The following is an 82352-nucleotide window of genomic DNA, read 5'->3' as shown; positions in this document are numbered from 1 at the left end:
CTCATAATGGGGCGTATGTACAGATATGCGTCATCCATTACTGTTTGGGGTTGACGGGTCATTACTATGTTTATAAGATTTACCAGATTTAATCTGATTTTTCATCTGTTCCTAATACACTACTGCCTAGTTTGAGTAAATTATGGAGATGGTTTTCAGACATTGTTGATTTGAACATATTGTGCAGATGCATCAACTAACTCTGCCAGATGTCGTATCAGTGTTTGTCGGATTCTCAAAGTGCATTTATGGCAAAGATTATCCAGTCGAGGAAATCTTGTTTACCAAAGCCCATGATAGAAATCTGCCATAACATAAGCGAATCTTTGTAGGTGAGGATACGGTATACGCATTGGATATTCCCGGCTTGGTTCCGATAGAGAGTTTGGGTATCGGCACGGCAAACCATGTTCGAAAATAGGGGAGACAAAATCAACATCATATCCAATAGTCATGGTGTTGAATTGTACAATGTCCTGCCGAATAAATCCGTATGCTTTGGTGACGATTTTCCGCTTAGATAACGATGGGTATCTTTGATGTGTTTTTGCCCTAAAGTAACAGTTCCTCGAAATTATAACTTGGTTAAACTCCTGACCTGTTCTTCTGCTGAGCTATAAGCAAAATATAAGTTGTCATAGTCGGCAATACGAGAGATAGAATCTTTTGTGCATGTCCAAATTCGACAACGATTTTCCCATGCCCAGCTTGCTGTTTCAAGTGGAACGCATCCCGCCGCCGAAAGGCTAGTGGGGTATTAGGCTCCCCCTACGGAGTTCTACTGGCACACGGGCAAGCCCGGAATGGATTGATACCACATCTCAAACAGCACGGGGTCTGTCCGGATGCCAGCGTACATACAAAAGGAAAATGGCAGATTGCACCTGCATGGTGAAACCTGCCATCACTTTGCTTTATTCTCATATCTACACCCCGGCAATAAAGTAAAGCCGGGAAATGTCACAAAAAAAATGTCACACCAATGGCGTTTTGCGGTATCGGCTCAATAATGGAAATCTCGGTTGAACCTGTATTCCTTGCCCTCTTTTACAACCATACGCATGTTGCTCAAGAATGTAGCGAGCTTAACTGCCTTATTATGTCCCAATTTTATTCCTTGTCGTCCGTAGCCATCTTTCAGCCGTTCGAGCAAGTTGTCATAGCCGTTGATATTACCGTCCTCAAAAGCGGCGTTTAGAGCGGAACGGTGCATATCCTCCGGGATTTCCTTGTAAGGGTCGAATGGCTCTTTGGATGGTCGTCCTGCCTGTCGTTTCTGTGGCTGGTAGAACTCCACCGTTTCGGGCAGGCATTCATCGTTTATCCGGAAAGCAAAAGACTCAAATTCACGGTCACGGATATGCAGGGCTTCTACCACGCTTATAGACTTGTCGTCCTTGTCCGCTTCAATCTGCATGATGGTTTCCGCCTTGTTGTTCAGTTCTGTGCCGACATGTCCCCGTGCGTGTTCATCATTCTTGTTCTGATGCAGGATGGTATGGATGTGTATCTGCCTGTCGTCAGTCCATCGCATGAGTTTGGATATTACTTCGGTGGACTCTCCGGGTGAATTGATGTCATAGACGAAATCCCGGATACCATCGATGATGACCAGTCCCAAGTCGGGTATCATGCCGATTGCCTGTTCTGTTATTGCCATTCTTATTTCGGGCGAATATTTTCGGAGTGCCAGCATCTTCAAATTGTCAGCATCACTACCTTTCGGTAGTCCTGCCAGTCTTAGGATTCTATTCAGAACAATCTGGCAATGGTTCTTACCCTGTTCCGTGTCAATGTAGAGAATCTTCCTTTTGTCTTCCGGGAAGCAGGCTCGGTAATGCAGCACAGTGCCATTTATCAGAGCAGCCGCAGTGATGGCCGAGACATTGAAGGTCTTTTTGCTTTTGGCTTTCCCGATGGATGCGCTGAAGTTCCCCAGAGTCCCGATTACGGAATCATCCACCATCAGCACGGAAGCAGATTGCTCGTATGTCCCGGTTACGCTGATGACCGATTCGTCTATGTAAGCTTTCAGTTCCTCCGGGGTAGGAATATTGTTGTTCATCTTTTCCATATTCCTACAACTCTCTTGGTTTTGCCTTATGTCTTGTCGCAGCGAGTATCTGCTCGTGTTCTTCCTCAATGCTCAGTGGCACCTGGCCTTTCCTTCCGGTCTCCAACCATTTGTCCAGTTCGTCCCGATAGACAAACAGGTGCTTGCCCTGTTTAATGGTAGGAATCCCTCCGTGCTTGGCTTTGTAATAGAAGGATGACTTAGATATTCCGAGATAGCTGCATACTTCTTCCACGGTCATGGGAACATGAAGATTTTCTTTGACTGGCGGCTCTTTGGCGAGACTTTCCTTCAGAGTATTCTCTAAACTCTCAATCTTTTCACACAGTCTGCCTACCATTTCCGGCAGGTCATTGAATGTAAGGTTTTCTTTTAGCATGACTAAACGATTTAATTGTTTAACATGCTGCAAACCAATCCAATGATATTACGCAGACTATAATCAGCAGGAACTAATTTTCTCGTCAGCAAAATTCCTCATGCAGTCAAACCGGTAGTCTTCGTTTTCAGGCACATCAATCTTGATTTTGCTTGTAACAGAGTCGCGGAGGTTCTTGGAAAGATATTCGATTGTTGCGTTTCCCAGTTCGTGTGGGAATATTTCTTTTATGAATTTTGCCCTGTCGATTAGCGGAATATCAAGTCTCTCTCCGATATTCCATGCAAAATGCCTTAGTGCCGGAGACTTGATGGGATTATCGTCTTTAGAACGGATTGGTTTGTATAATTCCGGTTGTCCGTAAGCCAAAGCATCTATGTTCTCATGGAGCGTTTCAAGTTCTTCTTTGGTGAGAAACTCTGCCATTATATATGTAGTATAGTCATGAATGGTGCTGACTATTGCAGTCCGCTTTTCTCTTTTGGTACGCTCCAGTTCTTCCATCCGTGCGTCATATTTTTCAAGATAGGAAGGTCTCTGCACTACAACATTGACCGTACTGGCTGTATTGTCTGGTTGCGAGAATTCATCGAGGTTGTCTATATCTATCTTCAATGCAACGGCTTCTGTCTTGATAGAAGTATTCCAGCCAAAAGAAAGATAGTTTTTGGCGAGCAGTGAGCAGAACAGGCGTTGTAGTGCAGCGCATGTTAGGATTGTCACTACCGTTCCAATTACAAATGGGGCGGAGTAGCTAATTAAGTCAATCTGATGATTCTTATGCAATATTGTGGCAACTGTTGCGAAAATGATGCATATCACACTAAGGACAATGCTTACTTTTTTGATGGTGTGTCTGTTGTTATCTGCCATAGACTATCGTTATTTGAAATTTTACTACGACAAAATTAGATGCCCGTTTGCAGATAGTAATAAATAACGATAGAAAATCAATCGGGAATTAAGAAAAAATATGGTTAGAATATGATTTTGCGCTGAAAATCATATTCTAACCGATAAAAATGGGGCAATGACAAGCTGGTCAGCCCTTCCTCGTCAAAGTGATTTTAGTGGTCGCTTCACGCTTGTTGCTGTCCACGACTTTCATATAGCGTTGCGTGGTAGTAATACACTTGTGAGCCATCATGCTTTGAATGGTACGGATATCTGTCCCTGCAGCAGCTTGCAAGGTGGCGAATGTTCTACGATATGAGTGGAAAGTTATGTCCTTCGTGATTCCGGCAGAACGGATCCATTCTTTCATCGGATGTTGTGTCCAACTCCGTTTCAGCCCTTTGAAAACCAGTCCTGTCTTTTCCGAACTGTAACCTATCAGTCTCAACGCTTCATCGCTTATCGGGATGATGTCCTCTGTCTTTGTTTTTTGCGTGATGGTATGAACACATTTTCCTCCGGCGGCAAAGTCAACGATTTCTTCCCAGCAAAGGGAAAGCACATCACTGAGCCGCAGGCTGGTCAGACACGAAAAGAGGGAAGCGGTTTTCAGAACAGGTATCTTGCATGGTGTCTCGGCCAGTCTGTATAGTTCTTCGACCGACAGATAGTCTTTTGCGATATCTTCTGTTTCAATCTTGTCCAGAAAGTCATTGACATTGGTCTTGATCATCCTGTTACGATAGAGGATCTTCAGGAATCCTCTGAATGTAGACCAATAACCCGCAGCGGAGTTTCTTGAAACCGGCCTGTTCCGCTTTAGCTGCCTTGCGTTAAGCAGGTATTCACGGAATTTATTGCAAAGGTCGATATCAATCTCTTCGAAAGTACATTTGCCATGAACGAAGTTGTAGAAGTGCTGGTACACAAACGCCCATTTTGGGTCGTGTTTGCGTAGTTGCTTGCGGTAATATTCCAGAAAATCGGATTTGAACTTATGCTTGTCAAAGAAATCATACCGTTCATTTACGATAGCTTCGAACCTCCGGCACCGGATGGCTTCCGCCTTTTCCGACATGGCGGCGTTGAAGTCGCGTTCACGCTGGTTCTTCGGATTGGCATAGATATAAATGTTCAATCCCTCATGCCGGATGGTCTTCATCGTTTCCTGATCCCGGTAGCCCGGATAATAATCAAGGTAGAAAGACAGCATACCTTTCTTCAAAGGGCGTGTCCTCAATGTAACTGTTTTGCATTCTGACATAATGATGAATATTAAATGGTTATAACTGACTTTTGCTGCGAAAATCTTTAATGATGTTATGCAGACCGTAATCAGCAGGAAATAATTTCCAGATAATTACAGTCGGTTGCATTTAGCCACTAACGGGCTCCCATGATGTGGTCAAATTCCACTTTCAGAAAGCGCACGAAGCGGCCCTTCTTCTCCCGTTTGATTTCGTGGAATTGCAAGATGCCGTAAACCGAATCCCGTGTGAGGTTGTATTTCTTCATGGCTTCCTGCACAGTGTAATATTCTGATGAATCCTCTTCGGCGGTCTGTTTGGACAGGTCGAAATGAAGTTTGGAGTAGAATATCTGCCCGTGCTCTTTCTTTGAAGGTATGTTGTTGCGATAGACATGAGAGCGGATGGCGACCCGTGTCATGCCGTACTTCTTCTCAATCTCTTCGGGAGTGTACCATTCCGTCAGGGCATCGTCCGTCTTGTACTTGGCAAATACCGCATCAATGTGTTTCTTGCTATAATAGTTGAACTGGCGAATTTTAACCTTTGGAACATCATGCTCTCTGGTGTATGTCCATACCCATTTGGTGTTTACCTTATATGTCTCCGCTATTTGTTCGGCGGTATAGTATTCGGTAATGTCGACATCATCTTTGGGCTTGACGCTTTCGTAGGGTTTTGTTTTCAGCATCAATTCGATGTCGCTTCTGCGGATGAGAGACATTCTCGAACTCAGTCGGGAAGCACGGAGTTTGTCTTCTTTCACCAACTTGTAAACATACTGACGGGAGACACCCATCAGTTTGGCCGTTTGGGAAAAAGTGAAGTATTCCTGACTCTCCAGCTTTTTCTTTACTTCAACCATTTCCTGAATTTGCCGTAGTTCCATTCTCCGCTCTTTCATGCGGTGTTTGTAACCTCTTTTAGAGCATTGCGGACTGCAATAATTTGTGGTGGTCTTTTGCGCAATAAAAGGCTTACCGCACCATTGGCAGATTCTTTTTACTTCCATGTCGTTTGTCCTCCATATTTTCGTTAAACATGAGCTTTTTACAGCTTGGATAATTTCCCTTTTTGTCTACTCACGTAAACCATTGTCAACACACGTCAACTACTGCGTCAGTGTGACATCGGGGTCAAATCTCGATTTGTTTCGTGGTAGAAATACGGTAGAAAAATAGGGTGAACAACTGTCTCCGACTACTGTCAGCCGGATTTTGGACAAATAAAAAAGCCGCTGATTTACAGCGGCTTCGTTATAGTTGGTTCTAATTCGTTGCAGTCAGTTATGCGCAATCACTTTCCAATACAAAACCTGCTGAACACTGATTGCAGCACGTCGTCGGTTGTTATCTCGCCGGTTATGCTGCCTAAATGAAATAGGGCAGCCCTTATGTCGGTAGTCATAAGGTCGGTCGGTATGCCGTCATCCATGCCTTTTTCTATAGCTTCGAGGTCGGAATATGTACGTGTCAACGCTTCATGATGCCTTACATTGCTCACAATGACATCTTGTTCTGAATACATCTTTTCTGCCTGTGATGCAAGCATGTCCGTTATCTGCTGTATGTTGTCCTTTTTCTTTGCCGATATGTAAACGACATCGATATTGGGGATATTTATCTCGAGCGATGTATTTTTGTCAAGCAAGTCCGTCTTGTTGGCTACCAAAATAAAATGTTTGTCCTTGTTGTTTATATATTGTTCGAACTCTTTAAGTTCCATTATGTCGAACTCTGTGATGTTGCACATATACAATATTATGACAGCCTCGTTCATCTTGCGGTAAGTACGTTCTATGCCAATGTTTTCCACCACGTCGTCAACTTTACGCAGGCCGGCAGTGTCTATAAAACGGAAAGTATGGCCGTTGATGACGTATGTGTCTTCTATGCTGTCGCGTGTAGTGCCCGGTATATCGCTTACTATGGCACGGTCTTCGTGGAGCAGTGCATTCAACAAGGTGCTTTTTCCTACATTGGGTTTACCTACTATGGCGACAGGAATGCCGTTTTTAATGGCATTGCCGGTCTTAAAGCTGTCTGTCAACTGTTTGATTTCTTGTTTCAAAGATTCTATCAAGACTTTGAATCGTTCTCTGTCGGCAAACTCCACATCTTCTTCCGAGAAGTCCAACTCCAGTTCTATCAATGCGGTAAAATCTATCAGCTGTTGTCTGAGTTCGTTGATTTTCTTGGAGAAGCCTCCTCGCATCTGAGCCACTGCCATGTCATGAGCCTCTCTCGAACGGCTCGCAATGAGGTCTGCCACCGCCTCAGCCTGAACCAAATCCATCTTCTTGTTGGCAAAAGCTCTCATGGTATATTCTCCTCCACGGGCAAGACGTGCTCCTCTCTGTACGAGAAGCTCCATGATGCGTTGCTGTATGTATTGTGAACCATGACAACTTATCTCAACGCTGTCTTCTCCGGTATATGAATGCGGAGCCTTGAAAAATGTCATCAGCACATCATCTACAGCAGTGTCCTCATCAGGGTCTTTTATCTCGCCATAATAAACACCGTATGCTCTTATGTCGTTTATGTTCAACGTCTTGCCGTGTCTTGTAAATATAGACAAGGCAATCTCGTGGCTGCGTGGTCCCGACAGACGTATCACGGCAATGGCTGCCGTTCCTGACGCAGTAGAGATGGCACAAATGGTATCTTCTCCAAAAATATTCATGATCTTCACTTTATAAACAACTCAATCTGTTCTGCCTTGATTTTTTTTGCAATTATTCGCTTCTCGCTATCTAACACATATATTAAAGGTGTCGTCTTAATGTCGTACAAAGATATCAAATCTTTTTCTTGTGACAAACAGCCACCGACGCAAATCCATGATACATTGTCAAAACAATATTCATTGCCGGCATCGTCTTGCGACAAATTGACGGCATAAATGATGATGTCGTTCCTCCGCGTCACTGTCTCGTTTAATATTCTTTTCTCCTTTTTACATAAAGGACAATCCGGATTATAAAAATATACTATGGTATATGGCGATTTTATATCATAAAGTTCATGCGTTTCTCCGTCAATACCTGTACATGACATTTGCGGCGCTTTCACTCCAAGTAAGAGACCTTTCAATACTTCGGCTCTGTCTATCATCATTTTTTTAATATTTTCCGTTACGTTTTCAATGTCTGAAACGGCGAAATAATTCTCTACAAGATGTACATAAACTGCATCGAGATTCATGTATTTTGTAGTCTGATATTTGGAATACAGATACCATAATATGAAATCCCGTACTTTGGTGTTGTTTTCGGCTCTTTTTATCAACTTGTCTGTCTCTATGATGATAATATCAGGATTCACCGGCAACATGACATCGAAAAAATAATCCAATTTATTCTCTATCAAAGGATAATTCAATACATTTTCATCATAGAAAGGGAAAAAATCCCAATAATGGAGTCTGAGATAGAGTAGGGAATCTTCCGCAGAACGCAAACTGTCCGGCAGTTCAGGTTGCATAATGGAAAGTATAAAAGTGTTTAAAAACGAATCCTCGTTTTTCCGTAAAAGAGATTTTTGATACATATTGAGCGTTTTTCTCAATGAATCCATTCTCAACACATTGCCGGGATTATATTGCATCTCGCTTTCCAACGCTTTGAGATACAGATTGACATGTTGTGCTTCTTTCATGAGGTCGAAGTAGGAAGACGTCTCTTCAGAACCTTTGACAGTTATGGAATTGTACGATTCAATGTCTTTAATGTCAATGGTAAACTTCTTGTCATTACCGATGAGAAACTCTAAAAGATATTGTTTTTTCGAATCTGTAAGAACATAAATACCGGGATTGATGTCTTTGTTGCGGAATACGACTTTGTTTTTATGGCAAAATCCGGTGTCTGCTACGGTTATTTTCTTGCCTTTGTAGCCCATTAGATAGAATATGCTGTCATATTCTTTGTCGAGGATAATCCTTATTTCAGACTGTGCCGAAACTAATAAAGGTGACAACGACAATATTATGATGAGCCAAAGACGATTCATAAAAATTTTTAACATAACGCACAAAAATACTTCAGATTATTGACAACACAAAAATATTCTTTATTTTTGAATACCAAAATTTATGAAATATGAAATCATCGAAGTTACCAAAAGTAGTTTTGTATTTCTGTTTATTTGTCGCATTATGCCATAAATCTCATGCACAGTGCCATGACACTTTGAGAGTGGCTTTTTGGAATCTTGAAAACTTTTTCGATACTTTTGTTGACAGTACACGGAAATACAACGAATTTACAGTATCCGGAAGTAATAGATGGACGCCGTCACGATTTTATAAAAAACGCAATAATATTTACAAGACGCTTTTACATCTTTCCCAAGGAAAGGCTTTGGCTTTGTTAGGTGTTGCAGAGGTGGAAAACGAATATGTACTTAACAGGATATTTTACGATACTCCATTGAAAAGATTTAATTACAGATATGTACTGTATGAATCCGAAGACAGCAGGGGCATTGATGTTGCTTTGGCTTATTGTATGGATAAACTACAACTCGTTTATAGTGAAGCGATACCTTTGAATGACGGAGTTGAACGTACAGTGTCGCGCGACATTTTATATACAGTGTTCAGCGACAGAAAAGGGGATACGTTGCATTGTTTTGTAAATCATTGGCCTTCGCGTTATGGAGGTGAGATGGAGACGATAAACAAAAGAGCTTTGGCTGCAAGAGTGTTGCGCCATAGGATAGACTCTTTGATTTCATTGCCCCGGACTGTCCCTAAAATTATCATAATGGGAGACTTTAACGATACTCCTGACGATGACAGTATTTATAAAGTATTGAAAGCAAAGTCTTTAAACAGTCTTTCAAAAGATGATATTCTTGTTAATCTTTTTACAAAATCTGAAGATCTGGGATTCGAAGGTACATTGAAACATCAATACAGATGGCAGATATTCGATCAAATAATTATAAGTAGCAGTCTGCTTTATGATGAAAATGAACTGCATTATATAAAAGGCAGTGCAGCCATATTTCATACTGATTATCTGTTTGTTAAAGATGAGACTTATGGAGGCCTAAAACTTTACAGGACTTATTCCGGACCAAAATATCACGGCGGATTCAGCGACCATCTGCCTGTATATATGGACCTTGCAAAATAAGCAGGGAAACAGATACTTATATCAACGTTTGCATATAACTTTGAAATCGCAATAAGTACAATGTGAAATGTCTTCTGTCTTGCTGAAAGGCTTGGCACGGTCGAATAATTCTGTGAACAACTCGTTGAAGACGGTTTCGCATTCATTAACAAAACTTTTATCAGGATGAATGCCGGTATCTATTTTCAATTCGAAGAGTCCTTTGCTGAGTCTCTGCATGCCAAAGATGCCGGCTGTCACATTATTCGGCATCACATCAACATTATTCTTGATATACAGATATTTGTATATCAACAGTTGCATGGCTTTATCTGAAATATCCGCAAAGTCTTTCTTTCCTATATTCAAGTCTGATTCATCTACTTTGCCGGTCTTGTAATCTATTACTCTTATATTGTCACCTACTTTGTCCATACGGTCGTAACGTCCTGACAATTTGATATTTTCATTATTATATTTAAAGTTATACTCCAACTTGCCTTCAAGACCTAATATGGTGATACTTCCATGTTTTTCCAAAAATTTTTCTTCAGCATTCAAAAATGATTCTAATATTCTGTTTATTACTTTTCCTATCAGATAATTGAATCCGTTATTTGGAAGTCCCTGATTGAAATTGTTTTTTTCAAGAGATTTTTTAAAACTTTCATTTATAAGTTTTTCTCTGTTTTTCTTGAAAGAATCTATTGTTATCGTCCCGTTTTCACCTTTTAAGGCATCATAAAATATATCCAATGTGTCATGCACGATATTGCCAATGACATTGGATTGTATCACCTCATCAAGAGTATTCACTGTTTTTTCATCTATATAAACATATTTAAAATAAAACTGCAATGGACAATTTCTGTATATCGAGATAGAAGAGGGTGTAAGACCTTCTTTTGAGCATTTATTCATTATTTTTGAAAGTATCTCATCATTTTTAATTATCTCAATACTGTTTTCCTGATTTATTTGAGGAACTTCGGCAGTGGTGAAAAGAAATTCTTCGATTTTTACATTTTTATTTTTAGCGTATTCCGTTTTGATTTGTTTCAAAAATCTGCTTGCTTCGCCCTGTTTTACTCCTTGTGTCGAACTGTTGTAATACAGGTTTATATTTTTGGCATTGTGAAACAAATGGAAGAAATTGTAAGCGTTGACAGCTTGAATATTTTTGTATGTAGGCATATTGAATGCCATCTTTAAATCGAATGGAATCAGACTGCTGTAGCTTTTGCTTTGAGGAATGACACCTTCATTGACATCGAGGATATGAACATTGTCGAAATCTATATTTCTCGTTTCCAACATCCCCATAATCTGCAAACCATCTGAAGCTCCTTTTAAATTCAACTTGGTTTCCTGCGACACTTGCTTGAAAAATAATTGTAAGTCAACAAGTTGAATGATTACGTCATATTTCTTGATGACATTGTACATTTTGTTTGTTATTTTATCGGCAGTGACAATCTGGTTTCTCAAAAAATAATCTTCAGATTTTGTCAGCGACAATGAAAATCCAAGTATGTCCTTCAAATTTTCAAGAAAATCTATATTGTTGCTGTATTTTTTGGTTATCAAGTCAATAAATTTACATATTTTGTCGTCTCTCAAGTCATTTAAACTTGATTTTTCAACATTGAAGATATTTTTGCTCGTTAAATCTTCTATCCAGGACGATAATTTTTTTAACTGTGTGTTATTAAAAACGAGTTTTACAAATTCCAAATTCAGTATATGGGATAACGACCATAGATAAATATTATCATTGGTTTTGCTTAATCTCCTGTGAAAGTTGAACAGTTGTAATATGAAATTAAACACCGGGGTTTTGTTGAAAGGATAACCCATGGTAACATGTATGCTTTTGTATGTATCCGGAATGGAATTCAGTACGGGTATCAACATGTTTTCATCAGGTAAAACTACAACGGTATTGTTTTCATTTTTCGTTTTGTCGAGTTGAACCATTAGAGCATTGGCTTGAAGTGTAGCTCCGGAAGTTTCTATTATGTTGATAATTTTTTCCTCCGTTGTCATATTATCTGAGACGAAATTTACTGGAATGTTGGGGTGTCGTTTAGAAAATTCTCTAACAAGTTTGCCGGCTTCTTGCATCTCATCGTTATAATAATATGAATCCACATCCCAAAGTATGGCAGCTTTGCCTGTTTCCACAAGTCTCACAATAACTTCTTCTTCAGTACGTGTCAACGAGTTGAATCCGGCGAACAAAACCTTTTTGTTTTTGACAGCCTTATCAATCAATTCCTCAACACTTAACTCTGCCAAATGCCGTGATATCATTCCATAGTATCCTTTTTTTTCTGACAATAATTTATCCCTCAACTTTATATAATAGGTATATAAAGACTCGTAAAATTTGATGTAACCGCTTTCTATTTCATTTGTTTCATCAGGAGACCAAGCATCGATTTCTTTTATATTCAGCAAATTTCCGAACAAATTCTTTGCATCGACTTTATAGGAATCTATCTCGTTGAAATCTTTCAACATCTGTGATGCCAATCCGAAAAATCCATTGTCCAAAGTATTTTTATTATTGAGAATCATCTCAATCTCTAAAATATCAAAAATGATTTTGTCGTTATCGATGAGCGACAGTCCGCTCCATTCAGCGAAAGCCTCTTGAACCGACATTATATTGGGCAGCCAAACAGTATCATGTATTTCAGCGACAAGCTCTTTTCTGAGAAAAAGCGCAGCTCTTTTATTTGGAAATATTATATTCAAGACATCATTCCTGAGGTCATAGTTGTTTTTGACATACTCAACTATCTTTTTTGTAAAAGCCATGATTCAGCCTCCTTCAATTTTTCTTTGGTACCTATGTCAAACCAAAATAACGGATTGACAGGCATTGATTTAATACTGTGTCTTGCTGCCATTTCGGTATATAAATCGAATACATAACAGGGTTTTATCTCAAATTCTGCAAAATATTGCGGTTTTATCAAATGTATTCCGGAAAAAGCATACAAATGTCTTGTTGTGTCTCCCGTTTCTTTCAACGTAGGTTCTTCCATGACAACTCTTTCCAAGAAATTGTCATTTGCATCAAAAGCCAACATTCTGCGACTTTTACGTTTTTGCGTAAACAGCCATACTGCATCTTCAGATTTTACAAATGATTGATAATATGGCATGAAATCAATGTCGCTTATTATATCGACATTGTGAATCAAGACTGCTTCACTGCATTTGAAAAAGGGCAAGGCTTTCAATATTGCACCTCCGGTATCCATCAACTCATTACTCTCATCTGAAATGTCGATGACAATGTCATGATAATTCATCTTGCTGATGAACGTCATTATTTGATTGGCAAAATGATGTACATTAATGACGAAATGGTCGAATCCCTGACATATTAGATTATCTATGATAATATGCAACATGGGTTTGCCATTTAAGGGCACCAATGCTTTAGGCATGGATTGAGTGAGTTCCTTGAGTCTCGTTCCCATGCCGGCAGCCGGAATGAAAGCCGTTTTGTGTCCACCATTATTCATAATATTGTCATGTTATCACCGGTTCAAAAACATGATATTTCTGTTGTGCCAAATGTCTGAGAACGACTTTTACATCCGGATATTTGCCGACTAAATATTCTGCCGTTTTTTGTGCAAAATAAACCGACCGGTGTTGTCCTCCCGTACAACCGAAATTAATCATAAGATTATTAAATCCTCTGGTTCTGTAGGTGTCAATACCCAATGTCACCATTTCCTTGACATGGTAGAAGAAATCCATAGCTTCCGGTATCTTCTCTATGAATTCCTGTACGTCTTTATCCAATCCGGTATGGGACTTGAACATGTCAATACGTCCCGGATTCGGCAATATTCTGCAATCGAAGACAAAGCCGCCTCCATTGCCGCTGAAATCAACGGGACAGCCTCCATCTCTGAATGAGAAACTGCTGATTGTCACCGTCAGACCATTATATTCTTCTTTCTTGTATTTGTCATGCAGCTTGTAAAATTGAGAGAAAACACTGTCTAACTCCGGCGTCACAAAGGGCAACTTCAACGCTTCCGTCTGTTTTGTCAATTCATCTACCGCATACGAAATGCTCTCGATGAAGTGAGCCTTCTTTTGCAACAAGCCTCTGAATCCGTAAGCTCCAAGAACCTGCATAAGTCTCAGGACAACAAATGCCTGAAAATAATTGTCGAAATTCAAAGAAGACATATCAAAACGTTCGGACAAGACCATTTTGTAATGTCTTACAAGTTCATCTCTCAACTTTTGAGGCAGACATGCTTTAACCTGATACAAAAGAGATGCCACATCATATTGCAATGGTCCTTTCCTTCCACCTTGATAATCGATAAAAAACGGCTTTCCGCCTTTTATCATGATGTTACGTGACTGAAAATCTCTATACATGAAAAAATCTGACGGAGCCTCCGCTAAAAACATGGCAAGTTTTTTGAAATCTGCATTGAGTCTGACTTCATTGAAGACAATTTCAGAATGTATTTTCAGAAAACAGTATTTGAAATAGTTTAGGTCTTCAAGAATAGATTCCACATCGAAACAAGGCGTCGGCATAGCTACGGAATAATCTAATCCTTTATGACCATCTATCTGAAAAACAACAAGATGTGACAAAACATCTTTATATAGATTTATGGTCTCGTCGTCAAAAACACCATTGTCAAGGCATTTTTTTACATGATTGAACAAGTTGTCATCTCCTAAATCTTCTTGAAGATAAATATCTCTACCTTCATTAACTGCCAACAATTTTGGTACAGCTAATCCGATATTGTAAAAATGTTCAGTAAAAGTAAAAAAAGCCTCGTTTTCTTCGATATTGTCATTAAATACCCCAATAATTGTTTGATTATCAGTAAATATTCTGTAATAGTGACGAGAAGAACCTGATAATGGAAGGGTATTGATGCCGGTGATTTCTTCCCCGGTCGATATTTTTGTCAACTTTCGCAAAACATCATATATCTCAATGTTGTTTCTCATCAGACAGTTTTTTGTTTAAGCGTTACAAAAATAGTGATTTTTAGAAAATATTGGCAGAAATGATTTTATAATTTTATTGATATAAATTTTGAATTTGCTTTTATTGCAAACATTTTGTAAATTTGCAATTAAAAAAGGTGTGAATTGTATGTTTATTTCTATATTTTATTTTTTGAAAAAAATTATTATATAAACATTTAATTTTTTTAATATGAAAAAAACATTGTTTATAATTGTAATGATGGTGGTTTCTTCGTTTTGTGTTTGTGCTTATGCACAAGTCAACGATAAGGAAATCAAGAAATCGGACCCTCAGAATGAACCAAAAGTTGTTAACAAAGCTGATCCTGAGGTTAACACAAAAGTCGAAGTCCGACCGGAGGATTTGGACAAACCGGAACCTGGTCCAAAAGACAAGGTAAGACCGGAAGACTTGGACAAACTCAAACCGGCTCCTAAAGACAAGGTGAGACCGGAAGACTTGGATAAACCGGAACCTGGTCCAAAAGACAAGGTAAGACCGGAAGACTTGGACAAACCAAAACCTGAGAAAGATAAAAAGCCCGCTCCCAAACCACGGAAGAGAGTTTGATTTTTTTGATTATCGACAATAAAATTCGGTGGTGTGTCATTCATGATTTACACCACCTTGATTTTTTAATGTTTATTTTATTTGTTCCAATAATTCAATGTTGCTAAGATATCATTCCAAACTTTTTCTTTCTCAATTTCGTTAAGAATTTCATGCCTCATATTATCATACAATTTGGAATGGACATTGGAATAGCCTCTTTTTTCCATAAACCTTACAGCTTTGTTGAATTTGCATTGATTTACAATACAAGGATCATCCTTTCCGGCAATAAATAAAATTGGCAATTCGGGATTTTCCATTTTCCAGTTCTCTTTATCGTATGTGTCGCGCATAAGACGGAAAAGATTCTCAAAACCATTGGTAGTAAAGACAAAATTACACAAAGGATTGTCATCATACTGATTTACTATATCAATATCAGTACAAATCCATGAGTTGGAAGATGTGGCATCTTTAATGTTTTTGTTAAAAGAACCGAATGATAGTTTATGTAGTTTTTCCGAACGGTAATGGTCTCCATATTTGCGTGCCGCTTTGGCAGACAAACGTATTCCTACACCGGATGCAATATTGTAACTCGGACTTCCGCATACTATCAGACCATCAAGATTTTTATCATAACGCTTAGTATAAGACCGTACTACCATTGAACCCATACTATGTCCGAAAAGATATAAAGGTACTTCCGGATATTGTTGTTGCATCCATTCTCCGATTTGAATAGCATCGGCAATCATTGCCTCATAGCCTCCATCATAAAAATAGCCCAAGTCGTCGGAAGACAAGATAGAGGCACCATGCCCTCTATGGTCATGAATAACACACGCATATCCGTTATTTGCCATAAATTCCATAAAAGGTATATACCTTTCTTTATGTTCAGCCATACCATGAACGATCTGTAAAATGCCTTTTACTTTTGCATTGTCCGATGTTACAACCATTACACTTAACGGCAACCCGTCGGTGTCGCTTTCGACTACATATTTTTTCTGTTCCGCATTGACATCAATAAAAAATAAAACGGTTAATGTCAATAATATGAAAAGCCTATTCATGATTTTATGTTTGATTTGAGATACTTTGTTTTTTATTGCAAAAGTATAAAATAAAACAGAAAATGAAGTTATGATAAAGTTAAACGTATTATTGTCCGGAAAAATATTTCTCATATCATATAGTTTGATAGAATCTTTATTTGCGAATCATAAAAATAATGTAATTTTGCAGATGAAAAAGAATTAAAAAATATCATCATGGATAACGAAAAAGAATATGGCTTTAACTCAAAAGCCGTTCATGCAGGTGCAATAGACTGCTTTGGTAGTGCCGTGACACCTATTTTCCAGACTTCAACATTCCGTTTCAAGGATGCAGAACATGGAGCAAGATGTTTTTCCGGCGAAGAAAAAGGATATATTTATACCCGAATAGGCAACCCCTCGATAACAGAATTGGAGGATGCTGTAGCAGCATTAGAAGGTGGTTTCGGCAGCGTCGCTGTAAGTTCAGGCATGGCTGCAGTAAACACAGTATATCTTACTTTTCTCTCACAGGGTAAACACCTTGTGGCTCATAACTCATTGTATGGTCCTTCACGCGGTGTCATGGAGACTATATATCCCAGATTTGGTGTGGAATCTACTTTTGTCGATGCTACTGATGTCGATAATGTGAAAAATGCCATACGCCCTAATACAGCATTAATATATCTCGAGACTCCGGCTAATCCGACAATGGGAATTATGGATATAGAGAAAATATGCAAGATAGCTCATGAACACAATATCCCTGTCTGTGTAGATAATACGTTTTGCAGCCCTTATCTGCAACAACCGTTGGCATACGGCGCTGACGTGGTTTTGCATTCCATGACCAAATTTATCAACGGTCATGCCGATATTGTAGGAGGTATTGTTATTGCCAAAGAGAAAGAGACATATACTAAATTACGTAATATCATGGTCAATATGGGATTCAACATGGATCCACATCAGGCATGGCTCACACGTCGCGGTCTCAAGACTCTTGCCTTACGTATAGAAAAAGCTCAGGAAAATGCCCGTAAAGTGGCTGAATATCTTGAGAATCACCCGAAGGTTGACTGGGTCCTTTATCCCGGTCTTAAATCACACCCTCAATATGAACTTGCACAACGTCAGATGAGAGGTCCCGGTTCTATGATAACATTCAGTCTGAAAGGCGGAATAGAAGCCGGAAGAAGAATGATGAATAACGTACATTTAGCACTCCTCGCTGTCTCTTTGGGTGGTATAGAAACTCTTATTCAGCATCCGGCAAGCATGACGCACTCCAAGCTATCTAAAGAAGCTCGCGAAAGTGCCGGCATTACCGACGGCTTGATACGTCTGTCTGTTGGTATTGAAGAAGTGGAAGATATTATCGCCGACCTGGCACATGCCCTCGAAATGGCATGACACTGATGTTTTTTGAGTGTTTTTTACGCTGCAACGATAAAATTATTTGCGAATTATTTTTTTGCATGAAATATTTTTTATCTTTGCAGCGTAATTGTTTGTGAATATGTATTTGATACGATCTTATATTCCACTAAAAAACAATGGTATTATCTAAGATAAATAATTAAACCTTAAAAGGTTACATATAAATAACAAGATATGAACGCTACTGAACGTAAAGAAATTGTAGAGCTGATTCAGCCTAACACATTGCCTGACGCTGTTAAAATAAATGTAAATACAGCCGATTCGACAATTAAATCCGAAATTGAAATGATTCCTCAGGATGAAGAAGTTGTTGACTTGTCTCTTGGTGTGGAGGAAATAGAAGAAGAGGAGAACTCCGATTTCGATTTTTCCAACCTCAACAAACTACAACTTGTTGAACTTCTCGAAGCTACCGTTCAGGATGCCGACGTGGCAAAAATTAAAGATAAAGTCACGAATATCAAAGTTAATTTTACTAGACTTAATAAGGAAGACCGCGACAGAGAACTCGCTCAATTCCTTCTCGATGGTGGCGAAAAAGAAAATTACGAACATTCAGAAGACCCATTGGAGATTCGTTTTAAGGCTGCATTCGATATTTATAGAGATAATAAAATCAAATTCAACGAAAACCTCGAAAAACAAAAACAGGAAAATCTTCAGTTGAAACTCGGTATTATTGAGGAACTGAAAAATCTTGTCAATTCAAATGAGACGTTGAAAAAGACATACGATGAATTTAGAGCATTGCAGGATAAATGGAAAGAAATAGGCCAAGTGCCTATGACTGAGGTCTCCAACCTGTGGAATAGTTATCATTTCTTCGTTGAGAAGTTCTATGATAAGGTGAAAATCAACCGTGAACTTCGTGACCTCGACCTTAAAAAGAATCTTGAATCAAAATTGGAACTTTGTGCCAAAGCAGAAGAATTGCTGACTGAGAAGTCTCTTACCAAAGCCTTTAAACTCTTACAGAAATATCATGACGAATGGAAAGAGATAGGTCCTGTTCCTCAAGACAAAAAAGAAGAGATATGGGAACGTTTTAAAAATACAACCGACAAAATCAATCAGATTCGCCGTGACCATTATTCCAAGATACAGGAAGAGCAACAAGCTAACTATAACGCAAAAGTCGCTATCTGCGAAAAGATAGAAAGTCTGCTCGCAGAACCTATCAACTCTATTTCTGCCTACCAAAAGAAAACCGATGAGGTTAACAAACTCTTTAATGAGTGGAAAGAAATAGGTTCCGCTCAAAAGAAACAAAATGATGAGGTTTGGGAACGCTTCAAGTCATCAATGGATACTTTCTTCAAAAATAAGAAACAACATTTCAGCGATATGAAGTCTCAACAGATGGAAAACTACAACAAAAAGTTGCAACTCTGTGCTGAGGCTGAGAAACTTTTAGAGTCCAAGGAATGGAATAAAGATGCTGAAAGAATGAAGAAACTCCAAGAAGAATGGAAATCTATCGGTCCGGTGCCGAAACGTCATTCTGAGAAACTTTGGAATCGTTTTCATACAGTATGCGATACTTTCTTCAAAAATAGATCCGAATTTTTCTCCGGTATAAAAGGTGAGGAAGATGAAAACCTTAGACTGAAAAAAGAATTGATAGAACGTATTAAAGCATACGAAATCCAAAATGAACGTAACGATAATATGGAAGCTATACGTGCTTTCCAAAAAGAATGGAATGCCATAGGTTATGTTCCAATAAAAATGAAAGAATCTATCCAAACAGAATACCGTGCTGCCATAGATTCTATATTTGAGAAAATGAAACTGTCTGAAGATGAGACTTCAGCAGCCATATTCCGCAATATGGTCGAGAATCTGAAAGACGATCCCGACGCACGTAACAAGATAAAGAAAGAACGTCTTAATATTACTAACAGAATCAATAAAATACGTGAGGAGATAAGTATTCTCGAAAACAATATTGGATTTTTCTCCAACAGCAAACAGTCTGAAATCATGAAAGCTGAATATGAGAAGAAAATCAATAAGGCTAAAGCCGAAGTCAAATCTTTGGAAAAGAAATTGATAATACTTAGCGAGCAGTAAAATAATTTTAACATGGAAAAGCTGCCATTGTGCAGCTTTTTTTTATTAATATTTGAAACATGAATGTCAATACCATAGGTAAGTTGTTTTGTCTTACGACGTTTGGCGAGTCTCATGGGATGTCGATAGGTGGCGTCATAGATGGTTGTCCCTCTGGACTTATCATAGATAATGAAATGATAACACTGGAACTTGAAAAACGCAAGACCGGTAATGATACTGTTGTTTCTGCACGTAAAGAGCCTGATGAGGTCCAATTCGTGTCCGGACTGTTTGAAGGAAAGACAACGGGTGCTCCTATAGCTTTCTTCATAAAGAATGAAGATCATCACTCTTCGGATTATGAAAATATAAAAGACGTCTTTCGACCTTCCCATGCCGACTATACCTATTATAAGAAATATGATATTCGTGATTACAGGGGAGGAGGACGTGGTTCTGCCCGCACATTGCTGCCTTGCGTTGTGGCTGGTTGTATAGCTCGTCAGATATTGAATATGAATGATATTGTTATATCTTCTTCCGTAATCCGTATAGGAAATCATACTTCAGACAGTGGATTTTCTGCTGATGAGATAAAGGTCATATTAGCAGAATATAAAGATAAGAACGACACAGTAGGCGCTGTGGTTCACTGTGAGATACATAACATTCCTGTCGGACTCGGAGAACCTGCCTTTTACAAGTTTCATGCTGTCCTGGCACATGCCATGATGAGTATCAACGCAGCCAAAGGCTTTGAATATGGTGACGGTTTTAATGCAGCTTCCATGTCAGGCTCTGAATGCAACGACTCTTTCATCTGCCATGATGCTCAGATACATACTGATAGTAACCATTCCGGAGGAATACAGGGAGGTATCACCAATGGCGAAACAGTTTGTTTTAATGTGGCATTCAAACCTATACCTTCTGTTATGCTTCCGCAAAATACCGTAGATGTCAAGGGAAATCCTGTGGTTATCAATATCAAAGGACGTCATGACGTATGTGTGGTGCCCCGTGTGCTGCCAATAGTAGAGGCACTGACAGCAATGGTGACACTCGATTTTGTCTTGTTGAATAAAATTTCTCGTCTCGTTTAATTTTTTTAATATTTTGTGTTGCATCTTATAAATAATGTTTATCTTTGCAATGTCTTCAGGGCAAGGTGAAATTCCTTTCCGGCGGTGATAGTCCGCGACTTCCTTATGGAACTGATTCGGTGAAATTCCGAAACCGACGGTGATAGTCCGGATGAGAGAAGACTTTGGTTTTTCATTATATGTATTATGCCCTGTTGACACTAAGGGGCTTTTTTTATGTCATATAACGAAACAGATATAAAATTTATGCAAAGAGCTGTCTCTTTGGCTCGTAAAGGCGGGGGATTCGTTCACCCCAATCCTCTCGTGGGTTGTGTCATAGTAAAAGATAATATGGTAATAGGCGAGGGCTACCATGAATATTATGGTGGATTACATGCAGAACGTAATGCTATAATGCATTGTAATACCGATATTTATAATGCTTCACTTTATGTTACACTTGAACCGTGTTGCCATTATGGTAAAACTCCTCCTTGTACCGATATTATTATCGAAAAAGGGATTAAAAACGTTTTTGTCGGCATTTCGGACCCAAATCCTGTGGTGTCGGGTAAAGGCATGAAAATACTTCAGGAACATGGCGTCAATGTTACATGCGGTCTGTGTGAGGATGAGATAAGGGAAATGAATAGAATATTCCTTAAATATATCACAAAAAAAACACCGTACGTGTTGATGAAATGCGCGATGACCTTGGATGGCAAGACTGCTACATTCACAGGAGATTCAAAATGGATATCAAATGAGAACTCCAGAAAACTTGTTCATGAACTGAGAAACGAGTTTATGGCAGTGGCAGTCGGCATAAACACCGTAATAGCTGACGATCCTTTGCTTAACTGTAGATTGCAAGGACATGTCTGCCAGCCTGCACGTATCATCATAGACACTAAAGCCTCCATACCTATAGATTCTAAAATAGCGAAAACTGCAAAGGAATACAGAACTATTGTGGCTCATGGTACTTCTGCTGATAAGGATAAACTGAAAATGCTTAACACTCTCAATATCGAAACAATGGAATGCGAGGAGATTGAAAACCATGTCGATATAAGAGATATGATGATGAAATTAGGAGTTATGGGTATAGATTCTATTATCCTTGAAGGTGGTGGCACAGTCAATGAGGCTTTCCTTAAAGCAGGCTGTGTCGATGAGGTGATGTTCTTTATAGCACCTAAGATAATAGGCGGTGCCAATGCCAAAACTCCGGTGGAAGGTAACGGTATGGACTTAATGGCAAATGCCATTCAACTTACGGACATTAAAACAGAAATGATATGCGACGATATACTCGTCAATGGTAAAATAAAAAAATGAAAGATATGTTTACAGGGATAATAGAAGAAATAGGCAAGGTGAAATCAGTGGTACGACATTATAACAGTATCAAACTGACGATACAGGCATCTGAGATTCTTGAAGATATCAAAATTGGAGACAGTATAGCCACCAATGGTATATGTCTTACCGTAACGGCTTTCGATACTAACAGTTTTACTGCTGATGTCATGCCGGAGACGATGAAACGTACCAATTTCAAAGACTTGAAAGTCAATGATATGGTAAATCTCGAAAGAGCCATGCCTGCCAATGGTCGTTTCGGAGGCCATATAGTGTCCGGCCATATTGACGGAACAGGGATAATAACACGCATCGTCAAGGATGACACTGCCGTACGTCTCAGCATTGCCACCTCTCCTGAAATATTGCGTCTTATCGTTGAAAAAGGTTCTATCGCTATAGATGGAATATCGTTGACTGTTACTGAAGTGAACAACGAATTTTTCTCAGTATCAGTGATACAACATACTCAGTCTGTCACTACATTGACATCAAAACATATTGGCGATACCGTAAATCTTGAAAATGATATTATCGGCAAATATGTCATGCGGTTTGTGAGTCCTGAAGAAAAGAAAAAGGGCATTTCATATAATTTTTTATTGGAAAACGGATTTTGATTTAAGATAATGATTATGAATAACGGTTTTAACACTATTGAAGAAGCTTTGCAAGACCTTCGCGAAGGAAAGATGGTTATTGTCGTCGATGACCCGGAACGCGAGAATGAAGGCGATTTGATCTGTGCTGCAGAATTTGCCACTTTGGAAAACGTGAACTTCATGGCATCATACGGCAAAGGTCTTATATGTATGCCTATGAGCAAGTATTATACACATAAGTTGAAACTAAATCAGATGGTTACGGAGAATACCGATAACCATTGTACTGCATTTACAGTATCCATTGACCACATAGATACCACGACAGGCATCTCGGCATTAGAACGTTCCATTACTGCTATGAAAGTCGTTGAAGATGATAGCCGTCCTGAAGATTTCAGACGTCCGGGGCACATGTTCCCTCTTGAGGCAAGAGAAGGAGGGGTGCTGAAACGCGGAGGACATACAGAAGCTACTGTCGATCTCATGCGGATTGCCGGACTTAAAGAATGTGGATTGTGTTGCGAAATAATGCGTGATGACGGTACCATGATGCGTACAACGGAGTTGCTCGAATTTGCAAGACGCAATAATCTGAAAATAACATCTATAGCTGAACTTATAAAATACAGAAGAAAGACAGAAGTGTTGATAGAGAAAGTAGCAGAAGCAGAACTGCCTACTAAATACGGCACCTTTAAAGCTATAGGCTATATAGATAAAATAACAAAAGAACATCATGTGGCTTTGGTGAAAGGTGATTTAAGCGGAGATGAACCTGTATTATGCCGTGTACATTCGGAATGCCTCACCGGTGATGCTTTCGGCTCATTGCGTTGTGACTGCGGAGACCAGCTGCAAGAGGCAATGAGACGTATAGAAGCAAGGGGCAGAGGCGTTCTCCTCTATCTGCGTCAGGAAGGTAGGGGCATAGGTCTTATGAATAAACTGAAAGCCTATCATCTGCAAGATGGAGGCATGGATACAGTAGATGCCAACCTCGCTCTTGGTTTCGCTGCCGATATGCGTGACTATGGCACCGGTGCTGAAATACTCGCTGACCTCGGAATACGTAAAATAATTGTTATGACCAACAACCCTAATAAAATAACAGGTCTTGGCGCTTATAACATAGAAATAGTAGGGAGAGAACCAATAGAAATAGACTCAAACGATAATGACGCTTTCTATCTGTACACCAAATATAAAAGAATGGGACATATATTACATGTCAAAGACATAACTTTGTCAGATAAAAACTACGAAAATAAAAATACAACAAAATAACAACATTATGAATATTATAGAAGGAGAACTTTTGGCCGAGGGTCACAAAATAGCTATTGTGGCAAGCCGTTTCAACGAAATTATCACCAACAAACTGTTGAGTGGTGCCATCGACGCCTTTGTTCGCCATGGCGGTAAAGAAGACGATATTGACCTTGCATGGGTGCCGGGTGCATTTGAAATACCGGTAGTGGCAAAGAAAATGGCTGAATCTAAACGTTATGATGCTGTGGTTTGTCTCGGTGCTGTGATAAGAGGTGCAACACCTCATTTCGACATGGTCGCCAACGAGACAACAAAGGGCATAGCACAAGTATCTCTGCAGACAGGCGTTCCTGTGATTTTCGGAGTGCTTACCACTGACAATATTGAACAGGCTGTCGAACGCGCAGGTTCAAAAGCCGGCAACAAAGGCTTCGAAGCTGTGACTACAGCGATAGAAATGATAAATCTTATAGGAAAACTGAAGTAATACGCTATTTATCAATTAAAAAAAGAAGGCGGTTTGTCATTGGTTGAAACCGTCTTCTTTCATTATTCAAAATTCTCTATTTCTTTAACTAAGTTATTGATAAGATTTTCTTTCAAATCATATAAGTCATCAGATATGTCCGTCTTATAAAAATGAGGATTTACCAAACGTTTCTCCGTATCGTCAAGACGGCTGAGATTTTCGAGATAATAATTGCGTTTTTCCTGAATGCTGACATCGTCGAGTATAACGACACCGTCTTTCATTACTTGTTGCTGTAAAACAGAAAAACCATATTTACCGGCTTGGAAAGTGGTGCTTTTAAATCTGTCACGCTCATCTCTTAACATAATAGTCTTTCCGTATTCTATGTCTTTTGACAACTTGTCGCCTCTAAGGCAAGTAACATCAGCCTTGAACTTGTTGTTTTGGATGATACGGTAAGTAATCTGGAACCCCGGGTTTATCAATTTTGAAGATTCTTCAGAACGTTTCAATACAGGTTTGTCATCAATTTGAACAAGTTTGTAAACATTACCGAAACATGGATTGTGTTTACTTGTAGCTATGGCATCGCCTACACCGTATGAATCGACCTTACAACCTTGTCTTTCCAAATCAGTGATCAGATATTCGTCAAGTGCGTTGGTGGCAAATATTTTACAGTTTTTTAATCCTGCATCGTCGAGTATCTCACGGCATTTTATTGATAGATATGTCAAGTCGCCACTGTCGAGACGTATGCCATAACCGTATGGATAGGAGTCGTCTATGCCATTGTCTTTAAATGCTTTTATGGCATTTTTTATTCCGCATTTCAAGGTGTCGTATGTATCGACCAACAATATCAACACTTCTTTTTGGTGAGATTTGATATAACAGTCGAATGCCTGATATTCTCCATGAATAGAACAACCGAATGCTGTCACGAAACTATGAGCCATGGTACCTGTCGAAGGGAACCCGAATTCAATGCCGGTGACTATGTTGGATGTATTCTGACAACCGCCTATATAAGCTGCTTTGGCGCCGTAAATGGCAGCCCATGGACCATGGGCGCGTCTGCTGCCGAATTCACTGACAGGCTTGGTGGTGCTTCGTGTAACCCTCGAAGCTTTGGTGGCTATAGCCATCTGATGATTCATGATACATAACAACGGAGTCTCAAGGACCTGTGCTTCAATAACGGGACCTTCTACTGTAATAATCGGTTCTTTAGGAAATGCTATCTCACCTTCACGCATGGCATAAACATTACCTGTGAATCTCATAGTCGAGAAATAACGTCTTATTTCGGCATACTCCTCTCCGGGCAAGAAACTCTCGAAGAAATGTTCATCGGTATTGCCAAGACCTTCTATCATCTTCAAAGCTTCGCTGACTCCGCTGACAACAGCCCAGTTGTTAGTATCCGGTGCCTTGCGGTAAAACAAATTGAAAATGGCACGCCTGTCTTTCATGCCGTTGTCATAAAACGACTTTCCCATGGTATATTGGTACTTGTCTGAACAATATGAAACATTCAATTCCATGATTCCTATGTGAATAAAGATTTGTTTAAACGACTTTTCTCACTGCAAAGGTACGTATTTTATTTTATAAACAAAACCATAATATACAAAACACATTCTTGATATTACAAATATTCCGTTATCAGATAAACGATATGCTGTTTTAGATCAGCTTATTAAAGTACCATAAATCTGATATATGACAAAACCAATCATGCTGCCATAATTTATTTTTTTGACGTTTGATAAATTTTTTGTCATTTCCTTTATGAAAATTGACAAAAACATGAACAAAATTGTTATATTTGCCATGACAAGTAGGAATATAATCTAAAAGAAGTGTAATAATCCACATTGAAGACAATTGTTGTCTATGGCGACATTGATAATAAGCAAATTAAAAACAATTAACATAGTTTAACGACATGTAAAATCTAAAATTTACTGATATGAAGAAATATTTAGCTGAAATGATAGGGACCATGGTATTGGTTCTTATGGGATGCGGAAGCGCGGTATTTATCGGTGGGTGCGGGACACCTGCCCAAGTTTTGACAGTGGCTTGTGCTTTTGGTTTGTCCGTTGTTGCCATGGCGTATGCCATAGGCGGTATATCGGGTTGTCATATCAATCCTGCCATCACTCTCGGTGTTTGGATATCGGGAAGAATGAACGGCAAAGATGCATTGTGTTACATGTTGTTTCAAGTAATAGGTGCATTCATTGGTTCGGCAATACTATATGCTTTGACATCTACTATAGACATGACTTACGCCACTGAGACAGGCGCCAACGTTACAAACAGCGTCAGTGGCGGTCTTATTGCCGAAATAGTATTCACTTTCATATTCGTATTGGTTGTTCTCGGCTCTACAGATTCCGAAAAAGGAGCCGGCAACATGGCAGGACTTGCTATTGGACTTACTTTGGTTTTGGTACACATAGTTTGTATTCCCATCACGGGCACATCGGTAAACCCTGCAAGAAGTATAGCTCCTGCAGTGTTTGAATGTGGCAAGGCTCTCTGTCAACTTTGGATATTCATCGTTGGACCTTTCATCGGTGCTGCCATTGCTGCATTGGTATGGAAATTCTTCGGTTGTAACAAATGTTGCTGCAAAAATCAATAATCTATGACTTTTTCGTCGCAAAAACTATGTTAAAATAGATAAGACGGTCTTTTTACGACCGTCTTGTTTTTTATAACTTCATCATTATCATGATAATAAAAAAAACAAAAAAAAGTTTGACATAATAATAAAATTACTATTTTTGCATTGGGTAAGTCTTATACGACCAGCTCCTGTCAAATCCCCCAGGACCGGAAGGTAGCAAGGGTAGATGGTCGAGCGGTGCGATATGAGTAGCTTACCCTTTTTCGTCATTATGTTTACAAACCCTACATACACAAATAAACAATTTTGGCTCTCTATCATAGTGTCAGGGCTTTGTATCGGTGTCATCATGATACTGACACATTCTTATTTGTTGTATTTTTTCGGTATGGAAAACTCATATTGGCATAGTTTGCTGTATATATTGCCTCTCTTACTTCTTTCCATTGCTGTTGCCTTGTTTAAACATCTCTTCGTTTGGGAGTCGTTTTCTTTCAAGTCGGCTTTCTTGATGACTTTTATGATAGGTCTGCTGTATTCGATAATACTGAGTTTATTCATGCTGTTTTCATATAACATATTCAACTTCCTGGACATGAAATTTTCATTGGGTATCTTGTCTTATAATAATGAAGATATTACATTGCAAAATAATGAATTGACAATGCAATTACTGTCACCTGCTGCGACTTCTCTGTCCATGTTGGTGGTTAATATCATTTTAGACCTTGTTTATTCTCTGATAATTGCTACCTTTGCAAAACAAAACAAGTCGGTATGAACATTAGTGTTATTATCCCTCTTCTTAATGAAGAAGAATCTCTTCCGGAATTGGAAGCCTGGATTAGTCGTGTCATGAACGATAATGGTTTCACTTACGAGATAATATTTGTAGATGATGGCTCTACTGATTCTTCATGGCATATCATTAAAGAATTGTCTTTGAAAAACGATGCTGTAAAAGGTATTCGTTTTAGAAGAAATTACGGCAAATCCGCTGCCCTAAACGAGGGCTTTAAAATGTCTCATGGCGATGTTGTGATAACTATGGATGCGGACCTTCAAGACAGTCCGGACGAGATACCGGAATTGTACAACATGATAATGGATAAAGGCTACGACTTGGTATCCGGCTGGAAAAAAGTACGTTATGACTCCAAAATAGCTAAAAACATACCATCTAAATTCTTCAACTGGTCAACAAGAAAAATGTCAGGCATAAAATTGCATGATTTCAATTGCGGACTTAAAGCATATAGAAGCGAAGTTGTCAAGAGTATTGAAGTCTATGGTGAGATGCACCGTTATATCCCTGTCATTGCCAAAGCGGCAGGTTATTCACATATAGGAGAAAAGGTTGTTCATCATCAAAAAAGAAAATACGGCACTTCAAAATTCGGCATGAGCAGATTCATACGCGGATATCTCGACCTGCTGACAATATCTTTTATCTCTAAATTCGGTAAACGTCCCATGCATCTATTCGGTGGCATAGGTACCATAATGTTTATCATAGGTTTTGTCATGGGAGCTTATCTCGCATATCAAAAAATAGTAAATTCGGTATTTGGAATGACATCCAGACCTTTGTTTTATCTCGCATTGATAAACATGATAATAGGTGTGCAGTTCTTTCTTGCCGGATTTCTTGCCGAAATGATTCAGTCTATGGCTCCAAACAAAAAACAATACGGGATAGCAGAGAGAATAGATTGAAAATCAAAATATTGGGACTTAAAGAAAATTTCTTTTTTTAGAATCGGATATTAAAAAAATTATATAATACAAATAAAAAAACGACTCAGTCTTTGAGTCGCTCTATTAAATAAAAAAACGTAAAAGACAATAAACACGATGTTTTTTTATTTTCAATATCACATAAACATCATATTACGGTAATCAATATCCGTCAAAATTGTCATCATAGTCATTATAACTGTCATCTACGAAGTCATCTTCATCATAATACTCGTCTTCGAAATCATCATCCATCAGCATGTCTTCTTCTTTGTCCCAATCGAAATCGTCTTCAAATTTAGCTTCATCGAAATCGTCAATATCATTCATGGTATCGACGAAATCCGCCAACTCGTCATCACTCATCTCATCAAGATTGGCAGATAATAATCTATTGTCACGTTCAACAGTTTTCAACTCCTTCAAAACATTAGGAGCTATATAAAACTCATCTATGTTTTCTTGACAATACTTGATATATTTAGGATCTGTTTCAAACACTTCAGCCAAAGTCTTTCCTTCGTACTTTCCAAAGGTAAAGATTGAATCAATGTCATAGAATTTCATACCTATACTTTTTTACATTAGACTTCAAAAATAATACTTTTCTTAATATAAAACAACAATTATTTCTTAAAAATAAAGTACACAGCAAGAACAAGAAAACCAAAACCGACCAAATGGTTCAATCGTAAGGTTTCATTTTTAAAAACCAAAATACTTATCAGCATGAAAACCGTAAGACTTACACACTCTTGAATCACTTTCAACTGCACCAGGGAAAAAGGTCCACCATTTATTGATGAACCGAACCTGTTAGCCGGAACCATAAACAGATACTCGAAAAAAGCAACACCCCAACTACATACTACTATGAGTATCAATGGCCAATTATCTATCAACTTCATCTCGGTCAATTTAAGGTTGCCATACCATGCAAATGTCATGAAAATATTTGAAACAATAAGAAATAAAACAGTGTAAAGTCCTCTCATATCTATTTAAAATTCAATAATTTATAAAAAATCTTTTTGTATCTTACAATCTTTGTTTTTGCACTGCAAATATCAACTATTTTCGTAAATCATCATTGAGAATTCTTGAAATATTAATACTTTTAACATTATTTTGCAAAATTCCGTGCTTCTTATCCTTAACACAACGTTTTTCTGAATATTTATTATAACTATAAGTTCTTCAAATGTAATAAAAATGTAAAAATCATGTTATACTTTATGTAGTTTTATCAATTGACTTTTAAACAACATTAACGACAATTAAAGATTTTTGACTAAGTTTGCAAAAAATACAAATATGTACAACATACAAAATATAATTTCTGAATCTATTAACGTAAAACAACAGATATTCAACGATAATTATCTTATTGAAAGAATAGATGCAGCTGCCGTTATGTGTGTGGATTCATTAAAACATCAAGGCAAGATTCATTTTTGCGGCAATGGCGGAAGTGCAGCTGATGCACAACATCTTGCCGCCGAATTAAGTGGCAGATTTTACTATGACAGACCTCCTTTAAATGCGGAGGCTCTGCATGTCAATACCAGTTATCTCACGGCTGTTGGTAATGACTATTCTTTTGATGAGATTTATGCCAGAGTGCTAAAGGGTACTGCTCACGGAGGTGATGTGTTGTTTGCCATAAGTACCTCAGGTAATTCAAAGAATATCTTAAAAGCTATTGAGACAGCTAAACAACTGAATGTCAAAGTTGTAGGAATGACAGGGGCGAGTGGGGGATTAATGAAAGACTGTTGTGATGTCCTGCTTAATGTTCCAAGTAGCTGTACGCCAAGGATACAAGAGGCCCATATCATGATAGGTCATATAATTTGTGAGATAATAGAATCTATAATTTTCCCAAGATAACAATGACAAACAACTGGATTAACTCTATAGACAAAACATGGTCTCTGTTTCTTGACCGTGATGGAGTGATAAACAAACGCATCATTGACGGATACGTTAAAAAAATCGATGAGTTTGTATTTATTGACGGTGTAATTGAAGCGTTCCGTGTATTTGCCGAGAAATTCGACAAAATATTCATCGTCTCCAATCAACAAGGTGTCGGAAAGGGTGTTATGACAGATGCCGAACTTGATGATGTCAATGGTTTTATGATGAAGAAAATAATCATGGCAGGGGGCAGAATAGACAGAATTTATTGTTGTACACAGTTGAAATCTACTTTGGGTAACTATAGAAAACCTAATCCTGAGATGGCATATATGGCAGTTCGAGACTTCAATGTCAACCTCTCGAAATCCATTATGATAGGGGATACTGATTCTGACATTGAATTTGGGAAAAATGCCGGTATGTACACTGTACTCGTTGGAGATGAGGCAGTCAAAACAAAACCAGATGCTGTTTTCGATACTCTTGCAGACTTTTCCATGATATTATAGTGATACTTTAAATATATATATAAAATACATTGATTATCAATATTTATGACAACTACAATACTTACAGTTTTTATAGTTTACACCATACTTATTCTGTTGATAGCGCATATCACGTCAAAGAAATCTACAAACGAAGCTTTTTTTAACGGCAATCGTAAATCTCCATGGTTTGTTGTTGCATACGGCATGATAGGAGCCTCATTGTCGGGAGTAACATTCATGTCGGTGCCTGGCGGCGTTTATACCGGGCATTTTACGTATTTGGGCATTGTATTCGGTTACGTCATAGGATATGCTGTCATTGCCTGGATTTTATTGCCTTTATATTATAAACTGAAACTGACCTCCATTTATTCATATCTCGAGATGCGTTTCGGACAAAATTCCGAGAAAACAGGTGCTGCCTTCTTCATAATATCGCGCCTTATTGGTTCTGCATTGCGTATGTATTTAGTCGTCTTTGTGTTGTATGAATTTGTCTTTAAGACTTTCGGAATACCGTTTTTCGTTCCGGCTATCATTTTTGTCGCTTTAATACTTATCTATACTTTTAAAGGAGGTATCAAAACTGTAGTCTGGACTGACACTCTGCAAACTACATTTCTTATACTTGCTGCCGTCCTTACTGTGGTTTTCTTACTTAAGAAATTAGATATGTCAATCTTCGAAGTGTTGTCATTATCTGCAGAAAAAGGCATAACAAAAGTTTTCGAGACAGACTGGACAAACAATAAATTTTTTGTAAAACAAATACTTAGTGGCGCTTTCATTACCATTACCATGACAGGTCTCGATCAGGATATGATGCAGAAAAACCTCACCTGCAAAACATTGCGCGATGCTCAGAAAAATGTAATGACATCAAGTTTGCTTTTTATAATCGTCAATATAATATTTCTTTGTCTTGGAGCCACTCTGATATTTTATGCACAACAAACCGGATTCCAACTTCCTGTAAATGAAAATAATGTTGTGATTAATGATATGATATTCCCTTCAATAGCATTCTCGTTGAGCAGTTTGACAAGCATTTTTTTCATAATAGGTATAATAGCGGCAGGTTATTCCAGTGCTGACGGCACTCTGACTGCCTTGACAACGACATTCTGTTTCGACTTCATGCATATTGACAAAAATACAAAACTGACGGAAAACGAAATAGCCAAACGCCGTAAAATCATTCATATATGCTTTGCAGTACTGTATTTGCTCATTATCATACTTTTCAGACCTTTTCACAATGACTCTCTCATAGATAAACTTTTCGATATAGCCGGTTATACATACGGCCCTTTACTCGGACTTTATTCTTTTGGTCTTTTTGTGAAAAACAGGACTCCGAACGACAAATTAGTTCCTTATATAGCAGTGTTGTCTCCTGTTATAAGTTATTTGTTAAACCTTTATTCCGAGGAATTGTTCTTCGGATATAAATTCGGATTCGAAATTCTTATAGTCAATGGATTGATAACTTTCATGGCTTTATTGGCAATAAGTAAAAAAACAGTTAATAATCAAAATGAAATACCATGAAAAAATTATTTCTTTTAATCATGCTTTGTGCATCTTTCTATGCTAATGCACAATATATTACGACTCATGCAAAAAATGATTTCTCCAAACAAACCGATGGTATCTACTACTATCTGCCACGAAACGTGTTGCGTATAGATATTATGGTGGAACAAACCGATTACCATAAAGGTCCTCTTGCAGAATATGCGGAACAAATGTTAGGCGTTTATGACTATATCCGAACTGACGGTGTTTCGTATTCAATAAAAGATATTAAGATTTCTACCATTGCACAACCAGATCCTAACTTATGTTTTCAAGTATATGTGGAAGATAAAAACAGAGATGCATCTCCTCTTAATTTCAATTTTACACCTGATGGCGTGATAACTTCTTTCGGATATAGAGATGACATGATTCCCGCAGATGTTGGTTTAAAAGAAAAAGAAGAGCATCCTAAAGAAAAGCGACCTCATGAAAAAGACTTATTCCCTAAAAAAGACGAGGAAGTCTCTTTTATAAAAATACTGATGAATCCTGATAATGAAGATGAAAATTCCGGGTTACGTCAATTGACTTTGGAGGAACAGGCTGTTATCGCTGTTGATAATATAAACCGTATCCAACAGGCATATTACGACTTGGTGACCGGCTATCAGGAAGTAAATTACGGCAATACCATGAAATTCATGGTCCAAAAAACTTTGGAACTGAAAAATGAATATGAATGCTTATTTACCGGAAAAACTTCGAGAAGGATCATTAAAGAAACAATTTATATCACACCGGAACCGGGACAGGAAACTGTAAACGTGGCGAGATTCTCTTCTTCAGACGGCTTGCTGCCTGTCAATGCAAAAAAAGGCGAAATTATAAAAATGCAGTTTAAAAATGAGAATAACTTCAAGGATGTCAATTATTTAACAGATGAAGCCATAAAGACTTCCAACTTCAACAATAAATTGTTGTACAGAATACCCCGGAACACTACAGTAGAGATTTTGTTAGACAATGAAGTACTTGCAAGCAAACAAGTCAAAATAAGCCAGTTCGGTGTCATATTATCGTGTGTAATGAACAAAATGAAAATAAAATTCGATCCAAATACCGGTCAAATCATCTCTATATCGAGAGAATAGAATATATTGATAAAGATTTTATCATAAGTGAAGTGAATCAGGATGTTTTTTAATAACTTTCCAGATTTGCTTCGCTTGTTATATAGAGCAGGGAAGAGGTTTTGTATCATTTTTTACCGCTTTTCACAACGAGAAAACCTCCAAAAATTATCAAAATAGCACATATCAGCTGCATTATGTTAAGTTTGTCATGAAGAAAAATGTAGGAGAATGTCACTGCAACGACCGGTTGAAGATAACTGAAACTTGTTACTGTAGTCACTTTTAGATTCTGCAATGAAAAAGTATTAAGAAAATAACCTATCACAGTTACAATGATAACAACATAACATATCAACAACCAATGTTTTAGATTTAACGCCTGCCAGTTTGTTTCAAATATTTCTTTTGCAGTAAGAGGAATTATCATCAAGGAAGCGAAGATAAAGATATAAAATGTTAGGGTAAAAGAACCATATTTTCCTATATATTTCTTTACGATAATATTATATCCGGCAAGCATCAGAGCTGAAGCAAAAACCATGACGTTGCCTTCAGCAGAAGCGGAAGAACCTGATAACTTGTGTCCGTAACTGACAAGAATAACAGACCCAACAAGTCCAAACAAGACGCCTGTCACTTTGCCAACGGTAAGTTTCTCATGTAGAAATATTACAGATAGTATCAGAACTATGACCGGGACGCCGACCATAATTATACTGCCATCTATAGCGGATGTTTTTGACAGTCCTGTGAAATATATTATAAATCGTATCGCAAGTCCCAAAATAGCTGTTAATGCTATGATAATCAAATCAATTTTATCGACTTTTCTTATTTTTACAAACAAGGATATTACAAAAAACACTATTGCAGCAACAACGGTACGTAATCCCACAAGAGCTTTAGGTGTAATGTATTGAGGCATTAGATATTTAAGCACGACGAAATCGAGCCCGAAAATAATTGCAGAGACAGCAGCTGCAATGTAAGCATAAGCAGTTCTATTTTCCATAATAATAAAAGCAACCGTTGATTTACGGCTGCTTTTAAAACAGAAAATTATTAAAAATGTTTATAACAATCTTAGAATGGCAAATCATCGTCATTATCGACAGGAGGATAAAAATTATCCGGCATGCCGGGCATTTGTTGCTGCTGAGGCTGTTGCATGTAATTCTGCTGTTGAGGATAAGTTTGCTGCATCTGATTCTGCTGGTAGTCTTGATTCACAGGTTGCCGGTAATTTTGTACCTGAGAATTCTGCTGCGGTTGAATGCTGTTGTCAAAACGGATTGCTCTGACATCAGTGTAGTATTTACCATTATATTCGCGTGATTCAATGGAAATATCTATGGCAAGAGTTTTGCCCAATTCAAAAGCATTGGCTTCATCGACACGTTCATTCCAACATATTATACAAACCTTCTTGGGATATGTCTCAATTGTCTCAATGATAATCTCCATTTTTTTCCATTCACCACGTTGACTCGTACCTGTGACAGGTTCGTTACGCTGAATTAATTTCCCTATAATCTGCATATTCTGTGATTTTAATTGTTTCAAATTCAAATCTTTATAAGATATTTTTTAGTTTTCAATGATATGCAAAGATATAAAAATTTTTATAAGAAACGAAAAATTTACATTAATTAACCTTTCAAAATAAAAGGGAAATTATCCGTATGTTATGTGTAAAAAAGGTATTAAGCAAGCGATAATTTTCTTCAATAATGATATGAAAAGCAATTTTGCTATTTTGTAAAATAATATACATTATGTTAAATTATATTTGCAAATAAGAACCCGGAATTCAAGCCCGGGTTCTTTTCTCCTTTGTATTCTTACTTGTTCAACTCAGCTGCCTTGTCAGTCATCTTCAAACGATTATACAATGTTTTCAATGCTTGTTTGATAGCCTCGTCATCAGGAAGTAATTCGTATGATTTCTCTACGTATGGCAATGCTTTTTCATCGTATGATTTTGCTTCTGATATCAACTGATCATATTCCTTCACCATCTCAATGGGAAGATCATTAGCCTTGTTATAAAGTTGAGCCGCCTGGTCAATGTACAAACTGCCAATGTTGATATAAGCATTTTCATAATTAGGATCAATTTGAATAGCTTTAGTATAATATGAGACTGCTTCATCAATATTGAACAACTCGGATTCTGAATTGCCATAAATAGTGCCCAAAATAAAGTAATAAACCGGTTCTGTATTGAATTTCTCTGCTATTGCTATCAATTCATCGATGATTTCTGCTTCTCTGTTAAGAGTGATATATGTATTAATCATTTCATTGATAATATTGGCATCTTCAGGATATTTTTCTTTTCCTTTGAGCACTGTTTCCAACATTTTATCATTATCGCCAAGATTACGGTATGCAATAGTCAGATTCTGGTATATACCAGCCTTATCATAACCGTTATCCAACAAAGTTTGATAATATTCACAACTCTTTTCAAAGTCTCCGGCTCTCATCGATGACAATGCTGCATTTTCCAATGCACTGTTATCTTGTTCTCCTATAATAAGAGCTGCATCGTATGCTTTTTTAAAGTTTGTCGTAGCATCAACAAAATTCGATTCATTGAAATTGTTTGCACCTTTATCATAATATGCTGAACCAATTGATTTTATATATTGACTTATTTCGGCAATATTATCCTCATAATACTTTTGATTCAAAGTTTGGACTTTAGAAAATGCATCTAAACTTTTCTGGAAAGCATCTTGATCGAGGTCTGAAAATTCCGGATAAATTCCTATTTTATAATAAATTACACCATAATAATGCCATGCTTTGGCATCATTCATTGTCTGTTCATTAGCAACAGAAGCGTCTATAGCCTCTTTTGCCTTTTGGATATAAGCCTTAGCGCTTTTCATTTGTTTATCGGCTTTTTCGATACGATTCTGTGTACGTAAGACTTCTGCTTGCTCAATATACTGCTGTGCTGACTTATTGTGATTATATGCATTTTGCACTTGAAGATTTTGAGCTATAGCCAGGTGTCCAATGAAACCCAAAGCTAATACTAAAACTAATTTTTTCATACTAAATCAAATTTAATTTACAAATCTATTTACTTAAATAATTCATATTCAAATTCAATATACAAATCTATATTCTACTAACAAATATTATACCGAAATCTATTCTATTCAGTCTTTGGAACATCATCTTTAAAATAATCTTTCGGTTCCTCGATATTTTCAACATTATTATCATCTGTTCCTATATTGTCGGCTTCTACCTTTGTCACGGCTGCAATAGAATCGTTATCACGCAAATCAATAAGTTTGACACCCTGTGTTGCTCTTCCGACTATTCTTAAAGTACTTACAGCTATTCTGATAAGTATTCCCGACTTGTTGATAATCATAAGATCATCTCCGTCGTTAACATCTTTTATTGCTATAAGAGTACCGGTTTTGTCAGTGATATTAATAGTTTTGACACCTTTGCCTCCACGGTTGGTGATACGATAATCAGCCAAGTCGGAACGTTTACCGAATCCTTTTTCCGATACCACGAGTATGCTGGTATTATCATCTTCAACGCAAATCATTCCGACCACCTCGTCATTATCGTCTGCCAAAGTCACGCCTCTCACTCCTGATGCCGTTCTGCCCATAGGACGAACAGTACTCTCATTAAAGCGTATAGCTCTGCCTGAACGCAATGCCATCAACACCTCCTGTTTGCCGGTTGTAAGTCTTGCCTCGAGAAGTTCATCATCATCTCTTATAGTTAAAGCTATAATACCATTGGCACGTGGACGCGAATAAGCTTCAAGGCTCGTCTTCTTGATAATACCTTTTTTCGTTGCAAGAATTATAAAATTGTTATTGATAAACTCCTCATCTTTCAATGTAGGAATATTCAGGCAAGCCTTGACTTTATCGTCTGGATCCAGATTGATAAGATTCTGTATTGCTCTACCCTTGCTTGTCTTGGTACCTTCCGGTATTTCAAACACTCTGAGCCAGAAGCACTTACCCTTCTCGGTAAAGAACAGCATATAATTATGGTTAGTGGCAACAAATAATTGTTCTATGAAGTCTTCTTCTCTGGCGTCTGATCCTTTTGAGCCCTTGCCACCCCTACTCTGTCTTCTGTATTCGCTCAAATTGGTACGTTTTATATAATTAAGATGCGATATGGTAACGACGACCGGGTCATCTGCTATAAGGTCTTCAATTTTAAAGTCGTCAGCGGTGTGGACAATGCTTGTTTTTCTATCATCGCCGTATTTTTCTTTAATTGCAAGCAGTTCAGTTTTTATAATATCGAACTGAATACTTTCGTCGGCGAGAATTTCCTTCAGTTTCGAGATGGTTTTATGGACTTCATCCAACTCATCCATTATCTTTTTTATTTCCAGACCTGCCAATTGACCCAAACGGAAAGCGACTATAGCTGAAGCCTGAATGTCATCGAATCCGAAAGCCGTCATGATAGCCTGTTTGGCCTCTGCCTGACCTCCTTTACATGCTCTGATAGTAGCAATAATCTCATCAACAATATCCAAAGCTCTGGCAAGACCTTCAAGTATATGTGCGCGTTTTTCCGCTTCTCTCAAATCGTGTTCCGTACGACGTATCACAACCTCATGACGATGATCGACATAATACTTTATCAATTGTTTCAAGTTAAGTGTATGAGGACGACCATTGACCAAAGCAACATTATTAACGCTGTATGCACTCTGCAAACCTGTCATTTGATACAATTTATTCAGCACCACGCTCGACACGGCATCGCGTTTAAGTTCATACACTATACGAAGACCTTTACGATCTGATTCATCACGGATATCAGCAATACCTTCGAGTTTTTTCTCGTTGATAAGGTCTGCCGTTTTCTTTATCATGTCGGCTTTATTGGTCTGATAAGGCACCGATGTCGCTATAATACGTTCATGTCCGTTATGTTCTTCTATTGTTGTTTCACCTCTAAGAACGATGCGACCATGCCCTGTTTCGAAAGCATCACGAACACCCTCGTAACCGTATATTATCCCTCCGGTTGGAAAATCCGGAGCCTTGATATACTGCATCAGTTCTGCTATTGTAATATCTCTGTTATCTATATACGCAATAATACCGTCTATGACTTCTGAGAGATTATGAGGAGGCATATTCGTTGCCATACCGACAGCTATACCGCTTGCTCCATTGACTAAAAGATTGGGTATCAATGCAGGTAACACTGTAGGTTCAGTCTCGGAATCATCGTAGTTATTCTGGAAATCGACAGTTTCCTTGTCCAAATCGACAAGCATCTCCTCGGCGAGTTTTCTCAACCTTGCCTCTGTATATCGCATTGCCGCAGGTGGGTCGGCATCTATGGAACCGAAATTACCTTGTCCGTCTATAAGCGGATAACGCATGTTCCAGTCCTGTGCCAAACGTACCATAGCATCATATACAGAATAGTCTCCATGCGGATGATATTTTCCCAACACTTCTCCTACTACTTTTGCAGATTTTTTATATGGTCTATTCGACAAAACTCCCATATCCAACATGCCATACAAAATTCTACGATGTACAGGCTTCAAACCATCTCTCACATCAGGAAGTGCACGAGCGACAATTACCGACATGGAATAGTCGATATATGATGTCTTCATGTGATTCTCAATGTTAATAGGTACGATTCTTTCGCCTTCAAATTGTTCTTCCATATTCTAATTTCCTATCATTATTTCAAATAGCAAAAGTAATAAAAATTTTCATTTCATTAAAAGGTTGCATACAACTTTTTTGGCATTTTTTATAGTTTTCAGGCATGATTTAATGGAAATATTCCTATCAAATTTATCATCTTATTCTATCAATAAAAAAATGTTTTTTAATGAAAATCATAATATGTCATTGTATCTTACAACTAATGACAATTTGTAAAGACTTTAATAAATATATCGTCAATATTACACTTGCTATTTTTATGATTTTCAACTATACAAGTCATAAAATAATTATACACGAGTATTTAAAAGCAAAGAGTCCGGACAAACACCGAACTCTTTTTCTTAAAACATCAAGATGTTTATGTATAACAGAAAGTTTTATGTTAATAACAAAGTGTTATTTTTCCATTTCTTTTTTCAAACGTTCTGTAAGCATGGGCACGATTTTATGGAGGTCGCCAACAATACCGAGGTCTGCTGCACTGAAAATAGGAGCATATTTATCTTTATTGATAGCGATGATATAATCCGATTCCTCCATGCCGGCGAGATGTTGAATGGCGCCTGAGATACCGCAAGCCATATACAAATTAGGACGTACCGTCTTACCCGTCTGTCCCACCTGATAGCAGTGGTCCATTACACCGGCGTCCACCATTGCGCGCGAAGAAGCTACCATACCGCCGAGTACGTCGGCAAGATTTTGTAATTTGTCGAAACCCTCTCTGTCATGAACTCCACGACCGCCTGAAACGAGTATCTTGGCATCGGCAATATCGTCGGAGCATTTACAATTCATGTTGGTTTCCAAAAGTTTAACCTTAAATTTACTCTTGTCGAAGTTGGGTTCGAACATTGTGACGACACCTTGTCTTCCAATTTCGCGGACATGTTTTTGCATAACACCCGGACGTACTGTTGACATCTGAGGGCGATTGTCCGGACATATAATAGTAGCCATCAAATTACCTCCAAATGCAGGACGCGTCATACGGAATTCTTTTTCATGGGTATCCTCTTTTTCCTCTATCTCGAGACGTGTACAATCAGCAGTAAGACCGGTCTTAAGTCTCGAAGCGAGACGAGGAGCGAGGTCACGGCCTATTGTAGTTGCACCGAAGAGAACGATATTAGGTTTGTTATTTTGAATAATCTGATAAACGACTTGAGAATACTGTTCTGTAAGATAATCTTTAAGTTCCGGGCTGTCGGAAACTATTACTTCGTCGGCACCCATCTCGATAAGATTCTGAGCTTGATTTTTAATGTCGCTTCCGAGAAGAAGCACCACCACCTTTTCTCCGAGAGCATCAGCGAGGTCACGTGCTTTACCTAAAAGTTCATAAGCAACGGACTGAATCACTCCACCGCGTTGTTCCGCGAACACATATACATTTTTATAATCTTTCTTATCCATGACTTTAACTTTTAGATGATATGTTTCTCTTTAAGTTTTCTAACAATAATTTCCACTGCTTCTTCTTCGCTAACCTCATGTATTTCTCCCGGAGCCTTCATGGCTTTAGGGAATGATTTGAACACCTTGGTAGGCGAACCTTTGAGACCGAGTTTAGACTCATCGACATCGATTTTGTCGGCACCCCATACTTCAACCTCTTTGGAGTAAGCCTCTACTATGCCCGCAACATTCATATAACGAGCCTTGAATGCAGAAGCGAGTACTGTAAGGACACATTTACCCTCCACCTCGAGTATTTGAGTGCTGTCTTCATTTTCTTTTTTCACAATAAAAGTACCATGGTCGGTTTTCTCAGCATCAATGACGTATGACACTTGAGGAAGTCCGAGATGTTCAGCCATTTCAGGTCCCACCTGAGCCGTATCGCCGTCTATGGCCTGACGCCCTGCTATAATGAGGTCATAGTCTAAAGTTTTGATGGCGCCTGCCAAGGCATAGGATGTTGCCAGAGTATCGGCACCGGCAAATTTACGGTCGCTGAGCAATATGGCTCTGTCAACGCCCATAGCGAAAGCCTCGCGAAGTATCACATCTGCTTGTGCCGGTCCCATGGTTATTACAGTCACATGAGCACCATATTGGTCTTTCATACGAAGAGCTAATTCAAGGCCACCTTTGTCATCCGGATTCATGATACTCGGCACTCCGTCACGTATCAATGTGCCTTTTACCGGATCTATTTTAATTTCTGTAGTATCAGGAACCTGTTTAATACATACTATAATATTCATGCTGCCTCCCTCCTATTTAAATAAATGACCTGCAATAACCATTCTTTGTACTTCAGAAGTACCTTCATATATTTCAGTAATCTTGGCGTCACGCATCATACGTTCCACCGGATATTCACGTGTATATCCATAACCGCCATGGAATTGTACTGCTTTTGTTGTCACTTCCATTGCTGTTTCTGCTGCGAACAATTTTGCCATTGCCGCATCAGCAGAATAAGGCAATTTCATATCTTTTTTCCATGCTGCACTACGTACCAACAAACGAGCAGCCTCCACTTTGGTCTTAAGATCTGCCATTTGGAACTGTGTATTCTGGAATGATGATATTGATTTGCCAAACTGTTTACGTTCCTTGGTATATTTCACCGTCTCATCCATAGCTCCCTGAGCTATACCGAGAGCTTGCGATGCTATGCCAATACGACCACCATCGAGAGTCTTCATGGCTATGCTGAAGCCTTTGCCGAGCTCGCCAAGCAGGTTTTCTTTCGGCACCTCGCAGTTTTCAAATATCAGCTCACAGGTTGCTGAACCACGAATACCCATCTTCAACTCTTTTTTACCTATTGAAAATCCCTTGTATCCTCTTTCCACAATAAAAGCCGAGATGCCTTTAGTACCTTTTGATTTATCGGTCATAGCCATGACGATAAAGACATTGGCATAAGCAGCGTTGGTAATAAATATCTTGGATCCGTTGAGTATCCATTTATCCCCAGCATCCACAGCTGTTGTCTGTTGCATTGCGGCATCGGTACCTGCATTAGGTTCAGTAAGACCGAAAGCGCCTATCCATTCGCCGGACGCGAGTTTTGGCAAATACCTCATTTTTTGTTCTTCTGTGCCGTTTTCCAATATAGGAGCAACGCACAATGATGTATGGGCTGAAAGGATAACGCCGGTAGTGGCACATACTCTTGAAAGTTCCTCTACTGCCATGATATACATTTGTACTGTACCGCCGGCACCGCCATACTGTTTAGGAACCGGAATACCCATCAAACCCAATTCTGCCATCTTCTTGACGGTTTCTTCCGGAAAACGTTCCTGTTCGTCAACTTCGGCTGCCAAAGGCTTGACTTCGTTTTCTGCAAATGATCTTATCATCTGCAAAAACAATTCTTCTGTCTTTGAATAGCTAAAATCCATTTCTGTTATTTTTTGGAGTGTCATTTAAAAATGATGTTGAGATGTGTCAATTAAGAATTTGTCATGCACATCTCAGCATCTGATATGACATCTCAAATTTTACAATACCTTTTCATCAATATTTATAAAATCCCTCACCTGTTTTTCTTCCGAGCAAACCGGCTCTTACCATTTTACGAAGAAGCGGATGAGGTCTGTATTTATCATCTCCGAACTCATTGTGTAACACTTCCATTATTGCGAGACAAACATCAAGTCCGATGAGGTCTCCTAAAGCGAGAGGACCCATAGGATGGTTGGCACCGAGTTTCATGGCGTTGTCAATATCTTCCACACTTGCAATGCCATCAGCATAAATACCTATTCCTTCATTCACTAAAGGGATAAGGATACGGTTCACCACAAAACCGGGAGCTTCTTTCACCATGACAGGAGTCTTCCCAATGGCAGACGACAGTTCCATAATCCTGTTACAGACATCATCGGAAGTTTTCTGTCCCTTAATAACCTCTACAAGTTTCATCACGGGTGCCGGATTGAAGAAATGCATACCGATAAATCTGTCAGGACGATTAGTACAAGCAGCAATCTCTGTTATCGACAGTGACGATGTATTTGTAGCGAAAATGGTTTCCGGTTTACAAATCTTGTCAAGCTCTGTGAACACTTCTTTTTTCAGATTCATATCTTCTGATGCAGCTTCGATAACGAGGTCAGCGTCAGCAAAAGTGGCATAATCTGTTGTTGTCGAGATATTTGCCAAAGTGGCATCCATATAATCCTGAGTCACTTTACCTTTATCGACCAATTTCGCCAATGATTTCGATATTTTAGCGACGGCTTTATCCAACGAAGCCTGAGTTCTGCTTTTCATAACTACGGGTTGGTTTGCCTGGGCAAAAGCCTGAACGACACCAGAACCCATTGTTCCTGTACCTATTACATAGATTTTCATGATAGTATTTTTTTAATTTATTTTCCTTTAAATACTGCTTTTTGTTTTGATAAAAAAGCTGTCATGCCATTTTTCTGGTCTTCTGTAGCAAAACAGCGTGAAAAATATACATTCTCGAGAGCCATTGCTTCTTTTGCAGACAAGTCATAACCATCATTGATACATCTTTTGGAAGCAGCAATAGCGAGTGGAGCATTTTTAAGCATCTGCTCTGCCATTTTGACAGCCATATCAATAAGTTCAGACTGTTCACAAACAGCATTGACAAGGCCTATACGTAGAGCTTCTTGAGCATCAATGACTTTGCCTGTGAATATCAATTCTTTGGCATAAGCCGGTCCAACCAATTTAGGAAGACGATAGGTGCCTGAGAATCCCGGTATTATGCCGAGACCCACTTCCGGTTGTCCAAATTTAGCATTAGAAGAGGCGATACGTATGTCGCAAGCCATTGCAATCTCACAACCGCCGCCCAAAGCAAAACCATTGACAGCAGCAATGACAGGGATGTTGAGATCTTCGAGTTTTTTAAAAGCATTGGCTCCACGTCTTGCAAATTCAAGTGCCTGAGCGTCGTCCATATCTCTCATCTCAGAAATATCGGCACCTGCCACAAAGGCTTTTTCACCATCGCCTGTTACTATAAGCACTCTGTTTTTCGACAAGTCAATATTGCTGACGAAATCATCAATTTCGGACAATATTGTTGAATTCAAAGCATTAAGAGACTTTGGCGCTGATATTGTCAATATACATATACCATTATCTTTTAACTCGCTTTTCAAGAACTTATATTCCATGGTCATCAATCTATCATCGACTTCAGGTTCGGAGAAATAATAAGTGTCGCTTCAGTGGCAGCCTGCACCTGTTCTACTGTAAATTCCGGGTGTATTTCAGTAAGCACAATACCTTCTGGAGTAATCTCCATAACACCCATTTCAGTGATAATCATATTGACTTGTCCAGCAGCAGTAAGAGGCAAGTTGCATTTTTTCAATATTTTAGGTGAACCTTTCTGAGTATGTTCCATTGCGAGGATAACGCGTTTGGCGCCTACCACGAGGTCCATGGCGCCACCCATACCCGGAGCCATCTTACCGGGAATGATCCAATTGGCAAGATTGCCTTTCTCATCAACTTGCAAAGCGCCGAGCAATGAAACATTGACATGACCACCACGAATGATGGCGAAAGATGTTGCGGAATCGAATGTCGAAGCTCCGGGGTTGAGAGTGATATAACCGCCTCCGGCATTGATAAGGTTTTTGTCTTCTTTTCCTTCTTCCGGTGTAGCACCCATGCCCATGGCACCGTTTTCAGATTGAAGCGTCACTGTGATTCCCTCAGGAAGATAGTTGGGAATCAATGTTGGAATACCTATACCAAGGTTAACAACGTCGCCATCGTGCAGCTCTTTGGCTGCTCTTTTAGCGATAACTTCTCTCATTTCGTTTTTATCCATACTATTTTTGTATTTTAATTTTTACGTTTATTTCATATTTCGTTTAACCATCTCTTGTACTACGAACGATGCAACATCATCGGCATAGGTATTCATGCCGAAACCGGCATCATAGCCAAGTTCTTTCGCCAATTCATGTGTTATTCTCGCACCTCCGCAGATAAGTATCATTTTGTCTCTAAGACCTTCTGCCTCCATAAGTTCCACAAGGTTAGTGAGATTCTTGATGTGAATATCCTTCTGTGTTACAGTCTGTGACACTATCAAGGCATCAGCATGCAATTCTATGCCTTTGGCTATAAATTCCTCATTAGGCACCTGACTACCAAGGTTATATGCCTCTATCATCTCATAACGCTCCAATCCGTAATGTCCGGCATAACCTTTCATATTCATAATTGCGTCTATACCTACTGTATGAGCATCTGTTCCGGTACTTGCTCCGACTATAACAATCTTACGACCTATATTCTCCTTGATATATTTATCTGTTTCATACATGTCCATGACATTGGATTCGACCTTCGGGACATAAATCGTAGTATAATCGACTGTATGAGAACAACTTCCATAACAATTAAAGAATGTGAAACCTGGAGTAAGTTCCTTATAATAAACTACACTCGGATTTTCGAGACCCATTTTCTTCATTATCAATTTTGCAGCCTCTACAGCTTCAGCGCCACATGGCACCGGTAGTGTAAAACTCAACTGAACCTTGCCGTCATTCATGGTATCTCCATAAGGTTTTATTTTTGTCAAATCTAAGGTCTTGTCAAAATCCTTAGCTTCCATTGAATATAATCCTTCACTCATATATAGTATAATTTATTAGTTATCAATATTTTAAAATTATAAATCATTGTAAATCCCAATATCTTTCCCGATTTTCCAAAGTTTTTTACAATTAATTCTGCAAATATAAGTTAAATTTTCCATTGATTTACTATATAATCAAAAAAAATCATCTCATGACCTTTTATTTTCAAGATATTACTCGCCTCTTAGCGAATATCGGCTTTTGTTATCGATAATGCTTTGCTTTATAATGCCAAGACATCATTGAAAAACATTTTCAGACAGTCTTTATGTCATAAAAGCATGTTAAACAACTTGCTGTTTTACCGGCAGTTGTCTGTCAATGAGTGTGGTTTTAAATTATTTCATCAAAACATCTTTGTAAATACAAACACACGTAATGACAAATATGATTAGAGAGCACATTTCAGTCCCATAATTTCAGTTGGATAGACATATTGAAAGTAAGTCTGTGGAGTGGAGAGACACCATATTGAGCCACTGCATTTTTATGTTCCAAAGTAGGATAACCTTTATTATTTGCCCAATTATAATGAGGATATTTTTTATGATAATCCGTCATCAAATGGTCACGAGTTGTTTTTGCAAGAATTGAGGCAGCAGCTATAGACTGATATTTCGAGTCTCCTCCTACAATAGTTTTGAAACTTATATCATGATAAGGAACAAATCTGTTTCCATCGACAAGAATCAAATTAAATCTCACCGACAAAGCATCCAAGGCGCGATGCATTGCAAGGAAAGAGGCATTAAGTATATTTATCTCATCTATTTCCTGCGGTGACACTATGCCGACTCCGTAAGATAGAGCTTCATTTATTATCATTTCTCTGAGGATCTCACGTTTTTTCTCCGACAGCTTTTTAGAATCATCCAATTCAGGGTAGTCGGAGCCTTTCTTTAGTATCACAGCAGCTGCAACTACCGGACCCGCTATACATCCCCTGCCAGCCTCATCACAGCCTGCTTCTATCATCTCATCAGTATAAAATGCCTTTAAGTTCATGCTATTCCAATCAATGCGATATATTGTTTTATCATTAATCCAGCTAATAAAATAAACATAAGAACAGTTATAATCTTTTTCTTATTGACATTGGACAATGCCATGGAATAATAAATCGGTGCCGCAGCAAAGAAAACAGAATCATTCACAGTCGAGTTTTTCTTGAAAAACAAGAATAATGCAATAAGCAACATTATTATGCCTATCTCAATTCTTTTTCTGGCAAGAACAGGTTTGTCCGCAGAAAAAACATTTATTTTTAGCATTGATAACAATACCAATATTACACTTGTCAAAAATACACACCATTCCATTGCTGTCAATTTTGGCAATCCTAATGAAAAATCGCTAAAATAAGATGAATAGGCAAAATAGTATGACATCAAATTGCCGTTTATGTATAAAAAAGCTGCATACAAAAGATATGGCATAACAAATCCGGTTACAGGCAACAACAAATACCGAAGACTATCAAAACCTGTGAACAAAAGAGACAACACAGCCCATAGCAACAGATAGGCAGAAGGAGTATATATAAATGATGCCAATGACAGAAGTACTCCCACATTAAGGAGATAATTCTCCGGTTTTTCGGTTTGATTTATCATAAACATGATATGCAATACCAAAAGTATTATAGGACAAGCCATTATAAACGGCGACAATACAGTTGCGTTGAAAGAGCACATCGACATCATAAATACCAATGCTCCCATTGTACTATTGCGTCCAATCAACTGATTGGCAGTAAGAATGGAATTAAACAAAAATGTTGACAACATAAACAAGAGGAATGCTGTTGTCTCCATGATGTATGGGGAAAGGTCGAGTATTCTTGCAACAAGATCATACAACGGCATTGTCAAATCTTCAGTTGCAGTGATTTGTTGAGGCATGATAAAACCCGGCAACCAAAATAAAATCATCACTGCAAAAATGGCAAGATGTTGTTTCAGAAAACTATGTTGAAAAAAAACAACCATAATGACACATTAAAGGTTCATAAGGTCGATCCCTATGTCATGACGATAGTTGACGCCATCGAATTTTATTTTTTCAACATTATGATATACCTTGTTTCTTGCTTCTTCTATATTGTTACCATGAGCTGTCACTGCTATAACACGGCCGCCGGCAGTTACTATATCTCCATTTTCATTTTGTTTTGTGCCGGCATGAGCTATGAAACAGGAAGGAGATATATCATCAAGCCCCTTAATAATCATACCTTTCCGATATGTTTCGGGATAACCGCCGGAAACCAACATGACGGTAACAGAAACGTCATTACTCTTTTTGAACTCTACTTTTTTGATGTTGCCTTCGGCACAAGCGGCAAGCAAAACTGCAAAGTCGGAATCTATACAAGTCATAACACCCTCAGTCTCAGGGTCTCCCATCCTTACATTATATTCTATCACATAAGGGTCTCCACCAACATTCATCAAGCCGAAGAAGATAAATCCTTTATAATCAATATTCTCAGCCTTAAGACCGTTAATGGTAGGTTTAATTATTCTGTTTTCAACTTTCTCCATAAACTTGGAAGTGGCAAAAGGCACCGGAGTTACAGCACCCATTCCGCCTGTATTAAGACCTTTATCGCCGTCGCCAATACGTTTATAATCTTTAGCTTCTGGTAAAATGACATAATCATTTCCATCGGTAAGAACAAAAACGGATACTTCAATGCCTTTTAAGAACGTTTCAATAACCACTTTTGCCGATGAAGAGCCGAATTTACCGGACAACATTTCTTTGAGTTCAGTGCAAGCTTCATCTCTGTCATTAACAATCAAAACGCCTTTTCCTGCTGCGAGGCCATCGGCTTTTAAAACGAAAGGTGGCTTTTGAGAATCAAGATATCGAATACCTTCTTCAAAATTATCAGCAGTGACGGTAAAACAAGATGCTGTAGGTATAGAATATTTTTCCATAAACTGTTTGGCGAAAGCCTTGCTACCCTCCAACATGGCACCACGTTTGTCCGGACCTATTATCTTTACATTTTTAAGTTCATTATCTTGTTTAAAATAATCCACTATGCCATCAACAAGAGGCTGTTCGGGACCAACTACCACAAGGTTAATGTTATTCTTTAAGACAACAGTTTTAATAGATTGAAAATCAGAAATATCTATATTAACATTTTCTCCCACGGAACACGTTCCGGCATTACCCGGTGCTATATACAAATTATTCACCTTGTCGCTTTGAGCGATTTTCCATGCCAAAGCATGTTCCCTGCCGCCTGAACCAATAACCAAAACGTTCATTTTATCAAAATTTAATTCAACAATTCTTATTCACTATTTTTTCCATACAATTCCACCATTTTTTTGCCGCCATATCCCATGAGAAATCATTTCTTCTCACCCTGCCTTTCTGTATAAGTTCTTCTCTGACATCAGGATTGAGGACTTGTTGCATGGCAGAAGCTATAGAATCCACATTAAAAGGATCAACAAGCAAAGCTGCATTGTCGGCAACCTCAGGCATGGACGACACATTTGAAGTTATCACCGGTGTATCACAACGGAAAGCTTCTACTACAGGTATTCCGAAGCCCTCAAAATAAGAAACATAAATTGATGCCAAAGCCGCTGCAGTCACTTTGTGCAACTCATCTGCTGACAATCGTCCACAAAATACCACATCATTATTATGTGTCATGGCATTGTATGCACTTTCAATAGGCTGTGTCCACCAACGTTTCTCCCCTACTATCAACAATTTAACGTCCGAACCGGTATTCTTTTTAAAAATATCGTATGCAGTAAACAATCGTGCAAGATTTTTACGTGGATGAAGAGACCCAACAAACATAAAATATTGATAACCATTACAATAATGGTCTCTGATCTCCTTTTTTATGTCTTCAGCAACTGGAACAAAACCATCATTTGCTCCATTATACACCACATCTATCTTATCAGGAGAAATGCCATAACATTTGCAAATATCCTGTTTTGAAAACTCAGACACCGTTATCAGACGAGTTGCCTTGTGTGCAAAACGAGGAAAAAACTTTTTATAATGCCATAAAGCAAGACGAGGATAGTCATCCGGGAAGTGTTCAAACCCCAAATCATGAAATACAGCAAGTTGTGGTACATTGGTTCTTAAACTCAAATATCCGTCCGTAGAAAGATACAAGTCCGGTTTTATCTTACGCAATGCTCTTGTAACAGAAAATTCAAAATATATGATATATAAAAAAGGATGTCTTGCCTGAGGAAACAAAACCACAGGCTTTACATTCTCAGCAAAAACGAACATGGGATCCGGTTCTCTGTCAAAAAGAAAATAAAACTCAACATCAGGGTGTTGCAAAACAATACGTTTGAGATTTTCGTATGCCACCCAGCCGATTCCCTCAAGTTTGTTTTTGAGCATTAATCGTGTATTTACCGCTATCTTCAAAATCTCATTTTTTATAGTGGCAAAGATAAGAAAATCTTATTTATAAAGGTTCTGGATGATAATATTTTTGAAAATTTTAAAAAATTTTGAAAATCACTTGTATAAATATGGCATCTTTAAAACTTACACGTCCTCCAAAAACATCTTAATTATTTTAATATAGATTAAAAAGCAACAATAGAATCGCTTTCATTGGATATTTTCGGCATTATTATAGAACAATTCCCATAATTACAGAATCTGTAATGTCATTTTTTATATCGTTTTTAAGGATTTTGCTACAGATTCTCTATTGCATAAACCTTCAAAGCAGCATAAACTCAAACTCGAAATAAATGTTTATCAATCTTCGAATTACCAGCCTGAAGCCAGCACATCAGCTATATGGACAACTTTTATATCTATATTCTGTTTTCTTGCATAGCAATCAAGATTCATCAGACATGCCATGTCGTTGGTGACAAAATATTCAGCACCTGAATTCACTGCATCTTCAAGTTTATGTCCCGTCATTGCTGCAGAAATGGCATGATGTTTTATTGAAAACATTCCTCTTCCGAGACCGCAACATATCTCCGGATAACGCAAATCCACTATTTGTATTCCTTTGACATGAGACAACAAGATACGTCCTTCATCTTTCAGATTTAATTCTCTTAATGATGAACAGGAGTCATGATATACCACCCTGTGGGGAAATGATGCATTGAAATCTGTGAATTTCAACTTGTTAACAAGAAAATCAGTAAATTCATAAATATTGGAAACCAAACGTTTATACTCCAAGTGAGAAGCTGTATTGTGAAACAGATCTTTATAATGTGATTTTATAAAACCCACACATGAAGCATCTATACCAACGACAAGTCTGTTATTGGGAAAATCTTTCAAGAACTTCTTTCCCAATTCTTTGGCATCCTCCAAATTGCCGGAATGATATGCTATTTTTCCACAACATGTTTGTTCATGATTATATTCCACAGTCACGTCGGCTGCATGTAACAACTTCAATACGTTCATTGCAGTCAAGGGATAAAACTGATCAACAATACAAGAGACGAACAAATCTATTGTCATGACATATTTTTTCTGCAAATTTATACAAAATGCGATTAAACAAAAAAATATTTTTCCAAAATATGAATATTCATAATATAGGATTGATTATAAATCCGAAATATTTATAAACTTGTTCTTTGACAAGTCCTCCCAAAACAAGGGGTATGATTTTTCTACAATGTTATGGCTATCTATTTGTACTGCATTTATCTTAAAGCAAAGAGGAGTTAATGCCATAGCTATACGGTGGTCTTGGTAAGTATTGAATTTCAAAGGATTGTCTGGCTCGAACACCGGCAATGTTTCAGGAGATTTCATTATTAATATATCCTTTGATAATAGTTCAAAGTCAGCACCTATCTTTTTCAGCTCCGTCGTCATAGCTGACAATCTGTCCGATTCTTTAATCGTAACATTTTCAATACCGGTAAAAACAGCATCAACTTTCAATGCGGCACAAGTAGCAGCAATAGGAGGAAACAAATCAGGAGTATTCAAAAAGTCATAATGTATCTTTTTAACATCCATTTCGTTACGTTCCAGCAAGACACCGTTTTCTCCACAAATGGTATTTACCCCAAGTTGTTGAAAAAAATCGGCTACTGCCATATCACCCTGTGGAGATGACATGTCAAGATTCTCCAACATAACGGTAGCATCGCCATGAATAGCAATTATCTCATACCAAAACGCTGCTGAACTCCAATCCGGATTGACGACATAATCAACATTAGAATATTTTGAATGCGGTACAGTAATATTCAAGCCGTCACGAACTGCATTGACACCGAAACTATTCATCATTTTTATCGTCATATCAATATATGGCATTGAACTGAGATTTCCCGTAAGATGAACATGTAATCCGTTTTGCATCAATGGAGCAGCAAGCAACAATGAAGAGGCGAACTGACTGCTGCAATCAGTGTCAACAGTAACATTGCCGCCATTGATAACAGCACCTTCTACAATCAAAGGCGGAAAACCATCATTATCTCTGTATGTTACAGATGCTCCAATACTTCTCAATGCTTCTACGAGTGGTCCTATTGGACGATGGCACATTCTTTCATCCCCTGTCAGCAGCCAACGACCTTCTTTCATTGTCAATGCTGTAAGCATAAACCTTAATACCGTACCGGCATTGGCACAGTCAATGACAGTAACACAATCATGTTTTTTATCAACAAGAGCCAACAAGTTATTAAGCAACATTGTATCGGCTGAATGAGATAAATTGTCAATTTCAGAACTTAAAGCGCCATAATACTTTATCATCAAAGCCCTGTTGCTCTCGCTTTTACTTCCATCCAATATAATATTAGCATTTGCTTTTCCTCTAATAGGCGTTATTGTCATAATTTTATCATTCAAGGTCTGAAAAACTTAATCGACACAAAATGTTTTATATTTTAATGTTATTTATCATTTAGACATGTCTTCTGCCATTTCAACATAGCATCAACAGCATTTTTTGCCTCATCAAAAGAAACCATGACATCTATTACAGGCTTCTGCATGCCTTTCAATAATACAAACCTATATTCTCCATCATGGTTTTTCTTGTCGTGAGTCATTATAGACATGAGTCTGTCTATATCCATATCATTTACAATCAATTTATTAAAAAACTTGTTATATATTTGACGGTATTGTTTCAATATTTCTTTGTTCAATCCTATCAATTTCACAGATAGCCACAGTGAACAGTACATGCCGAGAGCCACACATTCGCCATGTGACAAACAATTCTCATCCTCAACAAAATATGACTCTATGGCATGACCCACAGTATGACCGAAATTCAATATTTTGCGTGCAGAATCATCCCTCTTGTCTAAATCAACAATACTTTGTTTCATGAATACAGCCGGCATAATGAAATCAGTATAGTTATCTTTTGACAAATCAAGCATTTTCTTATCGATGACAAATCCGTATTTAATCATCTCAACCATACCTGACAACAATTCTCGTTTTGGCAATGTCATAAGAAAATCATTTATAATCAAAATAGCCTGAGGTTCAGCAAAACTACCGACAAGATTTTTATAATTCATAAAATCAACACCTGTTTTTCCTCCAATTGCAGCATCTGTCATTGCAAGCAATGTCGTAGGTACATTGACAAAATCCACTCCTCTGAGAAATATTGATGCAATAAAGCCTCCAATATCAGTTACCAAGCCGCCTCCCAAATTTATCATCAAGGAATGACGTGAAGCATTATTTTCAATTAATTTCTTCAAAACTTTTGATACAGTTTTCAGATTTTTATTTGTTTCACCATGTGAGATAGTAACAACAACATAATTATTCGTATCTACCAAATCTGAAAATAATGGTAAACAACAACGTCTTGCATTGTCATCAGTAAGAAGAATTACCTTATCATATTTTTTTACAATATTTTGGAATTCATCAATATCGTTTTTTGTCAAAATCATAAACTATAATATTATCAACTGTCATGAAACGATGGCAGGAACAATTCCAATGGTTTATAAGGCAGAGCCAACATATCCCCTATTTTACGATTGGTAAGTTTACCATTATACATATAAACACCTTTGGCAAATCCGTCATTAAACTGCAACAATCCGTTTATTCCGTTTCTTCCAAGACAAAGCATCTCATTAACAAGAATATTACTTATTGACATTGAAGCTGTATGCGATACTTTAGAAGCAATATTTGGCACACAATAATGTGTTACTCCATATTTACTAAACACGGGAGAAGAATGTGTTGTCATTATTGATGTCTCACAACAGCCACCTTGATCTATGCTGACATCTACCAATACACTGCCATCTTTCATTTGTTGAACCATAGATTCTTTAACGAGCAAAGGTGATCTGAAATCAGATGTATGTTTTGCACATACCAATATCTCAGTATCAGTCAAAAGCTTTGTCAACACATCCTGGTCATACATATAAGTGAAAATATTATTATTGAATGTATTACTAAGTTTACGAAGACGGTCTGTCAACGTATCGAAAACAGAAACGCGACAACCCAATCCTAAAGCCACCCGACACACATTAAGAGCCACAGTACCGGAGCCGATCACAACTACATCAATTGGAGGCAATCCTGCAATAGCACCAGTCAAAGTTGAGCATCCCCATTTTGAATCACATAGATATGATGCTGCAATAAGTACTACAAGTTGCCCTACTATTTCACTCATGGCATAAAGCAATGGGAAATGAGTTTCTTTGCCCTGTATCAATTCGTACGATATAGCAGTTATTCTTTTGCTGCTTAAATGTTGCAAATATGATTTTTGGGTTTGGTGCAAACAAAGAGATGACAATAAGACAGCATTATTTTTCATCATCTCAATTTCTTCTTTTTCAGGAGGGAAAATCTTAAGCAATACATCAGAGTTCAAGATTTCCTCTTTTGAATCCGTTATCAAAGCCCCTGCTTCAGAAAATGATGTATCATTAAAGCCGGCAGCATTCCCGGCACCTTTCTGAACAAGCACTACATTGCCATCGTCAACAAGTTTTTTTACTGCGGATGGAGTTAATGGAATACGATGTTCATCATGATGATATTCTTTTAAGATGCCAAATACGACGTTGTTTTTATTTTTTGTGTTCTTCAACATTAATGTCTCCGTTGCAAATCTATATTTAACATTTTCATCATGTATCATAACAACAATATTTTACAAAACAACAATTATATATTATATCAGTTCACAAGTTATAATGCGACTATCATTATTACAGCCAAGGTCTATTGAAACCTTGATATAGTGTTCGGGCATCAATGGAGCAATAAGTTCCGGCCATTCAAGCAGACACAAGGCTCCTCCATAAAAATAGTCTTCATAACCAATATCATATACTTCCTCAAGTTTTTTTATTCTGTAAAAGTCAAAATGAAACACAGACGCACCTTCTTTTGTAAAATATTCATTAACAAGAGCAAACGTAGGACTATTGACTTCATCTGACACTCCCAAAGCATGACAGATATTTTTAATCAGTGTAGTCTTGCCTGCACCCATTTGCCCATAAAAAGCCATGATATTGGATTTTTCTCTCAAACCAAGAAGATAGTCTGTAACAACAGACAACTCATCAACACTTTTAATATCAAATACCTTTGGAATCATATAATGATGTTTATTTTGATTTTAAGAATGTTACAGGAACAAGTATCTCATTCATTGAGATTCCTCCGTGCTGGAAAGTGTTTCTGTAATAATTTACATAATAGTTATAGTTGTTAGGATAAGCAAAGAAGTCGTTAGAATGGGCAAATACGTATGAAGTACTTACATTAATACGAGGCAGATATATTTTTTCAGGATCTTTTATTTCAAACACTTCTTTTGCATTATATTTAAGACTTCTGCCATATTTGTATCTCAAATTGGTATTGACAGCCTTGTCACCAAGTATCTTGACAGGATTTTTAACACAGACCGAGCCATGGTCTGTCGTAATAATAAGGTCACATTTTTTTTGTGCAATAAAGCGAATCATATCGTACAAAGAAGAATGTTCAAACCAAGAAAGCATCAGGGAGCGATAAGCCTCTTCATCAGAAGCAAGTTCCCGGATAATTTCCATTTCAGTTCTTGCATGCGACAGCATATCAACGAAATTATACACAATGACATTAAGTTTATACTGCATCAGATTAGGCATTTGCTCGAAAAGTTTCTTACCGGCAGCGAGATTAAGGACCTTGTTATATGAATACCTTACATTTTTACCATAACGACGCAGTTGTTCACCCAACAATTCATTTTCAAATTGATTTTTAGTGCCTTCGTCTTCCTCATCCACCCAATATTTAGGATAACGGCGACGTATTTCCAAAGGCATGAGACCCGCAAATATGGAATTTCGTGCATATTGAGTCGTTGTAGGCAATATGCTGTAATAAATATCATCTGCCTCGACACGAAAATCAACTTCTATCAAAGGTTGGATAGCTTTCCACTGATCATAACGCAAATTGTCAATAAGAATAACAAACAAAGGATTGTCGTCATCAGTCAAACGAGGCAAAATTTTGTTTTTAACAAGAGTATGCGACAATACGGGTTTATTAGCAGTATTAGGTTGTACCCATTGTATATAATTTCGTTCGACATAACGTGAGAACAAATTGTTTGCTTCTTGTTTCTGCATGGCAAGTATCTCTTTGATACTTTCATCAGCAGACTTTTGTAATTCCAGTTCCCACCGTGTCAGATTCTTATATACATCTATCCATTCTTCATAGTCGAGGTCATTATTAAGATTCATTCCTATTTTGCGAAATTCCTGCTGGTACTTTGAAGTAGATTTCTCATCCACGAGTTTTCTATTCTCAAGATTTCTTTTAAGAGACAACAATATTTGATTGGGATTAACAGGTTTTATAAGGTAATCGGCTATATTGCTGCCTATTGCCTCTTCCATAATACGTTCTTCCTCACTTTTTGTTATCATCACTACAGGAAGATTTGGATATTCCTTTTTTATCTCCTCAAGAGTTTCAACACCTGAAATACCCGGCATTTGTTCATCAAGAAAAACTATATCGAAATGACGTTCCTTAACTAATTCAACAGCATCGCTTCCATTGTTGGTAGTAACAACTTCATATCCCTTTTTCTCCAAAAACAAAATATGCGGTTTAAGAAGTTCTATCTCATCATCTGCCCATAAAATGACTGTTTTTTCCATAGTCGTTGTTATTTTTGATTTAACAAAATTATAAAAATTTCTATTATTACAAGTAAAAACAGGCCATATTCGACAGATTTTAACAATTATTAACTTTATTTTGTTGCATTTTTTCAGAAACTTAATACTCTTTTACATTTCATTATTTGAAAAGCATTATTTCCGAGTGAATTTGTAATATAACGAAGAATTAAGAAAATTGTTGTTAAAAAGTTGTATCGAAAAAAATAATTTTACGATATTTTAGAAATGCTTAAAACATAATTGAAAATAAAATTTTGAAAAAAATCTTATTGATGATTTCACAGATAACAAAAAACCGGTCAAGCAACCGGATTAAAGCTGTGCCCATGAGAAGACTCGAACTTCCAAGAGCGTACGCTCACTACACCCTGAATGTAGCGTGTTTACCAATTTCACCACATGGGCTTTTGTTTTCAGTGCCCAGGACAAGAGTCGAACTTGCACGACGCAATCGTCACCACCCCCTCAAAGTGGCGTGTCTACCAATTTCACCACCTGGGCTTTAAACCGCTGCAAAATTACATTATTTTTCATTACGTACAACACTTTGCGGCGATTTTTTTAATTATTTTTGTAAATCTTTAATACTTAACAACTTTCAATGAATTGTTATTTGATGAAGACATCACATTCACAAAATACATGCCACTGCCAAGTGTTGTAAGAAAGTTCTGCAAACGTGCTGAGTCTCCACTGCAGTCATCTGCATAGATTAAAACTCCTAACTGATTGTAAACTTGAACACCATAAATGTCATCATCTAGAAATTCCACATTTACCACTCCATTTGAAGGATTAGGATAAACATTTATTATTGGAATCGTTTCATTAACTTCATCGACAGATAACGTCTGCATGGCTAAGGTAAAATCCGGAATTCCATATCCGTAATAATTGTCAGGATTATTAGTTCTATTAGCTGATTCTCTTATAATCTCTTTCAATGTCTCCGGCTCCAAATCAGGACGTATTTGCCACAGACATGTCAACATTCCGGTCATAACCGGTGTAGAGTATGATGTACCACTGCCATTATAAAAAGAACCATCGGGAGAAGCGACAGTTACATTTTCTCCATGAGCGACGACATCAGGTTTTATCCTTCCGTCATAAGAAGGTCCTATGGAGCTAAAGTAAGCAAGCTCTCCATTGACATCAACCGCACCTATTGTAAAAACGTGTTCTCCGTCAGCAGGGGCGCCTATATACGGATAGGTCCAACTTGCTCCATCATTACCGGCGGAATTTACCACTATAATGCCTTTTGAAGATGCAATTTCAGCTCCTATAGTAATAATACAAGTCTCTCCGTCCATATCGCTGTACGAATGGCTCCACTGAGGCATATCGAACTGTATATATCCCAATGACGAATTGATGACATCGACACCAATACTATCCAAAAGTTCAAGTGCAGAAACAAAGTTATATTCTTCAATAAGATTTTCTGTACGAGCATCTTCTGTCAGGCATAAATAGAATGATGCTTTAGGAGCTGTACCCACGTATGTATTCGGTATATTGCCACCGATAAGACTCCAAACAGACGTACCGTGAGAAGAAGATTCGTAAACCGTAGTACCTTTATTTACGAAATTTCTAGTACCCAAAAGCCGGTTCTCCTTGCGAATCTCCTCAAAAACAGCATGAGAATCAGCACCCATGAAACCACCATCACATATACCGATAAGCATACCTTCTCCTCTATAGTTGGCTTCATGTAAATTAATACCGTTCAATTGCTGAATCTGAGGCAGTGCATATCCGTAATAGTCGTCGAGTTTTTTAATATTTGCAAGTTTCTTCTTTTTATAATTTTTCTTTTTATGCAGTGCATACTCATAATAATCATCGAGCTCCTCATTATTTACGGGAATGTCATAAAATATGTTTTCTATATCTTCTTTAATAACTTGTTTAACTTCTCCATCAATAAATTTCATTGTATTTTCCACATAAGGAAGAGCATTGATAGCATTTATCACATTAATATCATTTGTCTGTATTGTAACTCCATTCAACCATTTGGAAGGATTGAGAATTACAGCGCCTGTTTGCTCAACACCTTGAATATAAGTATCATTGACAGGTATATCCAATTCATCTATGTCAATATTATATTTGTTTCTTCTTTCCAAGGCTCTTTCACTTAAAAACTCACCCGGATTATTTATTGAATAAGGTGAATTGTTTTTATCAGTAAACTGGACCCAATACTTTTCAGGCGCTATTTGTGCATAAGTACTATACATAATTCCACACAAAAACAATGCAGAAAAAAAACTTTTAACTTTCATCATATTTCTTTTTTTATTAATTTCAGAAACACTTTTCAGATGCAAATATACACATAAAAAAATAGGGGGATACAAAAAAGCGAAAAAATTACAAACATTTCATAAATACCGAATATGTCATCGTATTTCAAAAAGCAAAGATATTACAGGTATTGTTTTTGTCAGACAAAATTGCATATCTTTGCGACAAAATGTAATTAATGATGAGAATCGACATAATAACTTTATTCCCCGAGATGTTCGAAGGTCCTTTCACGGAATCCATAATAAAAAGAGCCATCCAAAACGGCATAGTGGATATTCATCTTCACAATCTAAGGGATTACAGTAACGACAAACATAAAAGAGTCGATGATTATGCATTTTCTGCAGGAGCAGGCATGGTCATGATGATAGAGCCGATTGACAATTGTATTTCGTACCTAAAAAAAGAACGTGAATATGATGATGTAATTTACATGTCGCCTGACGGTGAAATTTTTACACAGTCACTTGCAAACAGACTCTCATTGTATGAAAGTGTGATAATGTTGTGCGGACATTATAAAGGCATTGATGAACGTATAAGGGAACATCTTGTAACAAGGGAAATATCCATCGGCAATTATGTCTTGTCCGGAGGAGAACTTGCGGCTGCCGTCGTTACTGACAGTATAGTACGTCTCATTCCCGGTGCATTATCAGACGAGACTTCTGCATTATCGGATTCTTTTCAGGACGGATTGGTATCACCTCCGGTATATACACGTCCGCGAGAATACAAAGGATGGACTGTTCCGGAAGTGCTTTTATCAGGTAATGATATGATTATCAACGAATGGAAGCTAAACCAGGCAATAGAGCGCACCAAAGCACGCAGACCGGAAATGTATGAAATTCTGAAAAAAAAGTAATAAATGTTGTTGGTATTCAAAAAAATTGTATATTTGCACACTTTTTCCATGTAAAGATTAAAGATAAATAAATTATATCAGAGATGAAAAATGCGTTAATCCAATTCGTTGAAGATCAGGTACAAGTAAAAGATTTTCCACATTTCAAGGCGGGTGACACTATCACCGTAACTTATAAGATTGTTGAGGGAAACAAGGAACGTTTGCAGAAATTTCAGGGTGTGGTGTTACAACGCGCCGGCGAAGGTTCGCATGCTACATTCACAATTAGAAAGATTTCTAACAACATAGGCGTTGAGAGAATTTTCCCTATAGCATCTCCAATGATAGAAAGTATCGAGAAAAATAAAGAAGGTTATGTTAGAAGAGCACGTATCTACTATTTGAGAGGTTTGCGTGGCAAGAAAGCAAGAATTAAAGAAGTTATCCGTAAGAAATAAAACTTCATTTTAATAAATAAAAAAGCCGGTTTACATCTGTAAACCGGCTTTTTTATTACATGTCTGCATTTCTTTGATGTACAACCTCAAAACAAACTATTCCTGTTGCCACAGAAACATTTAATGAATCAATATCTCCTACCATTGGTATTATAAGATGTTCATCGGCACGTTTCAGATATGCCTCACTGATACCGTCTTCCTCAGATCCCATAATAACTGCCAATGGTCCGCTCATGTCATATCTCCAGATGCTATGCCTGCCTTTCTCAGAAAATGCCAGCACTTTCAAACCGCATGACTTGAGGTAATCTATGGCATCTTTTATATTGTCCACTCTGCATACATTAATTAATGACAAAGCTCCGGCTGATGTTTTCATGGCATCGCCATTTATCAATGCCGCTCCACGTGAAGGTACCACTATGGCATCGACGCCTGCTGCATAACAGGTACGCGCTATCGCACCAAAATTTCGTACATCTGTAACTCTGTCCAATATCACTATGAACGGCATTTTGCCTTCATCATAAGCCATACTCACCACTTCTTCAAGAAGTTGATATGAGATTTGACATGTAAAAGCCACTATTCCCTGATGATTCTTGCGTGTCAGACGATTCAATTTCTCTACAGGCACATGCTGCACAGGTACTTTATGTGTCTTTGCGTATGTCATAATCTCTGCAAGTTGTGGAGATTTAAGCCCTGACTGTACAAAGATTTTCTCTATATCCTTGCCGGCCCTGCACAATTCTTGTACGGGATGTATCCCGAAAAACATATTATTTTCCATAATGTTATCTTAAACAACGTTAGTGTCTTATGTTTCTGCAAATATAAAAAAAACTTGACAATTACTTCAGTTTTTAATGAAATAATCCTACTCCGATACAAATTATTACAAACATATTGTATGCGTACATTTGAATAGATTTTTTTACTTTTGTATCAAAAATTTTTTATTTGCCGCAATGTAATGAACAAGTACAAATGAAAACATTTACACCATATCTTATACTCGTTATATGCATGATTGTCACATCATGTTCAAGGAATGAGTTCATTCCTCAAGAAGGAGATATTGTATTCTGTGTAGCAGAATCTTCTGCCATGAGCGATGCGATAGTGGCTGCTACGGCAAAACAAAACGACTTGCAATACGACCATGTTGCCATTTTTGTTACTGTCGATAACAATGCTTTTGTTATAGAAGCATCGACAAAAAAAGGCGTTGGTTATACAGAATGGACTGAATTTCTTAATGCTGCCACAAAAATAAACGATAATCCGGGAATAGTCGTCATGAGATTGAAAAACAAAATCGACATGGATAAAGTGATAGAATCAGCAAAAGGACATATTGGAGAACCATACGACTGGTCTTTCAGACCCGATAACGGTAAGATGTATTGTTCCGAATTGATTTACGAATGTTACGTTAACGATGACGGAACACATCTGTTTAATACTAAACCTATGAATTTCAGAGACAAAGAAGGCAATATGCCCTTGTTCTGGATTGAATTGTCTGAAAAATCCGGTGAATCCATACCTGAAGGCGTTTACGGTACAAATCCCAACGATATGTCTAAAGAACCGTTTTTAAAGGAAATCCATCGGTATTTTTAACTTATACAATCAACAGACATATTTAAAACGTTTTTATGGCTTCGATGGAAATTTAATTCAGCAACAAATCTGTTGTATGAAACGCCATTAAAAACAATCGGCATATTTTTTATGATTTTGTCATATCATCTAAAAAATATTCCGAAATTTGCAAAATAAAATTATACGTAACCACGAACAATAATTAAAACATGAATGAATTAACAATGAAATGCATTTTTACAGGACTTGTTTTAATGTTGGGATTCAACATATATGCACAAAACATGTCTGCCGAACCTGTCGCCGGTAAGAATACTACTCGAAAAGTCATTCAAAACCACCTTGTTTATCCGGAAAGTGCATTAGCCGCAAAAATAAATGGGAAAGTGACCGTTTATTTCGATGTTGACAAAGACGGTATTGCTTCCAATTACACTGTAAGAGAATGTTTCGATGAGGAGTGTTGCGCTGAAGCAATACGTCTTGTAAAACAAATTTTATGGATTCCGGCAAAGAAAGACGGCATACCTATTCCCTCTAAACATGAATATACAGTTGAATTTTCAGCAAAAGCATATAACAAAATGTATTCCAAGTCTCCGAAAATAAAAGTACCTCTTGATGATTATAAAGTTAAAAACGACAATAAAGTATATGAATTGGAAGACTTGACAACGGCACCACATCCCTATTTCTCCAATCCGAATGCCACATTAAACGGATATTTCCTTTCTGAAATGCGTTATCCGGAACAAGCCAAGGAACTTGAAATCTCAGGTACTGTAATACTCAGTTTCACTATAGAAACAGATGGCACTGTTGCTAATATTACAGTCGATAAAAGCGTAGGTGGAGGTTGTGACAACGAAGCCATACGTTTGGTACAAGACTTGTTATGGATACCCGGAATGATTGACGATTCACTGGTCAGGACTAAATATCAACAGGAAATAACATTCCAATTCGGTGAAAGAAATTACCACGACGGCAACACCTATTAATATTGTAAATATTTTGTAAACCAAAAAATATCGACACATGAAAAAACTGTTTTTCCTACTGTCATTTTTCTGTATTTCTGCAATGGTTACATTTGCTCAAAATGTAGAAAAAGATACATTATGGACTCATGGCGGTAAAATTGGAATTAACCTTTCCCAAAGTTATTTCAACAATTGGACTTCCGGAGGTCAAAACAATATCAATGGATTAGGCATACTGAAATACAAAGTCAATTACCTGAAAGACAAATCAAAATGGGAAAACAACTTTGATTTTGCCTTAGGCTACACATATTACGATTTTGACAAAAAGCCTGTAAAAACCGACGATTATATCAACTTAGGCTCTCTCTACGGATATGATATAGTAAAAGACAAATTATTTCTGACATCAGAATTGAGTTTCAAGACACAATTTGCCAATGGTTATGAGTATTCAAAAGACAGCACCAACAAGATTTCCGGATTCCTTGCGCCTGCATATTTGGCATTAGGCATTGGTGCACAATGGGTTCCATGTAAGCATTTTTCATTGACATTATCGCCTGTAACAGGACGCCTGACTATTGTCAACGATCAGGAATTAGCAAATCAAGGCGCTTTTGGAGTTACAGGAGCAATAACGGATACACTTGGAAACATTATAGAAAAAGGGAAACGGACACGCTTGGAACTTGGTGCTCAAATTACAGCAAAATTTGAATATGAAATATTTGAAAATGTGACGTTCAGTTCGAAATTGGGAATATTCTGCGATTATATTCACAGTAGAAAACTCAATGCTCTTGGTGAGAAGTACAAATGTCGTCCGGATTTCGACTGGGACAATGCTCTTATTATGAAAATCAACAATTGGTTGAGTTGTAATGTAACAGCGCATCTCATTTATGATGAAGATATCAAGCCTATTGAAGGCGAATCTTTCCTTCAGTTTAAAGAAGTACTTAGTATTGGCATATCATACAGTATCCCTTGATAATGACAAAAATAGGACTATTATCGGACACTCATGGCTGGCTCAATCCCAAAGTTTTCGACTTCTTCAAAGACTGTGACGAGATATGGCATGCCGGCGACATTGGAGACATCAGTATAGCTGATGACTTATCAGCTTTTAAAAAGTTGCGTGCTGTCTATGGCAACATCGACGACTTTGATGTACGCAGAGAATATCCTAAATTTCAAATTTTTACTGTGGAAGATGTGAAAGTTGTCATGACACATATAGGTGGCTATCCTCAACACTATGAAATAGGAATCAAAGATTTGCTTATAAAAGAGAAACCGGATATTTTTGTCAGCGGACATTCACATATTCTGAAAGTAATGCGAGATGAGAAACTTAACCTGCTTCATCTCAACCCTGGTGCTGCCGGTAAAAACGGTTTCCATAAATCACTGACCATGTTACGTTTCGATATTGAAAGGAAAAATATACTTAACCTCGAACTGTTTGAAGCCACCCGCCAATAACTGAAACCGACATGCCGAATTTGACACGTTTCTGCAAACATGTTCTTGTAAATAATTATTGCCTTGTTAACGTAATCTGTCAACAGACTTTACCAATTCAATGTCTTTCTTGATTCCTCTTATTGCCATGACAAGAAATATCAAGTCGATGAGCAAAATAAAAATACCGAACTCGTACGAAACTTTCTCGCAACTTATGGTTTTCTGAATGTTTGATACATAATACAAAAACACTACGCCAATGAATACTACAGTAAGAAATATATCCAACTGACATAATTTCACTTGTTGTTCTCTATGTTTATAACGTATTGAGATAAACAAAGGCAATAAAATCAAAATGATGGTCAAGATAAGAAGTGGCAAGGTGTAAAGTTTACTAAAATATGTTGCATCTATTTGATTATTAATGCCTAATACCGTCAACTCCATATTTGTATCAATATGTTCAAATGATGCAATCGGAAAGAAAAACAGCAAGACTGTGATAAGAGCTGTTAAAAATAAATACAATGTTTGAATACGCTGAATCATTTTACTTTTTTATTTGCAAAAATAGTGAAATCACAAAAACAAATGCATAATTTTAGAATTTCTTTAACTTTTTTTGTGGTTTTATCAAAAATTTGTATATTTGCAGCGCCTAATGAACAAACAAGATTTGGTTTTTGTTTTCTTGGCAAAACAACTAAAAACACCCTTTAATACGGGTCGAACAAAATTCCCATCAATTTTTCATAAGAAATTTGATCTTTTATGTATGATATTTTTGAATTGAACGACAAATCATTAGTCGAACTTAAGGAAATTGCATTAAAACTTGGAATGAATGATATCAGTTCAGACAAAGAAGAATTAATTTATAAAATATGTAATTTCAACAGCGATAATCAAAAGCAAAATGTAGAAACTAAAGCGAAAGATGAGACTGTTAAGGTAAAAACGGAAAGAAGAAAACGAAAAAACACTGCCTCGCAAGAAGTTGAGAAGACGAATGTTACAGCCAAAAAACACGTCATTGATGACATATCTTTGAATTTAATGGAAGAGACATCTGAAGAAAATGATGATTTAGAGGTTCCAACTTTGGTTGTGGATGACAAGATACCGGAAAATGATGTCAAAGAAAAAATTGATGAAGAAGTAAAACCCAAACGTGAGAAGAGACCAAGAATCAGCAAGAGACCGGAAATAATAAAATCTTCCATTGAATCTTCCGATAATGAAACCGTACATGTTTCATATCCCAAAGCACGTTATGAAGACGGTCTCAAACGCAAGAATAACATTATGAATAGCGACGAGACTTCCGTCACTGATGACATTAAACAGAACAACAATACATCTAATAATACTGTTGAGGAAAAAAGAGAGTATTACGAACCGAAGACAACTTTCCAACAGAGTCAAAACCAACAACAGTTTATACAAAATCAACAGAACATAAAAAGGGAAGAATCCATTACTGAGTTCGATGGAATCGTAAAAGCAGAAGGAGTTTTAGAAATAATATCAGACGGTTACGGTTTCCTTCGTTCTGCAGATTATAATTATCTAAATTCTCCCGATGACATTTATGTTTCTCAATCTCAAATAAAACTGTTTGGACTTAAAACCGGTGATACGATTCTCGGAGTGATTCGTCCTCCAAAAAACGGAGAAAAGTATTTCCCGCTTATTAAGGTTGACAAGATAAACGGACGTAATCCTGAAGAGGTAAGAGACCGTATTCCATTTGACTACCTCACCCCTCTCTTCCCTGATGAAAAATTCAACATCACCGGACACAATGGATGTACCATTTCCACACGTATCATGGATTTGTTCGCTCCTATTGGCAAAGGACAACGTGGTCTTATTGTGGCACAACCTAAAACAGGTAAGACAGTGTTGCTTAAAGAGGTAGCAAACGCTATTGCAGCTAATCATCCGGAAGTTTATCTTATCATTTTACTTATAGACGAACGTCCCGAAGAAGTCACCGATATGGCTCGCAGCGTAAAAGCTGAAGTCATCTCATCTACTTTTGACGAACCGGCTGATAAACACGTGAAAATTGCCAATATTGTACTTGAGAAAGCAAAACGACTGACAGAATGCGGGCATGATGTCGTTATATTATTGGATTCGATAACACGTTTGGCACGTGCTTACAACACTGTGTCACCCGCATCAGGAAAAGTGTTATCCGGTGGCGTAGAAGCCAATGCTCTGCAAAAACCCAAACGCTTCTTCGGTGCGGCGCGTAACATCGAAAATGGAGGTTCCCTCACTATTCTTGCTACAGCTCTTATTGATACAGGTTCTAAAATGGACGAAGTCATTTTTGAAGAATTTAAGGGTACCGGCAATATGGAACTCCAACTCGACCGCCGTCTATCCAATAAACGTATTTACCCGGCAATTGATATTGTTGCCTCAGGTACACGTAGAGACGATTTACTCGTCGATGATATTACTCTCCAAAGAATTTGGGCTTTGCGCAACCATTTCGCCGATATGACACCTATCGAAACAATGGAGTTCCTAAAAGATAGAATATCAAAAACCAAATCCAACGAAGAATTTATCGCGACCATTGACAAATAACAATATTTCTCAATTATGAAACAAGGTTGTATCACTTTATTTTGATACAACCTTGTTTTTGACATAAATAGAATATAAATGCAAATTTTTGCAATATTTACATGCATATACACAAAACTACGACTCAGAATAAATGTCTTTTAAATCATCTGTAGTCAATCCATTAAAATCTCCGGAACTCAGTAATCCGACAACAACAGAATTTGTCTTGTCTTTGGCTAACAGTTCAAGAAGTTCCTCTTTAGTGTGAACTATTTGAATGTCATCACGAGAAAATCCTCTTTTTATCCTTTCATCCGTCATATTTTCCAGTCTCTTCAATTCAACTGCATGATAATCATAGAAAACTATTGCCTTGTCGCAATCATCCAAGCAGTTGGAATAATGGTCAATAAACACCTCACTAAGGCTGCTATATGTATGTAATTCAAAGACAATCAGTAAATACTTTTCTCTGTATTGCTCTCTCAAAGCCTTCACTGTAGCCAAAACCTTTGAAGGTGCATGGGCAAAATCACGATAAACTGTATTAGATTTTGTCTTATCCTCAAAAATAAGTTCCAAACGGCGCGATGCACCCTTAAATGTACTTATTGCATTATAAAACACATCATCAGATATGCCTATTTCATTACATACAAAACGGGCGGCATTTATATTCTTCATGTTATGCTGACCGAAAACCAAGACAGGAAGCAAACTCCCGTCAGGCAAGACAAGAAAGATCTTATTGTCAATATGTTTAAATGGATGAATGTCATAACCCTTAGTAAGACATTGTGTTTTTGAAGCAATCTTTTCAGCCTCTGTATCAGTCTTGTCATAAATAAGACAGCCATTAGGTATTATTGTATTTGCAAAAATCTCAAACTGTTCTACATAATTTTCGAAAGTAGGAAAAACGTTGACATGGTCCCAACTAATACCACTAATGACTGCAATATCAGGCTTATATTTATGAAATTTTGGCACTCTGTCAACAGGAGATGTCAAATACTCATCACCTTCAATTACCATGTATTTTGCCGATTCACTAAGACGTACCATAACATCAAAGCCCTCGAGTTGAGCGCCGACCATGAAATCTGTCTCAATACCGGCATATCTCATAACATGAAGTATCATCGATGTTATGGTAGTCTTTCCATGACTTCCTCCTATTACAATACGGATTTTATCCTTACTCTGTTCATACAGAAATTCCGGATAAGAATATATTTTCAGTCCCAATTCCTGAGCACGAAGCAATTCCGGATTATCCACCCTTGCATGCATTCCCAAAATCACTGCATTGTATGTGTCATCCAATTTTTCAGGATGCCAGCCTAACGATTCCGGCAGAATACCTTCATTTTTAAGTCTCGTCCGTGAGGGTTCGAAGATCTCGTCATCTGAACCTGTTACATCGTAACCCTTTCTGTGCAAAGCGATAGCAAGATTGTGCATCGCACTACCGCCAACTGCTATAAAATGGACTTTGTTCATTATTTACTAATCAAAACCTTACGTGATGTATTATTGCCGTTGACATCAGTGATATTGACATAATACAATCCATTAGCCCAAGATTTTACATCAATTGCAATATTATCGGAATTACCTGAAACAGCGAACACCATTTGTCCTAAACTATTGTAAACAGTAACATTCTTAACATTAGCACCTATTATATTCATCACGTCGTTTACAGGATTAGGAAAAACTGACACTACTTCAGCAGTATTTTCTTTTACAGATGTATATGTGCCATTAGAAGTAAAATCAAATGACAACTCATGTTCGAATATATTGGTTATAGCATTTGCCTGTACAAGATTATGACCATTGGAATCAGTAATAAGAAGCATACCTCCACCAATGCCGTTATCGGTAGTACTTATCAAGCTGATACGATAACAGTTGTCTGCCTCGGGCAATACCAATTCATAGGTATAAGCATGAGAACCTTCTTCGAAAGTATAAGTCGTTAACAATTCGTTTGTTGTCATGTTTTTAACTTCTATATAAAGTTCCTCCGGTTCTTTTGGAGATTTGACCTGCATTTTGAGATAGCCGTCAATTTCAGGAGCTTCTGAAATGGTTTTAGTGGAATAGTTATCAAAAGGACAAGCATCGTCATTTCCGTTCACTTCAGTAACACATATTGTAATAGTTGTATTATTCATAATATCAATCTCCGGCAAAGAGATGGCTTGTGATTCACCTGCCGGAATATTACATTCCAAATCATCCTCCCAAATAACATCATCATTATCTCCAAGTACTACAAAATGCAAAGTATTGATAGCCTCAGTGCCGGAATTTTTCATAGAAACACGTACAGGAGTAACACCGGAACAATTATTTGTCACAACTTCGTCAACAGAGAGAAAAGCCACATCATAAGCTGGTGTCGGTTCCGGTTTCATTGAAAGTTTCACAGTTTGATAGACTTCCTTAGTAGAAAAGTCTTGCACCCAAGCCACAAGGTCACAATTCTCTTTCAACATTCCACTCATATCCAGTACCTCTGTCACTGTCATCGACTCGCCGGAAAAAACCGTACCATTCTGGTCAGGGAGAAAATCTCTAACTACAAAGTTGACTTCCGACATGCCTTGCCATGATTTTTGAATATGCGACTCGGTAAAAGCAATCATCACTCTTAAATTGGTAGCGGAACAATCGCCAACCTTATTTACTACAGCAGTAACCTCACAGAAAGAAGACTCCAACCATTCATAACTTAAATCAATGGTAAAAGGACTTTCAACAGAAATACGTTGCTGGTAACGTGATAAATAAACGGAATAATTGGATTGAGATGCGTCACCTCCTCCTGAGTGTGTCAATATTCCGTCCACTTTAGCTGTAGGATAGCTGTTTATACTGTAAAAATTAGCTCTTGCATTGGTTTCCTGTGTATAGAACGCATCCGTCGAAAAAGCACTTGTATGTACGGCAACAGGCGCTATACTAAGACCTTCCTCCAACATCTGAGCTATACCATTGGCTGCAGCTGGACAATATGGACAGTTGACCCCTGTAAATATTTCAAACAAAACACATTCACGAGCAACATTTTGTGCCGTAATTGTACAGCACAACATAATAAAAGCACTTAAAGTCAGATAAAATTTCTTCATGATTAACTATTTTTATTTATTGTGCAAAATTAATACTTTTTTTTAGCAAAAATAGGATAATTGCGAGATTTTTAGCAATTTTGCATTTTCAACCGTTGAATATGATTCTAGACAATAATTTGATAAAGCATTACACTGATTATCTGCGTTTGGAGTTGTCTTTATCTGAAAACAGCATAGAGTCTTATAAACATGACGTCACCTTATTCATGCAATATATTGAAAACTCGAACAACACAAAATCTCTTGACGACATATCGTACGATACGATAGAATCATTTCTTGAAGAGATTTACAGACTTGGATTAAGTTCAGTGTCACAAGCCAGAATTCTTTCCGGATTAAAAAGTTTCTATCGTTATCTTAATCAAGAAAAGATTTGTAACAATAATCCCACTGCTGTTATCAACACTCCTGCAATAGCGAGGCTTATTCCTGATGTTCTCACTTTTGAAGAAATAATGATAATGATTGATGAAATAGATTTGAGCACTACTTTCGGACACAGGAATAAAGCTATAATTGAGGTTATGTACAGTTGCGGTTTAAGAGTCTCAGAAGTCGTATCACTGAAAATAAGCAACATCTATTTCGAAGACGGATTTATCAAAGTTTGTGGCAAAGGTGATAAAGAAAGACTGATACCTATATGTCACGATACGATAAACACCTTGCTGTTATATATAAGACAATGCAGAGTACATCAAAATATAGCACCAAAATATTCTGATATTGTATTTATCAGCAACAGAGGAACCTCATTGACAAGGCAATCGGTATTTCTGATAATAAAATCGGCAGCTGAAAAAGCAGGTATCAAAAAAGAAATAAGTCCACATACATTGAGACATTCTTTTGCGACACATCTTTTAGAAGGAGGAGCTGACCTTCGCGCCGTACAACAAATGTTAGGGCATTCAAACATCACTACTACGGAAATATACACTCATGTCTCAGACGAACATCTCAGAAAAGTGATAATGGATTTTCATCCACATTGCCGTAAATAATTTAATATATTGTTATTAAATATATGAATTTAAAGTGTTACTTTAAACTGTTTCAATATTTCCCTGAGCATCGACCGAAACACCCCACACTATTTCAACAAGTTTACCAGACTCAAAATAAAAATCCAATCTTAAATCATCATATATAAGACAGTCTCCATTTTCATCACATTCTTCGCAACATTCAACAATATTATTCTCTCTCATAAGTTCTTTAATACCTATTTTATCAAGTTCAAAGACTTTTTCTCCATATAACAATGCCTCCTCATTACAAATTGAAAAACTTGATATCACAGTATTTGTAACACCTTCAAGATAGATCTTCATACATAAAACTTCATAGTCAAAAGAAATCAATCTGTTGTAATCATCAAGAGGCAATAATTCTTCTTGATAATCAGGTTTACCCAAATACTTGATAACGTCGTCAAGCGACATCCCGAATGGCAATTCTCCATAGCCTTCTAATGGTTTAATCGTTAAATCTTTCATAACTATATTATTAGGTTATTCAAATCTTATTGATTTAGATGGTCTTATATTATTTATTAAAACTGTCGGAAGCATAAGCATAAAAATCCACAACAAAACAGCTGAAATATTCAGAAGTAATATATACCATATATTCAATTCTATAGGTACGGAAGAAAGATAATAAGATTCAGCCGGCAATCTTATAAAGCCTGTATATTTCTGAAACAGGCATAAACCTAAACCTACAAAATTACCGAGCAACATGCCAATTAGCAATAGCCGGCAAGATTTTCTCATAAATATACTTCTTATCAAACCGTTATCAGCTCCCATTGCCTTAAGCAATCCCACCGTTGATGTTTTCTCAAGTATGATAATCAACAACATACTTATTATCGTAATACCAGCAACAAGTACCATCAAAACTATAATAATAACAACATTCATATCTTGCAAGTCGAGCCAGTCGAAAATTTGCGGATAAGTCTCTCTTGCTGTCATAGATATTAAAGACGGTGGTAAACTATAATATATCAAATTATTGTATTCATCAATCTTGTTTTCATCTGTCAGCCATATCTCCAATCTACCGACGTGATTGTCTTTCCAACCGTTAAGACGTCTTATCTGATTCAAATCACAATATATGAAACGCTCATCACATTCATAGAGTCCGGTTTCATATATTCCTTTGACATTAAACTTACGACCACGAGCTTTCATATCGTTATCAACAAACCAGATCCTCACATCATCTCCAACTTTAAGTTTCATTTTTTCAGCTATTACTTTAGATAGCAAGACATCGTTGGAACGAAGAGTATCGCAATATTGAGGCACATCTCCATCAATAAGATACGAAGTTATGTAATCCCAATTATAATTTTCATCTACACCTTTCATAACCAAAGGATATATCTCATCCTCTGTCTTCAAAAGACCGGCTTTGTGCGCAGTTTGCTGATATGATTCTATAAAATGAAAGTCCAATCTATTTTTCAAAGCACTATCGCAGACAAACGGGGTCTCTTCCAAAGACTCATTTTGATTCAATGCCTGTACATGAATAGGAGAAACAAAACCTATGACTTTATCCTCAATTTGATTTTTAAAACCAATAAGTATAGATAAAGAAATCAACATGATAGCAACACCAAGAGCTACACTTGCAACAGCAAGACGCATGACTGTAGAGGATAGATTTTCTTTCGACAAAGAAAAAATTTTTGAAGCTATAAACGTCGATGTTTTCATATTTTTCTTAATATTGCAAAGATATACAAATATTTTACCATGACAAGATTTTTTTTGTTTTTCTTTTATTTAATATTTATTCACATTCATTTACAGGCACAAAGTCCACGTCCAATATTTGAAGCCGAAGAATCGGGTCCCGGAATATCACAAACAAAGTCATACTTACCTTTAATTAAAGGTAAAAATATTGGTGTAATAGCTAATCAAACAAGTATATACCACAACACACATTTAATCGATACCCTTGTAAGTGAAGGTATAATCGTAAAAAAAATTTTTTCTCCAGAACACGGTTTTCGAGGAAACATTGGAGAAGGATTACATATTTCGAATGGAATTGATGATAAAACAGGCATAGAAATAATATCATTATACGGCAACAATAAGAAACCAAAAGCGGAACAATTAAATGATATTGATATTCTTTTATTTGACTTACAAGATGTTGGGACGAGATTTTATACATACATTTCTACACTTACATACGTTATGGAAGCTGCAGCTGAGAATGACATCCCTGTCATTGTACTCGACCGACCTAATCCAAACGGATTTTATATCGACGGACCTGTACTTGAAAGTGAAAACTCTTCTTTTGTCGGAATGAATGAAATTCCCATTGTTTATGGTCTCACCATAGGAGAATATGCCATGATGGTTAATGGAGAATCATGGTTGAAAGACGGAATAAAATGTGACCTTACTGTCATACCCATGAGCAATTATGACAGACGTGCCATATATAAATTACCTGTAAAACCCTCACCCAACCTTCCAAACTGGGAATCGGTATATCTGTATCCTTCACTTTGTCTTTTTGAAGGCACTGTAGTAAGTGTAGGCAGAGGAACTGACAAGCCTTTCCAAATTTACGGACATCCTCAAATAAAAGGAGATTTTTCATTCACACCCAAAAATAACAACAGTGGTGCCGTACTTTTGTACGAAAATGAATTATGTCATGGTGAAAACCTTAATAAATATGCCCATGACAATAAAGACCATGAAGGCAAAATAGTGCTCGATTGGCTGGTTGACTCATATAATCAGTTGAAAGACAAAGAAGTGTTCTTCAACAATTACTTTATAAAACTAAGTGGGACAAAGTTGTTGCAAAATCAAATCGAATCCGGAGAAAATATCAAGAAAATACGTATAAGTTGGAAAGACGGCATAGAAAAATACCGAAAAATAAGGATAAAATATCTATTATATCCTGATTTTTAGACTAAAAAAAGACCTCAGCATAAGCATGTCAAGGTCTTAAAACATAAATCATGAGAATTATTTTCTACCCGGATAAACCTCCAAAGCTTTAGCGAGAACATTCATTGCATCAGTCAAATCATTGACATTCAGACAATAGCTTATACGCACTTCAGATGTTCCGAGTCCTTTTGTTGAATAGAACCCGCTTGCCGGAGCCATCATAACAGTTTTGCCTTCATAATTGAAGTCGGTAAGCATCCACTTACAGAATTTCTCCGAATCATCAATAGGGAGATGTGCCACTATATAAAAAGCGCCTTTAGGACAAGGGCAATAAGCACCATCTATTTTATTGATACCTTCGACCACTACATTCCGACGAGCTTCATATTCTTTCACAATATCTTTGAAATAGTCATCATCAGTATCTATGGCAGCTTCAGCGGCAACTTGACCTATGGAAGGTGGCGACAAGCGAGCCTGAGCAAACTTCATGGCAGTATTGATGACTTCCTTGTTTTTACTAACCAAACAGCCAACACGAAGACCGCATGCACTATAACGTTTTGATACAGAATCTATAAGTATAACATTATCTTCGACACCTTTAAGATGCATAGTAGAATGATGTTTGGAGCCATCATAACAGAACTCTCTGTAAACCTCATCGGCAATAAGAAACAAATCGTATTTTATCGCCAACTCACGCAATACTTCAAGTTCAGCCTCAGAATAAAGGTATCCAGTAGGATTATTGGGATTACATATCAAAATGGCTTTGGTATTAGGAGTGATAGCTTTTTCAAAATCTGCTATCGGAGGCAAAGCAAAACCAGTCTCTATAGAAGAAAAGATAGGTTTCACTTTCACTCCCGAAGTTATTGCAAAACCGTTATAATTGGCATAGAAAGGTTCAGGAATTATTACCTCGTCATCCGGATTCATAATAGTCATAAAAGCAAACAACAGAGCTTCCGATGCGCCATTAGTGACTATAATATCGTCCGGAGTTACATTGATATTGACCTTTGCATAATATTCGCATAATTTCTCACGATATGAAAGATTACCAGCAGAATGGCTATACATGATAACCTTTTCATCATAATTGTGTATAGCATTCAATGCTTTAGAAGTAGTTTCGATATCAGGCTGACCAATGTTGAGATGATAAACTTTAACACCTTTTTGTTTAGCGGCATCAGCATAAGGAACAAGTTTTCTGATTGGAGATGCCGGCATACTCTGACCCTTGATTGAAATTTTTGGCATATTACAATAATTTATAAAAGAGCCATCTTTTCAAAGATGGCTCTAATTTCTAAAAAAGACAATATTAATTTCTTGATGAAGCTGAATTAAAAGGGCTGCCGCTCGAGCTGTTATCTTTTTGGGGAGCAGCATCTTTAGCCTTTTCCAATACGGTACCCTTGATATGCAGTTTCACTTCATTGTTAACTTTGGCATTTGAAAACACAGTAATATACTTATTAAAAGAACCCGGTCTGTTAGTGTTTTTATAAGTAACTCTAACACAGTCGCTTTCTCCAGGTAATATAGGGCGTTTGGGCCATTCCGGGACGGCACAACCGCAACTTGATCGTGGTTGAGAAAGTATCAAAGGCTCATTACCTGTATTTACAAATACAAACTCACATGTTCCATTACCATTGAAAGTAATCTTTCCAAAATCATGTAGTGTCTCTTTAAATGTTATTTCCGGACCATTAGTTGTTGCGTCCTGTCCGAATGAGCATAAACTCAAAACAAATAACATGCTTAATAAAATCGAAACTTTTTTCATATCCACATTATTTAAACATGCAAATATACAAAATTTATCAAAAAACAACTCTTTTTTCTTTTTTTATTTTTTCAAAAAAAACATAAAATTTGCTTGACATATCAAAATAATGTCTATCTTTGCACTCGCAAAGGCGAGGTAGCTCAGTTGGTTAGAGCGTCGGATTCATAACCCGGAGGTCATGAGTTCAATTCTCATCCTCGCTACGAAATTTGCAATTAAGAATCAGCGCTTCACATAAGTTGCTGATTTTTTTGTGCTATAATGTATTTACTTGTATTACTTTCTCTCCTATCTCACAAGACTTGCCTTTTATATTCAAATTTTATGCTTTAATCTTAAAAATCAGCATTTCTTTCACTTTTTTAAGACATAAAGTGATATTTTTTTGTTTTGTCGATAATCGAAAACAATAAAAAAACTCACATTTATTAAATATTTTCAAAATGTCACAATAGTACAGGCATTTTAAATGTTTATTATAGATAACCACATTGAACTATCATGATAAATTTTAAAGATACAAAAGATAAATCATTGACAAACAAACTGATATCATTATATATCGAATCTTTCCCTTATAATGAAAGGCGCGACACAAATTATCTTTTAAAACTCGCCGAATCGTCAGATGCCATGCATTTCACTTCAATAAACGACGACGATATTTTATGCGGTTTGTTGATTTACTGGAATTTCAAGGACTTCTATTACATAGAACATTTTGCTATTTTCCCTGAGATGCGTAACAAAAAACTTGGAGAAAGGACACTGAGTTTATTCAAGGACAAGTTTCTTCCTTGCAGCATTCTTTTGGAAGCAGAACCTCCGCTCGATGAAATATCTATAAGAAGAATCAGGTTTTATGAAAAAAACGGTTTCACCGTATTAGAAAAAGAATACATACAACCACCTTATTCCGAGACAGGTGTCTCATTGCCGTTGTGGATTCTCGGCATCACCCAAGAACCATCAAAAACAAAAGAGTACATTGAAACAATAAAACAGCATGTATATCGAAACCATTATTGACAGAATTTAATATTCGAAGTCCTTTTCAGAACCGTCGATATAATAAACCATATAATAATTTTTCTTCAGGAAAACTTTTCTAACACCATAATCTGCAATTTTCCTCACCAAAATATTTTTGCAGTTTCGTATTTCAGCTCTTCCCGATTCATAAGTAATTGAGAACATGCTCTCGTCATGATTAAAATCTGCATGTGCCACGGGGGCACCGTCGCCCACCTCTCTTATTACAGTACCACTGTCTGTTCTAATATAGGCTTTGCCATCAGTTTTTATCTCGAAATAATTCATTTTAAGATATTTAAAACCAAACTGCACCGCTCTGAAGCGGTGCAGTGCACTAATTGTTATTTTTTTCTTGCCACTGCTCTTTTGGCAGCTTCTACAATATCCACAGTATCGAGGTGATAGTATTTCAACAACTCTTCCGGAGTACCGCTTTGTCCAAAAACATCGTCAACAGCGACCATTTCAACAGGCTTCGGGTCATACATTGCAAGAAGTTGAGCTATACTGTCACCCAAACCGCCATTACGCTGGTGTTCTTCAGCCGTTACTACACAAGATGTCTTTGCCACAGATTTCAAAATAGCATTAGTATCCAAAGGTTTGACAGTGTGTATATTGACAAGTTCCGCATTAATTCCCATTTCCTTCAATGCGAGTACGGCTTCCCATGCTTTCCACACGAGATGACCACAAGCAAAAATAGACACATCAGAACCCTCATGAATCATCTGTGCCTTTCCTATGACAAAAGGTTCATTTTCAGGGGTGAAGTTAGGTACTTTAGGACGTCCGAATCTTAAATAAACCGGACCGTAATATTCAGCAACCGCCATTGTTGCCGCCTTCGTCTGATTATAATCGCAAGGTACCACGACAGTCATATTCGGCAACATCTTCATCATGCCAATATCTTCCAGAACCTGATGTGTAGCTCCATCTTCGCCAAGTGTTACACCGGCATGCGATGCACAAATCTTGACATTTTTGTTGGAATAAGCCACCACCTGACGTATTTGATCATAAACACGTGCAGTAGAAAATATTGCAAAAGTTCCGGTAAACGGAATATACCCACCAATGCTTAAACCGGACGCGATACCAATCATATTGGCTTCAGCTATACCAACCTGAAAAAATCTCTCGGGAAAAGCTTTTTGAAAGTCGCCCATTTTCAATGAGCCAGTCAAATCGGCACAAAGACCGACAACTTTAGGATTATGTTTGGCTACTTCAAGCAATCCGTCACCAAAACCGGATCTTGTATCTTTATAATTTTGAACTTTTATTTCCATATCTCTTATTTTGACAACTTACAAATATTTATCACCTGTACGCTATATTCAATAATCTCCAAGTGTTTCTTTAAGTTGAGCCAACGCCTTAGCAGCCTGTTCATCATTAGGTGGTGTGCCATGCCATTTATGAGTTCCCATCATAAAATCAACACCCATACCCATTTCTGTTTTAGCAAGCAGGATCTGAGGTTTACCATTATTAGCGTTGTTGCGAGCCATTACAAGAGTATTCACCACTTCTTGCATGTCATTGCCATTGAGTTCCCAAACCATCCAGCCAAAAGATTCATATTTAGCTTTCAAGTCACCGAGAGAAAGCACGTCATCTGTAGAGCCGTCAATCTGTTTTTTGTTATAATCAACAATAGCAATTATGTTATCCACATTTTTCGCCGAAGCATACATGGCGGCCTCCCATATCTGACCTTCTTCCTGTTCTCCGTCGCCCATAAGGACGAAAACGAGATGATTGTCATCATTCAACTTTTTAGCCTGCGCCATACCCAATGCCACCGACAATCCTTGTCCCAAGGAACCACTTGCGACTCTTATTCCGGGAAGTCCTTCCGCTGTTGTCGGATGTCCTTGCAAACGAGTCCCGAGACGACGAAATGTGGCAAGTTCCGAAATCGGGAAATACCCTCTACGAGCCAATACGCTATATAACATAGGACTTATATGTCCATTTGACAAAAAGAAAACATCCTCCCCATTACCATCCATTGTAAATTTTTCAGGATTTATCTGCATTTGGTCAAAAAACAAGGCTGTCACTATATCAGCAGCACCCAAAGAGCCACCGGGATGCCCCGACTGACATGCATGCACCATACGAATGATATCTCGTCTCACCTGTGATGCAACATCTTTCAATTCATCGATTTTCATATATCAATTATTAATTTTCATAGTCTTTTTATCCCAAGCTTTAAATGTTTGTGGCTTACCATCAATATTAACCTTAAGAACATCACGTGTTATGGAAATAATATCCCATTTTTGAAATACCTTTTGATATTTATTATTTACAGGCACCACACTCACAACAGTAATATAGCCGTTTCCTCTTTCATAATATTCGTATGCCAAAGTCTTTCCGAGCGGTTTTGCTTCATTGCCGTTAGAAAACTTAATGCCAAAATACTTATCAGTACCTGAAAGCGGAACAACCCATCCCTTTGCCAAAGGATTCAACCAATATGCATCTACCTTCGAACCTTTCATATCCAAAGTCACACCATCACATATTTGCGGTTTATTGATGCCTAAATTTTCCGCACCTTCCAATTTAACAGTGAGAATATTGCCATCTTCTGTCTGAACGACATAATTTTCACCGTTTATCTCTTTAATAAAACCTTCAACTCTCTTGTTTCCGCATGAAATAAAAAATAAGGAAACCATGAACAATGCCATTACACTTAATCTCTTCATCTTTCTATTTTTTAAAATTTCTCTTTGCAAATTTAGAATTTTTAACGATATTGGATATCATTCTTTTTTAATATTTTTGCATAAATTTTCAATATGAAAAATCTTTCAGACAAGAATAAACCTAAAGAATTGGTTTTTAATGTTAATAATGATGATGAGTTAATGTCTTTCATCATCAGAACCATGAAAGGCATAAGTCGAAACAAAGTTAAAAAAATGCTTTCAGGGCATTTTGTATATGTTAATGACAAATGTATTTCACAATACAACTATCCTTTAACTGTCGGAATGAAAGTTAAAATAGTATCAGGTAAAGGAGGATATAATTTCAAGAACAAATGGGTCCATATTGTTTATGAAGACAAATATATTATTGTCGTAAATAAAAAGGATGGAATACTGACCAACAGTTTAAAATCAAGTGATATCAGCGTACAATCTATTTTGAATCATTATTTTGAAGAAAGCAAACAACGCTGTCATGCACATGTGGTACATCGTTTGGACAAATATACTTCAGGTTTGTTGTTTTTTGCAAAAAATAAAAAGATTGCTACAGATTTTGAGGAAAACTGGAAAGAAAAAGTTTATGACAGACGTTATATTGCCGTAGTTCAGGGTGAGATGAAAAAAGGAAACGGCATCATCAAGTCATGGCTTAAAGATGACAATATGTACGTCTCCCATTCAAGCAGATTCGACAACGGAGGTAAACTTGCAATAACGCATTACAGCAGACTTTATGCAGCCGACGGTTATTCTCTTGTCGAACTGCGCCTTGAAACCGGAAGAAAGAATCAAATCAGGGTCCATCTTCAGGACATAGGTCATCCTGTCGTCGGGGACAAAAAATACGGCAATGAAGACAACAGCATCGGTCGTCTTGCCTTGCATGCTTTCAAATTATGTTTCAAACATCCCGTCAATGGCGAGGATATGAAGTTTCAAACGGCATTGCCGAATGTCTTCAAATCAGTATTCTCGTGTTTTCCAGATAATTTTTCTCTTTAAAAAAGATTTACAATTGATTGAGATGATAAGCAACAAAGACACAGATTCATGATTCTTGGATTTAGTGACTTTATCATTACTGTTTTTTCTTCTTTTTAAAATATTTCTTTCTAAACAAAAACAATGTAAAGACAACAAACAACACCAGCAATATTATCAATGTAATAAGGGCATGGTTCATTCCCATCGGAGCAAAACCGAGCAACAACAATACCGGAAAGCCAAATGCTATTGCCGGAAAATTCTGTAACACAAGATTATTTGCAGCCGGAGTCTCAAATTTAGGATCTATTTCACGAAGAAGAATCATACCATTACTTGCGGTACCAGTCAGCATGCCGAACATACTGAAAAAACCTTCATATCTATAATTTGGATAAATCTGTTTAGAAACGATATTAACATAATAAAATGTTACCACTGCACCAAATGCACATACTAACAGGAATGGCCATACAAAATCTTTAAACTCCGCAAAACTTATGGCAGCAGTGCCGGATACTATCATGACATCAAAACAGAAACCGCTGATTCTGTTAAGAAGATAATTATTAACATATTCACGTTCAATAATTTTAACTTTTTTAAACAAACCCATCACCCATTTTACTAACACACCGAACAATGTTCCCAACAGGAAATTAAATCCCCACAACATAGGTTTTAATGTATTTGTCCCGAAATCTCCAAGGTCCATGCCTTGTATCCAATTGATGAACAAATAGACGAGCATATATACAAAAAGTGACAGACTGACTTGTATGGAAAGT

Annotated in this window: 76 protein-coding genes, 3 tRNA genes, 1 other RNA gene and 1 riboswitch (1 of these 81 only partly in view); of the genes, 29 read left to right on the top strand and 51 right to left on the bottom strand. The window is 37.4% G+C overall.

Going from position 1 to position 82352, the window contains the following annotated elements; all coding sequences use genetic code 11:
• Positions 1-1003: 1003 nt before the first annotated feature.
• From ACZOVS_RS02055 to ACZOVS_RS02025, 7 genes are all read right to left on the bottom strand, one after another.
• Positions 1004-2074, bottom strand: a complete 1071-nt coding sequence (locus tag ACZOVS_RS02055) for an AAA family ATPase (protein ID WP_087249130.1) — start codon at positions 2072-2074, stop codon at positions 1004-1006.
• A gap of 4 nt (positions 2075-2078) precedes the next feature.
• The gene (locus ACZOVS_RS02050; RefSeq protein WP_087249132.1) at positions 2079-2453 is read right to left on the bottom strand and encodes a helix-turn-helix domain-containing protein; all 375 of its coding nucleotides are present in this window, start codon (positions 2451-2453) and stop codon (positions 2079-2081) included.
• Between the two features lie 63 nt (positions 2454-2516).
• The gene (locus ACZOVS_RS02045) at positions 2517-3326 is read right to left on the bottom strand and encodes a hypothetical protein (RefSeq protein WP_483995570.1); all 810 of its coding nucleotides are present in this window, start codon (positions 3324-3326) and stop codon (positions 2517-2519) included.
• Between the two features lie 169 nt (positions 3327-3495).
• A complete protein-coding gene (locus tag ACZOVS_RS02040; protein ID WP_087249136.1) occupies positions 3496-4611 on the bottom strand; it encodes a tyrosine-type recombinase/integrase in 1116 nt (371 codons plus the stop codon).
• Between the two features lie 119 nt (positions 4612-4730).
• A complete protein-coding gene (locus ACZOVS_RS02035; protein WP_087249138.1) occupies positions 4731-5606 on the bottom strand; it encodes a helix-turn-helix domain-containing protein in 876 nt (291 codons plus the stop codon).
• Positions 5607-5890: 284 nt separating this feature from the next.
• The gene (gene mnmE, locus ACZOVS_RS02030) at positions 5891-7279 is read right to left on the bottom strand and encodes a tRNA uridine-5-carboxymethylaminomethyl(34) synthesis GTPase MnmE (RefSeq protein WP_483995569.1); all 1389 of its coding nucleotides are present in this window, start codon (positions 7277-7279) and stop codon (positions 5891-5893) included.
• A gap of 5 nt (positions 7280-7284) precedes the next feature.
• Positions 7285-8607 carry a DUF5106 domain-containing protein gene (locus tag ACZOVS_RS02025; protein ID WP_483995568.1) on the bottom strand — a complete coding sequence of 441 codons (1323 nt, stop codon included), beginning with the start codon at positions 8605-8607 and terminating at the stop codon, positions 7285-7287.
• 89 nt (positions 8608-8696) lie between these two features.
• On the opposite strand from ACZOVS_RS02025, the gene ACZOVS_RS02020 reads away from it, so the two are divergent.
• The gene (locus tag ACZOVS_RS02020) at positions 8697-9737 is read left to right on the top strand and encodes an endonuclease/exonuclease/phosphatase family protein (RefSeq protein WP_483995567.1); all 1041 of its coding nucleotides are present in this window, start codon (positions 8697-8699) and stop codon (positions 9735-9737) included.
• A gap of 21 nt (positions 9738-9758) precedes the next feature.
• On the opposite strand, the gene ACZOVS_RS02015 is transcribed toward ACZOVS_RS02020, so the two are convergent.
• Genes ACZOVS_RS02015 through ACZOVS_RS02005 form a run of 3 tightly spaced genes read right to left on the bottom strand, consistent with a single transcriptional unit; the run spans position 9759 to position 14729 of the window.
• Entirely contained in the window at positions 9759-12539 is a 2781-nt protein-coding gene (locus tag ACZOVS_RS02015; protein ID WP_483995566.1) for a PD-(D/E)XK nuclease family protein, read from the bottom strand.
• On the bottom strand, positions 12518-13255 hold the full coding sequence (locus ACZOVS_RS02010; protein ID WP_483995565.1) for a sugar phosphate nucleotidyltransferase: 738 nt from the start codon (positions 13253-13255) through the stop codon (positions 12518-12520). The genes ACZOVS_RS02015 and ACZOVS_RS02010 overlap by 22 nt, the downstream gene beginning before the upstream one ends.
• A gap of 7 nt (positions 13256-13262) precedes the next feature.
• On the bottom strand, positions 13263-14729 hold the full coding sequence (locus ACZOVS_RS02005) for a RapZ C-terminal domain-containing protein (protein WP_483995564.1): 1467 nt from the start codon (positions 14727-14729) through the stop codon (positions 13263-13265).
• Positions 14730-14940: 211 nt separating this feature from the next.
• On the opposite strand from ACZOVS_RS02005, the gene ACZOVS_RS02000 reads away from it, so the two are divergent.
• Positions 14941-15321, top strand: a complete 381-nt coding sequence (locus ACZOVS_RS02000) for a hypothetical protein (protein WP_483995563.1) — start codon at positions 14941-14943, stop codon at positions 15319-15321.
• Positions 15322-15398: 77 nt separating this feature from the next.
• Here ACZOVS_RS02000 and ACZOVS_RS01995 read toward each other — a convergent pair whose 3' ends face one another.
• Complete coding sequence (locus ACZOVS_RS01995; RefSeq protein ID WP_483995562.1) at positions 15399-16382, bottom strand: alpha/beta fold hydrolase; 984 nt, start codon at positions 16380-16382, stop codon at positions 15399-15401.
• Between the two features lie 198 nt (positions 16383-16580).
• Between ACZOVS_RS01995 and ACZOVS_RS01990 the strand changes: the two genes are divergently transcribed.
• The 7 genes from ACZOVS_RS01990 (at position 16581) to ribH (ending at position 24658) form a co-directional block, all read left to right on the top strand.
• Positions 16581-17762 carry a trans-sulfuration enzyme family protein gene (locus ACZOVS_RS01990; RefSeq protein WP_483995561.1) on the top strand — a complete coding sequence of 394 codons (1182 nt, stop codon included), beginning with the start codon at positions 16581-16583 and terminating at the stop codon, positions 17760-17762.
• Positions 17763-17963: 201 nt separating this feature from the next.
• Positions 17964-19865 (top strand): DUF349 domain-containing protein, encoded by a 1902-nt coding sequence (locus ACZOVS_RS01985; protein WP_483995560.1) that lies wholly within the window; start codon positions 17964-17966, stop codon positions 19863-19865.
• 59 nt (positions 19866-19924) lie between these two features.
• Positions 19925-20950, top strand: a complete 1026-nt coding sequence (aroC, locus tag ACZOVS_RS01980) for a chorismate synthase (protein WP_483995559.1) — start codon at positions 19925-19927, stop codon at positions 20948-20950.
• A gap of 47 nt (positions 20951-20997) precedes the next feature.
• Positions 20998-21117: riboswitch (FMN riboswitch) on the top strand.
• A gap of 49 nt (positions 21118-21166) precedes the next feature.
• Entirely contained in the window at positions 21167-22273 is a 1107-nt protein-coding gene (ribD, locus tag ACZOVS_RS01975; protein ID WP_483995558.1) for a bifunctional diaminohydroxyphosphoribosylaminopyrimidine deaminase/5-amino-6-(5-phosphoribosylamino)uracil reductase RibD, read from the top strand.
• A complete protein-coding gene (gene ribE / locus ACZOVS_RS01970) occupies positions 22270-22917 on the top strand; it encodes a riboflavin synthase (RefSeq protein WP_483995557.1) in 648 nt (215 codons plus the stop codon). Before ribD ends, ribE begins: the two co-directional genes overlap by 4 nt.
• A 15-nt stretch (positions 22918-22932) precedes the next feature.
• A complete protein-coding gene (locus ACZOVS_RS01965; RefSeq protein WP_483995556.1) occupies positions 22933-24186 on the top strand; it encodes a bifunctional 3,4-dihydroxy-2-butanone-4-phosphate synthase/GTP cyclohydrolase II in 1254 nt (417 codons plus the stop codon).
• A 7-nt stretch (positions 24187-24193) separates the two neighbouring features.
• A complete protein-coding gene (gene ribH, locus ACZOVS_RS01960) occupies positions 24194-24658 on the top strand; it encodes a 6,7-dimethyl-8-ribityllumazine synthase (RefSeq protein WP_483995555.1) in 465 nt (154 codons plus the stop codon).
• Between the two features lie 62 nt (positions 24659-24720).
• Here the strand turns inward: ribH and ACZOVS_RS01955 are convergent, their stop codons facing one another.
• Positions 24721-26190: a nicotinate phosphoribosyltransferase gene (locus ACZOVS_RS01955; protein ID WP_483995554.1), complete on the bottom strand. Its 1470-nt coding sequence runs from the start codon at positions 26188-26190 to the stop codon at positions 24721-24723.
• Positions 26191-26618: 428 nt separating this feature from the next.
• Between ACZOVS_RS01955 and ACZOVS_RS01950 the strand changes: the two genes are divergently transcribed.
• The 4 genes from ACZOVS_RS01950 (at position 26619) to ACZOVS_RS01935 (ending at position 29000) form a co-directional block, all read left to right on the top strand.
• Entirely contained in the window at positions 26619-27299 is a 681-nt protein-coding gene (locus ACZOVS_RS01950; RefSeq protein WP_483995553.1) for an MIP/aquaporin family protein, read from the top strand.
• Positions 27300-27448: 149 nt separating this feature from the next.
• Positions 27449-27546: signal recognition particle sRNA small type (ffs, locus tag ACZOVS_RS01945), an RNA gene on the top strand.
• A 9-nt stretch (positions 27547-27555) separates the two neighbouring features.
• Complete coding sequence (locus ACZOVS_RS01940) at positions 27556-28065, top strand: hypothetical protein (RefSeq protein WP_483995552.1); 510 nt, start codon at positions 27556-27558, stop codon at positions 28063-28065.
• Positions 28062-29000 carry a glycosyltransferase family 2 protein gene (locus tag ACZOVS_RS01935; protein WP_483995551.1) on the top strand — a complete coding sequence of 313 codons (939 nt, stop codon included), beginning with the start codon at positions 28062-28064 and terminating at the stop codon, positions 28998-29000. Before ACZOVS_RS01940 ends, ACZOVS_RS01935 begins: the two co-directional genes overlap by 4 nt.
• A gap of 183 nt (positions 29001-29183) precedes the next feature.
• Here ACZOVS_RS01935 and ACZOVS_RS01930 read toward each other — a convergent pair whose 3' ends face one another.
• On the bottom strand, positions 29184-29588 hold the full coding sequence (locus ACZOVS_RS01930) for an exodeoxyribonuclease X C-terminal domain-containing protein (protein WP_483995550.1): 405 nt from the start codon (positions 29586-29588) through the stop codon (positions 29184-29186).
• A 59-nt stretch (positions 29589-29647) separates the two neighbouring features.
• Positions 29648-30016, bottom strand: coding sequence for a DMT family protein (locus tag ACZOVS_RS01925; RefSeq protein ID WP_483995549.1), 369 nt, complete (start codon positions 30014-30016; stop codon positions 29648-29650).
• Positions 30017-30335: 319 nt separating this feature from the next.
• On the opposite strand from ACZOVS_RS01925, the gene ACZOVS_RS01920 reads away from it, so the two are divergent.
• From ACZOVS_RS01920 to ACZOVS_RS01905, 4 genes are read left to right on the top strand one after another with little or no spacing between them, the layout of a single operon-like run.
• Positions 30336-30911, top strand: coding sequence for a D-sedoheptulose-7-phosphate isomerase (locus ACZOVS_RS01920; protein WP_483995548.1), 576 nt, complete (start codon positions 30336-30338; stop codon positions 30909-30911).
• Between the two features lie 2 nt (positions 30912-30913).
• Positions 30914-31453: a D-glycero-alpha-D-manno-heptose-1,7-bisphosphate 7-phosphatase gene (locus ACZOVS_RS01915; protein ID WP_483995547.1), complete on the top strand. Its 540-nt coding sequence runs from the start codon at positions 30914-30916 to the stop codon at positions 31451-31453.
• 45 nt (positions 31454-31498) lie between these two features.
• The gene (locus ACZOVS_RS01910) at positions 31499-32986 is read left to right on the top strand and encodes a sodium:solute symporter (protein WP_483995546.1); all 1488 of its coding nucleotides are present in this window, start codon (positions 31499-31501) and stop codon (positions 32984-32986) included.
• Positions 32983-34107 (top strand): DUF4831 family protein, encoded by a 1125-nt coding sequence (locus ACZOVS_RS01905; RefSeq protein ID WP_483995545.1) that lies wholly within the window; start codon positions 32983-32985, stop codon positions 34105-34107. The genes ACZOVS_RS01910 and ACZOVS_RS01905 overlap by 4 nt, the downstream gene beginning before the upstream one ends.
• A gap of 106 nt (positions 34108-34213) precedes the next feature.
• Here ACZOVS_RS01905 and ACZOVS_RS01900 read toward each other — a convergent pair whose 3' ends face one another.
• From ACZOVS_RS01900 to ACZOVS_RS01785, 24 genes are all read right to left on the bottom strand, one after another.
• On the bottom strand, positions 34214-35101 hold the full coding sequence (locus tag ACZOVS_RS01900) for a DMT family transporter (protein WP_483995544.1): 888 nt from the start codon (positions 35099-35101) through the stop codon (positions 34214-34216).
• A gap of 71 nt (positions 35102-35172) precedes the next feature.
• Positions 35173-35628, bottom strand: coding sequence for a DUF3127 domain-containing protein (locus ACZOVS_RS01895; protein WP_483995543.1), 456 nt, complete (start codon positions 35626-35628; stop codon positions 35173-35175).
• A gap of 302 nt (positions 35629-35930) precedes the next feature.
• Positions 35931-37154, bottom strand: a complete 1224-nt coding sequence (locus tag ACZOVS_RS01890) for a tetratricopeptide repeat protein (protein ID WP_483995542.1) — start codon at positions 37152-37154, stop codon at positions 35931-35933.
• 104 nt (positions 37155-37258) lie between these two features.
• Positions 37259-39790: a DNA gyrase subunit A gene (gene gyrA / locus ACZOVS_RS01885; RefSeq protein WP_483995541.1), complete on the bottom strand. Its 2532-nt coding sequence runs from the start codon at positions 39788-39790 to the stop codon at positions 37259-37261.
• A 403-nt stretch (positions 39791-40193) separates the two neighbouring features.
• Entirely contained in the window at positions 40194-41213 is a 1020-nt protein-coding gene (locus ACZOVS_RS01880) for an electron transfer flavoprotein subunit alpha/FixB family protein (RefSeq protein WP_483995540.1), read from the bottom strand.
• An 11-nt stretch (positions 41214-41224) separates the two neighbouring features.
• Positions 41225-42007 carry an electron transfer flavoprotein subunit beta/FixA family protein gene (locus ACZOVS_RS01875; RefSeq protein ID WP_483995539.1) on the bottom strand — a complete coding sequence of 261 codons (783 nt, stop codon included), beginning with the start codon at positions 42005-42007 and terminating at the stop codon, positions 41225-41227.
• Positions 42008-42019: 12 nt separating this feature from the next.
• On the bottom strand, positions 42020-43159 hold the full coding sequence (locus ACZOVS_RS01870; RefSeq protein WP_483995538.1) for an acyl-CoA dehydrogenase: 1140 nt from the start codon (positions 43157-43159) through the stop codon (positions 42020-42022).
• Between the two features lie 115 nt (positions 43160-43274).
• Positions 43275-44114 (bottom strand): 3-hydroxybutyryl-CoA dehydrogenase, encoded by an 840-nt coding sequence (locus ACZOVS_RS01865; RefSeq protein WP_483995537.1) that lies wholly within the window; start codon positions 44112-44114, stop codon positions 43275-43277.
• A 17-nt stretch (positions 44115-44131) separates the two neighbouring features.
• Positions 44132-44914, bottom strand: a complete 783-nt coding sequence (locus ACZOVS_RS01860; RefSeq protein ID WP_483995536.1) for an enoyl-CoA hydratase-related protein — start codon at positions 44912-44914, stop codon at positions 44132-44134.
• Positions 44915-44919: 5 nt separating this feature from the next.
• A complete protein-coding gene (locus ACZOVS_RS01855; RefSeq protein ID WP_483995535.1) occupies positions 44920-45579 on the bottom strand; it encodes a 3-oxoacid CoA-transferase subunit B in 660 nt (219 codons plus the stop codon).
• A 27-nt stretch (positions 45580-45606) separates the two neighbouring features.
• The gene (gene kamE / locus ACZOVS_RS01850; protein ID WP_483995534.1) at positions 45607-46395 is read right to left on the bottom strand and encodes a lysine 5,6-aminomutase subunit beta; all 789 of its coding nucleotides are present in this window, start codon (positions 46393-46395) and stop codon (positions 45607-45609) included.
• Between the two features lie 409 nt (positions 46396-46804).
• Entirely contained in the window at positions 46805-47404 is a 600-nt protein-coding gene (locus ACZOVS_RS01845; protein WP_483995533.1) for a ribonuclease HII, read from the bottom strand.
• Positions 47401-48387 carry a hypothetical protein gene (locus tag ACZOVS_RS01840; RefSeq protein WP_483995532.1) on the bottom strand — a complete coding sequence of 329 codons (987 nt, stop codon included), beginning with the start codon at positions 48385-48387 and terminating at the stop codon, positions 47401-47403. Before ACZOVS_RS01840 ends, ACZOVS_RS01845 begins: the two co-directional genes overlap by 4 nt.
• A gap of 9 nt (positions 48388-48396) precedes the next feature.
• Entirely contained in the window at positions 48397-49680 is a 1284-nt protein-coding gene (purD, locus tag ACZOVS_RS01835; protein WP_483995531.1) for a phosphoribosylamine--glycine ligase, read from the bottom strand.
• Between the two features lie 16 nt (positions 49681-49696).
• Positions 49697-50827, bottom strand: a complete 1131-nt coding sequence (locus tag ACZOVS_RS01830) for a glycosyltransferase family 4 protein (RefSeq protein ID WP_483995530.1) — start codon at positions 50825-50827, stop codon at positions 49697-49699.
• A gap of 354 nt (positions 50828-51181) precedes the next feature.
• Positions 51182-51904 carry a (Fe-S)-binding protein gene (locus ACZOVS_RS01825; RefSeq protein WP_483995529.1) on the bottom strand — a complete coding sequence of 241 codons (723 nt, stop codon included), beginning with the start codon at positions 51902-51904 and terminating at the stop codon, positions 51182-51184.
• 87 nt (positions 51905-51991) lie between these two features.
• On the bottom strand, positions 51992-53245 hold the full coding sequence (aroA, locus tag ACZOVS_RS01820; protein ID WP_483995528.1) for a 3-phosphoshikimate 1-carboxyvinyltransferase: 1254 nt from the start codon (positions 53243-53245) through the stop codon (positions 51992-51994).
• A 59-nt stretch (positions 53246-53304) separates the two neighbouring features.
• Positions 53305-54333 (bottom strand): 3-dehydroquinate synthase, encoded by a 1029-nt coding sequence (aroB, locus tag ACZOVS_RS01815; RefSeq protein ID WP_483995527.1) that lies wholly within the window; start codon positions 54331-54333, stop codon positions 53305-53307.
• A 14-nt stretch (positions 54334-54347) separates the two neighbouring features.
• Entirely contained in the window at positions 54348-55556 is a 1209-nt protein-coding gene (locus ACZOVS_RS01810; RefSeq protein WP_483995526.1) for an alanine dehydrogenase, read from the bottom strand.
• Positions 55557-55589: 33 nt separating this feature from the next.
• Positions 55590-56021: a tRNA (adenosine(37)-N6)-threonylcarbamoyltransferase complex ATPase subunit type 1 TsaE gene (gene tsaE / locus ACZOVS_RS01805; RefSeq protein ID WP_483995525.1), complete on the bottom strand. Its 432-nt coding sequence runs from the start codon at positions 56019-56021 to the stop codon at positions 55590-55592.
• A gap of 10 nt (positions 56022-56031) precedes the next feature.
• Positions 56032-57588, bottom strand: coding sequence for a T9SS response regulator signal transducer PorX (gene porX, locus ACZOVS_RS01800; protein ID WP_483995524.1), 1557 nt, complete (start codon positions 57586-57588; stop codon positions 56032-56034).
• A gap of 345 nt (positions 57589-57933) precedes the next feature.
• Positions 57934-58017: transfer RNA gene (locus ACZOVS_RS01795), tRNA-Leu, on the bottom strand.
• Positions 58018-58029: 12 nt separating this feature from the next.
• A tRNA-Leu gene (locus tag ACZOVS_RS01790) sits at positions 58030-58113 on the bottom strand.
• Between the two features lie 80 nt (positions 58114-58193).
• A complete protein-coding gene (locus ACZOVS_RS01785) occupies positions 58194-59912 on the bottom strand; it encodes a S8 family serine peptidase (RefSeq protein ID WP_483995523.1) in 1719 nt (572 codons plus the stop codon).
• 200 nt (positions 59913-60112) lie between these two features.
• On the opposite strand from ACZOVS_RS01785, the gene trmD reads away from it, so the two are divergent.
• Positions 60113-60802 (top strand): tRNA (guanosine(37)-N1)-methyltransferase TrmD, encoded by a 690-nt coding sequence (gene trmD, locus ACZOVS_RS01780; RefSeq protein ID WP_483995571.1) that lies wholly within the window; start codon positions 60113-60115, stop codon positions 60800-60802.
• A gap of 83 nt (positions 60803-60885) precedes the next feature.
• A complete protein-coding gene (rplS, locus tag ACZOVS_RS01775) occupies positions 60886-61242 on the top strand; it encodes a 50S ribosomal protein L19 (RefSeq protein ID WP_483995522.1) in 357 nt (118 codons plus the stop codon).
• Between the two features lie 55 nt (positions 61243-61297).
• On the opposite strand, the gene rlmB is transcribed toward rplS, so the two are convergent.
• Positions 61298-62038: a 23S rRNA (guanosine(2251)-2'-O)-methyltransferase RlmB gene (gene rlmB / locus ACZOVS_RS01770; RefSeq protein WP_483995521.1), complete on the bottom strand. Its 741-nt coding sequence runs from the start codon at positions 62036-62038 to the stop codon at positions 61298-61300.
• Between the two features lie 197 nt (positions 62039-62235).
• On the opposite strand from rlmB, the gene ACZOVS_RS01765 reads away from it, so the two are divergent.
• From ACZOVS_RS01765 to ACZOVS_RS01750, 4 genes are all read left to right on the top strand, one after another.
• Positions 62236-62874 (top strand): YiiX/YebB-like N1pC/P60 family cysteine hydrolase, encoded by a 639-nt coding sequence (locus ACZOVS_RS01765; RefSeq protein WP_483995520.1) that lies wholly within the window; start codon positions 62236-62238, stop codon positions 62872-62874.
• A gap of 191 nt (positions 62875-63065) precedes the next feature.
• On the top strand, positions 63066-63857 hold the full coding sequence (locus ACZOVS_RS01760) for an energy transducer TonB (protein WP_483995519.1): 792 nt from the start codon (positions 63066-63068) through the stop codon (positions 63855-63857).
• 37 nt (positions 63858-63894) lie between these two features.
• Entirely contained in the window at positions 63895-64833 is a 939-nt protein-coding gene (locus ACZOVS_RS01755) for a DUF3078 domain-containing protein (protein ID WP_483995518.1), read from the top strand.
• A gap of 2 nt (positions 64834-64835) precedes the next feature.
• Complete coding sequence (locus ACZOVS_RS01750) at positions 64836-65330, top strand: metallophosphoesterase family protein (protein WP_483995517.1); 495 nt, start codon at positions 64836-64838, stop codon at positions 65328-65330.
• 66 nt (positions 65331-65396) lie between these two features.
• Here the strand turns inward: ACZOVS_RS01750 and ACZOVS_RS01745 are convergent, their stop codons facing one another.
• The gene (locus ACZOVS_RS01745) at positions 65397-65864 is read right to left on the bottom strand and encodes a DUF4293 domain-containing protein (protein WP_483995516.1); all 468 of its coding nucleotides are present in this window, start codon (positions 65862-65864) and stop codon (positions 65397-65399) included.
• A 222-nt stretch (positions 65865-66086) separates the two neighbouring features.
• On the opposite strand from ACZOVS_RS01745, the gene rho reads away from it, so the two are divergent.
• Positions 66087-67919 carry a transcription termination factor Rho gene (gene rho / locus ACZOVS_RS01740; RefSeq protein ID WP_483995515.1) on the top strand — a complete coding sequence of 611 codons (1833 nt, stop codon included), beginning with the start codon at positions 66087-66089 and terminating at the stop codon, positions 67917-67919.
• 117 nt (positions 67920-68036) lie between these two features.
• Here rho and ACZOVS_RS01735 read toward each other — a convergent pair whose 3' ends face one another.
• Together ACZOVS_RS01735 and ACZOVS_RS01730 are read right to left on the bottom strand one after the other, a co-directional pair.
• Positions 68037-69404 (bottom strand): UDP-N-acetylmuramate--L-alanine ligase, encoded by a 1368-nt coding sequence (locus ACZOVS_RS01735; protein WP_483995514.1) that lies wholly within the window; start codon positions 69402-69404, stop codon positions 68037-68039.
• Entirely contained in the window at positions 69404-71044 is a 1641-nt protein-coding gene (locus tag ACZOVS_RS01730; RefSeq protein WP_483995513.1) for a T9SS type A sorting domain-containing protein, read from the bottom strand. Before ACZOVS_RS01730 ends, ACZOVS_RS01735 begins: the two co-directional genes overlap by 1 nt.
• Positions 71045-71163: 119 nt before the next feature.
• Between ACZOVS_RS01730 and xerD the strand changes: the two genes are divergently transcribed.
• Positions 71164-72054: a site-specific tyrosine recombinase XerD gene (gene xerD / locus ACZOVS_RS01725; RefSeq protein ID WP_483995512.1), complete on the top strand. Its 891-nt coding sequence runs from the start codon at positions 71164-71166 to the stop codon at positions 72052-72054.
• 42 nt (positions 72055-72096) lie between these two features.
• On the opposite strand, the gene ACZOVS_RS01720 is transcribed toward xerD, so the two are convergent.
• Entirely contained in the window at positions 72097-72549 is a 453-nt protein-coding gene (locus ACZOVS_RS01720) for a hypothetical protein (protein WP_483995511.1), read from the bottom strand.
• 15 nt (positions 72550-72564) lie between these two features.
• Positions 72565-73785: an ABC transporter permease gene (locus ACZOVS_RS01715; protein WP_483995510.1), complete on the bottom strand. Its 1221-nt coding sequence runs from the start codon at positions 73783-73785 to the stop codon at positions 72565-72567.
• 39 nt (positions 73786-73824) lie between these two features.
• Between ACZOVS_RS01715 and ACZOVS_RS01710 the strand changes: the two genes are divergently transcribed.
• Positions 73825-75015 carry an exo-beta-N-acetylmuramidase NamZ family protein gene (locus ACZOVS_RS01710; RefSeq protein WP_483995509.1) on the top strand — a complete coding sequence of 397 codons (1191 nt, stop codon included), beginning with the start codon at positions 73825-73827 and terminating at the stop codon, positions 75013-75015.
• Between the two features lie 57 nt (positions 75016-75072).
• On the opposite strand, the gene ACZOVS_RS01705 is transcribed toward ACZOVS_RS01710, so the two are convergent.
• Positions 75073-76269, bottom strand: coding sequence for a pyridoxal phosphate-dependent aminotransferase (locus tag ACZOVS_RS01705; protein ID WP_483995508.1), 1197 nt, complete (start codon positions 76267-76269; stop codon positions 75073-75075).
• A gap of 64 nt (positions 76270-76333) precedes the next feature.
• Positions 76334-76801, bottom strand: a complete 468-nt coding sequence (locus ACZOVS_RS01700) for a DUF1573 domain-containing protein (protein WP_483995507.1) — start codon at positions 76799-76801, stop codon at positions 76334-76336.
• 132 nt (positions 76802-76933) lie between these two features.
• Between ACZOVS_RS01700 and ACZOVS_RS01695 the strand changes: the two genes are divergently transcribed.
• A tRNA-Met gene (locus tag ACZOVS_RS01695) sits at positions 76934-77007 on the top strand.
• Positions 77008-77305: 298 nt separating this feature from the next.
• Complete coding sequence (locus tag ACZOVS_RS01690) at positions 77306-77833, top strand: GNAT family N-acetyltransferase (RefSeq protein ID WP_483995506.1); 528 nt, start codon at positions 77306-77308, stop codon at positions 77831-77833.
• 6 nt (positions 77834-77839) lie between these two features.
• Here the strand turns inward: ACZOVS_RS01690 and ACZOVS_RS01685 are convergent, their stop codons facing one another.
• From ACZOVS_RS01685 to ACZOVS_RS01670, 4 genes are read right to left on the bottom strand one after another with little or no spacing between them, the layout of a single operon-like run.
• Positions 77840-78124, bottom strand: a complete 285-nt coding sequence (locus tag ACZOVS_RS01685) for a hypothetical protein (RefSeq protein ID WP_483995505.1) — start codon at positions 78122-78124, stop codon at positions 77840-77842.
• 56 nt (positions 78125-78180) lie between these two features.
• The gene (locus tag ACZOVS_RS01680; RefSeq protein ID WP_483995504.1) at positions 78181-79134 is read right to left on the bottom strand and encodes a transketolase family protein; all 954 of its coding nucleotides are present in this window, start codon (positions 79132-79134) and stop codon (positions 78181-78183) included.
• A gap of 48 nt (positions 79135-79182) precedes the next feature.
• Positions 79183-80025 (bottom strand): transketolase, encoded by an 843-nt coding sequence (locus ACZOVS_RS01675; protein ID WP_483995503.1) that lies wholly within the window; start codon positions 80023-80025, stop codon positions 79183-79185.
• 3 nt (positions 80026-80028) lie between these two features.
• Entirely contained in the window at positions 80029-80571 is a 543-nt protein-coding gene (locus tag ACZOVS_RS01670) for a hypothetical protein (protein ID WP_483995502.1), read from the bottom strand.
• 93 nt (positions 80572-80664) lie between these two features.
• On the opposite strand from ACZOVS_RS01670, the gene ACZOVS_RS01665 reads away from it, so the two are divergent.
• Positions 80665-81582, top strand: coding sequence for an RluA family pseudouridine synthase (locus tag ACZOVS_RS01665; RefSeq protein ID WP_483995501.1), 918 nt, complete (start codon positions 80665-80667; stop codon positions 81580-81582).
• Between the two features lie 76 nt (positions 81583-81658).
• Here the strand turns inward: ACZOVS_RS01665 and ACZOVS_RS01660 are convergent, their stop codons facing one another.
• A protein-coding gene (locus tag ACZOVS_RS01660; RefSeq protein ID WP_483995500.1) for a sodium/glutamate symporter family protein crosses the window boundary here: on the bottom strand, positions 81659-82352 show its final stretch. 740 nt of this gene lie beyond the right edge of the window; the window shows 694 of its 1434 coding nt (coding positions 741-1434); its start codon lies off the right edge, out of view — the gene reads right to left on this strand; it ends in the stop codon at positions 81659-81661.

It is taken from the genome of Candidatus Limimorpha avicola, assembly GCF_056978975.1.
Note: the sequence above shows the minus strand (reverse complement) of the source record. Positions and strands in the feature narration are given on the sequence as shown.

Bases quoted from the DNA above. Each gene is read 5' to 3' on its own strand.
- ACZOVS_RS01810 (WP_483995526.1), bottom strand. From the start codon at position 55,556: ATGATACATGATGAAAATGTTAAATATAGATTTGCAACGGAGACATTA.
- ACZOVS_RS01865 (WP_483995537.1), bottom strand. From the start codon at position 44,114: ATGAAAATCTATGTAATAGGTACAGGAACAATGGGTTCTGGTGTCGTT.
- ACZOVS_RS01755 (WP_483995518.1), top strand. From the start codon at position 63,895: ATGAAAAAACTGTTTTTCCTACTGTCATTTTTCTGTATTTCTGCAATG.
- ACZOVS_RS02015 (WP_483995566.1), bottom strand. From the start codon at position 12,539: ATGGCTTTTACAAAAAAGATAGTTGAGTATGTCAAAAACAACTATGAC.
- ACZOVS_RS01875 (WP_483995539.1), bottom strand. From the start codon at position 42,007: ATGAATATTATAGTATGTATTAAACAGGTTCCTGATACTACAGAAATT.
- ribE (WP_483995557.1), top strand. From the start codon at position 22,270: ATGAAAGATATGTTTACAGGGATAATAGAAGAAATAGGCAAGGTGAAA.
- aroA (WP_483995528.1), bottom strand. From the start codon at position 53,245: ATGACAATAACGCCTATTAGAGGAAAAGCAAATGCTAATATTATATTG.
- ACZOVS_RS01680 (WP_483995504.1), bottom strand. From the start codon at position 79,134: ATGGAAATAAAAGTTCAAAATTATAAAGATACAAGATCCGGTTTTGGT.
- ACZOVS_RS01710 (WP_483995509.1), top strand. From the start codon at position 73,825: ATGACAAGATTTTTTTTGTTTTTCTTTTATTTAATATTTATTCACATT.
- ACZOVS_RS01955 (WP_483995554.1), bottom strand. From the start codon at position 26,190: ATGGAATTGAATGTTTCATATTGTTCAGACAAGTACCAATATACCATG.
- rplS (WP_483995522.1), top strand. From the start codon at position 60,886: ATGAAAAATGCGTTAATCCAATTCGTTGAAGATCAGGTACAAGTAAAA.
- ACZOVS_RS01750 (WP_483995517.1), top strand. From the start codon at position 64,836: ATGACAAAAATAGGACTATTATCGGACACTCATGGCTGGCTCAATCCC.
- tsaE (WP_483995525.1), bottom strand. From the start codon at position 56,021: ATGATTCCAAAGGTATTTGATATTAAAAGTGTTGATGAGTTGTCTGTT.
- ACZOVS_RS01860 (WP_483995536.1), bottom strand. From the start codon at position 44,914: ATGGAATATAAGTTCTTGAAAAGCGAGTTAAAAGATAATGGTATATGT.
- ACZOVS_RS02025 (WP_483995568.1), bottom strand. From the start codon at position 8,607: ATGAATCGTCTTTGGCTCATCATAATATTGTCGTTGTCACCTTTATTA.
- ACZOVS_RS01935 (WP_483995551.1), top strand. From the start codon at position 28,062: ATGAACATTAGTGTTATTATCCCTCTTCTTAATGAAGAAGAATCTCTT.
- ACZOVS_RS01720 (WP_483995511.1), bottom strand. From the start codon at position 72,549: ATGAAAGATTTAACGATTAAACCATTAGAAGGCTATGGAGAATTGCCA.
- trmD (WP_483995571.1), top strand. From the start codon at position 60,113: ATGAGAATCGACATAATAACTTTATTCCCCGAGATGTTCGAAGGTCCT.
- ACZOVS_RS01665 (WP_483995501.1), top strand. From the start codon at position 80,665: ATGAAAAATCTTTCAGACAAGAATAAACCTAAAGAATTGGTTTTTAAT.
- ACZOVS_RS01915 (WP_483995547.1), top strand. From the start codon at position 30,914: ATGACAAACAACTGGATTAACTCTATAGACAAAACATGGTCTCTGTTT.
- ACZOVS_RS01690 (WP_483995506.1), top strand. From the start codon at position 77,306: ATGATAAATTTTAAAGATACAAAAGATAAATCATTGACAAACAAACTG.
- ACZOVS_RS01855 (WP_483995535.1), bottom strand. From the start codon at position 45,579: ATGGATAAAAACGAAATGAGAGAAGTTATCGCTAAAAGAGCAGCCAAA.
- rlmB (WP_483995521.1), bottom strand. From the start codon at position 62,038: ATGGAAAATAATATGTTTTTCGGGATACATCCCGTACAAGAATTGTGC.
- aroB (WP_483995527.1), bottom strand. From the start codon at position 54,333: ATGATTTTGACAAAAAACGATATTGATGAATTCCAAAATATTGTAAAA.
- ACZOVS_RS01730 (WP_483995513.1), bottom strand. From the start codon at position 71,044: ATGAAGAAATTTTATCTGACTTTAAGTGCTTTTATTATGTTGTGCTGT.
- ACZOVS_RS01920 (WP_483995548.1), top strand. From the start codon at position 30,336: ATGTACAACATACAAAATATAATTTCTGAATCTATTAACGTAAAACAA.
- ribD (WP_483995558.1), top strand. From the start codon at position 21,167: ATGTCATATAACGAAACAGATATAAAATTTATGCAAAGAGCTGTCTCT.
- ACZOVS_RS01785 (WP_483995523.1), bottom strand. From the start codon at position 59,912: ATGATGAAAGTTAAAAGTTTTTTTTCTGCATTGTTTTTGTGTGGAATT.
- ACZOVS_RS02000 (WP_483995563.1), top strand. From the start codon at position 14,941: ATGAAAAAAACATTGTTTATAATTGTAATGATGGTGGTTTCTTCGTTT.
- ACZOVS_RS02005 (WP_483995564.1), bottom strand. From the start codon at position 14,729: ATGAGAAACAACATTGAGATATATGATGTTTTGCGAAAGTTGACAAAA.
- ACZOVS_RS02045 (WP_483995570.1), bottom strand. From the start codon at position 3,326: ATGGCAGATAACAACAGACACACCATCAAAAAAGTAAGCATTGTCCTT.
- ribH (WP_483995555.1), top strand. From the start codon at position 24,194: ATGAATATTATAGAAGGAGAACTTTTGGCCGAGGGTCACAAAATAGCT.
- kamE (WP_483995534.1), bottom strand. From the start codon at position 46,395: ATGAGTGAAGGATTATATTCAATGGAAGCTAAGGATTTTGACAAGACC.
- ACZOVS_RS01985 (WP_483995560.1), top strand. From the start codon at position 17,964: ATGAACGCTACTGAACGTAAAGAAATTGTAGAGCTGATTCAGCCTAAC.
- rho (WP_483995515.1), top strand. From the start codon at position 66,087: ATGTATGATATTTTTGAATTGAACGACAAATCATTAGTCGAACTTAAG.
- ACZOVS_RS01735 (WP_483995514.1), bottom strand. From the start codon at position 69,404: ATGAACAAAGTCCATTTTATAGCAGTTGGCGGTAGTGCGATGCACAAT.
- porX (WP_483995524.1), bottom strand. From the start codon at position 57,588: ATGGAAAAAACAGTCATTTTATGGGCAGATGATGAGATAGAACTTCTT.
- ACZOVS_RS01880 (WP_483995540.1), bottom strand. From the start codon at position 41,213: ATGGATAAGAAAGATTATAAAAATGTATATGTGTTCGCGGAACAACGC.
- mnmE (WP_483995569.1), bottom strand. From the start codon at position 7,279: ATGAATATTTTTGGAGAAGATACCATTTGTGCCATCTCTACTGCGTCA.
- ACZOVS_RS01965 (WP_483995556.1), top strand. From the start codon at position 22,933: ATGAATAACGGTTTTAACACTATTGAAGAAGCTTTGCAAGACCTTCGC.
- ACZOVS_RS02010 (WP_483995565.1), bottom strand. From the start codon at position 13,255: ATGAATAATGGTGGACACAAAACGGCTTTCATTCCGGCTGCCGGCATG.
- ACZOVS_RS01995 (WP_483995562.1), bottom strand. From the start codon at position 16,382: ATGAATAGGCTTTTCATATTATTGACATTAACCGTTTTATTTTTTATT.
- ACZOVS_RS01745 (WP_483995516.1), bottom strand. From the start codon at position 65,864: ATGATTCAGCGTATTCAAACATTGTATTTATTTTTAACAGCTCTTATC.
- ACZOVS_RS01950 (WP_483995553.1), top strand. From the start codon at position 26,619: ATGAAGAAATATTTAGCTGAAATGATAGGGACCATGGTATTGGTTCTT.
- ACZOVS_RS01990 (WP_483995561.1), top strand. From the start codon at position 16,581: ATGGATAACGAAAAAGAATATGGCTTTAACTCAAAAGCCGTTCATGCA.
- ACZOVS_RS01845 (WP_483995533.1), bottom strand. From the start codon at position 47,404: ATGAACTTAAAGGCATTTTATACTGATGAGATGATAGAAGCAGGCTGT.
- ACZOVS_RS01925 (WP_483995549.1), bottom strand. From the start codon at position 30,016: ATGAGAGGACTTTACACTGTTTTATTTCTTATTGTTTCAAATATTTTC.
- ACZOVS_RS01675 (WP_483995503.1), bottom strand. From the start codon at position 80,025: ATGAAAATCGATGAATTGAAAGATGTTGCATCACAGGTGAGACGAGAT.
- ACZOVS_RS02055 (WP_087249130.1), bottom strand. From the start codon at position 2,074: ATGGAAAAGATGAACAACAATATTCCTACCCCGGAGGAACTGAAAGCT.
- aroC (WP_483995559.1), top strand. From the start codon at position 19,925: ATGAATGTCAATACCATAGGTAAGTTGTTTTGTCTTACGACGTTTGGC.
- ACZOVS_RS01840 (WP_483995532.1), bottom strand. From the start codon at position 48,387: ATGGTTGTTTTTTTTCAACATAGTTTTCTGAAACAACATCTTGCCATT.
- ACZOVS_RS02035 (WP_087249138.1), bottom strand. From the start codon at position 5,606: ATGGAAGTAAAAAGAATCTGCCAATGGTGCGGTAAGCCTTTTATTGCG.
- ACZOVS_RS01870 (WP_483995538.1), bottom strand. From the start codon at position 43,159: ATGGATTTTAGCTATTCAAAGACAGAAGAATTGTTTTTGCAGATGATA.
- ACZOVS_RS01905 (WP_483995545.1), top strand. From the start codon at position 32,983: ATGAAAAAATTATTTCTTTTAATCATGCTTTGTGCATCTTTCTATGCT.
- ACZOVS_RS01765 (WP_483995520.1), top strand. From the start codon at position 62,236: ATGAAAACATTTACACCATATCTTATACTCGTTATATGCATGATTGTC.
- ACZOVS_RS01900 (WP_483995544.1), bottom strand. From the start codon at position 35,101: ATGGAAAATAGAACTGCTTATGCTTACATTGCAGCTGCTGTCTCTGCA.
- ACZOVS_RS01895 (WP_483995543.1), bottom strand. From the start codon at position 35,628: ATGCAGATTATAGGGAAATTAATTCAGCGTAACGAACCTGTCACAGGT.
- ACZOVS_RS01940 (WP_483995552.1), top strand. From the start codon at position 27,556: ATGTTTACAAACCCTACATACACAAATAAACAATTTTGGCTCTCTATC.
- ACZOVS_RS02040 (WP_087249136.1), bottom strand. From the start codon at position 4,611: ATGTCAGAATGCAAAACAGTTACATTGAGGACACGCCCTTTGAAGAAA.
- gyrA (WP_483995541.1), bottom strand. From the start codon at position 39,790: ATGGAAGAACAATTTGAAGGCGAAAGAATCGTACCTATTAACATTGAG.
- ACZOVS_RS01760 (WP_483995519.1), top strand. From the start codon at position 63,066: ATGAATGAATTAACAATGAAATGCATTTTTACAGGACTTGTTTTAATG.
- ACZOVS_RS01890 (WP_483995542.1), bottom strand. From the start codon at position 37,154: ATGAAAAAATTAGTTTTAGTATTAGCTTTGGGTTTCATTGGACACCTG.
- ACZOVS_RS02020 (WP_483995567.1), top strand. From the start codon at position 8,697: ATGAAATCATCGAAGTTACCAAAAGTAGTTTTGTATTTCTGTTTATTT.
- ACZOVS_RS01825 (WP_483995529.1), bottom strand. From the start codon at position 51,904: ATGACAATAGATTTGTTCGTCTCTTGTATTGTTGATCAGTTTTATCCC.
- ACZOVS_RS01685 (WP_483995505.1), bottom strand. From the start codon at position 78,124: ATGAATTATTTCGAGATAAAAACTGATGGCAAAGCCTATATTAGAACA.
- ACZOVS_RS01670 (WP_483995502.1), bottom strand. From the start codon at position 80,571: ATGAAGAGATTAAGTGTAATGGCATTGTTCATGGTTTCCTTATTTTTT.
- purD (WP_483995531.1), bottom strand. From the start codon at position 49,680: ATGAACGTTTTGGTTATTGGTTCAGGCGGCAGGGAACATGCTTTGGCA.
- ACZOVS_RS01705 (WP_483995508.1), bottom strand. From the start codon at position 76,269: ATGCCAAAAATTTCAATCAAGGGTCAGAGTATGCCGGCATCTCCAATC.
- ACZOVS_RS01910 (WP_483995546.1), top strand. From the start codon at position 31,499: ATGACAACTACAATACTTACAGTTTTTATAGTTTACACCATACTTATT.
- ACZOVS_RS01930 (WP_483995550.1), bottom strand. From the start codon at position 29,588: ATGAAATTCTATGACATTGATTCAATCTTTACCTTTGGAAAGTACGAA.
- ACZOVS_RS01715 (WP_483995510.1), bottom strand. From the start codon at position 73,785: ATGAAAACATCGACGTTTATAGCTTCAAAAATTTTTTCTTTGTCGAAA.
- ACZOVS_RS02050 (WP_087249132.1), bottom strand. From the start codon at position 2,453: ATGCTAAAAGAAAACCTTACATTCAATGACCTGCCGGAAATGGTAGGC.
- ACZOVS_RS01700 (WP_483995507.1), bottom strand. From the start codon at position 76,801: ATGAAAAAAGTTTCGATTTTATTAAGCATGTTATTTGTTTTGAGTTTA.